Consider the following 115,343-nt stretch of genomic DNA (forward strand, 5'->3'; position numbering starts at 1 on the left):
ACTTTAAATCTTGACTGGAAATATTGTTGAGAGACCTAACCCAATTTGCAAGGCAAATTGATGGTAGGTCCTCGTTCAGAGTGTCCCAACGGTTAAGGCCTATGGTCTTAAGCTTGGCAGACACTTACGAACCAACCGTATGGATAATAAATCCATATAATGGTAAGTTTAACTGAGCGGCTATTTAATAGGTTCATAAATACCAACCTAAACTTTAAAATTGGCAGGTTGGCTTCAGAACGAAATCAGTCCTATAGCGTGCGAACAGCATGTTTTCTATTTCGCGACATTTGACTTACCAACGAAAACAAGTTTTCAGGTTAGGTCAAGAAAATATAATATGGTGATGATGGCATGAGGGATACACCTGTTCCCATACCGAACACAGAAGTTAAGCCTCATTACGCTGATGGTACTCGGAGGGTAACCTCCCGGTAGAGTAAGAAATCGCCAAATAAATTAAGAGCTGGTCAGATGACCAGTTCTTTTTATTTACATAATACACCTGACACGAAAACCCACTTATTTTAGAAGCTCTTCTGTGCTAGAGCACTTCGTTTTCGGTATAAACATCCAAAATCAACAGGTGTTTATGTATACTGAACACATAAGTTAAGCTTACTAACGCCGATGGTACTCGGAGGGTAATCCGTTAAAACTCGTTTGCTAACGCAAACTCTCACGTGCTCCGCACTCAGTTTTAGCCTTAAATATGCCAAATCAAGGCATATTTAAGCCCGGTAGAGTAGGAAGTTGCTAAATAATTAAGACTTAGTCTATGGACTAGGTCTTTTTTAGTATAAATGCATATACCTGACACTAAACCAATTTGCTTTCGCAAATTCTTACGCTTTCATAAGATATGCAGAATCAAAGGATTCATGGTATGATGTGCTTAAACTTCAAATTTTTGTGTTAGAAAAATAAAAATTTATAATCCGGATAAGCCTAGCTTGTCTGGATTATTTTTTTAAAAATGTGTACGATAATTAAAGTATAATTAACTTTTATTAATAATATAAAAACGTAGGAGATATAGTCTTTTGCAGTCAGAAAATATGGGGGGGGGACTTATATGGATTTAAATTTAACAAGGCAATTAGAAAATGATTTTGACAATAATATAGAAACTTTACTTGATGGTAAAAATCACTTTATTTATAATGAACCCAATACTGATTTTTTGTATTACAACCAGGATAAGCTTGCTATTAATTGTGTGGGTAATTCTTTATTGGTTCGTTCTTTTGACAAAAGATTATTGGATGAATTAGAGGAAACTTATTTTGATTTTCCTGCTCCTTGGTTTATGGAAATGGACAATATTTTTAAATTACAAAATATTTTGAAAAAGTATGATATGTTTTTAAAAAATATGGGTCCTATTATGGCTCCTAGGCTTAATTTTACAAAGTTTGAAAGTGATTATGAATTTAAAAGAATTGATAAAAAGGATTATGATAAATTTAAGGGTTTAGTTAAATTTGCCTTTTCATGTGATGACGGGGCATCTGATGATAAGCTTGTCTTATCCTATTATGATGATGAAAAACTGATTGCTATTGCTGGAGTAAGTCGAAATTCAAAATATTTGTGGGATATTGGCGTTGAGAAATTTGATTTTTCTCCTAAATACAAAGAAGTTACTCCAATTTTAATCAATAATCTAGCTGTACTGGCAAACAAAGAAAATACTGACATTACAGTTATATATACTAGTTAGTTTTCTCATGTTAATTCTATAAATCTTGCAACTAGAGCTGGTTATCAATTTGCTTTTGCTTTTATCCTTGGTGGATAATTTAAAAAAGAGTCCCTTTTTGAGCTGCACCCCAAAATCCGGAATACGGATGGAGGGGTTTTTTCATGCCAAAATATACAAAAAAATTTAAAATTAAGCTAGTATCAGAATACTTATCAGGAGAGTATGGTGGTCAAAAATTAATTGCCAAAAAATATAAGCTCCCTAATTCAACAATGAAAAATTGGGTTAACAAATACAAGTCAGGAGGTTTTGATAACTTAATTAAAAAGCAAAATATCAATAAATATACTAGTGAATTTAAGTTATCTGTAATACAATATAGGCAAATCAATAATACTTCATACAGAGAAACCGCAGAATACTTTAATATCAGCAATGGATCAGTAATATGTAACTGGGAAAGAGCATATCGAGAACGTGGTTTGTCTGGGTTAGAAAATAACATAGGAAGGCCTAAGAAAGAAATGTCTAAATCAGATAAGAAAGCTAAGAATGAAAAACCGATAGAAGAGTCTGAAAGAGAAGAATTAATCAGACTTAGAGAAGAAAACAAATATTTAAAGATGCAAATACTATTCGAAAAAAAGTTTCAAGCCTTGCTACTGGAAGAGGAAGCAGAAGCAAGGAAAAAACAAAGATAATCCTTAAGTTTCTTAAAGAATATCCTGAAAGTAAAGCAAGTGAATGGATAAAAGTAGCTAAACTTCCTAAATCCTCATACTATGAATGGAAGATTAAATTAGAAAATCCAATAGACAAAGATAAGAAAGTCAGAGAAGAAATCAAATCAGTTGTTAAAGAAACTAAAGGTAGATATGGATACAGAAGAGTATGTAAAGTCCTAAGGAACAAAGGTTTAAGAGTAAATCATAAAAGAGTATTAAGAATAATGAGACAAGAAGGACTCTTATGTACTAAATTTAAAACTAGATCAAGGAAATACTCATCATACAAGGGACAAGTAGGTAAAGTAGCTCCTAATATAGTAAACCGTAACTTTAAAGCTAAAAAACCTAATAAGTTATGGTTAACAGATGTAACAGAATTTGGAATCAAAGAAAATGAGAAAAGACTTTATCTATAACCGATACTAGATGTATACAATAGTGAGATAATTAGCTATACACTAAGTCATAAGCCAACGATTAAACTAACAAATACAATGTTAGAAGAAGCAACTAAAAGAATAGAAGAAAGTAATGAACTAGTAATACACTCAGACCAGGGGTTTCATTATCAACATAGTTCATGGTCTAACAAGCTTAAGAAACTAAACATAAAACAAAGTATGTCAAGAAAAGGGAACTGTTTAGACAATTCACCAATGGAGAACTTCTTTGGTATACTCAAACAAGAAATGTACTATGGTGTAGAGTTTAAGAATTATAAACAATTAAGAAAAGAAATAGAATCATATATCAAATGGTACAACGAAGACAGGATAAAGACAAAATTAAACGGAATGTCACCTATTGTTTACAGATTACATTCCGCTTAAAATATTATTAAGTTATTCCGTGTTTACGGGTTCAGCTCATTTTGGGACTCTTTTTTGTTTTAATTTTCTAATTCATGGTCACTTAGGGTTGTTTCTGCTGTAAGCTTGTTGCCTTCTAATTCTTTAACTTTTGGTTTAAGGCTTAGGGCACATTTTTTAAGTAGCTTAACCTCTTTATCTATTTCAACTTCCACAGTTTTTTCAATCTGATTTTGCTCAAGATTACTTACATTAATTATATATTCTTCTTGGACATATTTAATTACACCCAGAGTCTTATCCTTAAGATTTCATTTGTAAGCATCAGCCTCCTCGCTAACTTCTAGGTCATCTTTCATATCCATTATAGCTTGAACTAGGCGGTGAGTCTGGTTTTATGTCATAGGATTCAATTTCGACATCTGAAACACTTGTTTCTTCTTCTCCGGGTAGTCTTTCTAAAATCATGGCACGGCTATCATCATTTTCAACAAATTTTATTTCTTGTAGGTAACCATTGCTCAATTCTTTTTTTGTATCACCCTTTATAATTTTTTGATTTTCATCATAAACTGGCTCTGCAATAAAGCTTGCATTTTCTGTTCTATTTGGATAGGTATCTTCTATATTTGTCTGCATATGAACTTTTATTACTTTAATATTTTCGTTTTTGATTTCTTCGAATAAGTCGTCTTTATCTATGGATGCTTGATCTAACTGATTTTTATCATTTTCTTCATCTTGATTTTCTTCCGAAGTTTTTAAGTCTTTATTATCAACTTCTTCTTTTTCTTTATCTTTGGAAACTTGATTGGATTCTTTATTTTCAGTAATTTTTTCCTTTTTATCAGTTACTTCATTTTCGGCTTCTGAGACAGTCGATTCATTTTTTATGTCTGGCTTTGAAGATGTATCTTGATTGTTACATGCTCCTAAAAAGCTAAGGGATAATAAAAGTAGTAAGGCCAACTTTATTTTGTTTTTCATATTTTCCTCCTTTCATTTTTGATAGAAATATTAAAAGATAAAGTAATATGTTAATTATAATCTATATACTTTAATATATAAACTTATTATTTCTATACCCGGATTAATTTTTTTAAAGCAATGATTTTAATTTTCACTAAAATAGGCATAGAAAAAGGCGATGTATTTCTACATCACCTTTAAGAGCTTATTTTATGAAGCAAATGAAACTATTGTTACAACTCCATCTTTTACTTCGATTTTTAATGCTAAACCTGAATCTTTAACTTTTTGGTAATATTCAACGAATTCTTCTTTTGAGAAGTATTCTGGTTCTGCAAGTCCACCAACAGCTTGAAGGGTTACATCATCGCTAAGCTTGAAATTGTAAGATGCATTTTCAGCACTTTCAAAATCTTCTGGATTTACCAAATAATCGATAGTTCCATCAACAGTTAATGTGTCGCCTTCAATTTTTAGATTTGCAAGATATGGAGAATTGAATTCTTCGTCACGTTCTCCATTTTTTGAAGATGCTAGACTAGAGAAATAAAGTCCATCACGCTCTTCGTATTTGATGTCATTATTTTCTTGGCTTTGCTCTTCATTTGATGCTTGGGCTTCTTCTTCTTTTTTTACATCAATTGTTGAATCTTTTTCTTCCTCTTTATCTGCATTTTGTGAGTCTTTTTCTTCACTTTTGCCAACAGATTCATTTTCTTTTGCAGCTTTGTTATTTTCGCTATCTTCTGTTATTGATTCTTCAATTATATCTTTATTTTCTTCACTTGCTTCTGTGCTTACGGCTTTATTTTCAGCTGCACTTGATTCAGGAGTTCCTGAGTTTGTACATGCGGCAAGGCTAACGGCCATGAAAGCTGCAAGTAGTGTTTTGTTAAAAGTATTAATTTTCATTTTAATCCTCCTTAACTTATTTTACCCTTTTTTTAGGAAAAATAAATCTAAAATTGATAATTTTTAATTTTGTTCACCAGAAACCATCATCAATTCATATAAAATCCCTTCTCTTACTTCTATAAAAAGGGACTCTTGTTCATCCTTGTTTTCATTGTAATATTTTATAAAATCCTCTGGGCTATGCTCACTTATGTCTGTACGGCCAATTCTTGAGAAAAAGTTAGAATTGTCGTTGATTTTAAATACGCTTATTTGATTGTCAATAGGGATTGTTCCTTCTTCAGATCGCATAGGCTCAGCATAGTCCAAAGATCACTTTACAATTAAATAATCCCCTTGAATTTCCATGTCGTAAACATTTGCCCAAGATCCGTCTGCTTCTCTTTCGCCTTCTCTGCCAGGGATTAGACTTGTAGTATAAGATCCATCATCAGTTAGATTTACAGCTTCTGGGATATTTATTTCTGTATTTTCATTAGAACTTTCTTCATTATCAGTAATTTCTTCTGGATTTTGATCAGTGTTTTGAGTATCTTCTTCTGTACTTTCAGCTTGTTGCTGGGCTTGATTTTCTGGGGAATTTGTATCTGCGGGATTTTCATTATTTGCACAAGCGGTAAAACTTGTAAACATAAGTGCCGCTAGCATTGTACTTTTCATTTTCCTAAATTTCATAAAATCCTCCTTAAAATATCCTTCAAATTATTTATATAAAATCTATACTATGATTTGTAACACAGATTTACCACTATTGCCTTTCCATTAAGTACTTCCACGAAAAGGGCAATTTGTTTGCCCTTAGTTTCCTCAAAAATTTGCTGGAATTCTTCTTGGCTGTGATTTTCTTGGGTGTAAGTATCTTGGACTTGGAATGAAGTACTTTGGTCAATTGTAAATACATTTTTTTGCTCATCTAGACTTTTAATATCATCATCAGATCCACCACTTGCTATAAATTGCAAAGGACCATCTACAGTTAGAGTGTCATCTTGGATTTTAAGTTTGTAATCCTGATATTTCTCACTACCTTCTTTACCTGTATCAAAGCTTGCAATATAAGTACCATCTTCAGTAAGATTAACACCACTTATATTGCTTTTATCACTTTCATCTTGATTTTCTGTAACATTTCCACTTTGAGATTCTTCTATTTTTTGCTGATTTTTACTAGATACTTGCATAGAATTATCATTAGCACCTTGATTCGCGCAAGAAGCCAAGCTAGCAACGATAATTGAAGCAAAAACTACATTTCTAAATTTTTGTAAAAGCATACCCTTCTCCTTCAAATGATAAGCACTATCAACCTATTATTACAGAAGATATATCCGCTTTGCAAAGAAAGTTAACTAGTAATTTTTCAAGGTAAAGTTTTATGATGGTTAAAAAATGCAAAAGTAGTTAATTTCTATCATTTATTTTTCTATTTTATGTTTATTATTAACGCACAAATATTTTACAAGTATTTTACATTGATTTGAAACTAAATTTATAAATAATAATTAAAATGTACACATAATAATTGATAAAGGAGAAAAATGTGGTCAATATAAAAAAATTATCAAATCTTGCTCTAAGTATACTTATGTTAGCAAGTTTTAGTGCTTGTGGTAATAATCAAACCACCACAAATGATATCGCTTCTGATTCAACAACTCAAACTGTAGAAAATAATAATACAGATAATACAGATAATAAAGAATCAAGTGAAGTAGCTACTGAAGATAATAAAGAAACATCTGAAACTACTAAAGAAAATAACGGAGAGGTAACTACAATTGAGTACTGGCATGTAAACGCCGAAACTCAAGGTGGAACAACTGTTGAAGAACTAGTAAACAAATTCAATGAAGAACATGATGATATCCAAGTAGTAGCTAGATTTAACCCAGATATGTATAAAGGGCTAATGCAAAATTTACAAGCTGAGCAAGCAGCTGGTAAGACACCTGATATTGTCCAAGTTGGTTGGGCTTTTCTTGAATACTTCTCAAATAACTTTGAGTATGTGTCACCACAAGATGCAATCGATCAATACGCACCAGATGACAAAGACTTCTTAACAGAAAATTTCTTACCTAACGTTCTTGATCTAGCTGTAAACAACAATGGAGACCAAGTAGGCATTCCATACTCTCTATCAAACCCTGTATTATATATAAATAGAGATTTAATGCAAGAAGCTGGCCTAGGCGACAAAACTCCACAAACTTGGGAAGAAATTAGAGAATATGCAAAAATAGTGACTGAAAAAACTGGAAAATATGGTTTCTATGAGCAAGAACCAGCTGACTTCTGGGCTCAACAAGCAATGATTGAATCAAATGGTGGAAAAATGATTGAATTAGTTGATGGCCAACCAAAAGCAGTTTTTGCAACAGAAGAAGGCTTTGAAGCTATGCAACTTATGGCTGATATGCTAAATGAAGATAAATCAGCAGCTCATCTTGGATTTGATGAAGGACTTCAAGCCTTTACTAATGGAGAAATAGCTTTGTACTACACAACAATAGCGAAAAGAGCTGCAGTAGAAAAGGGTGCTCAATTTAAAGTAGAAACAACACTTTCACCAACATTTGGAGATAAAGAAAGAAAGTTACCTGCAGGAGGATCAATGCTTGCAATCACAGCAAAAGATCCAAAACAGATTGCAGCTGCATGGGAATTTGAAAAGTTCCTTTATAGCGTAGAATCAATGGCAGCTTGGACTGAAGGAACTGGATATGTTCCTCCAAGAAAAGGTGTTGATGAAGATCCAAATGGACTTAAAGATTTCTTAGCTGAAAATGAACTCATGAAACCAGCTATAGAACAAATGCCATATGTAGCACCATGGGCTTCATTCCCAGGTGATGCAGGACTACAAGCTGAACAAATGCTTCTTGACATGAGAGATAAAATATTCGGCGGTCAACAATCAGCAAAAGATGCTATGACCCAAGCTCAAGAGGAAATTAACCGCATAATGGAGTAAAAAATGAAAAAACTTAAACCATATATATTAATGCTTCCGGCATTACTTGCTTTTGCAGTATTTGTCTTCGCACCATTTCTATATACCTTGTATTTAAGTTTTTTCGATTGGAATATGATTAAACCTACAAAGCAATTTGTAGGTTTATCTAATTATACACTTGTATTAAGTGATCCAATTTTACGAAAAATTTTTATAAATACATTTATTTATATAATTATTATGCTTTTGATGAATTTTGTCATTCCCTATATATTAGCCTTTATATCCCGTTTTATGATTAGTAAATTGCAAAATTTCTATAAAAAAGCATTCTTTCTGCCTTCTATATTGTCACTAGTTATAGGTTCAATACTTTTTGTCTGGATTCTAAACCCAGTAGCAGGACCTGTGGCAATCATTCTTAAAAAGATAGGACTTGCTATGCCAAATTGGTCAAAAACTGATGGTTGGGTAATAGCAGGGCTATCATTAATAGCTTCGTGGAAGAGTTTTGGATATAACTATATTGTTCTTTTGGGAGGAATATTGGGAGTAGACACTTCAGTAATAGAGGCTGCAAAACTAGAAGGAATTAGTAATTTTAAATTATTTACTGACATTGTAATACCAATGTCATCAGCAACAGGTATTTATGTCCTAATTACATCAATTGTTCAAGGACTACAATATATATTTACGCCGATAAAAGTGGTTACTCAAGGGGGGCCAAACTATGCTTCATCAAATTTGATTTACCAATCATATCATGAGGCTTTTGTGTATTATAGAACAGGAGTAAGTTCGGCTTTATCTATGATAACTATGCTTATTTTTGCTGTTTTATTATTCTTGGAATATAAATATATAGAAAAAGGAGTATATTATGAAAACTAAAAATGAATGGTTAACTCATCTAATTTTATTAATTTTCGTAATACTCATGATATTCCCAATAGTTTTTGCAATTTCAAATTCTTTTAAAACTATGCAAGAAAGTGCAAATAACATTATGGGCATTATCCCAGAAAATCCTACATTAGATTCATTTAAATATGTAGCTGAAAGACTTCCAATAAAAAAAATAATAGGCAATTCATTTTTTATTTCAACAACAGTTACTATTTTTAAACTTGTAACTAGCGTACTAGCAGCATATGGTCTAGTTTATTTTGACTTTAAAGGTAAAAATATTATCTATTTTCTAATGCTTATGACAATGTTTATACCATTTACAGTAACAATGGTTCCAAATTATCTAATGATCTCAAAACTTGGATTAGCTGATAAATTAATAGGGGTAGCTTTACCTCAGTTTGCTGATGTAGCAGGTATATTTCTAATAAGACAGGCTATGAGAACCATCCCAAAATCATTAATAGAAGCTGCAAAAATGGATAATATATCCGATTTTCATATTATGAAAGATATAGTTTTTCCTATTGTATCTCCAGCGGTAGTATCATCTGGCATAATGTTTTATATAAATTCGTGGAATGAATTTGTATGGCCAACCTTGATTTTAAAATCACGTGATAATTTTACTCTGCCACTTGCTTTACAAATGTTTATGTCTGCAGAAGGAGGAACTGATTTTCCTATTGCAATGGCAGTGTCAGTTATTACTATGAGTTTACCAATTGTTCTATATCTAATTTTCCAAAGATATATTATAGGAACCTATGCAAGTTCAGGAGTAAAATAGATGAAAGAAATTATATTTGATAATGTAGAAAAAAGATATGGGGACAATGTAGTAATACCCCATCTAAATCTAAAAGTAGAACCAGGTGAAAGAGTAATATTACTTGGTCCATCAGGCTGTGGAAAATCAACTACTCTAAGAATGATTGCAGGTCTTGAAGAAATTTCAGGCGGGAAATTAATCATGAATGATAGAGTAGTTAATGATGTAGCTCCTGGTGATCGCGACGTTTCCATGGTTTTTCAAAATTATGCCCTTTATCCTCATATGACTGTAAAAGAAAATATAACTTATGGTCTAAAAGCTAATAAAGTTGATAAAAGTGAAATTGAACGTAGGTTAAAAAATGTTTTGGATATGCTAGCTCTAGAAGAATATAGCGATAGAAAACCAAATCAATTATCCGGTGGGCAAAGACAAAGGGTGGCTCTAGCACGTGCAGTTGCTAAAAACTCATCCTATCTTTTATTGGATGAACCACTTTCAAACTTAGATGCTCAACTTAGGCTTCAAGCACGTCGTGAATTAGTCAGACTTCATGATAACTTTAATATGACCTTTGTGTATGTAACCCACGATCAAGTTGAAGCGATGACAGTTGCTCAAAAAATTGTTTTAATGAATGCTGGTAAAATTCAGATGGTTGGTAGTCCAGACGAAATTTATAACAATCCGTCTAATGTATTTACTGCTAAATTTATTGGTTCGCCTCCAATGAATGTATTCCTAGTATCTTTCGATGGGGGAGATTTAATTTTTGATCAAGAACGTAGAATTAAAGTAAAAGAAGAATTGTTACCATCAATTGATACAACTCCTAATAAAAAATATTACCTAGGAATTAGACCAGAAAACATAAAATTAGTAGAATCTGACACAGAGAACAGTTTAAGAGTTAAGGTAAAATATCTTGAAAACCTAGGTTCCATAACTGCTTATTATTTTGACTTGGCTGATGCAACTGCATGTCTTACATCAGAGAATCACTCAATAAGAGCGGGAGATGAAATAAATATAGCTTTTCCAGAAAAATCTATTAATCTATTTGACTATGATAGTCAGGAAAACATTACAAGGAGATAAGATGATTTATATAAGCACAAATATGTACAAACCAGAAAGTGTCATGAATGTAACAAAAATCCTAGATCATTTTGATAAAGATCAAGTAGGAATTGAATTATTTATTTTCAATAATTCAGAAGATTTCGTTAGCGAAGTTAATGGTAATATAGAAAAGTTAAAAGAATATTCTATCACTTTTCATGGACCATATTTAGAAACAGACCACAGTGCTCCTAAAGGAAGCGACTTGTATAATAGAACTATTGAACTTTATAAGCAATCATTAGAATTTGACAAATTACTTAATCCCAAATATATAGTTTTCCATACCAACAATAAAACTATAGAGGACAAAGAAGAAATGATAAAAAATGCCTTTGAAAACTTGGATGAAATTAAGGGCTGGTCTCAAACACCATTAGTAATAGAAAATGCAGGAGTAAGAAAAAATTCGCTATTTGATGAAGAAGAATTTATACAAACTCTAAGAATTAGGGAAGAAAATGCACTAATAGATATTGGTCATGTAAAAGCCAATGGTTGGAATTTAGAAAATATAATTGAAAAACTTTCAGAAAAAATTGTTTCCTACCATATCCATACAAATGACGGACTTCATGATCAACATTTAAGTGTATCGGAAGATTACGATGAATTAAAAGATTTTGTAAATTTATACAAAAAATATACACCAGATGCAGATATAGTTCTTGAGTACAATGCAACTTATGAAGGCAAAGAAGATATAGTTGTGGAAGATATTAAGCAACTGCTTGAATACTTAAAATGATCACCATAAAGAAAAATCTCTTTAAGAAACGAGCTTATATGAGCTCGTTTTTTAATTTACTTATTAAAAGATCCTTATAGACAATAAGTGACCTAAATGGTATAATAAGTTTTACCACACGAGAGATTCCATTAGTGAAAATATTTTGAGGAATTACTATGGATATTAGAGAAAAATTAGAGATTCTTGCGGATGCAGCCAAGTATGATGTATCTTGCTCATCTAGCGGATCTAATAGAAAAAATAAAAATAAAGGCCTAGGTAATGGGTCAATGGGTGGGATATGCCATTCTTATTCTGAAGATGGTAGGTGTATTTCGCTTTTAAAAATCCTTATGACCAATAACTGCATATACAATTGTGAATATTGCATAAATCGTAGGGAAAATGATACAAAAAGAGCTAGCTTTACCCCAGAAGAAATAGCAGATCTTACCATGAATTTTTACCGTAGAAACTATATAGAAGGTTTATTTTTATCTTCTGGAATTATAAAAAATCCTGATTATACTATGGAAAGATTGGTTAAAGTTGCAGAACTTTTAAGGTACAAATACAACTTTAATGGATATATTCATATGAAGGCCATCCCAGGAGCTAGCCAGGATTTGGTAAAAAGAATGGGGCTTTTGGTTGACCGTATGTCTATAAATATAGAACTACCTACTCAAAAAGCCCTATCACTTTTAGCACCTGAGAAAAAAATTGCTGACATAACAGGACCCATGAATAAGGTTAAAAACGAAATGATGGTTTATGGGGAAGATAGGAAAAAATTTAACCATACACCAAAATTTTTGCCAGCAGGTCAAACCACCCAAATGATAATTGGCGCAGGTCGTGAATCTGACCTAGATATAATAAAAACCAGTGAAAAACTATACCAAAATTATGCCTTAAAACGTGTGTATTATTCAGGTTTTGTTCCAGTAGTAAAATCAAAATTAACTGAAGGAATTGATAAAACTCCACTTTTAAGAGAACATAGGCTCTATCAAGCAGATTTTTTAATGAGGGGGTACAAATTTAAAGCAGCTGATTTGCTAACTACAAAAGATGCAAATTTTGATTTGGCAATAGATCCAAAGAGTAACTGGGCTATTAATAATATCGAAAGATTTCCCCTAGAAATAAATACCGCATCTTTCTATGATTTGATGAAAGTGCCTGGCTTTGGCAGAACTTATGCAAATCGCATAATAGAAGCCCGCCAATTTAGAAAACTTACCTACGATAGTTTGAGAGCCTTAAAAATTTCCACCAAAAGAGCCCAACACTTTATAACTGTAAATGGAGTCTATAGGGGACTAAGATTTAAGAATAAAAATGAATTAAAAACTCTAATGAGCGCTCCAGATAATAGCAATTACCAGCAATTATCTATGTTTGATGGGGTTTAAAATGATTTATTATTATGACGGGAGCTTTGATGGGCTTTTTACAGTTATATTTGAAAAGTACCAAGAAATTGGCAAGTGTGAGATAAAAACTAAAACTGACCAGGTGAACTTTTTGGAAAGCGAAACTATAAAAACTGACCTTGTAAAGGCTCAGAGAGTAATTATAGGAATTAAGGAAAATATAGGGGATGAATTTTTTGAAAATGCCTTTAAAGTTTTTAAATCAAACCACCCCAAAAAGGAAGAAGTCCTTGCTATTACTATAAAAAGTTGTCTAATCTATGGAAATGTATATCTATCTTCTCCTAAAAAAGCAGCGGTAACCTTTAGGTCAATAGTGAAAAACTTTAACCACGAAACCCATGCTTATAAAGGCTTTACTAGATTTAGAGAAATCCAAGATAGCTACTTGTTTGCAGAAATAGCCCCAGAAAATGATGTTTTACTTCATATCACCCAGCATTTTTTAAAAAGAATGCCTGCTGAGAAATTTATAATTTATGACAAAAATCGCAATAAAGCAAGTCTTTGTGAGTTTGGAAAATATGAGGAAGTTGAAATCTTGGAAATGAATGCAGAAGATAGCGATAAAGAAGCAATTTTTAAGGACGCCTGGCGAGGCTTTTATGAAGCGATTGGCATAGATGAGCGAAAGAATGAAAAATTAATGCAAGCAAATATGCCAAAAAAATATTGGAAATATCTGCCTGAAAAGAATTAAAGTCCTAGGATAATTCGTGGTATAGGATTAATTTAAGTTATATTTTGCCAAAGTCTTCAAAAAGGACTAGGTTAACCATAACCTAGTCCTTTTGAGTTTAAATATTTCATTTTACTTTTTATTTTACCAGCCTATTTTTTTATCATCATCTAGCTTTAGATTTCCTTTTTCAAGCTCAGAAAGTCCATTTTCTATGGTATCTAGCGCCTTGTCTATTTGATCTCTTGTTATTACTAGTGGTGGTTGGAATCTTAATACATTTCCCTTTACTGTTATCATTAAGACACCATTATTTTTTAAGTAGGTTATTAGCTTTGAAGCACTCTCTGTGTCGGGCTCCTTAGTTTTTCTATCCTTTACAAGTTCAACCCCACCATTTAATCCGTATATTCTTACATCACCTATTACTGGGTATTTTTCTTGCATTTTTTCAAAGCGTTCTCTGACATATTCCCCATCTTTTCTAGACTTTTCTACAAGTTTTTCTTCTTCTATCACGTCAAAGCTTGCAAGAGCAGCTGCACAGCAAACTGGATTTCCTGCTGTTGTAAATACATGGGCTGGTGCCTCTAGGCTATCCATTATTTCTTTTCTACCAACTATGGCAGAAAGTGGCATACCGGATGCTAGGGATTTTGCAGTTGTTAGTATATCTGGATCTATACCAAAATGCTCTATGGACCACATTTTCCCAGACCTAGCAAGGCCTTGGTTTATTTCATCTACTGCAAATACTATATTATTTTCTCTTGTAAATTGATATAGCTTATCCATATAAGCTTGAGGAGCCTTTAAAAATCCACCATCACCTTGGATTGGCTCTATTATTATTCCAGCTATTTCATCAACAGGTAAATAAGTATTTAAAGCATCTTCAAAATATGACCAATATCTATTTACTAGGTCTTCTTCACTCTCATTTTCCCTTCTGTCATAGCTATTTGGAAAAGGGATATATTCTACCCCTGCTACTAGGGGAGTCATCTTTCTTCTCATATTTAAACTTACTGCTGATAGGGTCATAGAGCCATATGTAGATCCGTGATAGGCACCTGTGAATGAAACTATGGTTTGTCTGCCAGTATATGCCCTTGAAAATTTCATCATAGCATCATTGGAATCTGACCCGGAGTTACCAAATATAACTCTTTTCTCAAAATCTCCTGGAGTTGATTCGATTAATTTTCTAGCCAACTCTTCAACCTTTGGATTGTAGAAGTAGGCAGGTGTGTAATGGAGTAAGTTTTCCATTTGTTTTCTCATGGCCTCTAAAACTTTTGGATGTGAATGGCCCACATTCATTGCAGAGGCAGTTGCTAAAAGGTCTATATATTCATTACCATCAAGGTCTTTTAATATAGCTCCCTTTGCAGAGGCTAAACATATGTCAAAATAGCGAATTTGACCTGCACTAGCATATACCTTATCAGCTTTTTTTACCATTTCCTTAGATTTCTCATTATTTCTTAATTCTTGCATGCTATTATCTCCTTTATATTTTATAAATTTCCTTCTTTTCTTTCTTTAAACTCTTTTACTATAAATAAAACTATCATTGCTATACCAAAATATCCTGTAAATGGATATACCAAACCAACTAGCCTACCAAAAGGAAGCTGGCCGCCTACTAAAGCTAGGAAGGCTACAAGGACTATTAATATATTTTTTGTGGATTTTTTTGTATCCTCTTTTGTAAGGGCGTTTGTAACGGTTAAAAGCATAGGGACAGATGTTGAAAATATGCCTGCTAATAAGATAATTACAAATATAAAACTAACCCAAGGACCCATTTTTTGCGCCAATGTTATAACTGGCACCTCTGCACCAACTAATTCATCAACATGGCCAAGCATAGCTAAATTTAGGGCAAAGGCTGCTGCCATAAGTCCAACTCCTCCAGCTATTCCGCCTATCCAAGCTTCTTTGTTACTGGTAACTTCTTTTGAACCAAGTTCGACCATAAAAGGGACTCCTGCTACTATATTGTAGGCTACAAATAATATTGACGCTAAAACCCAATAAGACCTAGAGTTACCAGCTCCATAAGGCAAGTTATTCATATTTTTTAAAGCTTGGTCGGCAGATGAAAAATTGCCGGGATTTGTTGCTAAAGTATAAAATGCTATTGATAAGGTAAATATTATAAGAAAAGGTCCTATCAAAGAGATTACATCTACAACTCTGGTCAAACCAAGTAGGGCAATGATTGTTATTAAAATAGTCATTGCTACTGTTCCTATTTTAGGATCTAGGCCAAAATATTGATTTAATGTAGCACCTGTCCCTGATATCATTACTATTGTAATTAGAAATGCAAAAAAGGGTGTGTAGTAGGTCATAAATTGACCAAAATATTTACCCAAATAATGAGAATATGGGCTAGAATTTTCCTTATTTCTTGTTCTGTATCCAAAAGACATTAAGATTCCAGATACACAAGAGCAGACAAACATGGCAACCAATGATCCGATTATCCCCCTATATCCATAAACTGTTAAAAACTGAAAAACTTCCTGGCCGGATGCAAAACCAGATCCTATCAAAAAAGCGATGACTGCACCTGCAACCCTCATAACATTTCTAAAACTTACTTTTTCATTACTATTTGATGATTCAAATACCTTTTTACTATCCATATTCTTTCCTCCTAAATTGTCATAAAAATAGCTCTCAACCTAGATAGAATGAGAGCTTCAAAAAGGTCCCATTCTTATTTTTAAAATCGTTAATAGGACCAATTTTGTTAATTATTTTAATGAAAATAACCAGTAAAATTAGCCTTTTATATGATGATATTAATAATGAGAACTAGGTTGTGATTAAAAACAAACATTTTTATTACCTCTTTGATATTTTTATTTAAAAGAAATTATAACTCTTTACAATAATAAAGTCAAATAATATTTCAAAAAAATAAATAATTATTTATAAAGCTTTAGTTTTATTGACTCCTTTACCTAAATTTAACCTATATTTATGCTATAATCAAAATAAAATAAAATGGAGGTAAATATGCGTGTTTTAGTTGTAGAAGACGATTTAGATTTATTAAATTTATTAGAAGAAGGTCTAAGCATGTATGGTTATGCTGTTGATAAAGCCAGTGATGGTGAGGAAGCTATCGATATGGCTTATATAGAAAATTATGATATTGTAATCCTTGATATAAATTTACCAAAAAAGGATGGATTTGAAGTATTAGATGAGATTAGAAAATTTAACCAAGAAGTAAATATTATTATGCTTACCGCTCGTTCTGATATAGATGATAGGGTAAAGGGTCTTGATTTTGGTGCTAATGATTATATGGTAAAACCATTTGATTTAAAAGAGCTTGATGCCCGTATGCGTGCCCTTTTACGTCGCAAATCTATAACAGAATCAACCATTCTTGAATCAGGAAATATGAAATTTGATACTATGACCCGTGAAGCTTTTGTGGGAGATGAAAAAATAAATCTGACTCAAAAAGAAACTGGGATTTTGGAATATTTATTCTTAAATAAAGAGCGTTTTGTATCTAGTGAAGAGCTTATCGACCACGTCTGGGACTCCAATGCTGATAGTTTTTCAAACTCAGTGCGTGTTCATATGTCATCATTAAGGAAGAAAATTAAAGAGATTAGCGGTGAGAATAAAATTCAAAATGTAATTGGTAAGGGCTATAGGATTTATGAAAGCTGATAAATTTTATAAGTCCATAGTTTTTAAGCTGATAAGTGCTGTTGTAATTATTTTTATAGCCATGATTAGCATAACAAACTACATGATCAACCAAAAGCAAATTCAGATGACTGAGGAGATGCTAAAGCAGATTGAAAAATATATGCCATCTTATAGTAATTCGGTAGTAGTAACGGTAAATAATGCTTATTTGCAATCAACAACAGATTTTAGGATATATACATTTGTTGTAACAGGAATTGTAATTATAATAGGATCTTTAATTTTTGCTCTAATAATTTCAAAAATCTTAGAACCCCTTAAAACTTTACAAAAAAACATTGCCAAAATCGATATAAATAAACCAGAAACTTTTTCTGAAAAACTTTTAATAGAGGATGGGTCTAGTGAAATAGTTGACCTATCAAAAAGTTTTAACCAACTTATGGCAAGGATTTATAGAGATTATAAAAAACAAAAAGATTTTTCAACAAATGTAGCCCACGAGCTGCGAACACCAGTGGCTGTTATGAAAGCTCAAGTAGACGTTTATAAGAGAAAGAACATCAGCCAAGAAGAGGCTGCCTTTGTAGAAAAAATTGATCAAAATATAGATAAGCTTAAAAGTTTAATAGAATCGGTATTGTTGTTTTCAAAAAATCAAGAACCAAGTATAAGTAAGGTTTGCGTTGGAACTTTAATAGAAGAGATTTTATTTGATTTAGAAGATAAGATTGCTAATAAAGACATAGCGGTAAATTTCATAAAAGATGAAGATTTATGTATCAATACTGACGATGCTCTTTTACAAAGACTTTTATTTAATATTATAGAAAATTCTGTCAAATATAATAGGCAGGGAGGGTCTATAGACATCCTAACCAAAGAAAATAGCAATCAAACTATAATAGAAGTATCAGATACAGGCATTGGAATGACTGATGAGCAAAAGGAGAGAGTCTTTGATCTTTTTTACCAAGCAGATGGTTCTAGGTCAGCAGAAGGATTTGGTATAGGTCTTGCCCTTTCTAAAGAAATTGTCGATGCTTTGGGTGCTAAAATTAGCGTTGTAGACGATAAACCCCAAGGTTCAAAATTTATTATTTCATTTTTAACAGAAAATTAATGTTTTATTTGCTATCATTATTTACGAGGTAAAGATATGATAGAAAAGGACAAAAAAATAATTAGTAGAATGTTGCTAGTTCTTTCTATAAGCTTTGTGGTATATGGAGCTTATAGAGGCGAAGTTAATAGTGTATTTACCAAGGCAATCAACCTGTGTTTGGAGTGTATCGGTATTGGATAAGATAAAAAATATTAAAAGATCCACCATCCAAGCCCTTACCGCCTTGGCCTACAATTTTCATATACCAAACTTTTTTAAGGGCAAAATTTATAGTGGTTCTACAAAAAAATTGTGCTTGCCAGGACTTAATTGCTACTCCTGCCCGGGAGCAGCAGGATCATGTCCAATAGGGTCCATGCAGGCAGTTATGGGGTCAAAAAAGTACAAGTTTTCATATTATGTTTTTGGTATGATGGCATTTTTTGGAGTAATGGTTGCAAGGCTTATCTGTGGGTTCTTCTGTCCCATGGGTTGGTTTCAGGATTTACTTCATAAAATTCCTAGCAAAAAATTCTCCACAAAAAAATTAAAACCCCTAAGATATATAAAATATATAATATTGTTCTCACTAATCATAGCCCTGGCCTTTATAGCGGGTGATAGATATGAAGTGATTCCTCCATATTTTTGCAAATATATCTGTCCCCAAGGAATAATCGAAGGAGCCATACCTCTTGCGATTAAAAATCCATCATTAAGGTTAGCTTTAGGAAGTCTGTTTAACCTAAAGCTTGGGATACTTATTGTGACAATAATATTATCAATTATATTTTATAGGCCATTTTGTAAGTGGATTTGCCCCCTAGGTGCTTTTTACTCATTCTTTAATAAATATTCATTTTACCAAATGGATGTAGACAAGAGTAAATGCATCGACTGTGGTAAATGTGAAAAAGTCTGCAAAATGGATGTAGATATTAGAAAAAATTCTAGCCACTTAGAGTGCATAAGGTGTCATGAATGTACAAAAGCTTGTCCGACCAAAGCCATATCTTCCTCTTTTATACAAAGGAGCGAAAATGAAAAAAGCAAATAATATTTATACTATTATAATGCTAGGCCTAGCCCTAGTAGCTTGTCAAAATAATGATAAGCCAGAAGATAATCAACCAACAAAAAACGATACTCAAGCTGAAATGCCTGCTGAGGATAAAAGTGATACTAAAAATGAAGGAAAATCAGATGATAATGAAGAAAAAGACAATAAAGAAATGTCTAAAGAAGCTGAAAAAGAAGAAAATAAAGAAGAGAGCGATTCAGCAAACACTAATGATAAAAAAACCCTTCCAAACTTTACAGCCAAAGACCAAGATGGCAATCCATATTCTAACAAAGATATAGAAAAAAATGATGCTACAGTAATCAACCTTTGGTTTACAGGCTGTTCAGCATGCATAGAAGAAATGGATGAAGTAAATAACCTTGCAGATGAGCTTAAAAAAGAAGATGGCGTAGACTTTGTATCTATGTGTACAGATGTAAACTACGATGACTCTACCAAAGAAGCCTATCAAAGAATTATAAAAGATAAAAAACCAACCTATAAGGCACTAGCAGTAGATTATGAAGGTGAAATGAAAGATTACCTAGAAAATATTTTCGTATATCCAACAACAATAGTAGTAGATAAAAACGGAAATATAATAGGCGATCCAATTGAAGGAACTCTAGTAGCTAAAGACCAACAAGGAAAGTTAAAAGAAAATATAAAAATGGCTATCGAGTCATCAAAAGCATCCTAAGGGGTGCTTTTTTATTCTTATAACAATTTTCATAACAGTTGATAATAATTATCGTTATCGGGTATAATAAATTATGGATAGTAAGTAGCTATATAATAAATTTTAAAATAATCCCATTAGGAGGCAATATAAATGTTAGAATTAATGGATTTACCATATGAATATGATGCACTAGAACCAGTTATCTCAAAAGAGACAATGACCTTCCACCACGATAAGCACCACCAAGCTTACGTAAATACAGCAAATGAGCTTTTAGAAGGAACAGGCTATGAAGAAAAGAAATGCCCAAAATGCTTATTAAAAGCCATTGATGAAATTACAGATGATGCTGATAAAAAACAAAAACTAATCAACAACCTAGGTGGAGTTTTAAACCACAACCTATTTTGGAATACAATGAAACCAGGTGGATCTAGTGAACCAGTTGGAGAATTAAAAGAAGCAATTGATAAAAAATTCGGCTCCTTTGAAAACTTTAAAAAAGAATTTGAAGCAGCAGGAAAGGGCCAATTTGGCTCAGGTTGGGCATGGCTTGTAATTAATGATGGAGAACTAGAAGTAATTTCTACAAAAAATCAAGACAACCCTATCCTAGAAGGTAAACAAGCTATCCTAGGCAATGATGTTTGGGAACACGCCTACTACCTAGACTACCAAAACGCTAGACCAAAATACCTAGAAGAATGGTGGAAAGTAGTAAACTGGGATGTTATTGAAGAAAGATACCAAAAAGGCGGTACTTGCAAATAATACCTTATAGTTAGAATTCCAAAACTACTGGTTATCCAGTAGTTTTTTTACATTACTTTGGTGTAAATTTATCATAGTATTACACTAATGTTAAAAGATGAAAAAATATTTGGAAAATACTTAAATCTATGATAAGATAAATAAAAACTTTGAAAACGTATTTTCTTTTGCACGTAGAAGTGATATTATATATTCTAATATAATTGAATTATATTAGATATATTTATTAGGAGAAATTTATGGGGCGTATTAAAAGTATTGGTCTTATACCAAAATTACTTATTGCAATTGCCTTAGGGGTTCTTGCAGGAGCAAATTTACCTATTGGTATTATTAGAGTAGCAGTTACGTTTTCAAAGATTTTTGGTTCATTTTTATCCTTTATTATTCCATTGATGATTTTAGCCTTTGTTACAAAGGGTATTTCTGATCTGGGTGAGGGAGCTGGAAAGCTTTTAGGTATTACAGTTTTGATTTCCTACCTATCAACACTTATAGCAGGTAGCCTATCATACATAATGGCAAGTAACGTTTTTCCAAAATTTATCAGTAGTGAACAAATAGATGCAATAGTATCTTCAAATGCAGATAAGCTAGAACCATATTTTACAGTGCCACTTACACCGTTTTTTGATGTAACAAGTGCACTAATATTTGCATTTATGATGGGAATTTCTATTTCTTGGCTAAAAAGAAATAATAGTGGAGATGTTTTATATAAGGCAGTATCTGAATTTAACGCAATTATTGTAAAGGTTTTAGAGGTAGCAATTATACCAATCTTACCATTTTTTATCTTTGGTAACTTTGCAGAAATGAGCTATCTAGGATCAGTAAGGGCTATTTTAGGGATATTCTGGAAGATATTTATATGTCTTATCCTCCTACATTTAGTATATGTTACTTTTATGTTTGTTATTTCAGGAGCTTACACAGGCAAGAATCCATCTGCTATGCTAAAAAATGAAGTAAAAGGATATATGACAGCTGTAGGTACCCAATCATCAGCAGCAACAATTCCAGTAAACTTACAATGTGCAGCAAATAATGGGGTCAGTAGAGAAATAGCAGACTTTGTTGTACCGCTTGGGGCAACAGTTCATCTGCCAGGATCTATGATAACCTTAACAGGATGTATATTTACCATCCTTTATATGTATAATTTGCCACACTCATTTGATATTATTATTAAATTGATTGTAACTTTAGGTATTGCAATGGTAGCAGCTCCTGGAGCGCCAGGCGGAGCAGTAATGAGTGCCTTACCATTTTTACCAATGGTAGGTATAGCACCAGAATCAGCTATGGCAGGATTATTAATATCTCTTTACCTGACCCAAGACTCATTTGGAACAGCAGCAAATATTTCTGGAGATGTAGCTATAGCAAATGCCGTTGATAAAATTTATAATAAAAAAATATTAAAAAACAAAAACTGGAAACCAATCCCAGTTATAAAAAATCCAAAATAATAAAAGATAACCTTTGTAAAAACTAAATCAAGCTAGCATAATATAATTGTGCTAGCTTATATTATTAAAAAAGATAAGGAGTAATTATGGCAGTAAATGCTTCAATATTTGATATTATAGGGCCAGTTATGGTAGGCCCAAGCTCTTCGCACACAGCAGGAGCGGCAAAAATTGCAAATGTAGCAAGAAAAATGGTAGATCCAGGCTTTAATGAAGTAGAATTTTATTTGCATGGATCATTTGCAAAAACTTATAAAGGACATGGTACAAACAGAGCCTTAGTTGGTGGAGTTTTAGGCTATGGTCCAGAAGATGATAGGATAATAAATGCCTTTGAATATGCTGATGAAGCAGGAATTGGTTATAAATTTATAGAAACAGATTTAGGAGAAGTTCACCCAAATACTGTTAGAATGGTATTTAAATACCCTGATGGTAGAACTCCAATAGATATCCAAGGATCCTCAATAGGAGGCGGAGCTATCGTAATAAATAAAATCTATGGTAACCCTATAGAATACTATGCTCAAAGACCAACCCTATTTATGGCCTATGGAGAGCAAAAAGGAATAATAGCCTTTGTTTCAAATATTCTTTATAGCAATGGTTATAATATCCACGAGATGAAAACAATAAAAGATGGCGATGATGTAATGCTAGTTTGTGAGCTAGATGAGCCACTAAATGAAGAAGCCCTTGAAACAATTAAAAACGGTAAAGACTTTACCTTTATTAAATATATAGATTAGGATAAAAATATGCTAACTAAATTTGAATTATTAAAAGAAAGATGCAAAAAAGAAAACGCTAGCCTATGGGAATTATCTGTTAAAGATGAGATGGAAAACACAGGCAGAAGCGAAGAAGAAATCTTTGAAAGACTACAAAGAACCCTAGATGTAATGAAAAAGTCATCCCATGCAGCCCTTGAAGTACCAGTAGTTTCAGTAACAGGTATGACAGGTGGTAATGCAAAAGTGATGAATGATTATTTTTTAAGTGGAGATACAGTTTTAGGAGATACCGCAGCAAAAGCTATGGCTATGGCTCTTTCTACAAGTGAAGTAAACGCAGCCATGGGACAAATTGTTGCAGCTCCAACAGCAGGATCATCAGGAATACTACCAGCAACGCTAATGACTATGTACCACAAATATGGTTTTGATGATAGAAAACTAATGGAAGCTATGCTAGTAGCAACTCAAATGGGTCAAGTAATCTTTGATAACGCAACATTTGCAGGAGCAGAAGGTGGCTGCCAAGCAGAAACAGGATCAGCTTCAGCAATGGCTGCAGCAGCAGTTTGTTACCTAAGAGGATATGATATAGAAATACAAGAAAATGCAGCAATATGTGCCTTATTAAACGTAATGGGACTTATCTGTGACCCAATAGGTGGTATGGTAGAATTCCCATGTAATATTAGAAATGCAAACGGAGTTATGAATGCCCTAGCAAGTGCAGATATGGCAATGGCAGGAGTAAAAGTATTTGTAACCTTTGATGAAGCAGTAGATGCAATGAAGAGAGTAGGAGATAGCCTACCAGCAGGCCTTCGTGAAACAGGAGAAGGCGGTATAGCAGTATGTCCATCAGCACTTAGACTTCGTGAAAAATATATTGATGGAACAAATTAGATAAAGATTAAATAAAAAAATGATTTTAATATCCCTAATGCCGCTGGTGTTGGGGATTTTTTAGTAAATAAACATTATTTAAAAAAGAAGAATTAACACAACAGAAAATACCACAATGTTAGCTGAGAAATCTACCTTAGAGTAAGGCATCAAAAAAACGTAGAAAAAATCTAAATAAAATTATAAAAAATAAAAGCTCAAAGTGTCATAAATCTAAGGAAGATTTCTCCACTCCAAAGCCTAGCGGCTTTTCCAGTCGAAATGACAAGAGGAGAAGCTTTGTTATTTAAAATAATAATCTTATAAACTTTTTAATTAATATTAAGTATTTAAAAAATTAAAATAAAATACAATGAACCTCACCCTATTGTCATCTCGACTGTAGCGAAGCGAAATGGAGAGATCTACCCTAGAGTCAGGTATCATAAAACGTAGAAAAAATTTTAAATAAAATTTATAAAACCCCAATAGGCAATAAATCGTAAAAAGATTTCTCCACTCCAAAGCCTAGCAGCTTTTCCAGTCGAAATGACAAGAGGAGAAGCTTTGTTATTTAAAATAATAATCTTATAAGCATTTTAATCAATATTAAGTCTTTAAGAAAATAAAACAAAATACAATGAACCTCACCCTATTGTCATCTCGACTGTAGCGAAGCGAAATGGAGAGATCTACCCTAGAGTTAGGTATCATAAAACGTAAAAAAAATTAAAATCCAAAAGTGTCATAAATCTAAGGAAGATTTCTCCACTCCAAAGCCTAGCAGCTTTTCCAGTCGAATTGACAAGAGGAGAAGCTTTGTTATTTAAAATAATAATCTTATAAGCATTTTAATCAATATTAAGTCTTTAAGAAAATAAAACAAAATACAACGAAAATCGCCCCATTGTCATCTCGACTGTAGCGAAGCGAAATGGAGAGATCTACCTAAGAGTCAGACATTCTTAAACGTAGAAAAAAACTATAAAAAAATACAATATAAAAAAGGACCATAGGAATTTTATAAATTCTAAGCCCTCTAAATCTAAATTTTATTTCAATTTTTTTGATTATATAGTAAAAATTTATTATTCCTCTCCCATTTCTATTAAATACTCATCGTATTTTTCTTGCCATAGGATAGCATCTTTTTCATCTATTTTTCTAATAACTTTACAAGGATTACCCACTGCTATAACATCTTTAGGTATATCTTTTACAACTATAGATCCTGCCCCTACTACTGAGCCTTCTCCTATAGTTACACCACCAATTATTGTCACATTTCCTCCAAGCCATACATCATTTTCTATTGTTATTGGTTTAGAAAAACCTATACCGGTGTTTCTTATTGCTGCATCTGCTGGGTGATAAGGGGTTAAGATTGAACAATCTGGACCAATCATTACATTATCACCTATATAAACTGGCGCGCAATCAAGGATTGTAGTATTTAAGTTTAAATAGGTATCCTTTCCGATATGGGTATTATAACCATAATCAAATCTAATAGGAGGGGTTACCATAGCTTCCAAAAATTTTACTTTCCATAGAAGTAATTTCTTCTTTTGTTATCAACTTGTTAAATTCTAGCATATTACGGCGAGCTTGGTAGGTATCTTCGCGAAGTTCTTCATCGCCCATATAAAGCTTACCGTCTATCATTCTTTGTTTTTGTGTTTTCATATAAAAACCATACTACATGGGTCTAGAATGACAATTGAAAATTTAAGTTGTAAAGTATTATCATCAAAGGAGAAAGTTATGAATCAAAATGTAAATTTAACTAAGGGAGATATTACCAAATCCCTCTTAAAACTATCCTTACCCTTAGCCCTTACTGCTTTTATTCAGATTACCTATAGCTTTGTGGATATGTTTTTTATTGGGCGTTTGGGATCAAATGCCTTAGCTGGTGTAGGACTTGCTGGATTTTTATTATGGATTGCCAATGCCATGGCCTTGGTTCCCAAAATTGGCATGGGAGTTTTGGCTTCACAAGCTTTTGGTAGAGATAATACAAATGAAACAATTAGAATTTTAAATAATGGCTATATTTTAACCTTTATTTTAGGTTTTGTTTATATGGGCCTTATGCTTATTTTTAGCAATATATATGTAAGTTTTTTTAATTTATCAGAAATTGCTAGTACTGATGCCCGTGAATATATCTATATTTTGGCCCTTGGAATTATATTTTTCTTTATAAATCCAGTCTTATCCCAAAGTTTCCAGTCTCTTGGAAATTCGCTTACACCCTTTATTATTAACTCCATTGGTCTTGTTGCAAATATTATCCTAGATCCTCTTTTAATCTTTGGCTTAGGACCCTTTCCACGTATGGAAGTGCGTGGAGCTGCTCTTGCTACTGTCTTAGCCCAAGTTATCGTTACTATTATTTTTGTAATAGTGATTTTAAATAAAAACCAGTTACTGAGAAAATCTATAACTCGTTTTGATTATAAGAGAAATTGGATGAGTCAAATTTTTAGATTGGGTATTCCTGCAGCACTAATGAATGTTTATATGGCAGTTGTTAGTATGATTTTAAATAAATTTATGGCAGGCTTTGGAGAAGCAGCTGTAGCAGCTTATTCTGTTGGTAGCCAGCTAGAATCTATAACTTGGAATACTACAGAAGGTTTGCAAATAGGAATAGCAGCCATGGTTGGGCAAAACTATGGAGCGGGGCTTTTTGAAAGAGTAAAAGAAGTAATCAAAAAATCTTTTGAAATTGTCTTTGTAATTGGAGCTATCTCCATGGTTGTTCTTTATATTTTTAGGTATCCATTAATTAAAACTTTTGTACCAAATGATCCAGAAACTATAAAACTTGGAGCCCTATACCTTGCAATTTTATCAGTTTCTCAAATATTTATGGCAGTAGAAATTGGACTAAATGGTGCATTTAATGGTATGGGAGATACAAAAACTCCAGCAACAATAGCAATTATCCTTAATACCTTAAGAATTCCATTTTCAAAACTTTTTATGCCGATTTTTGGTGTAGCGGGAGTATGGATTGCTATGACCTTTACTTCTATCTTAAAAGGAACATTTAATATGGGGTTAATCTTAAGAAAAATAAAAAGAGACCTCTACTAGTCCTATAACTTAATATAAGTTATAAATAATTTTTTAATAAATAGCTTTAACCCAGCAAATTTCAGTGTTTGCTGGGTTTTTCTTTTTTCCAATATTTTAAAATTTTCTTTACAAATATTTTGCTTAAGTTTTACAAAGGCAAGGAAAACATTAAAGATTAATTAACTACTTTTACAAATAAAAAAGCATTATGCAAAAAAAATGCCAATTTTAAACCATTCTTGTAAATACGTGATTTTACATTTATATTATATTTTCTTAATATACCTACTCTATATTTATAAATGAGTGCTGGTTTTTGGCGAGCATATTTACTATGGATAAATTTTAAAATAAATTCCAGCGAAATTTTAATTACTACTATAACTAGAAGGAGCATGCATGAGCAATATAAAACTTGCGCATATCTATAAAGACTATATAGAAGGCCAACACGTAGTTAGAGATTTTAATCTTGACATAAAAGATGGAGAATTTATCGTACTTGTTGGGCCAAGTGGATGCGGAAAGTCAACTACCCTTAGAATGATAGCAGGACTTGAAGATATTACTTCAGGCCAGCTTTATTTTGAGGATAAATTAATGAATGATGTCCATCCAAAAGACCGTGATATAGCCATGGTTTTTCAAAACTATGCTCTATATCCTCATATGACTGTGGCAGAAAATATGGGTTTTGGTCTAAAAATGCAAAATAAAAGTCAAAGTGAGATAGATAAAACAGTTAAAAAAACTGCAGATATTATAGGTCTTACTGATTATTTAGATAGATTGCCAAAAGAATTATCAGGTGGGCAAAGACAAAGGGTGGCTTTAGGAAGAGCTATTTCAAGAAATCCAAAAGTTTTCTTAATGGATGAGCCTTTATCAAACCTTGATGCAAAACTGAGAGTACAAACCAGATCTGAAATTTCAAATATTTCAAAAGAATTTGGGAATACGACAATATATGTAACCCACGACCAAGTGGAAGCTATGACTATGGCTGATAGGATTGTCCTAATGCGTGATGGGGTCATCCAACAAGTTTCTACACCAAAAGATATTTACTTATATCCAAATAATATTTTTGTAGCAGGCTTTATGGGTTCTCCTGCCATGAACTTCATCTCAGCTACTTTAACAGAAAATGGACTTAAAACAAAAGATGGACTTATAAAATTAAATGATAATATTCTTACTCAATTAGCCTTTCAAGGTTATATGAACAAAGAATTAGTTTTTGGAATTCGTCCAGAAAATATTGTTTTAGCACAAAATTTAGATGTAGATAATGACCGTTATTCATCATTTTCTACCAATGTACGACTTGCAGAAATGCTTGGATCAGAAACTTTAATCCACTTTTTAGTAGATGAAGAAAATATCATAGCAAAAATAAATACTCTAGATGAATTTTCTAGAAACCAAGAGCTAACCTTAGCTTTTGACCTTAATTTTGCAAACTTTTTTGATAAAGACACTACAGACCGCATAGTCCTTGATAATGAGAAAAATTATCAAAATATTGTTAAGGAAAGGAGGGATGTAAGTGGAAAATCCGAACACCAACGTGAGAAATCAGATGAGTCAGGCAGCGTCGATAGCTCAGCACACATTTACCAACCATCCTAATAATGATGGATATGACCCATTTTTTAAACCAGTTAAAAAAACTTTGTGGCAAAAAATAGCTAAGTACAAGACATTTTATTTAATGCTTGCTCCTGCCATATTGTTCTTTTTGATATTTTCTTACTGGCCAATGACAGGAAATATCCTAGCCTTTAGAAAATTTTCTTTTAACTCAGGTATGTATGGTACTGGCTGGGTAGGACTTCAATATTTTAAGGAATTTTTTGCTGATAGGCAAACACCTATATATATTAGAAATACTCTTATAATATCAGCTATAAAATTATTTATTTACCTACCTTTCCCAATAATATTAGCCCTAATATTTAATGAAATATCAAATACTAGACACAGATCAATTTTCCAATCTATTACCTATTTACCATATTTTATTTCATGGGTAGTTGTAATAGGTATGTTAAATAAACTTTTTGCTCCAAACACGGGTTTGATTAATAACCTTTTAAGAAATATAGGGGCCAGTGATGGATCTAGATTTTTTATGATGGAAAATAAATTTTTCTATCCAGCAGTCTTTGGAACTTATTTGTGGAAAAATGTAGGTTGGGATTCCATTATCTATTATGCAGCAATCATGGGTATATCCCCATCACTATATGAAGCTGCAGCTATAGATGGTGCAAATAGATTAAAACAAACCCGCCATGTTACTTTACCAGGGATATCAAAAACAATTATGATTTTATTTATAATTTCCCTTGGTGGCATATTATCAGCTGGATTTGACCAAGTTTATTTAATGCAAAATCCAGGAAACTACCAAGTATCAGAAATAATTGATACTTATGTAGTAAAAACAGGGCTTGAAAAAGCTCGCTACGGTCCAGCTACGGCAGTTGGCCTTATCCAAGGGCTTGTAGGACTTGGACTGACAGTTGCAGTTAACAAAGCAGCCGATAAGTACGGCGAAAATTCTTTATGGTAAGAGGAGAAAATATGAATATTAAAAAAACATTTAGCAAGGCATTGCTAATGGCAATGAGCTTAGTTGCCCTAACAGCTTGTGGAAATAATGAAGCAAATACCACAACAAATAATAATACAGAACAAACTCAATCAGCAGAAAATAAAACAGAAGATGCTGATAAAAAAGATAATAATACTGCAGATCAAAATACTGATAAACCAGATACTTGGATAGCTGATCGTGAAATCAGACTTTTAGTTTTCGAATCAGCAGGAGATACTGGTGAAGGAACAATGAGCCCAGAAATTGCTCAATATATCAAAGACAAAACTGGTATTACACTAACAATCGAATCAGTATCAAACGAAGATTCTTATGAAGCTCTTGCAGCAGGACTTTCATCAGGAGATCTTCCAGAAGCAGTTGCTTTTTACTTAGATAACTCAGGTAGACCAGAATTTCCATTATTATTAAAAGCAAGTAATGAAGGAATGTTTGCTGATATTTCTGAGCCTTTAAAAGAAAGTAAAATCTATGGAAAATACTTTGAAAAAGGCTATCTACCAACAGATACAAAAGATAATATCATGATGAGAGATGACCAAGATGGAGCAACATACCTAGTTCACATGTCAATTAATAGAAATCCTGCAGATCCAGGACGTAAATTATTTGGAAATATGTTTATAAGACGTGACATTGCAGAAGACCTTGGTATAAAAACTGATGATATAAAAACAAGCGATCAATTAGAAGAATTATTAGAAAAAATTGCCAAAGGTGATTATAAAGACAACAACGGTAACCCTGTTACTCCACTAGGACCAACATCATGGGGTGGATCTGAAAGACCAAGACCATATAGAGATTTAATCTGGCAAGGTGAAGGCGAACAAAAATTTGCCAAAGACGGTGACACTGTAAAACACGAATCTATGACAGATTACGGTGAAAAAAGAGTTGCTAAAGTACGTAAATGGTTAGAAGAAGGCCTAATGCACCCAGAATTCTACACAATGGAAGAAACGCGTGCCCAAGAAGGTATCCAAAACAAATCATTTGCAATTGTATCTGACTCTCATAACTATAGACCAGAAATTGCCAATGGAGAATGGATGCCACTTGGAGATATGAAAAGAGTAGATGGATCAGATAATATGGTAAAACCATACAAATCTGGTTACACAGGTTGGGCAATACCAGCAACAACAGAAAATCCAGAAGAAATTGTAAAATTTGCTGACTGGATGGCAAGTGAAGAAGGAAAGCTACTATACTTCTACGGTTTAGAAGGTAAACACTACGACATGGTAGATGGTAAACCAGTTCCTAAAAAAGAATTAGTAAAACTTCAAGATGAAAATCCAGACGAAGCAATCAAAGAAGGTTTCAGAGGAGTAAGAGCATTCTGGGGAGAACACTTTGCCTACACAGACATGGATAATCTAGGAGATTTTGGTGAAGAATCTTGGGGAGATAGTGTAAGAGGAGAAGAAGCAAGTGGAGCAGCAAAACTTCTTGAAGAATATAATTTTGATAAAAAATTCGAAGACAAAGAAGTAATTGATGGTCTATATCCAAAAGCTTACCTATACGAATTTGAAGGAGAAGATGGTAACCTTACCCAAGCTCTAGAAGACTGGGATGATGCAATTCTTAAAGCTTACTACGCAACAAGTGAAGAAGAAGCAAATGCAATCCTAGACCAAGCTCGTCAAAGATTAAATGATGCTGACATCGAAGGTTTCTGTAAGTTCCTAGAACAAAAAGAAAAAGATGGAGATACAATATTCTATTAATATTTTAAATTAAAAGCCTTCTCCGAGAGTAAGTTAAAATTTCTCGGAGAATCTTTTATTTTAGGGAGGATTATGGAAAAATCAAATAAGGCCATCCAAACTAGCAGGTGGTCACAAATTATTTTTTATATTATATTGACACTTATGGCGCTAGCAATTATTTTGCCATTTTTACACATCCTAGCCCTTGCCTTTAACTCAGGTCAAGATGCGGCACGTGGAGGTATTGCCTTTTTCCCAAGAGAATTTACCCTAGAAAACTTTAGGGAAGTTTTTAAGCAAGATAACTTAATAAATGGATTTTTCATATCGATCTTTAGAACAGTTATCGGTACTGCTCTTGGTGTATTTTTGATGTCTATGGCAGCCTGGGCCCTTACTATTCCAGATTTGCCAGGTAGGGGCAAGATAACATTTTTTATATTTTTTACCATGCTATTTAGCGGCGGAACTATTCCTTACTACTTAGTTTTAAGTCAATTAGGTCTTACAAATACCATTTGGGTTTATATTGTGCCAGGTCTTTATAGTGTGACAAACATTTTGCTTTTAAGATCTGCCTTTTCTCAAGTGCCAATGAGTCTTGTGGAGGCTGCAAGAATAGATGGAATGAAAGAATTTAGAATTTTTACCGACATGGTGCTACCAATGAGTAAACCAACTCTTGCTACAGTTACACTTTTTACAGCTGTAGGTCACTGGAATGACTGGTTTGCAGGAAGTTTCTATGTTAGAAATCAAAAGCTAAAACCACTTGCAACAATCTTACAAGATATGCTTACCCGTCAGCAAGGTCTAGCAGATATTTTGGCAAAAAATGCAGGAGCAGCCTACCAACAACTAGATAGAATCCAAGTAACAGGAGACTCTCTACAAATGGCAACAATTATTGTAGTAATACTACCGATAGTTATCATGTATCCATTTATCCAAAAATATTTTGTCCAAGGTATCACAATAGGATCAGTAAAGGAATAATATGGAATTTAAAAATAATACTTTTAAAATAGTACAGTTTACCGATACACATTTTGGAAATCTTCCTCACCATGAGGATGACATTAGAACCTTTAATCTGATAGATAAAATTCTCACTGATGAAAAACCAGATTTGATAGTTCACACAGGAGATATCATGTGGTCAGATGGGGTCAAAGATTCTGATAAAGTTTTTCAAATTGTAATGGAATATTTTGATAAATATAATATTCCCCTTGCAATAACCTTTGGAAACCACGATAGCGAAGAAGGCATTACCCGCTCGGAATTAAGAGAAATTTACGATAAAACTATTGCAAATAAGCCAGAAAAAAAGGATAGCTTTATTATAGATGATAAGGAAAATTATGTAATCCCTCTAAGTGAAAATGGCAAAGACCTTGCATACTTATACTTTATCGATTCGGGTGCTGATGATAGATTAGGTTTTGGGACTTATGAATGGGTTTTACCAGAACAGGTGGAATGGTTTAGAAAAACATCTGATAAATATAAGAAAAATGATGGGGTAAAACGCAATATAATCTTCCAACACATTCCTATCCCAGAATATTGGCAAAGTAAGGAAAATATCTTATCAGGAGTACAAGAAGAAACCAACGAAGAAATTTCTGCTCCAAAAATAAATACTGGTTTATTTGCAAATATGGTTTTAAATGGTGAAACTTGGGGAATGATAGTAGGCCATGACCATGAAAATAACTTTGATAGCGAACTTTTTGGCATCCATTTAGCCTTTGCAAATTCTTCTGGCTACCAAGCTTACGGGGATGTTCCAAAAGGAGCTACAGTTATAGAAATAACAAAAGATCCTTTTGCAATAAAAACTAGAAATATACAGATTGATGCAAATAGATAAGAAACTTTTTACCAAAGAATACACAGACTTATTTTGGCCCTTATTAGTGGAGCAAATTTTCCTTACCCTAATAGGAAATTTCAATGTATTTTTATTCTCCCTTTTTAATGACCAAATGGTAGCAGCAATAGGGATATCTGACCAACTATTAAACATTTTTGCCATGATAACAAATATTGTAGTCCTTGGAGCAAGTATTTTAATTATTCAAAATGCAGAAAAATCTAGACTTGCCTATGTAAAGTCGATTTTAAAAGAATCGGTAATTTTAAATGTCATTATAGCAATTTTAATAGTTATAGCTATATTTTTATTTAATAGAGACCTTTTGATGCTCATGCAAACTCCTAGGGAACTTTTGAATGAAACTTCTATATATATAAAGATAGTGTCAGTTTCAATCATATTTTTAGCTATGACTTCCCTTATGCTGGGGGCTTTGCGTGCCTTCGGTTTTGTAAAAATTGCAGTAAAAGTTTCTGTGATTAATACTCTTTTAGTGATTTTGGGAAATTCAGTAATAGTTATTTTTAATTTAGGGGGCATAACCTATATTGCCCTTGCAACTCTTATTTCAAGACTTTTAGGTATGCTTTTAACATTTTTTACTTTAAAAACTAAGATACCAGAATTATTTGATTTTAAAGATGGTTTTAGAAAAATTCCCTTAAAAAAAGAAATCCTATCCCTAGGGATACCCTCAGCTATGGAGCAAATTTCCTATAACTTTAGCCAAACTATGATTACTGCCATAATAGCCTCTCTTGGAACTATTGCGGTAAGTTCAAAAATTTATACACAAACTATTACTTCCTTTATATTTTCAATTGGTGTGGCAGCAGGAGTTTCTGGCAATCTTGTTATTGGTAATTTGTATAGGAATAAGGAAGTTGAAAAGATAAAAAGATTTGGCCTTATAAATCCAAATAGGATAAGTCTAATTGCAGCAGCAGTTAATTTAGTTTTGGCACTTTTTGGGAGGTTTTTGGTAGGGATTTTTACCAAAGACCCAGAAATTACAACAATAGTTACCCAATTATTATTTTTCCAAATACTTTTAGATCCTATGCGTGTGGCAAATGAGATTTTGGTAAATTCTTTAAATGTACTAAAAGATGTAAAATTCCCCGTAATAGTTGGAATAATTACAACTTATGCACTAGTAATCCCGCTTGCTTATCTTTTTGTAACTAAGCTAGGCATGGGACTTAGGGCAGTGTGGATAATATTTATCCTAGATGAGGCTTTAAGAAGACTTTTATTTACCATAAGATTTAAATCTGGTAAGTGGATGAAAATAAATGAGGTGGATTATGAATACTAAATTTAGAAATACAATTTCTATGATTTTTGAAAAAATATATTATTTCTTTACCTATTCTATAATGCTTATAGTTGCTATGGTCATGGGCTTAGGGTTTTTAACCTTTGCCGGGGGCCATGTGATGATGTTTGATTTAGTAAAAAAGATAGATGGTGAAAGATATAAGGAAAAGATAAAAGTATTTAAGTTTTTTAAGGAAAATATAATAGCCTATGCCCTTAAATACTTAAAAATTAGCCTGCTATATGTAAGTTTAATTTTAATTTTAGCCATAGATTTATTTTACTTTTCAACATCTATTAACCCATTATTTACCGGAATGTTTTACTTAAATATAATAATGGCCTTTGTGCTAGTAAATGCCATGACCCTAAGTTTTTACCTAATGGCAAAATATCCGGAAATGAAATATACAGAAATAGCAAAAAATGCAATAGCATTAGTAATAGTAAACATAATCGACATCCTAGTATTAAATGCCTTAATAACAGCAATAGCAATGATTTTTTATAAAATCTCCGACTTACTGATATTTATCCTCTTACCAGGCATATTCATAGACCTAAGCTACTACATTTTTAACAAAATGCTAAAGAAAAAGTCCCTCACATATCTTTTATTTAGTATAAAATAAAAGAACTTTAGAGACTTCTGAAAACAATCAGATTACAAATTTCAGGAGTCTTTTAATTTACATTGGTTTATTTCAATCAGTATAATAAATTTATATAATCAAAATCGAGAGGTGATGTTTTGATAACATTAAAAGAAATAGCAAAACAAGCGAATGTTTCTGTTTCAACAGTTTCTAGAGTTTTAAATAATGATCAAGAATTTAGTGTTAAGCCTGAGACTAGGCAGCAAATTTTAGCAATAGCAAGGGAAAATAATTATCAGAGAAATTATCGAAAAAAATATATTATAAACGAAGATCAAGTCAAAAAAAATATATTAATTCTTGTAAGAATCGATTATGAAGATGAAATCAAAAATCCATTTTTCAGCATGTTAAGGGAAAATGTAGAAAATTCGTGTGTTGCCAATAATTTTAATTATAGGGTAATTCATTTAGAAAACTTTACTAAAACTGAAGATAATGATGAAATAGATGGCGTTATTATTATAGGAATGGTATCTGATCAAATTATAGAAAATATAAAAGAAACATACAAAAATGTAGTTATAGTTGGTCATCAAGCTAGGATAAAAAATGTTGATAGTGTTATACCAGAACTATTTGATGTAACAATTAATGTTATAGACCATCTGTTAGAAAATGGATCAAAAAATATTGGATTTATGGGAGGTAAATCATATATAAAACATAATGATCATTCGATTTTATCTATAGATAGAAGATATGAAGCCTTTAAATTTTACACTAAAAATTTGAAAGTTTTTGATTCTAGGAATGTGTACATAACAAAATATGGGTTTAAATATGGGTATGAGGCTATGAGCAGTGCTATTGCAAAAGGTGATATGCCAGATTCCTTCATTATAGGAAACGATACTACCGCAGTTGGGGCTTTAAAAGCTTTATCTGATGCGAATATTAGTGTTCCTAATCAAATTAAAATCGTATCCTACGATGATACTGAATATGCTAGGTACACAAATGTACCATTAAGTTCAGTAAGAATACATACAGATGAGATGGCTAAATCTGCAATTATGTTGATGAATGATAGATTCAGCGGAAGAGAGATAGGATATACATTAGTAATACCTTCTGATTTAATGATTCGCCAAAGTAGCGTAATTTAAAAAAAATAAATTTATTAAATAATTTAATGAAAGCATTTAGTAAACTTTACTAAAATCCACGACATTAGTAAATTTTACAAAGACTTTACGATACCATAATAATATTTTAATTTAAGGGTGTTAAATTATTTACGTCAGAAAATCTCATTATAATAATTTTGGAGGAAATAATGAAAAATAATAAAGTACTTCCATTTTTGCTTACATTAGCAATGTCATTTACAATGTCAGCATGTGGAAATAGCGCAAATAACGCAAATGATAATACTACTGCCCCAGCGCAAACAGAAGAAGCAGCAAAAACAGATGATACTGCTAAGACAGAAGATACTTCAAAAACTGAGGAAGCTGCTAAAACAGAAGATAATACAAAAAAAGATGAAACTGCAGCAAATACAGATAATAATAGTGAAGTAACTCTTGAATATTGGTCTAGCTACAATGAAGTAGAACCACAAGCGCAAGTTTTACAAGAAGCAGCAAAAGCTTATGAAGAAAAAAATCCTAATATAAAAGTAAACTTTACATTCAATGGTAGAGATAACTCAAAATTATTACCAACTGCTTTACAAAGTGGACAAAACGTAACAATGTATGATGCAAATGCTTATAATATTATTCAAAAATTTGAAACTTCAAATGAGGATTTAACTTCTTATTTTGATAGTGATTACGAAACAACAGATGGCAAAGCATACAAAGATTATACATCACAAGCTATGCTACTATTAGATGAAGAATTAGGTGAAGGTAAATATTACTACGTGCCTATGAATCCTCAAGCTTTCGTTTACTTCTATAATAAAGATGTATTTGAAAAAGCTGGCGTAACAGAAACACCTAAAACATGGGAAGAACTTCTAGATGTTTGTCAAAAAATTAAAGATGCTGGATTTACCCCTCTTACAACAGACCCTAACTATTCAACAGGAATACTAGGATACTATTTATCAAGACTTAAAGGTGAGGAATGGGTTGATGAATTAGTAAACGATCCAACGTTTGAAAAATGGAACGACCCAGCTGTACTTCAAGCTGCTCAAGAGTTAGAAAAAATGGCTCAAGCAGGATACTTTGCAGAAAACGTAGCATCAGTACAATTCCCACAAGCACAACAAGAATTCGTAATGAATGGAAATATCGGTATGTACCTAAACGGGACATGGTTACCAGGCGAAGTCCAAGATTCTGTAAGTCCTGATTTCAAATGGGGACAATTTGCATTCCCAGAAGTTGAAGGAGGAGTAAATGATAGCACATATACAGCTTATAGTTCATACGGTATAGGTGTTAACAAAGATGCTTCTCAAGAAGAAAAAGATGCTGCCGTTGACTTTGCAGTATTTGTAAATACTGAATTTGATCAAAAAATGGTAGATGAAGCTAATGCACTTCCAGTAGATCCTAACTCAGAATATCCAGAAAACTTACAAGATGCTAGAGAAATATTTGATAATACAAAGGGAAAATATGTTTCTCAAACAGCTATAGCTACAAACAAAGACAATGCTGAAATAATTAGATCTGCATTATTAAAACTATTAGCAGGTGACTCAACTGCTGAAGACTTTGTAAATGAAGTAAAAAATAATTAATTAAAAGAACCTATAAAATTCCCACCAGAGAGATGGTGGGAATTTTTAGAAAGGATAAGTATGAAAATAAAGAAATCTACTATTGCGTTATTTTTAGGTCCAGCCATAATATTATTTATTGTTTTTACACTCTATCCAGTATTAAGAACATTTTTGATGAGTTTATATAGAGTAAATACAGTTACAACACCTATAAATGAATGGGAATTTGTCGGACTCCAAAATTATGTGGATTTATTTAGTAATGCCATTTTTAAAATTTCGTTAAAAAACATTGTTAAGATTTGGTTCTTTTCTGGAATAGGAACAATTGGTATATCCTTGATCTTTGCTGCTATCTTAAATAGTGATATTATGGGCAAAAGATTTTTCACATCAATTATATATTTACCGAAAGTTATATCAGCAATTGCTATTGGTTATGCTTGGTTACTTTATGTGTTTAATAGTCAATTTGGATTGTTCAATAAAATTTTTAGTGGAATAGGACTTAATTCATTAGCGAAAATAGAATGGTTATCACCAGATCACATATTTACTGCTATGATTCTTGCAGCTATATTTAACGCTATTGGACAATATACGCTTATGTATATATCCGCTATGACAAGAATCCCAAAAGATTACTATGAAGTTGCTAAAATTGAAGGAGAAAGTAAGTTTAAACAATTTTTTACCATTACTCTTCCTTTGATAAAAGATGTAATAAAAACTTCCTTAGTTCTATTTACAACAGGAACAATAGGTTTCTTTGCTTTTTCTAGAATATTTGGACATATTACAACAGCTACCCCGATGCTATTTACCTATAATCAAATTTTTGGTACTGAAATAAATCCAAATACCAATGTAGGAATAGGTGCAGCGTCTGGGGTTATTATGACTTTATTAGGTGTCCTATTCTTTGTGATATCAAGTATTATTGTTAAGAACACAGATTTTGAATACTAGGAGAAAAAATGTCTAATTCAAAAAAAACTTTTAAAAATATAAGTGTAAATAGTCCACAATATTTCATCTTACTGTTATTCACAGTATTTACCCTTTATATGTTTGGGTGGATAGTACTTGCTTCCTTTTCAAATACTCCAAATATATTTTCTGGGAATATACTACAAGGAGATTTGACACTAAATAATTATAGAAAGATATTCCAAGGTACAACAACAAATGCTGGATTAACTTTGTTAAACACATTAATTTATACGGTCCCTTCTAGTATCTTACTAATATTTATTGCAGCTCCAGCTGCTTATGTACTTTCAAGATTTGAATTTAAAGGAAATAGATTAACACAACAATTATTCGTAATGTCTTTATCTGTCCCAGGTATAATGGTTACCATGCCAATATTTTATCACTTAAGTTCAATGGGCATTGTTAACTCAAGACTTGTAATTATCTTATTATTTGTAGCAGAATCTGTACCGTATGATGTTTACTATCTTACAGCTTACTTTAAAAACCTGTCTACAAGTTACGAAGAATCTGCTGCTATAGATGGAGCAAGTCATTTTAGAATATTTTGGGATATTATGTTTCCAATGGCTAAGCCTGCAATAATAACACTTACTATTTTCAATTTGATTGGGAAATGGAATGCCTATTTCCTACCTCTAATATTTGCTAATACACCATCAATGAGACCCGTAGGTGTATGGCTTGAACAAATGGTTGCAGCAATGATAGCAACTGGTAATTATGGAGGAATGTTTGCAGCAGTTGTAGTTGCAGCAGCGCCAACAATTATTTTGTACGCATTTTTATCAAATAAGATGATAAAAGGTGTTGATCAAGGTGGAATTAAAGGTTAACTTAGGAGATAATATGTCAAAATTAGAATTAAAAAATATAGATAAAGTCTATGGGAACAAATTTAAGGCTGTAGATGATTTCAATTTAGCTGTTGAAGACAAAGATTTTGTTGTAATGCTAGGTCCTTCTGGGTGTGGAAAGTCTACTACACTCAGAATGATAGCTGGTCTTGAAGATATAACTTCTGGCGATTTAATTATGGATGGAAAAAGAGTTAATGATGTAGAACCTAAAGATAGAAATATCGCTATGGTATTCCAAAATTATGCTTTATACCCTCATCAAACTGTTCGTGAAAATATGGCCTATGGTCTAAAAGTTAGAAATGAAAGCAAGGCAGAGATTGAAAGAAAAGTAAATGAAGCTGCTGGTATTTTAGGCTTAGAGGAACTACTTGATAGAAAACCAGGTGAATTATCTGGAGGACAAAGACAAAGGGTTGCACTAGGAAGAGCTATCGTTAGAAATGCTGATTTCTTTTTAATGGATGAGCCATTATCTAACCTTGATGCTAAACTAAGAGTAGCCATGAGGACTGAGATAATACAACTTCATAAAAGATTAGGAACTACTACAATTTATGTAACTCATGATCAAATAGAAGCCATGACTATGGCAACTAAGATTGTAATTTTAAATAAGGGTGTAATTCAACAGATAGGAACTCCAGAAGAAATTTATGAAAATCCTGCTAATATCTTTGTTTCTCAGTTTATAGGTTCCCCTGCAACTAATATATTCCCAGCAGAATATAAAAACAATCAAGTTTATTTAATTGGATCAGATAGACCTATTAACTTAACTGCTGAGCACGCAGAGTTAATGCATAGAAATAATGTTAAACATTTGATGGTAGGAGTGAGACCTGAAAAAATTAGAATTGTAAGCAACTCTCAAAATTCATTAAAAGTAAAAGTAATTCTTACTGAATATTACGGTGCTGAGAGAATGGTATACTTTACAATCAATAATAATAGATATGTCATCAAAGCAGATGCAAGTTGTCAAGTTAAAGATGGTGATGAGATATATATAACATTTGATGACGATGACATCTTATATTTTAATGAAGAAACTGGAAACAGAATTAAGTAGAAGATGGTAAAATGAAAGAATTCAAAAAATCCCAAAAGAGTATACTTGTTATTTTTATAGTTATACTTTTAGGAGTGATTTATTATGAGGTAAATACAAATAAGTATATAGACAGTATAGAAATGGAAAGCCCTGATGGAAATATTATAGTAAATTTATCAAATAAAGATAGTCTATCCTATAGCCTTAGTTTAAATGATGATCAATTTATATCTGATTCAAATTTAGGAATAAGCATTGATGGTAATAATATATTTGATAATGCAAAAATAGTATCTATTGAAGAGAAATATAATGACTCAACTTACGCATCAATGGAAAATTCTAATATAGCCAATGATTTAAATAACGAATATATCATAAATTTTGAAAATGAAGACTCTTCTAAATATTCTATAGTATGGAAAATCTTTAATAATGGGGCAGCATTTCAATATGTTTTTAAAGATGATAGTCTAAAAAGAATAGATAATGAAACATCGGAATTTACTATAGATCAAAATTCATCAGTTTTTTATAACACGGAACTACTTGATATGCAGGAAGTTTATAAAAAAAGCCATATATCAGATTTAAAAGAGAATACTATAATGGCGGCCCTACCTACATTTAAACTACCTTATAATAAAGGATACATTTCCGTAAGTGAGGCCAATTTAAAAGACTATTCTGGCATGGCTTTAAAGTATATGGGTGCTTCTAAATTTTCTGCTCATTATTGGAATACTATAAATGGATTTGATACAACTGCTCAATCTAGTCCTTGGAGAATTATATTTGTAGCAGATAACCTTAATAACCTAGTGAATAATACTATTGCACAGAACTTAAATGATGTTCCCGCAGGCGACTTCGACTGGGTAAAAACAGGAAAAGCTACTTGGTTTAAAGGCTATGATAAAGAAGGAAATATTATTGAAGAGGAAGCTGTTAAAAATTTACAAGCAGCTCAAAAATTAAATATAGAATATATGGTAATAGGAAACAACTGGAGATCTTGGTCTGATAATGAAGATAAAGCTTTTGAAAAAGTTGCAAAAATATCAGATCTTTGCAAAGAATATGGTGTTGGGCTATTTATTGGAAATGATGTTCCTGATATTGATCAAAGTGGTGATAATATGTATGACGATTATACTAGAGAAGAATTTCTAGAAAAAGCAAAAGCTGCTGGAGTTGCTGGTATTAAATTTGGACATATTCAAATGGAAACACCGCAAGCGGTTAATATATATAGACAAATAATGCAAGAAGCTTTAGAAAAAGAACTATTAATAATCTTTCATAACTCGAACAAACCAACTGGATTAAATAGGACTTATCCAAATCTGTTAACACAAGAGGGTGTTAAGGGGATGCAGTACAATTTAAATACTACAAATGCTAATGTTATACCATATACAAGGCTTTTAACTGGTGGTGCAGATTTTACGCCTTTAAGCCTATCAAATACTACTAGAATGGGTGATGGTACGTTAACACATATGTTAGCTAATACTGTAATTATTAGATCAAATTTACTAACTTTCATGGAATCTCCTTATAATATTGAAAATAGTGATGTTAGTGAATTTATTTCTAAGGTTCATAGTAGCTGGGATGAGACAATTGTATTAGACCAAAGCGAAATTGGAGAATTAAGTGCTTTTGTAAGAAGAAAAGACAATGAGTATTTTCTTGCAATACAAAATAGTAATAGTGAAAATAAGAAATTACAAATAAAACTTAATTTCTTAGAAGAAGGAAAGAAATATAAGTCTCTAGAATATAGAGATGATATTGATGATAGATCTCAATCTATTAGATATAGCAAAGAATATCAAAAAGATGATATTTTAGAAATAAATCTTTTAGAAGGTGGGGGATTTGTATCAATATTTGAGGAGGCAGAATAGAAAAGTATGTATAAAGATAATAAACTTACATCTATAAGATTAATAAAGAGCGAAAAAAAATTTGTAGGACTACCAGATATTAATGTATACGCTGATTTTCCTATCGAAGTTTTAGATAATGCAAAATATTTTTATGAAACAGAAGAGGAATTTGTATTTTACATAGAGCACCCTCCTCTAGATGATGTAATTGTTGCAGATTTAGAAATAATATTAAAAGGTAATTTACAAATTGAAAAGGTGCTAATTGAAAAACAATATTATTATTTTACTCAAGAAGATAATGTTGTAAATATATCATTAACTTTCGATAATCTTCCATTAAAAACTAGTACATTAAGTGTTCATACATTAATAAGAAAAGAAGGTCAAACTATGAGAATTGAGCATAATCAAAATAGTAGATATGTAGGGTTGTATAAAGAATATCCAGAATTACAAATTAAAGCTGTATTACATTATATGTTTGCTTGTTGGGAAATATTAAATATTAGTGAAATAGCAAGTAGTGTATCAGAAGATAAAGTAGGCCACTTTGCGATATTAGGATTTGAGACTAATAATGCTCTCCATCCTGATTTTCCACCACATTGGCATTTAATTTTAAGATGGCCATATAGAGTGGGTTCTCAAGCTCCGCACATTTATGTGGATCAATCCGGTAGGAATGTAAAAAACACATCATCTATTGATGCAATTCCTCACTTTAGAGCAGAGTTTGGTCCTGAAGAATGGATGGATTTGGTGGATATGTATGGTGAAAAGAGATTGGCCATAAAAGTAGATAATGATGGGGGATACACTTTAAGAGCTAATAATCAAGATTATAAAGTTTCTCCATTTTTTGAAAATCAGGTAAAGGTATCTATCAATAAAAATCCTCTTTTTTCCTTAAATATTACTGATGATAGTGAAAATGGATTGCTTAGGGCAAAATATGAGTATAGTTCTAAGATTAATTATATGGAATTACACTATGATAAATACACAGGCGAAATCCAAGAAATAAATGAATGGAGTGAGTAGATGGATGATAACTTACGAATTTTAGTTTTTACTGACCTACATTCAGAAATCATTGACAATGCAGAAAAAAGAGTAGATTCTATTATTAACAGTGCAAAAGCAAATTATGTAGATTTGATTATTAATATTGGTGATTTTGGATATCATGGAAACACCTCCGAATCTTTATGTGAAGAAGAAAACCAACCAGTTAATTATAATATTTTTTATAGCCAAAAAAGTAATAAATATATGCTAAGAACTAGAGAACTATTAGATAAGTTTGATGATCTTAATCTTCCGATACTTCATACATTGGGCAATCATGATATGGATTTTAATTCTAAAGAGACTGCGGTAGAAGATTATGGAATGATAAATAACTACTACTACTATGATATAAAAAATTTTAGAATTATAGTTTTGGATACAAATTATTACTTAGATGAAAATAATAACGAAATTAGCTACAAATTTGGTAATAATTTTAATCAGAAAAATAAAGCGGTTTTACCCTATGAACAGGTCGAATGGCTAAAGATTGCAGTCGAGACTGAAAAAAACCTAATTATTTGTTCTCATAATGTTCTAAACGATGATCCTCGTGGAATTGGAAATCACCAAGTTGTCGATGATATATTGAATAACACAGGAAAAAAAATATTAGCTCTATCTGGTCACAAACATATAGATAAACTAACTATTAAAGATAATTTATCTTTTTTAGAAGTTAACTCAGTATCTTATTATTGGCTAGGAGAAGATAAAAAAGTTAATACAAATTATCCTGCTGATTACTTAAAAGAGCATCCAGTTCTACCATACATATTAAGATATCCTGATCCTCTGTATGCTATAATTTCCTTAGAAAATGAAGATGTAACAGTTAAAGGCAGAGGGAGAGATATAAGTTTAAGTGAAGAAGAAAAAGAAAAAATAGATAACCCAAATGTTACTTCTAAAATGAAAGACTATAAATTTTAGATAAACATTTTATAAACTAATCATATAGATTAGATAACATGATAATTAACCTTATAGATATAAATCCTTATAGTTTGAGAGCTCCTTCTAGGAGCTCTTTTATTAGTAAATTATTTAAAATTATCAAATCCAAAATCAGAAATCTCGTCAATAACAAAATCAGTAGCATCTTTTGTTTTATCCCACTGCGCCTTATTCCAAAGAAAATCTTCTAGAAGGTCTTAGTCCAAATAAAGAAAATATAGATAAAAATCTAGAAAATTTTCTAATGCTTGTAACAGCTTTATCGCCAAAAATTGGTTATGATAAGGCAAGTGAACTAGCAAAATATGCCTTTGATAAGGGACTTACTTTAAAAGAGGCTAATGGAAAATTAGGATTTTTAGATGAAGAAGAATTTGATAAATTGATTGATCCTTCTAACATGGTTTAAAAGATAACTTTATTATTAAACCCTGATTTACTAAAAGATAATTTTAAAAATTATATTAATATTAAATAAAAAAAGGATACCGCATACCCGGTATCTTTTTCTTTTACCTATCCTAATAAATTATAAGCATCTATTTCCCAAATGCCATCTAGGTATAAAGTCGCATTTTCTTTTATATCTTCCCATTCGTTTTCGTTATATGGAAAGTCTTTTACTCCGCAGGTATTGATGCCTACTGCATTTGCAGCTTTTATTGCATAAAGGGCATCATCGTATAGGATGACTTCGCTTGCATCTACTCCAAACTCATCGATAGCGTATTGCCAATATTCTTGGTCTGATTTTTTAAAGTCAGTTAGATCAGGGGTGGTTAAAAAGCTAAAGTACTTGTCGATATTTAATCTTTCAAAGGCTAGTTTTAAGTAAATTGAATCTGTTGATGAAGCTATAGCCATTTCATAGCCTTTTTCGTGAAGCTCTTCTAATTTTTTTAAGGCTCCATCTTTTGGCAGTAAGGAATTTTTATAACCATCTTGGATAATTTCATCAAAATATTCTCTTACCTCTTCCGTGGTCATATCTGTTGCCATTTCATTTGCTATAAATTCGCACATGCCTTCTAGGGGAAGGGCTTCTATTTTGCCTTTTTCTTCTTTGCTAAGGGTATCGAGTCTAAAACCATATTTTTCAAATACTTCATTAATTGGATCTACCCAAATATGCATAGAATCAAGGATTGTCCCGTCACAATCAAATAATAATTTCATTTTTTCTCCTTTATTTTACAAAAATTGGGGAAGTTGTTACTAGTCTAATATTTTTCTTATCTTTTAAGTCGCCAAGGACTTCAAATCTTAGATACCCCTTTTTAGAATTTATACAAAAATCAATATTTTCATCATAACTAATTTCTTTTTCAAAAACTATTTTATCATTGTTGTAAATAAGAATTTTTCTAGGAATAGCTCCTATATACCTAGTATTTTTAAAAGAACCTTCTTTAACAATGATATTTCCAGTAAGCTCTCCTTCATTTATCATATCCCCAAACTCTACATTACTAAAATCATAAGTAAATATAGGCCCAAAAGTTAGGTAAGTATTGGCGTTTTTTATGGCACTTAAAGTATTTTTTTCGTTTATTTCGCCATTTATACCCACCATATTGATAGGCACTGTATCATCATCTTTGGATTTTACATGCCAGTCACGGCCTCCAAGGGCTGCCAATTTATAGCCATCCTTTAAAAGTTTTTTCCAAAACTTATAGGCAAGTTCTGTTGACTTACTATCTTCAGAGTTTTCTCCATTTACTAGCTCCAAATAAGAAAATTTAGAATAATCTTTTATATTAAATTCAAAGTGGCAGCCAGTACAAATAGGGTTGCCCATATCAAAGGGGTGGTTTATGGAAAAAACTGCATCTGGATTTTCCGCTAATATCTCATCTATACAAGCTTCCATGTCTGTAAGAGTTGCCTTGGTGTAATTTCCTGCATCATGGGCTCCTAAAATCAGCATGTGGCCAAAAAATGTAGTCCACTCTATGCCGTGAAAAACTGGAAGAATTTCTTTATCAAAACCCTTTTCATAAACTTCATCAACCCCTGCATCTGTATTGTGGTCTGTTAAAAACATAGCCTTATAGCCAAAGTCTTTGGCATTTCTTACTACTTCTTCTGTAGTTAAATGGCCATCAGAATGGTGGGTGTGGGAGTGGAGTAAGACTGGATAATATTTTAATTTACTCATCTATAGCCTCCAGAGAAATTTTAGCAGCGACCTTACTATTGCAAGAGTGCATGGATAGGACAAATTCGTAAGACCCAGATCTTACATCGAATTTTTTATAGCCTCGGGAAGAATAGTCTTTGCTTACCGTAATTTCTTGGTCATTTACCTTGTTATGGTAGGCGCCTACAAATTTGCCCTCATAAAAAAGACTGGTTGTTAGAAAATTTTCTACATTTGCATCTAGAGTGCCAGTGCGGTCCTCATCAGTATAAATATCATCTTGTAAATATTTATCAACTGCTTCTTTTAAAGGATCTATTTTTTCATCATCCGGTACTAGAGTTGGCGAGTATGAGAGTTTTATAATGAGCTTATCAAAGCTTTTATCAAGTTTAAATGGAAAACGCCTATGGGTTAGGCTATCTTCCTTGGTTAAATCTAAATTTTCATCTATAATTAGCATCTTTATTTCCTTTTTATTTTTTACATATCAAAAGTAATTATAGAAAAAGTCTATTATACCCATGTAATTTTTATGTAAAATCTAAATTAATAGGGCTTTTGTGCTATACTTAAAATATAAAAATAATTAAGGAGTTTATTTTGCATATATTAGTTGATTTGTACCTTACCTTTGCAAAAATTGGTCTTTTTACCTTTGGTGGGGGCTATGCTATGTTGCCACTTTTGGAGCGAGAGGTTGTTGATAATAAAAAATGGGCCAGTCGTGAAGAAATATTAGATTATTATGCTATTGGTCAGTCCACACCGGGCATTATTGCAGTAAATACTGCAACTTTTTGTGGATATTCTCAAGCAGGAAATTTAGGAGGAGTGATAGCCTCTTTAGGTTTTATCACCCCATCTATAATTATTATTTTAATTATTGCAAATTTTTTACAAGCCTTTAGCCATATTGAGTGGATCCAACATGCCTTTGCTGGTATAAGAGTAGGGGTTTCAGCCTTGGTTTTTTATTCGGTTTTAAAAATGATAAAGAAAAATGCAAGGACACCGCTTAAGTTTTCCATATTTTTGCTGACTTTTGTTGCTATAGGATTTTTACAAGTTTCACCAGTTATTATTGTAATAAGTGTAGGTGTCTTTGGAATTTTACTAGGAAGGATGGGTAAAGATGCTTAGGTTAATTTGGGAATTTTTTAAAACAGGAATCTTTGCTATAGGTGGGGGCATGGCCACTATTCCATTTTTACAAGAAATGTCTAAGACCTTTGGTTGGTTTAGTGAAGAAGACCTTTTAGATATGATAGCAGTTTCAGAATCAACACCGGGAGCTATTGGTATAAATATTTCTACCTTTGCAGGTTTTAAATCTTATGGAGTAATTGGTGCGATTTTTGCAACTATTGCTCTTATTACAGGGCCTATTATAATTACTCTTATAATTGCAAGGGCTATGGCAAAATTTAAGTCATCAAAAGCAGTTCATGATATGTTTGAAACCATCCGCCCAGCAACTGCTGGTCTTATTCTTGGAGCCATGAGCTCAGTTATAGCTATAACTCTTTTTAATATTCCCTTATTTAAACAAAGCGGAAATATTTTTGATCTCATAAGAGTAGTGCCAGTTGTACTTTTTGCAATATATCTTTTTGTATTAATTAAATTTAAAAAAGTCCATCCTCTTGCAATTATTTGCGTAAGTGCTTTAGTTGGAGTAATATTTAGTTTATAAATACTAATTAAAGGGAATAAATATCTAAGAATTTATTAAGGAGAATAAATGAAAAATAAATTGTTAATATTATCTGCCCTGCTTTTATTGGCAGCTTGTGGCAATCAAAGCAAAGATAATACTTCAAATAATAACAAAGAGCCTCTAAAAAGAGAAGATATTATAAATCCAGTACCAAAATTAAATAGAGATACTATAGAAGAAGAATTAGAAAACTATAAAAATATAAAAGAAGAAGTTCTAAGAGACCAACTAGAAGAGGGTGTAGCAGTCTTCAAAGCCCTAGATGGAACTAATATCCATAGCAAGTTTGAAGATGATCCTCAAATGTATACAACAATTGATTTTGGAAAAGAAGGTAAATTTACTGGAGAATATTTTGCAACTAAAGAAGCAGATGGCTATGATGCTGGCTTACATGAAGTTTCAGGAGAAGCTCAACTAAAAGAACAACATGTGAGTACTTATGAAGGTAAATTTGAATATGTAGAACAATTAAACCAGCAAACCTACAAATTGAGGTTAAAAGAGTTAAATATTACTTCAGAAGCTGGTGTAGATAGTGAAATTCCACAAAAAGTTTTTGTAGATTTTACTAAACAATTACAAGTAGGAGATGAGTTTATTCTTTACTTAGATGGCGCTTATATTCCATTAGCTGATAGAAAAGGAACAGCTCTAGAAAATCAAATAAATCCAACTACTACTCCAGCAGATAAAGAAGTGGTAGTAGATCATGCTTTTGGACCAATCTTATATAGTCCAAGCGAGGATGTAGTTTGGAAAACTTTTGTTTATTAATATAATGATAGAAAAAATAAAGACGGGAAGACTTCCGTCTTTTATTTTGATAAAATTTATAAAAGGAGATTAAAGATGATAGAAAAAATACCTACAATATTTGACACAGACCCGGGCATTGATGATGCTTTTGCCCTAAGTTTTTTAAATAAAAGTGAAATTTTTGATGTAAAGATGCTCTCATCAGTAGCAGGCAATGTAAAGCTAGAACATACTACAAGAAACTTACAAGGTTTAGCCTTTGCTATGGACTGGCAAGTACCAATTTATAAGGGTCTTGCTAAACCTATTTTGGGTCCACAAGTTTTAGCAGAAGGCTTTCATGGAGAAAATGGACTTTTAGGCTATGAATTTGCTGATAATGAGCTTAAAAAATTAGAAGATAAATCTGCAATAAAGTCTATGGCAGAAGTTTTAGAAGCAAATGATAAGACACTAATCATTGCTGTAGGCCCTCTTACAAATATTGCAAGCCTAATACTAGCCCGCCCTGACCTAAAAGAAAAAATAAAAGAAATTACAATAATGGGTGGGGCAATTGGTATGGGAAATGTAACAGCAACTGCAGAATTTAATATCTTTGCCGATCCAGAAGCAGCAGCGGTAGTATTTTCTAGTGGAATAAAAGTAAATATGCTAGGCTTAAATGTAACAACAAAGACTTCCTATGATATAGATATGCACAAGGAATTTAAAAAGTCAGATAAAAAAATAAATGAAATCTTATCAGCTGTTATGGATATAAGGATAGACCAAGCAGGGGCAGAGGAAAACTATACAACTTTCATGCACGACACTCTAGCAGTTATGTATCATACAAATCCAGAAATTTTTAAAAGTGAAATGATTCATATGGATGTAGAAACAAAAGGTGAATTTACTCGTGGTATGACAGTCCCAGATTTAAGGGCTCATTCTAATTTTTATAAAAACGTGAATTTTGTATCTGATATTGATATAGATAAATTTAAAGAAATATTCTTAGAAACTCTTGTATAAATTTAAGCACAAAAAAACCTAAGTCAAGTCGACTTAGGTTTTTTTTATTATTATCTTCTAACTCTTTTTCTAATTTCTCCAATAACAAGTGGTAGGAAAGATAATAGAAGTATTATCCACCATTCCCATGTGATAAATTGAAGTTCAAAAAGTCTTCTAATTGGTGGTACGTACATAACTAAAAGTAGTAGGGCAAAGGATAATAGGTTTGCTTTTACTAAGTTTTTGTTAGAGAACCATCCAAGTTCTTTTAATGTATATCTTTCACTTCTTACAGAGAATGCTCTTAAAAGCTCACTTGTAATAAGTGTCGCAAATACCATTGTGTGGGCACCTTCGATATTGTTAGGGAAGATGTATTTTAGACCAATGATATAGGCAGCTAGAACTGAAATTGTAATTGCAATTGATTGTAAAATTACATTTTTTCCAGTTTCACCAGCAAGGATTGATTCTTTAGGATCACGTGGTGGGCGTTCCATGATATCAGCTTCTGCTGGTTCCACTCCTAGAGCTAGGGCTGGGAAAGCATCTGTTACTAGGTTTAACCAAAGTAACTGGATAGGTGTAAGTGGGCTTGGAAGTCCAAATAGGATTGATAAAAATACTATTAAAACTTCGGCAATGTTACATGAAAGTAAGAAACCAACGAATTTTTTGATATTTGAGAAGATTACTCTTCCTTCTTCAACGGCATTTACTATTGTTGCAAAGTTATCATCTACTAGAATCATATCAGCAGTATCTTTGGCAACGTCAGTTCCTGTAATACCCATTGATATACCAATATCAGCATTTTTAATAGCTGGAGCATCATTTACCCCATCTCCTGTCATGGCAACAATATTACCATTGGCTTGAAGGGCATTTACTAACTGCACCTTATTTTGTGGAGAAACTCTGGCAAAGATTCTTTTTGTCTTTACAATTTCTCTGATTTCTTCTTCTGATTTGTTATTTAAATCAGATCCTTGCATAGCTTGGTCTTCGCTTTCTGCAATGCCAAGGTCTTTTGCAATAGCAAGGGCAGTTTCAAAGTAGTCACCAGTTATCATTATTACATCGATTCCAGATGCATGACATTCGGCAACTGCAGCTTTTGCTTCTGGTCTTGGTGGGTCAATCATACCTGTAAGACCTACAAATACCATTTCACGTTCGATATTTTCTGTTGTAAGCTCTTCACCTTCTAGAGTTTCGTATGGTTTAAATGAGTAAGCCATAACACGTAAAGCTTGTTTGGCAAGTTTTGTATTTTCTTCTAAAACTTGTCTTTTCATATCTTCTGTGAAATCTTCTAGTTTGCCATCAATCATGATTTTACTTGAGTTATTAATCATAATATCAGGAGCACCCTTAGTCATTGCATAGTAGGTACCATCCATTTCGTGGAAGGTTGTCATCATTTTTCTATCAGAATCAAATGGAATTTCATCTATTCTTGGATGAGCTTCATTTAAATCTTCTTGAACAATGCCCCATTTTTCAGAAAGAGTAAGCATAGCACCTTCTGTTGGGTCACCTGTTATTTCATATAAACCATTATTTTCAATTAAGTTTGCATCATTAGATAAAGATGCTACAGTCATTAGAAGTTTGATTTGGTCATGGTCTTTTATAGTTTCACCATCAAGTTTGATATCACCTTCTGGAGTATATCCACTTCCTTCAACATCAAATTCTTTAAAGTCTGTAAATACTTTTGTAATGGTCATCTCATTTTGGGTAAGTGTACCAGTTTTATCTGAACAAATTGCTGTTGTAGAACCTAATGTCTCTACAGAAACTAAGTTTTTAACAATAGCTTTTTTCTCAACCATACGGTTCATACCAATTGATAAAACAATTGTTACCACTGCTGTTAGACCTTCTGGTATAGCAGCAACCGCAAGAGATACTGCAACCATAAAGTTATCTAATAAGTCCATGCCTGTTCTAAAGTAACCTACTACAAATACTAAAATACTTACTATCACTACAAGAATTGCAAGTTTTTTAGATAAATCTTTTAATTGTCTTTGTAGAGGAGTTTCTTTATCTGCTACAGAATCAAGACTTGTTGCAATTTGACCTATTTGTGTTTCATGGCCTGTTGCAGTGATTACACCTTCACCGTGTCCGTATGTTACGATTGATGATGAAAATGCGGAGTTACTACGATCTCCTATACCTACTTCTGTATCATATACTGCTTCTGCATCTTTTTCTACAGCAACAGATTCACCTGTTAAAGATGATTCATCAATTTGTAAGTTTCTTGAATCAAGTAGTCTAATATCAGCTGGGATAATATCACCTGTTTCAAGAATAACAATATCTCCAGGTACAAGCTCTTCTGCTTTTACCTTTCCTCTTTTTCCATCACGTAAGACAGTTGCTTCTGGACTGCTCATTTTTTGTAGGGCAGCTACACTATCTTCTGCTTGACCTTCTTGGTAGATACTCATAATAGCATTAATAATTACAATAGCAATAATGATAATTGCCTCAACAGTATCGCCTGTAAAAGCTGATATGATTGATGCTACGATAAGCAAAATAACCATTGGATCAAGGATTTGGTCTTTAAGTTTTTCTAGTAAAGATCTTTTATTTGATGACTCGATTCTATTTGGTCCATATTTGTCCAAACGAGTTTTTACTTCACTAGAGGAAAGACCGGTTTTTGGATCAGAATTTAATCTGTCTAATAATTCCTTTTTAGAACCTTGGTAGTCCATATTTCCTCCTATAATATTTTTGCAAAAATGGTAATAAAAAAGACTTTTGGCAAAAACTGCCAAAAGTCTTGCCACCGTATGAGGGTTTATTTAACCGGAATTTAAAATTCGTTTTGACGATTAAATAATTGGGCTACTCCCTTTTGCTACTCTTATTATAGGCTAAATCTATAAAAAATACAATAAGAAATTTAAAATATAATAGCTCTTTTATGTATAGTAGATAAATACATAAAAACATTGATAAAAAATATTAAAAAACATCGTTGTGATATCTTTAAAGGAATATTTTTATCAAAGATATTTGCCTATACTTAAAGAAAGCAAACGTATGCAAACGCTTGACTTTTTTGATAAAAAACCATACTATTAGTATAGGTAAGGAGACGTCTTTATCAAATATTCACAATCATGAATGTGTAATAACTTACTTAATGAAAGTAAAGGAGTATATATGTTAAAATTTAACCTAAGAATGGGTATTGGTGCTCCTGCTTCACCTATCGTAAAAGATGGTGATGAGGTTAAAAGAGGCCAAAAAATTGCTGATTTTGACCCTGAACAATTATCAGTGCCAATTTATTCATCTGTAAATGGTAAAGTTAAAGAAGTAACTGATGAAGCCATCTACATAGAAAAAACAGATGATAATAAAGAATACCTTAAAATAGATAAAAAAGATAACCTTGCAGATGTTGCAAGAGAAGCTGGTATTATAGGTCTTGGTGGGGCAGGTTTTCCTACCTATGTAAAATTAAATACAGATTTAAAAGGCGAAGGATACCTATTAATCAATGCATCAGAATGTGAACCAATTCTTGAGCATAATATTGCACAAATTAAAGAAAATCCACAAAAATTTATTGATGCTGTAAAACTTGTAAAAGAAAATATTAATGCAAAAATGGCATTTATTGCTATGAAGATAATACACACAGAAGAAATCAAAGCATTAACAAAACTTCTTAAAGAAAACAACATTACAGATATTAGAGTATTCCCACTTAAAAATATGTATCCAGTTGGTGAAGAACGTGCTATCATTAGAGATGTTTTAAACCAATTACTAAGTGTAACTGACCTACCAAATGTTGCTGATGCAGTTGTAATGAACTCAGAGACAGCTATTGCAGTTTATGAAGCTTATACAGATGGTAAACCACTTATCGATAAAATGATGACAGTAGCTGGTAACCTAAATAATTTAGGTAAAAACGAATACGAAGTAAAAACCTACCCAATTGGTACAATTCTTTCTGATATTATCGAAGAATTTGGTGGAGTTCGCGAAAATTCTGGTGAAATCATAATTGGTGGACCATACACAGGTCATACAATGCTTGAAGAAGAAATTTTATCAAAAACAGTTGGTGGTCTTATTGTAGCTGATAAATGTGAACAAGTAGAAAAACTTGGAATCATTCGTTGTGCATGTGGACCAAACAAAGATAGATTACTTCACATTGCAGAAATGATGGGTGTAAAAGAAGAAGATTTAGTAGGATATGAAACTTGTAAAAATGCTATCGAAGTAAAACCAGGCGTATTTAAATGTCAAAACCCAGGTATTTGCCCAGGACAAGCAGAAAAAGTATTAAATCTTTACAAAAACGGTGCAAAAGATATCTTAATCGGTCACTGTACAGATTGTTCAAACACAGTAGCAGCTAACGTTGCAAATATCCCAGTAGAAATGCACCATGCTACAGACCATGCAAAAGATTCAATGGGCATGGAAAGAACAAGAGCAATGAAGTAAAGGAGCAAATATGGCATTAACAAATGAACAAGCGCAAGCAAATCTTGATAAAAAAGCTGTTTTAGCTCTAAGATCAGAAAAAGGAACAACAGTTACAGGACATCTTTTAGAAGATCCAGCTATGTTTGATCAACTAGAAGACTTAGGACTTATTGAAATTCCTGAAAATACACTTACAATTGGTGAAGTACTTGGTGCAGAAACTAAAGATCTTGTAGAAGGACTTACAGCAATCACACCAGAATTAGTAGATACATCTAAAGTTGTAAGCGCAGCAGATGAAACAAGTGCTGAAGTATCAAATGAAGAAGCTATTGCAGCTACTACAAGTGAAGATGTAGATATCAGCTTTGACTTTAGTGAAACAGCAAATAATGGCTTTGTAATTTATATAGAAGAAGGAAAAGATATCAAACTAGAATTTGAATTCTAATTCACCAATTTTATTGATTGTAAAATATAGTTAAAATATTGTTAATACATTCCAAAAATAGTATAATTATAGTAAATATAGGTGGATGCTATTAGTAGTATTTACTTATAAATATTTTTTAAGGAGGACGTATGTCACTATCAAAAGAAATGGCTGAAAAGCATAAAAATGACCCTGCCGTTCTTTGCTGTAGAGCAGAAGCAGGAACAGTGCTTTCAGAACATAACTTAGAAGACCCAGCATTATTTGATGAAATGGTTGATATGGGAATTCTAGAACTTCCAGAAGATACACTAACAATCGGTCAAGTATTAGGAGCTACACTTAATACAACTAGTGATTCACTAACAGCTTTAACACCAGCAAATGCTGATGATTATAAAGAAGCAGTTGAAGAAAGCGAAGAAGTAAGTGAAGAAGTAAGCCCAGCTGAAACACAAACAGCTTCAGCAAACCAATCAAACGCTGGTTTAAATGCACAAGCAGGAAATGCTTTCGCACCAAAACTAGGTAATGGTGTTGTAAAAATTCACATTGGAGAAGGTAAAAACATCAACCTTGAAATTCCATTATCAGCAGCAGCTAATGGAGCAAGCGCAGTTTCTTCAAATGATAATGATCTTTTAGTAGCAAATCCATCAGAAGTTGACGGAAGTGCAGCAGAAGCAAGCGTAAGCGAAGCTGACGTAAAAAAATCTGTACTAAAAAGAGAAATCGTAAAAATCAAAGAAGTAAAACTTGGTGATGAAACTAAAGTTGAAAATGGTGTAATTACAATTGATGAAAGCTTAATTCAAAAAGCAATCGATTCAGAAAAATTAGTAGTAGATGTTAAACTTGACATCATCACACCAGATAACTACGGTGAATACTCAAACACAATTATGGATGTTCAACCAATTGCAACAAAATTAGATGGTGCAGAACTTGGTGAAGGAACAACAAGACTTGTTGAAGGTGCTGTAATCGTAGTAACAGGTACAGATGAAAACGGAGTACAAATCGGTGAGTTCGGTTCTTCAGAAGGTGAAATGGACAGAAACATTATGTTTAACAGACCAGGATCACCAGATGATGGAGATATTCTAATTAAAACTGACGTTACAATCAAAGCTGGTACAAACATGGAAAGACCAGGACCAATGTCAGCACACAGAGCAACTGATATTATTACTCAAGAAATCAGAAATGCCTTAAAAGACTTAGAAGAATCAGCAATCGAAAGAGTAGATGAATTTGAACACGTTCGTCACCCAGGTAAACACAAAATTCTTTTAGTAAAAGAAATCATGGGACAAGGTGCAATGCACGATAACTACATCTGGCCAACAGAACCAGTAGGTACTGAAGGAGCAAAAGCTAACGTAGACTTAGGTAACGTACCAGTAATTGTAAACCCACTTCAAGTACTAGACGGTGTTATCCACGCATTAACATGTATAGGACCTGCTTCAAAAGAAACATCAAGACACTACTTTAGAGAACCACTTGTACTAAAAGCTCTAGAAGATCCTGATTATGATGTTTGTGGTGTTATGCTAGTAGGATCACCTCAAGCAAACACAGATAAAACATATGTATCAAGATTCCTAGGAACAGCAATTGATACAATGGACTTAGAAGGTGCAATTGTTACAACAGAAGGATTTGGTAACAACCACATCGACTTTGCAAGCCACATTGACCAAATTGGTAGACGTGGAGTACCAGTAGTTGGTATGACATATTCAGCAGTTCAAGGACAACTTGTAGTTGGTAACGAACACATGAATGCAATGGTTGATAATAACAAATCTCGTCAAGGTATCGAAAACGAAATCTTAGAAAACAACTGTCTAGCAGAAGAAGATGCAATAAGAGCACTTGAAATGCTAAGAGCTAAGATTGAAGGAGAAGAAATCGAAGAACCAAACAGAAAATGGACACCAGATGTTAAAGAAGCTAACGTTAAAGCTATAGAAGAACAAACTGGTCAAAAAATTGAGTTAGTTCCAAATGAAACTTCTCTAAAAATGAGTAAAAAACGTAAAGAAATCTACGAAGCAGACGATTTCGATCCAACAGATGTCTAAGAATCAAACTTATGATGACCCAATGGGTAATTTAAATTACCTACAAGGCACTATAATGGATGTCTCCGATGGGGGAGTTCATATATCATTTTTTGGTAGACTTGGGGAACTACACATACCAAAAAGAATGATTATTAGTGATAGACCTGCGAAAGTAGGCGATATTGTAGGGGTAATGTTAACTTATCCAGAAGTAATTGAAGAATACGAAGAAAAGGAGAATAATTAATGGCTGTAAAAGGTTTAAAATCAGAAATCTTTGTACCTATTACTCCAGATCCAGTTTGGGCTGAAGTTAACAAAGATTTATCTGAAATGACAGTAGCACTTGTAACATGTGCCGGCGTACACATGAAAAGTGACAAAAGATTTAACTTAGCTGGAGATACATCTTACAGAATCATTCCTGGAGATGGAAAAACAGAAGATATGATGGTATCTCACGGTGGATACGATAACTCAGACGTTAACCGTGATATCAACTGCATGTTCCCAATTGATAGATTAAGAGAATTAGCTGATGAAGGATTCATCAAAGCTGTTGCACCAGAAAACTTTGGTACAATGGGTGGTGGTGGAAACGTACAAGTCTTCACAGAAGAAGTAGGTCCAGAAATCGCTAAAAGACTTTTAGATGAGAACGTAGACGCTGCTATACTAACTGCTGGCTGAGGTACTTGCCACCGCTCTGCCGTGATTTTGCAGAGAGCAATTGAAGAAGCTGGTATACCAACAGTATTAATCGCAGCTTTACCTCCAGTAGCTAGACAAAATGGTGCTCCAAGAGTATCTGCTCCAAGAGTTCCAATGGGTGCTAACGCTGGTGAACCACACAACGTAGAAATGCAAACAGCAATCGTAAAAGAAAGTTTAGAGCTTCTAGAAACTCTAGATAGCCCAGGACACATCGTTCCACTTCCTTACGAATATGAGGCATCAATCTAGATTTATCTAATAAATCTAGTTTATAAGTGAATAAGGGGAGGTAAAATGCCTCCTTTTATATTCACTTTAATAATATTTATACCTAAAAAAATTTACCATAGATTGACAAAAAATATTCTAAAATTCAATCTAGATGTAGAAAAAATCGTTTACTTATATACAAAGCTTGTTGAAATATTATAAAGCTTTTCCTATTATCCTCAACAAGCTTTTATATTACATATTTTATTCGGTATTATTAGTAAATTTTAACTTATAAGGAGACATTATGAAATTTCAAAAAAATATTAATGCTGTAGATGGACACACTGCAGGTGAAGCTGTTAGAACAGTTGTAAGTGGTTTTCCTAAAGTACCAGGTAAAACTCTACCTGAGAAAAAACAATGGCTAGAAGATAACATGGACTGGGTAAGAACAGGTATCATGCTTGAACCAAGAGGACACAATGAAATGTTTGGTTCTATGCTAGTAGACCCAGTTGATCCAGAAGCTGACTATGGAATTATTTTCATGGACGGTGGTGGATACTTAAATATGTGTGGCCACGGAACAATCGGTGCTATGACAATAGCTGTTGAAACAGGAATTGTTGAAGCAGTAGAACCAGTAACACATATAGTTCAAGAAGCTCCAGCTGGAATTATCCGTGGAGATGTTACTGTAGAAGATGGAGTAGCTAAAAAAGTTTCATTTAAAAACGTACCATCTTTCCTTTACAAACAAGACCAAGAAGTAGAACTACCAGGTCATGGTAAAATTAAATTTGATATAGCTTTTGGTGGATCATTCTTTGCTATAGCTAAAGTAGAACAAATTGGACTTGAAATTGTTCCGGAAAACGCAGCACAATTAAGAGATCTTGGTATCGAACTTAGAGATATTATCAATGAAGAAATTGAAATCCAACACCCTACTTTAGATCATATTAAAACAGTTGATTTAGTTGAATGGTGGTCAGAAACAGATAACCCAGATGCAACACTTAAAAACTGTGTAGTATTTGGTCAAGGTCAAGTAGATAGATCACCATGTGGAACAGGTACATCAGCAAAACTTGCTACCCTATTTGCAAAAGGTGAACTAGAAATAGGAGAAAAATTCTACTACGAATCAATCCTTGGTACAATATTTGAAGGAGAAATTGTAGAAGAAACAAAAGTTGGTGAGTTTGATGCAATAGTTCCACAAATTACAGGTACAGCTTACATTACAGGTTTCAATAACTTTATCTTTGATGATGAAGACCCTCTAAACCACGGGTTTATCCTATCATAATTGGAGATGTAGATGATATTAACAGTATTAAAGAGTTTATTTTACATCGCCTTTGTAGGATTTGCAGGTCTTTTAGGGGTTGATGTAGCAAGACATAAAGAAGATTTCAAAGCTACTTCTGGTAAAGAAAAAGCAAAATTATCAGGTATAGGATTTATAACAAACTTTGGTGACACCCTAGGTATTGGTTCTTTTGGCCCTATCGTAGCTTTATTTAACGCATTAAAAGTAAATATTAATGATAGAATTATCCCAGGTACATTAAACGTATCATGTACCCTACCAGTATTATTTGAAGCAATTCTTTTCACATCTGCAGTAGAGATGGATGCACTAACACTTGCACTTATGATTGCAGCAGCTGTAATAGGTTCTTATCTAGGAGCTGGTATCATTTCTAGAATGGATGAGAGAAAAATCCAAAGAGTTATGGGTATTGCTCTATTTTTAGCAGCAACAGTGATGCTTATTACTCACCCATACTTTGGTTTATTTGAAATGGAAAATGATGCTATAGGATTTACAGGTTGGAAACTAATAGTTGCTGTTATCGGTAACTTTATCCTGGGTGCTCTAATGAGTGCCGGAGTTGGTCTATACGCTCCATGTATGGCTATGGTTTCTCTACTTGGTATGAATATCAAATTAGCATTCCCAATCATGATGGGTTCTTGTGCCCTACTTATGCCAGTAGGATCAGTTAAATTTATCAAAGAAGGTGCATATGATAGAACAGCAGGTGTTCTTATTAACTTATTTGGTTTACTTGGGGTAGTAATAGCATATTGGGGAGTAAAAAATGCCAATATCGATATTTTAAAATTCGTTATTATCGCAGTTATTTACTACACAGCTTATACAATGATTAAAAAGAGTAAAGCTCCAAGAGTAGCTGAAACAACAACTACAACTACTCATGAATCAACTGATAGAGTAACTGATACAAAAGAAGTTTACGAATCAAAATAAAATAAAATTTAAGACAAGGTTTAGTCCTTGTCTTTTTTTATATAAAAATTTAATTTAGCTTATAATGTAAGTTTATAGAAAATTTAACCAAAATTTGGTAAAGAATAGGCTTTAAAAAAAACTTTTTAAAAAAGTTTGACAAAGTCTTTTTAAAATGATAATGTGGATGTAGAAAATATCATTATTAACCACCTGCATCTGTAACTTTATTTATAAAATTATTGGTGTGTTTTTTATTGGAATATTTTTTATCCAGTACATCAAATGGCTGCAAATTTATATTATAAGGAGTTATTATGAGATTTCATCAAAAAAATAGTGCCAACTATAGTTTTGCTGCCGACAAAAGAGTAAGACGTGTAGGCAATGGCATCTCAAAAGTCCCAGTAACTCTCGCCTTAAAATAATAAATATAATTAAATTTATAAAAGTTTTAAAAACCTTTTCATTAGTAAAAATATAAATAAATTTTAAGGAGAGACATATGATTATTAGTATATTAAAGGGATTATACTATGCATATTTTGTAGGATATGCAGGCTACCTAGGTGCGGATGTTAGCAAACATAAAGAAGATTTAAAAAAAGTTTCAAGTATAGATAAGGCCAAAGAATCATTTATAGGATTTTTAGCAAACTTTGGTGATTCTCTTGGGATAGGTTCTTTTGGAAATATAGTAGCTTTATTTGGAGCACTTAAGGTAAAAATTAATGATAAACTTATTCCCGGTACTTTAAATGCTTCTTGCTCATTACCAACACTTTTAGAGGCTATTTTATTTACTTCAGCTATAGAAGTTGATCCACTTACTTTAGTTTTGATGATAGCATCAGCTACTATTGGCTCATATATAGGAGCTGGGATAATTGCAAAAATGGATGAGAAAAAAGTTCAATTTGTAATGGGTGTTGCCCTATTTATAGCAGCAACAGTTATGTTAGTAACACACCCATACCTAGGTTTATTTGAAATGGAAAATACAGCTATTGGTATATCTGGATGGAGATTAATAGTTGCAGTAATTGGTAACTTTATCCTAGGAGTTTTAATGTGTGCAGGTGTAGGTCTATATGCTCCATGCATGGCTATGGTTTCACTTTTAGGTATGAATATCAAATCAGCATTCCCAATTATGATGGGTTCTTGTGCGATTCTTATGCCAACAGCAGGTATTAGATTTATAAAAGAAAAAGCTTATGATAGAACAGCAGCTGTATTTATCAATATATTTGGATGCTTAGGTGTACTTGGTGCATATTTTGGAGTAAAAAATGCAAATATTGACGCTCTTAAAATCCTAATCATCCTAGTAATTTTCTACACAGCTATAACAATGATTAGAAAAAGCAAAAGTCCAAAAGAAGAAGACTCTTTTGTTATAGATCCAGAAATAACTCAAGAAGTATATAGTGCAAACTAAATAAAATTAATAAAAAAGACGGGATAAGGCCCGTCTTTTTTTGTATTAAATCATCTAAGCAAAAAATTGACAATATTCTAATAAAAAGTTTAGTAATTTTAGAGCTAAATTGAGTTTTTTCAATAAGTACACTTAGCTTATAAACATAAAATAATATATAATTTTAAGAAAAATAAGCGATAAGCTAGTACACTATTTTTCTTTGTAAGAATAAATTTTTATTGGAGGAAAGATGGATTATGTAGGAATAGATATAGGGTCTACTGCTGCAAAAATAACTCTTATAAAAAATGGGGACATCATCCACTTTGTAATGCCAACTGGTTGGTCCAGCAAAGAAACTGCAGGGCTAATAAAAGATAGGCTAAAAAAAGATTATGATATAGATGTAGAAAGTGAAGACTGCAGAACAGTTGCCACAGGATATGGACGTATTTCTGTAGATTATGCAGATTTTGAAATAACAGAAATAACCTGCCATGCCAGAGGTGGACGTGAACTTTCTGGAGCAAGAACTACTACAATTATAGATGTAGGTGGTCAAGACACCAAGGTAATTAGCCTTGAAAACGGCTTTGTAGCTGATTTTTTGATGAATGATAAGTGCTCAGCAGGTACGGGCAGATTTATAGAAATTATGGCAGATAAGCTAAATCTAACCCTAGCAGAGCTTTTTGATATAGCTAAAGAGGGAGACCCAATAGAAATAAGTGCCATGTGCACAGTTTTCGCAGAATCGGAAGTCATAAATTACATAGGAGAAGGCAGAAAAAAAGAGGATATAGCAGCAGGAGTGATAGACTCTGTTGCCAAAAAAGTAAGCCAGCTTGCAGGACGCGCAAAAATAAAAGATGAAGTAATCCTTACAGGTGGTCTATCAAATGTCCCATATTTTGCAAAAGTTTTAAGTAAAAAATTAAATACACCAGTCCACACCACAGAAGATGGCAAGTTTGCCGGTTCCTACGGCGCAGCCTTACTTGCAAGGGAGAAGAAAAAAAGATGACAGACATAGTAAAAGATTTACCAGAAGTTTTTGAAGAATTTGCAGATCAAAGAAAAAACGCGTTTTTAGAAGTAAAAGAATTAAAGGATAAGGGGATTCCCTTAGTTGGAGCCTATTGTACATATTTTCCAGAAGAAGTAGCTTGGGCAGCGGGAGCAAGCACTGTGGGCCTTTGCGCTACCAGTGATGAAACAATCCCAGAAGCAGAAAAAGATTTGCCAGTCAACCTTTGCCCACTTATAAAATCATCCTATGGCTTTGCCAAAACAGATAAGTGCCCATTTTTTTATTTTTCTGATGTAGTAGTTGGGGAAACTACTTGCGATGGTAAAAAGAAAATGTACGAGCTAATGAATGATATAAAGCCAATGTATATCATGCACCTACCTCAAACACAAAACGAAAAAGCCCTTCGCTATTGGAAAGATGAGGTCTTGGAGCTTAGAGAATATCTGGAAAATAAATTTGATACAAAAATTACCGACCAATCCTTGGTAGAATGGTCAAAGGTGGGTAATGATATAAGAGATGCTCAAAAGAATTTGGCAGATACTATGGAACTAGATCCAGCACCAATGAGTGGCCTAGACTTTTTCCATGTTACCTATGGGTCTCAATTTAAAATGGATAAGACAAAAGTTGCTGATGAGATAAACGCTATTGCCAAAAAAATCCGTGATGAATATGACCCAGAAAAACTAGAGAAAAAACCTAGAATCATAGTAACAGGTTGCCCTATGGGAGGAGCTACTGAAAAAGTTATAAAAGCTATCGAAGATAATGGTGCGGTAGTAGTAAGTTTTGAAAACTGCTCTGGTGAGAAAAACTTTGATAACAATATAGATTTAGAAACAGATGATATAAACGAAGCTATAGCTCGTAGATACTTAGATATTGGTTGTTCTGTAATGACCCCAGATACAAATCGCTATGATTTATTAGGCAGATTAATAGATAAATACGATGCAGATGGGGTTATAGAAATGGACTTAGTTGCCTGCCATCCATATATAGTTGAGCGTGAGAAAATAAAAAGATTTGTTACTGAAGAAAAAGGCATCCCATATATGTTTGTAGAAACTGACTTTTCTAAAGCAGATATAGGCCAGCTAAATACAAGAATGGCTGCCTTTGTAGAAATGTTATAAATAAAGGAGATAAATGAGTAAGATAGAAATTTGCGGTGGATGCAATGCCAAAATTGCTGCAGGAAACCTTGATTCTTTATTAAAAGATATCAATCCATATAGACGTGATGATGTTCTTGTAGGTTTTGATGGCAAAGACGATGCTGCAGTTATAAATATAGATGATAAAACTGCAATTATTCAGACCCTAGACTTTTTTCCAGCTATGGTAGAAGACCCATATCTATTTGGGCAAATTGCAGCAGCAAATTCCCTAAGTGATATATATGCCATGGGTGGGGAAGTTGTAAGTGCCCTAAATATTGCCATGTTCCCATTGGAAGAAGATTTTGATATTTTAAGAGAAATCCTTCGTGGAGGAAATGATAAGGTAAGCGAAGCTAAAGCTTCTTTAGTAGGTGGCCACTCAATCCATGACAACCTAACCAAATATGGTCTATCAGTAACTGGAAAAGTGGAAATCGATAAAATTTGGGAAAATAATACACCAGAGGATAAGGATGTTATCCTACTTACTAAAAAACTTGGTACAGGGCTTATCACAGGATCATATGGCCAAGGTATGGTAAGTGATGAAGACTTTAAGGCCTGCACAGACCAAATGAAGTTATTAAATAAATATGCCAGAGATGTTTTTGTAAACTACGATATCCACGCAGCAACAGATGTTACAGGTTTTGGTCTCTTAGGCCACTTATCAGAAATGGCTGGAGATGATTTTTCTATCATAGTAGATAGCAGCAAAGTACCAGTATTAGAACCAGCCCTAGACTTGGCCAATGAATTCTTGTTTACATCCGGTGGCCAAAATAACAGAAATTACCTAAAAAATGTAGTTGAGTTTTACAAAGACGACTTTGCTATGAGCGAGGTATTATTTGACCCACAAACCAGTGGTGGATTATTAGTTGCAGTTGATAGAGAAACTGCTGACCAAATAATAGAAGAGTTTAAAAAGCAAAATATGGATATATATGAAATAGGGGAAGTAAAAGCGAAAAGATCCTACCCTATCATTGTAAAATAAAAAGGAGAAGATAATGAGAGAAATAGATGTAATTGGAAAAGCTTGCCCAATCCCAGTAATTGAGACAAAAAAAGCTTTAAGAGAAAATCCAGACGAAAAAGAATTTGAAATTTTAGTAGATAACGAAGTTTCTACAGAAAACCTAACAAAAATGGCTGATGAATTAAAAATTAATTCAAAAGTTGAAAAACTTGCAGATAGAAAATACAAGGTTAGCCTAGAAAAAACTGAGGCATCAAGAGACCACAGAGAAATCGAGGACTACTCAGTAAATAGTGCTACAAGTAATAACTACGTTGTAATTGTAAACTCAGATAAAATCGGAGATGGAGATGAAGAATTCTCTAAACAAATATTAGAAGGTTTCATCTACTCAGTAACAGAACAAGACCACTTGCCAGTAGAAATTATTTTCTTTAATAGGGGAGTGTACCTAACAACAGAAAACGAAAAAACAATTGAAGATTTAAAAAATCTTGAAAAACGTGGAGTTAGAGTATATTCATGTGGCCTATGCCTAGACCATTATGGCAAAAAAGATGACCTTGCAGTTGGTGAAATCACCAATATGTACAAAATCGTAGAAGCAATGAGATCAAACCATGCCATCTACCCTTGCTAAGGAAGTAGAGCATATCCTATTTTCATTTGAAAATACATCCACAGCCATGGCTGCTCTTGAAAAAACTGAGCACTTAGCTGGTGCAAGACTTATCCCACTTCCCACCGAAATTGGTGCTGGATGTGGGTTTTGCTTGCGTATAGATAAAAGTGAATTAGAAAATGCTTTAAATATTCTAGAAAAATCAGACTATGATAAAATTTACACCCTCTACCATGAGGGAAAAAAGAGAGTGATAAAAGAATATGTACTTTGATAACTCAGCCACAACCCTACATAAACCAAAGGCCTTAAAAGAAAAATATATAGAGCTTTTAGAAAGCGAATCCTACGGCAATCCATCAAGGTCAGGCCATGCCCTTTCTCAAAATTCTATGATGGGGATATTTAGGACCAAAATGGATTTAGCAAAAATATTTAATATAGCGGATCCAAATGATATAGCCCTTACAGAAAATGCAAGTTTTGGCCTAAATATGGTAATCAAATCTTTGGTAAAAGAAAGTGACCATGTAATAACCACTACAACAGAGCATAATTCTGTCCTAAGACCCCTCTACCAATCGGGGGCAGAACTTTCTTTTCTAGATTTTGATGAAAACTACGAAGTAGATTTTGACAAAATTTCAGAACTTATCAAAGAAAATACAAAATTCATAGTAACAAATCATGCCTCAAATCTATTAGCAAATCTCAATGACTTGGACAAAATCCACGAAATTGCAGAGAAATATAATTTAATAATGATTATAGACATGGCCCAAACTGCAGGATGTGTAGATGTTGATTTATCAAAATATCCAAATAGCATTTTTGTTTTCACCGGCCATAAGTCTCTTTATGGGCCGTCAGGAACTGGTGGGATAATAAAAGTAGGAGATTTTGATTTTTCAAATGTCTTTGCCGGAGGGTCAGGGGTAAATTCATTTGATAAGTGCCACCCTAAAGATTTCCCTGCTATCTTTGAAGTGGGTACTAGCAATTTCCTATCCCAAATAGCTCTGGATGCTAGCCTTAAATTTCTTTTAGAAACTGGGGTAGCTAATATAAATGAAAAAATAAGGGTATTAACTAAAAAATTCTATGATGGGATAAAAGACATACCAGGCATCAAATTTTATTCCAAAAAACCAGAAGGGGATTATACTGGCATAGTTTCCTTTAATTTATCAGATATGGACAGTGCAGAACTTTCACTAATATTAGATGAAAAATATAATATCCAAACCAGACCCGGCGCCCACTGTGCGCCCCTTATCCACAAACACTTTGGTACAGAAAACCAAGGTATAGTGAGATTTTCATTTTCATATTTTAATACTGATGAAGAAATAGATGCTGCTATTGATGCTATTAAAGAAATTGCAGCAGACTATAATAGTAAATAAGACCTAGGATGTCCTAGGTCTTTTTTTATTAAATTACTCATTGTAGAAATCTTGTCAATAATCGCCCGCGTGATATAATATTAATATATAAAACGATTTTTTTTACATACTTAAAACAAAAAGTAGGAGGCAAAAATGGGATTTGGCCCTAGTACAAAAATGACAACCATGCACCACTATAGGTGTCCGATAGTAAATGTAGTTTCATCCTATGATGGATTAGAATTTGTAGGAGTAATTGCAAAAGGAGTTTCTGATAAGCAAGCAGATAAGGAAAGAACATCAGTAGAAACGGGCAAAATGGCCAAAGAATTAGGTCTTGATGCAGCTATTGTAGCTCTAGATGGTTGGGGCAACCACCACATTGATTTTACAAGTGTAATAGGTGAGCTAGAAAAAAATGGAGTAGCAACAGCAGGCTTATCTTTTATCGGCCAACAAGCAACTTTTGTAGCAACCAACGAATACGTAGACCTAGTTCTTGACTACAACAAAACAGAATCTGGATTTGAAACTCAAGTTTTAGGAGAAAACTCCCTAGCAGAAATAGATGCTATGAGAGCTATGGTAGAACTTAGCAAAAAAATGGCTAAACGCGGCAAAAAATGGGATAAGAAAAAAGATCCAAACGAGAAAAAAGAGGGTAAACTTACAAAAGATTATATAGATATAAAAGAAGTAAGATTTGGTGATACAAATAAAATAGATGGCCACACCCTAGTAGTTGATGAAAATATAGCGGGAGATGCCCTAGAAGGCCAAGATAGAATCGTAGATATGTGTGTAGATATCATAAAACCAGGCGATTACAAAAAAGAAGCCAATACTAACCTAGATATTATGCCTATAGCAGCAAAAAAATCAGGCAAACTTGGCGAGGGTGAAACAGTAGAACTACGAGGTGTAGTAGCAATGATTACAGGAGTAGAAGAAGCCTACGACCTGCAACCAGCAAACATGGGATCATGTGATGGTAGCTTAGAAGAAAAAATTAGCTTTGATAGAGCAGGAACCCCATCAGTAGATGATTACATTTTCCATATAGACTTTACCTTCAAAGAAGGCGAGGGGAGAACAGCAGATGGGATAATAACAGCTCACAAAATAGCTGATGAGGTCATAGGAAAGATAAGAGAAATCTTAAAATCATATGAAGGAAAATATGATGAAAGCAAAGACTTTTACAATATCAAAAGACCAGGCAAATATAAAATAGGCATTGTAAAAGTAGTTTCAGGTGTAGGATGCATGTATGATACTTTTATAAAACCTGATGAACCAGCAGGAATAATTGGTGGGGAAAATATAAGACTAAGAAAAAATAGCCCAGTACTTTTGACACCAAATGAAGCAAGAGATGGGGGTATTCATTCACTTTACTAAAATAAATGAAAATTTTAAGCATTTGCGTAAAGCAGGTGCTTTTTTTGTGGATTAAGCTAGTTAATATAATATAAAACTATAATAGTGCTGTATTTTTAAGATAGATTAACAATCAAAGTTTATTAAACACATGTCTCTAAAAAAGATTTCTCCATTCCGCTATCGCTTCAGTCGAAATGACAATAGGGAAGGCATAGTTTTATGAGGATACTAATCTTATAAACCTAATGAATTTACAATAAGTAAATAAGACCAATATCTTCAAACAAAGTTTACCACATCTTTGTCATCTCGAGCGTAGCCGAGAGATCTACCTAAGAGTCAAACATTATAAACCGTAGTTATTAGAATTTATAAAATCATTAATAAACTAATAAGTTTTAAAACTAGCGTTCAAAAGTCGCATAAAGCAAAAAAAGATTTCTCCATTCCGCTATCGCTTCAGTCGAAATGACAATAGGGGGATTTAAACAATCAAGTTTAAAATCATACATACCCAATACTGGGATAAAAGTGCATAAGATCATTATATTAATTCGAAGAATACCTTTTATTGTCATCTCGACTAAGCGCAGCGCACGGAGAGATCTACCCAAAAATCAGACATCCCAAACCGTAGTTATTAGAATTTATAAAATCATTAATAAACTAATAAAATTTAAAACTAGCGTTCAAAAGTCGCATAAAGCAAAGAAAGATTTCTTCATTCCGTTATCACTCCAGTCGAAATGACAATAGGGGGCTTTAAACAATCAAGTTTAAAATTATACATATCCAATACTGGGATAAAAGTGTATAAGACCATTATATTAATTCGAAGAATACCCTTTATTTTTCCAAAAAAGAATTCGCTAGCGAACTTCTACTGCTCATTGCCCCACGCAGTGGCGGAGGGGGTTAGAAGGGTTTTGGGGGACCGGGGAAAAGGGAGTAAGGGGTCTCCGCAACCCCTTATCCCTATCCCCCGGAGAACGAAGAATTATCTAAAATACTGAAACCAAGTCAATTACCTAATAAGAAAAAGATTTTGTAAACTTTTTTAAAAAGTCCTTCATTACTTTGTTACAAATTTAGTAAAATATTGTATAATAACCATATATGGAGGCAGTATGGAAAATTTATACAAAAAATTACCTCAAATGAATGAGATTTTAAATAGATATGATGAAAATCCTGTGATTGTAAAAGATATTGCAAATAAGGTTTTGGATGCTTACCGTGCCAAAATTGCGGCTAAGGAAGATTTTGAAACGGCAGATATATATGCTGATATAGATAGAAAAATCAATTCTTTTAGCCCTTATTCTCTATACAATGTGATAAATGCAACTGGGGTTATCCTACACACCAACCTAGGCCGTGCGGTTTTATCAGAAAAATCCCTTGAACGAATTGAAAAAATTGGAGCTAGCTACTCAAACTTAGAATATGATGTAGCAAAGGGAGTCCGTGGCTCTCGCTATACCCACCTAGTTGATATAGTAAAAAAACTAACTGGTGCAGAAGATGCCCTTATTGTAAATAACAATGCTGCAGCAGTTTTTCTAGTTTTAAATACCTTTTGCCAAGGCAAAAATGCCCTTATTTCCCGTGGAGAATTAGTGGAAATTGGTGGGTCTTTCCGTATTTCAGAAATTATGAAAAAATCTGGGGCAAATGTAGTAGAAGTTGGGGCTACAAATAGGACTCACCTATATGACTATGAAAATGAAATCGATGATGAAAACTTATCGGCAATTGTAAAAGTCCACAAGTCAAACTTCCAAATGGTGGGCTACAACGAGTCTGTAGATACCAAAGACTTAAAGGAATTAATCGGCAATCGTGATATTCTTCTTTACGAAGACTTAGGAAGTGGATCTTTAATCGACCTTACTCCTTATGGCTATTCTTACGAAAAAACTGTGGGCGACTGCCTAAAAGATGGCATCGATTTAGTAAGTTTTTCTTGTGATAAACTAATCGGTGGGTCCCAAGCAGGAATTATCGTTGGTAAAAAAGAATACATAGCCAAAATGAAAAAAAATCAGCTTTTAAGAGCCTTTAGGGTTGATAAATTAACCCTAGCATCAGTTGAAGCAACCTTAATCGAATACCTAGATTTTGAGCAAATGAAAACCGACAATCCAACTATTAGGATGATTACTGAAGAAGCTGACGTAGTCAAAAAAAGATGTCAAAAGCTTTTAAGAAAAATCCAAAAAATAGAGGGCATCGATGCAGAAATAGTTGAAAGTGAAGGAAAAATCGGTGGTGGGTCTTATCCACTAGATATCAAAAGAACTTATTCGGTAAAAATAAGTAATACTGATGTCAAAAATCTAGAAGAGCACCTTAGATTATCAGACCACCACATTATAAGCACAGTCCATGATGGCAATCTTTACCTCAATGCTCTGACAATTTTTGAAAGCCAAATCGATGATATTTACAAAGTTTTAAAGGATTATTATGAAAAATAATTATATAATCGGAACAGCAGGCCATATTGACCATGGGAAGACAACCCTAATCAAGGCCCTAACTGGAAATGAAACAGACAATTTAAAAGAAGAAAAAGAACGCGGTATATCCATAAACCTTGGCTTTACCGCCCTTGACCTATCAAATGGAGAAAGAGCTGGAATCATTGACGTGCCAGGTCATGAAAACTTTATAAAAAATATGATGGCTGGAGTTGTCGGTATCGACATTATCCTTTTAGTAATAGCAGCAGATGATGGAGTGATGCCACAAACAATAGAGCATGCCCAAATTCTCCATTACATGGGTGTGGACAATGCTATAATAGTCATTACCAAAAAAAACACAGTTGCCCCAGAAATGGTTGATTTAGTAAAGGCAGATATTGAAATGTCCTTTGCCGATACTATCCTAGAAGATGCGCCAATAGTGGCAGTAGATTCTGTATCAGGAGAAAATATTGACAAGCTAAAGGCTCTTATTGAAGAAAAAATAACTTCTACACAAAAAACAGAAGATAGCAAGTCCATGAGGATGAATATCGATAGGTCCTTTACCCTTCAAGGTATCGGGACAATTATAACAGGAACCCTTACCGAGGGAGAAATCTATAAAGATCATGAATACATGCTCTACCCATCCGGCGAAAAAGTAAAGGTAAGGTCCATACAAAACCACGATGTGCCTATAGATGTAGCCCACAGGGGCCAAAGGATTGCCCTAAATCTTGCTAATATTTCTTCAAATGAAATAAAGCGTGGAGATATCATTGCCCAAAATGATTCACTAATAAGAGTAAAAAATGTCCAAACCAAGCTTTCCCTATCCAAATTTGATGATATAAAAATTGAACACTGGACTAGGGTAAGATTCTTCCATGGAACAAAAGAAGTGCTAGCAAGAGCTGTACCACTTGACCAAAAAGAGATAAAACCAAACCAAACTGCCCTTTGCGAATTCCGCCTAGAAGAAGAAATTTTTGTAAAAAGAGGGGACAAATTTGTAATTAGATCCTACTCACCACTAAAAACCATAGGTGGGGGAGAAATTATCGATACAAATAGCCAAAATCACACAGTAAACTCTACAGACTATGTGGCTTATCTAAAAAATAAGGAAGAATTTACAAAAATCGATGAGATAATAGACTTTTTAGATAGCTTTAAAAATGAAGATGAAATCTATACTCATATGGGTATTGAAAAATCTGCCCTAGAAGAAAATTTAAAGCAAATGGTAGCCAATAATGATATCCAAATGGTCGGAGAATCTTATATAGCCAATCAAAATTTAGAAAAAATTGCAGCAGACATTAGCCAAATCGTCAAAGACTACCACAAAGAAAATCCTTTAGATGAAGGAATCTCAAAAGAAGAACTAAGGCAAAAATTAGACTTAAACTTAGATAGCAAGGACTTTGAAGCCATGCTAAAAAATAAAATCTTAACTAAAAATATCATGCTTCAAAAAGGTTATGTAAAAGATAAAAACTTTGCCATAAGCCTTGCCAACGATCAAAAAAGAATCGACGAACTAATGGAACAAATCAAGGCGAATGAACCAAAATTATCCAAAGAAAGTGATGTATTTGATAAAAAAGACAAAGATTTACTAGCATTTTTACTAAAAGAAGACCTAGTAAGGGTAGAAGAATTTGTCATAACTAATGAATATTATACAAAATTGGTCGATATGGTAAAAGATTATTTTAAAGATAATGATAAGCTAGAAGCTAAAGAATTTAGAGATTTATCAGGACTTAGCAGAAACCAAGCTATAGTATTTTTAGAATATCTAGATAAGAAAAATATAACAAAAAGAGTGGAAGACTATAGAATATTAGTCTAATGGCGAGAGCGTGTAGGAATCGAACCTACCCGAGAAGTACACTTCTCACAACGGTTTTGAAGACCGCAGAGCACACCAGACACTCATCCGCTCCCATATGTGCACCTATTATTATAACATAAGTTGCTAAAAAATCAACAAAATATATCAGCTACAGTAAAACAATAAGATAATATAGACATAGATGTCTACGCTATAAAAAGCCCACAAAAGGCAAGTTTTAAAGACTTAGCCCGGATGTGGGCTTATTTGTTGGAAAATTTTGGGAAAATAAGGAGATATTTTCTATATATAAATAGGAGGTGATAAAATGACAAAAATCTTAATCTATAAAGAAGAAAAAGATGATGAAAAAGATACAATAATGATAAAGATTGTGAATAAAAAAGAAAGGAGGTAGGCAAATAAAGTTGTTGGTAAGGAGAGTTATGGGTTTGATTTTGTTAAGATGTGAAGATAGTGGCAAAGGTTAAGAAAGACAAGCATCAAAGAAAGATTTCTCCATTCCGCTACCGCTCCAGTCGAAATGACGATGGGGGGGCTTATATTTTTATATAAATAAATCTTACAAACCCTTACACTTCGAATTAAAATACAGTAAATAAGAAAAATACTTAACATACGAAGTACTCCCTCAATTGTCATCTCGAGCGCAGTCGAGAGATCTATCTCAAAGTCAGACATCCCCAACCGATAGCTATGATCTTAATTACAAAAATTAATAACAATATATTTTTCAGCTATAGTACTAATAGTAGCATAAAGTTCAGAAAGATTTCTCCATTACTCTGCCGCTCCAGTCGAAATGACAATGAGGGGGCCACATTAATTTGCAAACCAGTCTTATAAAGACTAACACTTTGAATCCAAAATATAGTAAATAAGAAGCAAATAAACATCCGAAGTATTCACCCTCATTGTCATCTCGAGCGCAGTCGAGAGATCTACCTATGAGTCAGACATCCCTAACCGTAGCTACAATTATTATAAAATAATCAACCCATAAAACCCTTACCACAACTACTCCAATTCTTATGGATTCACAAGAGGAAAATTTCCCATTCATTTCCGTATTTAATAATGCCAAAAAAACCATGGACATTACTCAACTAATTGGCGATTTGGGCTTTCCTATCGTGGTTAGCCTTATATTAATCTACAAACTCGACTATAAACTAGACGAGATACTCAAAGAAATACGCGAACTTAAAAACCAAAACTAAAGGAGGTTTATGCAGTCAATTGAAAAAATGCTTGCTTATGCAAAAAGCAAACACAGAAAAGTGGGATATTCTATGGCCTACCCACAAAGGTTAGGGCCTGCCTACTTGGATTGCTCATCTTTTGTCTACTATGCACTGATAGCTGGGGGCTTTTTGCCCCAAGCTGCAGTCATTGGCAATACTGAAACCCTTTATAAATTAAAGGGCACAGTTTTAGAAGAGATTTATTCCTATAATCAAATAAAAGCAGGAGATATATTTATACGCGGCTTAGAAGGTAGGTCAGCTGGAGCTGGTGGCCACACAGGAATTTTCCTAGAAAAAGGAAGAATTATACATTGCAATGCTGTAAACGGCACAGTAAGCATCAATGGAGAGGAAAATTTTCTAAGGTACTTTCTATCTTGCAAAAGAAGTAATTATGAGAGATATTTTAGACCTATTGTAAAAAATCAACCCCTTAAAAACCATAAAACAGGGATAGCAACAGTCTATGCTTCCACCTATGTTAGATCAGCCCCAAGCACTCAGGCAGCCATAGTAGCTAATTACCATAAAGGAGATAAAATAAACTACGATAGAATAGTTATAGCAAATGGCTACCATTGGCTTTCTTATATAGGAAACACCAGCGGCCAGCGCAGATATGTAGCCTACAAAGATAGCAAAGGCAGGCAATGGATGGATATTTAATCCATCCTTTTTTTATGTATTTTTTTTCTTTTTAGGGCTAGTATAAATTAACTGGGTATTATACAATAAAGTTATAGAATATAGGCAAAAGGAGTGGAAAAATGATACCTAAAAAAATCTTAATAGTTGCCCTATCATTTGGTTTAATATTTGCAGGATCTAGCGCACCTGTTTTTGCTCAGGATACTGAAATGACTGCAGAGCAGGAAAGTGAATTTTATACTAGAAGAAGTGAAATAATGAATCAACAACAATCAAAATCTGAGGAAATAAAAAAAGAAATATCTAATGCTGAAGAAAATAAAAGAGTTGCTGAAAAAACACGTAATAATAAGAGAGAAGAAATAAAACAATTAAATATACAATTAAAAGAAAAGGAAGAAATTGCTATAGAAGATTTATCAGATGAAGAAATCTCTAAACTTGACCTAGAAATAGAGAATCTTAAAACAGAATTGCAAAAAAGTCAAGAAGAATTAATAAAGCTAGAAGAGGAATATACAAAAAAAGTAGAGGAATACAACTATCTTCAAGAGATAGCAACAAGAGAAAGATCTCTATATAATGATTATGATAAAGCCCGAAATTCATTTGCTCTTGATAAAGCAGATACTATATACCAATTAAGAGGTTATAAATTAGAAGGTTTGATAAGCAGTCAACAGAGAACCGAGTTAGATAGAAAATTAAAAGATGCAACTACAGAAGATGAACTTAATAAAATAAAGGCTGAAGTTGAATCGTTAGCAAAAGGAATGGATCAGCCTAAAGAAGAAACATCAAATAATCAAGATTCCCAAAATCAGGAAGAACAAAACAATAATTCAGCCCAACTATCTTTAGCGAAAGAAGATGTGTTAAAAAACTTAGAAGAAAACAAAGAAATCTCAGATGAGAAAAAAGAAGGGTTTAGGAAACAAATCGAAGAAGCTACTGGCAAAGAACAAGTAGATGAGATTCTAGAAGAAATAAAAAACTATAAAGAAGAATCTAAACCTACAGATGAGGCAGAATCACCTACTACATACCAACCGGTAGGAGAAGAGCAATTACCAGAAAAACCATCTGCAGACACCCCAGCAAAAGAAAACAAAGATAAACCAAAAGAAATACCACCTACTCCAAATCCAGATCAAAAACCAAAAAATGATACTTCATCATATAAGCCAACAATCAGTACGGATAATGACCTAGCTAGTCTCCCAGAAACTAAGCCTTTAGATACTCCACAAGATAATAAAGAAGATACAAATAAAGATAAGACTTCTGTAGAAAATCACAAAGAAGAAACCACTTCCAAACCAAGTCAAAGCTATTTACACCAGATTTTAGGAAAGATATACCCAAACTCTGCCACTATAAGGATAATAGACCCATCCGGCAAAGACTACACGACAACTATCAAAATAACAGAAGAAAAGCTTCAGTCAGCTAAAGATACCATAATAGTAAAAGAAAATTACAAATATATCAAAAAAGGTAGCCACAAAGTAGATGACCTTAAAGCCAAACGCGACCAACTCCGAAAATCCATAGCCCACAACAAAGCATCAGTTAGGGCCATAGAATTATTAGAAGAGCTCACTCCAAAAACAGTAGCCAAAAACCGAGAAAAAATAAATGCCCTATTAAAAGAATCAGAAGGGCTACTAAAAGAAGCCAACTACGCCCTAGCAGAATATAACTATGTTCTAAGCAAGTAAACAAAGATATATTATTAAAAAAATGGGTAAATATCAATAAAATAGATAAAATTATCTTAAAAAATATAAGGAGAGAGAATCAATGAATAAAAAACTATTAACCGCAGCCCTATCAGCAACATTAGTATTTGGAGCAGGAGTACAAAGCGCTCATGCAGATGATGTAACCATTCCAACAGCTCCAGAAGATAACCAAACAGTAAACGTAACAACAGGTGGAGTAGCAAATACTGGTAATTTTGAAAAAGAAGAAACAGAAGAAAAAATCAAAACAACCAGCACCCTAGATCCAAATCAAGTAAAAGAAAAACCAGCTACTCCAGAAGAGACAACTCCACAAGAAAATAATAATCAAGAAGAAAGCCAACCACAAGAAAATGAAAATGTAAATACAAATACAAACACAAACACTCCAGCAGACACCCAACAACAATCTGGAGAAAATCAAACAACAGCACAAAACCCAGATACAAATACTAACAAACAAACATCACAAGTTGGCGAAAAAAGAGTTTACAAAGCAGGAAAAGAAACTCAAACTAACAACCAAAAACAAGTGAGCAAAACAACAAATGCAGGTAAAGATGATAAAGCAAAAAAAGCTCCTGAAAAAGAAAAAACAGAGATGAAAGCTGAAGTCAAAAAAGATAAAAACGCAGGAGAAAACCCAAAAACAGGAGTAGCAACAGCAACAACCCTAGCAGCAACAGCAGCCCTAGCATCAGCAGGATTTGCTTTAACAAAAAAAGAAAATAAATAATTAGAAGTTAAAAAAGAAGAGGGTAGCAGACCCTCTTTTTTGTTTGGAAATATAAGGCTATTAAAAATATATAAGCGTTAACAAGGGAAATAAAGCACAAAGCTATCGTTAAATAAAAACACGCTTCTAAGAAAGATTTCTCCACTCCGCTGCCGCTCCGGTCGAAATGACAATGGGAGAGTACCAATCTCTATTTAGTAAATAATCTTATAAACTTATCCCTTAGAAAAAAAGTAAAAAAGACCACCATCTAAAAACACCGCATCCACACCTCTTGTCATCTCGAGCGTAGTCGAGAGATCTACCTGAAAGTCAGACGTCCCTAAACGTATTTATTAAAAATATACAAACATTAACCACACCCCAGTCACCCTGAGAGAAGTCGAAGGGTCTCCTAGATGCATATTATCTTAGTTAAAAAAGATATTAATAACTAAATAAACTTAAAAGTTTCCGTCTACAATCACATAAAGCACAAAAAGATTTCTCCATTCCGCTACCACTCCAGTCGAAATGACAATGAGGGAGTACCAATCTCTATTTAGTAAATAATCTTATAAACTTATCCCTTAGAAAAAAAGTAAATAAGAAAACTGTCGCACAAACGAAGCACCCCACTATTTTGTCATCTCGAGCGTAGTCGAGAGATCTACCCACAAGTCAGACATCCCCATCCGCAGCCATTAAAAATACATACATCATTAACCACACCCCTGTCACCCTGAGAGAAGTCGAAGGGTCTCCTAGATGCATATTATCTTAGGTAAAAAAGATATTAATAACTAAATAAACTTAAAAGCTTCCGTTTACAATCACATAAAGCACAAAAAGATTTCTCCACTCCGCTACCGCTCCGGTCGAAATGACAATGGGGGACGCTTATATTGTTACAAAAAATAAATCTTACAAACCCTAACCCTTCGAATCCAAAACACAATATATAAGAAGCATATCCAAATACGAAGTATTCCCTTAATTGTCATCTCGAGCTCAGTCGAGAGATCTACCCCAAAAGTCAGACATCCCTAAACGTATTTATTAAAAATATACAAACATTAACCACATCCCTGTCACCCTGAGCGTAGCAAAGCGAAGTCGAAGGGTCTCCTAGATGCATATTATCGTAGGTAAAAAAGGTATTAATAAGCAAACAAAACAAAAAACTATCGTTAGGCAGTCACATAAAGTAAAAAAAGATTTCTCCACTCCGCTACCGCTCCAGTCGAAATGACAATGAGGGAGTACCAATCTCTATTTAGTAAATAATCTTATAAACTTCTCCCTTAGAAAAAAAGTAAATATGAAAGCTGTCGCACAAACGAAGCACCGCACCATTTTGTCATCTCGAGCTCAGTCGAGAGATCTACCCTAAAAGTCAGACATCCCTAAACGTAGTTATTAAAAATATACAAACATTAACCACACCCCTGTCACCCTGAGCGAAGCAAAGCGAAGTCGAAGGGTCTCCTAGATGCATATTATCTTAGGTAAAAAAGATATTAATAACTAAATAAACTTAAAAGCTTCCGTTCTACAATCACATAAAGCACAGAAAGATTTCTCCATTCCGTTCCACTCCAGTCGAAATGACAATGAGGGAGTACCAATCTCTATTTAGTAAATAATCTTACAAACTTATCCCTTAGAAAAAAAGTAAATAAGAAAACCATCTGATAAACAAAGTACCCACTATTTGTCATCTCGAGCGCAGTCGAGAGATCTACCTAAAAGTCAGACCTACCCAACCGTAGCTATTAAAAATATAAAGACATTACCAAGAAAAATAAAGTGCAGAACTATCGTTAAATAAAAACACGCTTCTAAAAAAAGATTTCTCCATTCCGTTCCACTCCAGTCGAAATGACAATGGGATAGTACCAATCTCTATTTAGTAAATAATCTCACAAACTTACCCCTTAGAAAAAAAGTAAATAAGAAAGCTGTCGCACAAGCGAAGCACTTCACTATTTTGTCATCTCGAGCTCATAAAAGCCCATTGATTTTGGGCTTTTATGCCGAAAACGTAGTGCGATAGCACGGGGAAGCTTCCTATGAAGCAGGTTTTCGTAGTCGAGAGATCTACCCTAAAGTCAGACATCATAAACCGCAGCTATTACATATATAACAACATTAATTACCAACCACTACTTAATCATCCCAACAAAAAAACTAGGCTTAAAGCCTAGTTTTTATCTTTATTTTCCCACTAACTAATTCAAAAAACTATCATCATCTTTTATCAACCACACCACACCAGCCACAGCTGCTACTCCTAGGGCGATTTTTTTAATTGACAGTCCGCCTTTTTTCTCTTTTGCCTGGTTTTTGTAGTGTCTTTTTATGCTATAAGCATCAGTTTGATATGCGCTAGTTAGATAGTTTCTATTATCCCTATAATCATTACCATAATATACACCTGCAAGCTGGTAATCAGCAGGCACATCGATAGCACTTTCTTCGTTAATATCTAGTCCAGTAGTTCTATTAGTAGGATTTACTATTTTTTCAGTAGTTACCACTCTAGACCTAGTTGCAGGTCTATCCACAGTAGTCTCAGTATATACCACATCCCCATTGTCAGGTTTGATAACTATCTTAGTATCTTCAGGTACAACACGGCGGTTTTCCACCCTCTTATCTACCACTACTTTATTAGGGACAATGTTTTGTGCCTCATTTGACCTAGCAGTTTCAAAAACAGTGCTTTCTTCTTTGGCAATAGTTTTTATAGGTACACTTTTATCTTTATTAACAGAGTTAGCACTATCAGCTACAAAAACATGCTCATCACTTTTACCCTCACTTACCCCAGGGACACTTTTGCTCTTAGCAATGTCTTCTACTTCAACATCGCTAGTATCTACACTACCAAATCCAAAACCAGTATATAACTCTTGGCCACGGTCTAAGTCTTTTTCATCTATTTCTTTTATAGTCCTATTCCTTACTTCAGGTACATCATCAATATTATTACTTTGATCGACAGGGCTTGCACCAGTTTGTTTTTTATCCAAATCATCCATCAATAGTTCCTCCTCAAATATTTTTAGAAAATTCAATAAAACTTTTTCTGCTTATAGATATATGAAATTTATACCCAATATAGAAAAAGCTATGCTAATTACAAAATCATCCTAAATTCTTAAATAAATAATAGCTAACTCCTTTCTATATATAATAGCTTCCATTTATAAAGGGGAGCAGGCTAATATGATATAGAAAATATTTCTTGGGAAAAAGAGCTAGACAATCGATAGCAAATATAGTACACTTAATGTCATATAGGACAATAAAAGACAGAAAAATATAAGAACATTAACACCGCTATGTCACCCTGAGCGCATAAAAGCCCATTGATTTTGAGCTTTTATGCCGAAAACTTAGTGCGACAGCACGAAGGAGCTTCGAAAGAAGCGAGTTTTCGTAGCCGAAGGGTCTCCTAGATGCAAATTATCTTTGGTAAAAAAGGTATTAATAACCAAATAAACTTAAAAGCTTCCGTTCTGCATCACATAATTCAAAGAAAGATTTCTCCACTCCGCTGCCGCTCCGGTCGAAATGACAAAGAGAAGCCCTAATCTCTATTTAATAAATAATCTTATAAACCAATCACTCAGAAAAAAGTAAATAAGAAATCTGTCGCAAAAACGAAGCACCGCACTATTTTGTCATCTCGAGCACAGCCGAGAGATCTACCACAAAGTCAGACCTCCCTAAACGTAGTTATTAAAAATATACAAACATTAACAAAAAAACAAAAAAAAGAACTATCGTTAGATAAAAACACACCTCTAAAAAAGATTTCTCCACTCCGCTACCGCTCCAGTCGAAATGACAATGGGGGAATGCAGTTCTATTAGCCAATTAATCTTACCAACCCAAAACACCGAAACGAGTAACTAAGACCATTATCTTAATACGAAGAATTCCGCTCATTGTCATCTCGAGCTTAATCGAGAGATCTACCCCAGAGTCAGACCTCCCTAAACGTAGTTATTAAAAATATACAAACATTAACAAAAAAATAAATCAAAGAACTATCGCTAAATAGAAGTACGCCTCTAAAAAAGATTTCTCCACTCCGTTTCACTCCGGTCGAAATGACAATGGGGGGGATTGTAGTTCTATTAGCCAATTAATCTTACCAACCCAAAACTCAGAAACTAGTAACTAAGATTATTCTTCTAATACAAAGAATTCCGCTCATTGTCATCTCGAGCACATAAAAGCCCATTGATTTTGGGCTTTTATGCCGAAAACGTAGTGCGATAGCACGGAGGAGCTTCGAAAGAAGCGAGTTTTCGTAGCCGAGAGATCTACCCAAAAGTCAGACATCCCCAGCCCCCAGCCACCAACTACATAAAAACATTACAAATTAACCAAAACACCCCAACAGAAAGGAGCATCACATGCACATTACAAACATCCAAATCATCGCCATCCTCCCAGAAGAAATCAAGACCTTTGGCATAGGATCGCGCGTCTATACACCAACCACCACCCACCTTATAGAAGAAACACCCACCCTCTACCTCAACAAAATGTACAAAAAACGAGGCAAAAACAAAAAAGAAATGGACCAAGTCATCAAGGATACTCTCCAAATTACAAAAAATATGCCCTACATCATAGACACCAGCCACGTATTCTTTGGTTTCAAATACAGAAACGCCACCTACGATAGAGAAAGAAGAGGCTTTGTAAACATCACCTGTGTCGAAAAAATAGAAAATAGCGAAATCATCCTCACCACCGGAGAAACCATATCCACCCTCAACACCTTTGCCACCCTAAATACCAACAAAAACCACGCCAAAGCCATGCTCTACCGTCAGCAGCTCATAGCCTCCTACGACTGGGCCGAGACCCTCGATCAAATCAGAGCCACAGTCATGAGAGAAACCACACCCAAAGTAAGCGAAATTCAACAAAATTTACTTGACTAAACCCCAATATCTGCTAAAATAAATGTAACTATCAATATATGGGTGATAACCACAAAACATGAGTGCAAAAATATCGATAGTTATAAACAAAAATAAGCCCTTGTAAACCAATATCCATTAAAGTTAACAAAACTTTAGAGATATTGGCCATATACAAAAAGCTTATTAAAACATATTTCTATTAGCAAAAGACCAGCAAATACACATATGCATCAATATTGTAGTAAATGTGAAGATATTTATAAATATATTTTTTAGAAATATTGAGGAATTTACCAATTGTGTTGCAAAAGTGTAGAACTTGGTGTACTATAGAATATGTAAAGTGAGTACTATTTATTAGATGAAATAGTAGATAGAAATAAATAAGGAGAAAACTTATAATGAAAAGAAATAAATTAGCAGCAGGTGCATTAGCACTAGCTCTAGGATTAAGTGCAGTAGCTCCATCATTCGCAGCTAGCACAACATCAACAAAAACAGAAGTTGCAGCAACAACTTTATTCCAAGAAAAATACGCTGAAGAACTTAAAAAAGCTCAAGCTCTATATGAAGATGCAACAGCTAAAAAAGCTAGACTTGACAAAGCTGAAGTAGCAAAATCAGAAGCTGAAGATAGAGTACTTGCAGCAAACAAAGCTTATGTAGATATCACATCAAAATTAGATGGAGATAAATCTCTAGCATATGAAGTTGAACAAGCTAGAAGAGCTTTAGCACTACTTACAGATAAAACTGCTGAACAAATCAAAGATGCTGAGATAGATAAAACATATGAAGAACCAACAACAATCTTTACATTATCTGGAAACTCATCTCTTGGTTATGTATTAAGAGAATCTGAAGAAACAAGAACAATAGTTAAAAAAGAACCAGCAGCAAAAAATATCTTTAAAGTAAAAAATGATGTAAATTCAAAAACTGAAGCTGAATCTGTATTAGTAGAAAATCCAAACTACCAAAAAACAGACGATGGTTGGGATCAATATAAATATTTAGCTCAAGACGGAAAAGGCAAAAGCTTTGAATTCGATGATAATGGAACAGTAGTTACAAAATGGTTTACTAATGATCCTGCAGAAGCTCAATCAACAATCAAAAATGTATCTAAAGATGCTGAAGTTTCTGAACAAAGACAAAGAGAATTCAACGTTGCTTACGAAAGATACGCAAATGCATGGAAAACATGGAACAACACAATCTCTAACAGACTAAGCGAAAAAGACGCTGCTTATCAAGAATTAATCGCAGCAGAAAGAGCTTACGATGTTGCAGTTACAGAATACAAAGCGGCTAAAAAAGCAGCTGATCCAGCAGTAGTTCTTTACGAAGAAGCTCTAGCTAAACTTAAAGGTGCAGCTGAAGGATACAACGTAGTTATCGTTGCAACAAACAATGGTATCGAAGTTAAAGGTAAAGAAGAAGCTCCAGCTAAAAAAGACGTTGACTATGTAGGTCTTCAAGCAGCTATCGACAGAGCTAATGAAACTCTAAGAGCAGTTGAACTTCTTGAAAAATTAACACCAAACACAGCAGCTAACAATAGAGCTAAATTAAACGCACTAGTAGCTGAACAAAAAGCAACTATCGCTAAAGCAGAAGCTATCCTTAAAGCTGCTGATAAAAAAGTTGCTCTAGTAGCTACAGCATACGCTGCAGAAGATGAAGAAGTAACAGCTGAAGACGTTGACGCACTAATCAAAGAATTAGACGACAACACAGCAGCTATCCAAAAAGAACTTAAAGACATCGACAAAGACGTTAAAGTTGAAGAAGAAAAACCAGCTGAAGACGACAAAAAAGACGATGACAAAAAAGAAGAAGAAAAACCAGCTGAAGACAAAGAAGATGATAAAAAAGAAGACAAAGCTGACGACAAAAAAGAAGATACAACAAAAGTAGTTGAAAAAACTAAAGTTGTAGAAAAAGCAGCTAACAAATCATCAGCTAACAAAACAGCTGGAACAAACGCTAAAACAGGTATCGCTGGTGTAGCTGGCGTTGCAGGTGTATTAGCAGCAGCTTCAGTTGCTTACGCAGCAAGCAAAAAAAATAACTAATTTTAAATATTAGTAATTTTTACAAGAAATAAATAGAGTCATATAAAGAGTGCACTCGATAAGACTCAAAATTAAAAACTAATAGTAACCGCGGTACTCACTTGAAAATGCTCCCACCAAATAAAGGTGGGAGTATTTTTTTCTTGACCTATCCCGATTCTTCAAAGAAGAATCGAAGGAAGGTCAAATGCCGCGTAGTCCAAATCTACGATTTGGCTAACGAAGCCGGCTTGTTAAAAGCTAGTAACAGATTAAACGAAGTTAAAAAGGGATTGATGGTAGGTCAGATGTCGCGAAATAGCCCGTGCGGCTAATAGAGCACTTTCAAATCTTCGATTTGTCAAGAAGCCGACGGAGGGAGTATCAAAGTAAAGTACATTCGAAGCGATTATCCCAATTGTCATCTCGACCGTAGCGAAGCGAAGTGGAGAGATCTACCCACGAGTCAGACATCCCAAACCGTAGCCGAAGGGTCTCCTTGATAAATATCACCTCTATTAATAAGAAGGATTAATAATAAAATAAACTTAGAAACTCCGGCAAACAATCACATAAAGCAAAGAAAGATTTCTCCATTCCGCTGTCGCTCCAGTCGAAATGACAATAGAGTGCGCTTATATTACTAAAATAATAAATCTTACAGACACTTATCCTTCGAATCTTAAATAAAGTAAATAAGAAGCAAACTAACATTCGAAGCAATTCTCCCCATTGTCATCTCGAGCTTAGTCGAGAGATCTACCTACAAGTCAGACATCCCCAATCGGTAGATATTATCCTAATGACAAAAATTAATAATAAAACAAATGTAATATACACATCTAATAATTACATAAATCAAAAAAAGATTTCTCCATTCCACTACCGCTCCAGTCGAAATGACAATGGAGAGCGCTTATATTGCTAAAAAAATAAATCTTACAGACATTTACCCTTCGAATCTTAAATAAAGTAAATAAGAAACAAATTAACATTCGAAGAAATTTCCCTTATTGTCATCTCGACCGTAGCGAAGCGAAGTGGAGAGATCTACCTAAGAGTCAAACATCCTAATCCGTTAGCTATTATCCTAATGACAAAAATTAATTATCAAATAAAAACAAAAACTATCGTTTTACAATCACATAAATCAAAAAAAGATTTCTCCATTCCGCTCCCGCTCCAGTCGAAATGACAATGGGGGCGCTTATATTGCTAAAAAATAAATCTTACAGACACTTATTCTTCGCATCTTAAATAAAGTAAATAAGAAACAAACTAACATTCGAAGCAATTTCCCTTATTGTCATCTCGACCGTAGCGAAGCGAAGCGGAGAGATCTACCCCAGAGTCAGACATCCCCAACCGGTAGATATTATCCTAATGACAAAAATTAATAATAAAACAAATGTAATAGACACATCTAATAATCACATAACACAAAGAAAGATTTCTCCATTCCGCTCCCGCTCCAGTCGAAATGACAATGGAGTGCGCTTAGATTGCTATAAAAATAAATCTTATAAACACTTACCCTTCGAACTTTAAATATAGTAAATAAGAAACACATTAAAATTCGAAGCAACTCTCTCTATTGTCATCTCGACCGTAGCGAAGCGAAGTGGAGAGATCTATCCTAGAGTCAGACCTCCCTAACCGCAGCCAACTCCATTATCCCCAAAAACCCACCCCCAATTGGGTATATATACATAAAAAGGACTCGAACTTTACAGTTTATAAATTCATATAGAAAGGAATATGCATATGAAAATACTAGTATTTTTAGCCAACGGATGTGAAGATGTCGAAGCTATCACTGTTATTGACTACCTTCGTCGTGTTGATGTTGAAGTTACAACTGTTTCTATCCATGACACCAACGACATTACTACAAAATCAAACATAACCCTAACTGCAGATAAAAACTTAAATGACATAGATCCACACAACTATGATGGTCTATATATCCCTGGTGGTACTAAGGGAGCTGAGGCTCTTCGTGATGATGACCGTGTCATTGACATTGTAAAAACTTTTAATGATGAAGAAAAATTAATTGCAGCTATTTGTGCTGGCCCTATTGTTTTAAACAAGGCGGGAGTACTTGCTGACAAACGCGCTACTTCTTTCCCTGATTTAAAAGATGAGATAGATAATGTCCTAGAATACGTTGATGATCAAATGGTTGTTACCGATGGTAATATCACAACCAGCCGTGGGGCAGCTGTAACTGTTTACCTTGCTATGCGTCTAGTGGAAATTATTAAAGGGGCGGAAACTGTAGAAGAATTAAAACACGGTACCCAACAAGAGTGTGTGGAAAATTATTATGGTATATCCTATGATTATTTATCAAATGATGGAGAGTAGACTATGGAGCAAGTAAATAAAATTTTTGTCCTAGGTGGGGCAGGATTTTTGGGCTACCATACTATAAAAGAGGCAGTTGCTCGCAATTATGCGGTAAAAACTGTCGATGTAGTAGCCTTGCCAGATGATTTAAAATTTAATGAAGAATCTAATGTAGAATTTATAGTGCAAAACTTTTTTGCTCTTTCTGATGCAGAAATAGTAGAAATGATTCGTGGATGCGATAGTTTTGTCTATGCAGGCGGGGTAGATGATAGGATAGTTCCTAAAAAACCTGCTAGAAAATTTTTCTATGATACAAATGTATTGCCAACAGCAAGGATAGCAAGGCTAGCCAAAGAAGCAGGAGTGCGCAATTTTGTATTATTTGGCTCTTATACATCAGAATTTGCGGAAAATAATGATGATTTAAGAGCACATAATTATCAAGCAGAGCCTTATGTAGAAACTAGACTCCTCCAAGAAAAAGCTGCTATGTATGCAGGAGAGGGAGCAATGAATGTTTCTGTCCTAAGATTGCCATATATTTTTGGTACCATGCCAGGTAAAGTACCTATGACAAGTATGTATGTAGATATGCTAAGGGATCAAAAATTTATGCCAGTAACAACTGGAGGATTTGCAACTATAACTGTAAATCAAGTAGGCCAAGCGGCAATTAGCGCCATAGAAAATGGAGAACATAGAAAAACTTATGCTGTTGCTACGGGTTATATGAGTTATGAAGATTTTTATAAAAAAATTCTAAATGAACTAGGCCAAGCAGAAAGCACCGAGCTACAAGTGATGTCTTTCGAAGAACTTGAAGAAGCCTACAGAGAAGATGAAAAACTAACCGATGCGGAAGGTATAGAGCATGCAGTTAGACAAGTAAATATGCTTAGAGCAAATAGTATGGAATTTAGATTGCCAACAGATGTGGCCTATGAAGAATTAAGAGTGAAAGAAGAAGATATAGATAAGGTAGCTGATGAAACTATAAAAGCTGCTGATTTAAGAAAAGTTGATAGTAGTGGAGATTAGAAAAAAGAGGTCCAGTCCTCTTTTTTTTATTTGGGAAGCAAGGGGCAAAAAAAGATTTCTCCACTCCGCTTCGCTTCAGTCGAAATGACAATGAGGGCGCTTATACTGTTATAAAAATAAATCTTACAGACACTTACCCTTCGAATCTTAAATAAAGTAAATAAGAAGCAAATTAACATTCGAAGCAATTCTCCCAATTGTCATCTCGAGCTTAGTCGAGAGATCTACCTACAAGTCAAACATCCCCAACCGGTAGCTATTATCCTAATGACAAAAATTAATAATAAAATAAATTTAATATACACATCTAATAATTACATAACCCAAAAAAAGATTTCTCCATTCCGCTCCCGCTCCAGTCGAAATGACAATGAGGGCGCTTATACTGTTATAAAAATAAATCTTACAGACACTTAACCTTCGAATCTTAAATAAAGTAAATAAGAAGCAAATTAACATTCGAAGCAATTCTCCCAATTGTCATCTCGAGCTTAGACGAGAGATCTACCTACAAGTCAAACATCCTAAGCCGGTAGATATTATCCTAATGACAAAAATTAATAATAAAACAAATTTAATATACACATCTAATAATCACATAACCCAAAAAAAGATTTCTCCATTCCGCTCCCGCTCCAGTCGAAATGACAATGTAGTAGTGAAAATTTCACTGATAGAATAATCTTACCAACCTAACATCTGGGAATCAGTAACTAAGACCATTCTCCTAACAAGAGGAATTCTATTTATTGTCATCTCGACCACATAAAAGCCCATTGATTTTGGGCTTTTATGCCGAAAACATAGCGCGATAGCACGGAAGAGCTTCATAAGAAGCGGGTTTTCGTAGTCGAGAGATCTACCTAAGAGTCAAACATCCTTAACCGTAGCTCATAAAATATATAAAAAAGATTACACCCCACTCAACAAGGATATAAATATAAAAAAACTCAAGGAATCATTATGGAAAAATTGTATTACGTATATATGATAACCAATTACACTAACAAAAGCCTTTACATAGGTGTAACAAATAATCTCTATCGTAGATTAGATGAGCATAATAATAAGAAAGTAAATGGATTTACTTCTCGTTATAATATTTATAAATTAGTATATGTAGAAAGCACACCAGATATAAGTGCAGCTATTGCTAGAGAAAAACAACTAAAAAAGTGGAGTAGGGCGAAAAAAGAGAAACTAATCAATATGCAAAATCCTGAGTGGAAAGACTTGATGATTGAGTGGGACAGGATTAGTTGATAAATTAAACGACTAAGCTCTATATTAACAATATGGCTAAAAAAGATTTCTCCATTCCGCTGCCGCTCCGGTCGAAATAACAATAAGGGAAATTCATGCGTATTAAAAACAAATCTTATATACAAAATCACTCTGTATTTACTAAATAAGAAAATAATATAAAATCGACGCATTTCACCCCATTGTCATCTCGACTAAGCGTAGCGCACGGAGAGATCTACCTAAGAGACTAACATCCCCAGCCGGTAGTATTATCCTAACTATAAAAATTAATAATAGAATAAATGTAATAATTATCGTATAACAGTCACATAAGTCCCAGAAAGATTTCTCCATTCCGCTGCCGCTTCAGTCGAAATGACAAAGGCGGAGTCATTTTCTTCTGTGTAAAAGAAATCCTATAAACTTAATTCACTCCGTATTTAGTAAACAAGAAATAATTTATCAAAACGAAGTACTTTTCCTCCTTGTCATCTCGACTACATAAAAGCCCATTGATTCTGGGCTTTTATGCCGAAAACGTAGTGCGATAGCACGGAGGAGCTTCGGAAGAAGCGAGTTTTCGTGCGCAGCGCACGGAGAGATCTACCTAAGCGACAGACATTCCCAAACGTAGGTAGAAAAATAATTATATAAATAAAACATCTAAGATTTACGAAACCATGACTAAAAGAAAGATTTCTCCACTCCAAAGCCTACCGGCTTTTCCGGTCGAAATGACAATGTGGGGGCGAATGTTAATTTAAAAATAAGTCTTACAAACAACTCAGCTTCTCATAAAACAAAAAGTAAATAAGACCCATAATAACATTCGAAGCCATCCACTCCATTGTCATCTCGAGCCCAGTCGAGAGATCTATCTTGGAGTCAAACATCCCCAACCGTAGTTATTAAAATAATAGAGAAGTTAATAATATAAAAAACTAGGCCCAAAACCTAGTTTTTCTTTACATATTCTCTTAATAGCTTATAAAGTCCATTTAATCCATTTACGTGGGTTCTTTCATAGCCGTGACTTGCTGCGACTCCGCTGCCTACTAGGGCGTGTCTAAAGTCGTTGGAGCTTGCTACTGCTGCTGATGCGTCTGAGCCGTATTGTGGGTATATGTCTATGGCGTAGTCTATTTCGTTTGCTTTTGCCATATCGATTAACTCGTTTGTCAAATCAAAATTATATGGGCCGGATGAGTCTTTGGCACAGATTGATACCTTTGTTTCGTCTGTTTTTAGGTCATCGTAAACTACTCCCATATCTACTGCTATCATATCTTTTATTCCCTCAGGGTGACCGCTTGCTGCTCCGTGGCCTACTTCTTCATAGATTGTAAAGGCGAAATATAATGGGCGGCTTATTTTTATATTTTCTTCCTTTATTTCTTTGGCAAGTGCCAGTAGGACTCCGGCAGAGGCCTTATCATCTAGGTGGCGGGATTTTACAAAGCCGTTATCTATTCTAAATCTTGGGTCTAGGGCTATAAAATCTCCTGCTGCTATGCCAAGCTTTTCTGTTTCTTCTGCCGAATTTGTTATCTCATCTATAACTACTTCCATATTAATATCATCACGTTTTACTTCTCTTGGGTCATTTGATCCGTGGACTGCTGGATTATTTATTCTCATAACTCCAGTATATTCCTTGCCAGTTCTTGTAATTATGGTTACATTTTCTTGTTCTACATAAGAAAGTGGAAAACCTCCTAGTGTTGTCACTCTAAGTCTGCCGTTTGATTTTATGGATCGTACCATAAGTCCTAGAGTATCCACGTGGGCTGACATTAAAAGTCCGTTTTCATTTCCTGGATTGATTGGGACTATTACATTGCCTTTTACAGTTTGGTAAGGCTTGTAGCCCAATTTTTGAAATTCTTCTATTAAATATTTTTCAGCTCTTTTTGTATAGCCTGTTGGGGAAGGGGTGTTACAAAGTTCTTCTATATATTTTAAAATCTGTTCTGTCATTTTTTCTCCTTAGTTATTTGATCCTGCAGATGATGCTTGCTCTCTATCTATCATATTGTTTAGGCAGATAACCAGGGCTATCAGCTCTTCAGTATAAGTTTCATCTACAATTGTTAGCTCATAGGTATCTGTTAGGGTAAATATTTTTCTTCTTACTGTTCCTATATTTTTACCAGCTCCATTTTGAATATCAAAATCATAATGGAAGATATTTCCTACTAGATTTAGGGTTTCATTATCCATATAAACATGGACTCTGTGTTTAAAAAATTCAATTTTTTGCTGGATTACCATAGTTTGGCCATCATCAAAAGAAATGGTATATCTAGGGAAAAATGCTAGGATTTCTCTGCCAATTTTAAATACAGTATTGCCATTTTTATCACTTACTTTTGACCTATATCCTACAAAGGTAAAGTCCTGGTCTAAGTAATAAGCTTCGCGGCCGTTTTCATCTAATATTGGGTAATGGTCGGTGATTTTAAAAAACTTTTCTTTAAAATACAATTTTTTCATAATATATCCTTTACTTCCTTTAAGCTTTTTTCTATTATATAATATTTGTAAGTATTGACAAATATGGGAGGAGCCTATGCTTTATTTGATAGTTAGTGTATTTATAGTCCTTTCAGGGCTTATATTCTATAAGGGTAGAGATATAGTCATAAGACCTATTATGACCAAGACAGATATTTTAGGTGTTTTTTTAGTATGGCTTATATTTGCAGTTTTTGCCTACTTTATAAATTTTGATATTGTTGAGACTTTTATTATGTGCTTGGCCGTATCTATTTATTTTCTCGCGGCTAGATATAACAGGGGATTTTTGGCAGATGGTTTTGTTTTTCAAGGCAATATATCTTTTGTAAATCAAAAGAAATCATTTTCTGATCTCAAACAAGTAAACTTCTCAAAAGAAGCCGACCAAGCAGTATTTACCTTAGTAGTAAATTCTAATAATATTGATACTTGGCGTTTTTCTAGTGAAAGGAGTGGCCAAATCCTTAAAATTTTTAAGGATAATGATGTGCCAGTTATCTATAAGTAAAAAGCCTAAAAGCATTAAGCTTTTAGGCTTTACCTATGCATTATTCTTCGTGAGATATGCAGCTTACTGGGCAAGATTCCTCTGCTTCTAAGGCAGAGTCTATAAATTCTTCAGGAATATCCCCTTCAATTGCTTCTGATATATTGTCATCATTCATAGAGAAAACATCTGGACAAATATTTTCACACATACCACATCCAATGCATTCATCTTGATCTACAAAAAATTTCATATATACCTCCTTGTTTATTACATTATTACCATTATTTATATACCCACTATATTATGATTATTGATTGATTTAACGGCCACCGCCGCCTCCGCCACCAAAGCCTCCAGCTCCTCCGCCAAAGGATGCTGATCCTCCACCACCTGCATAGGAAGAACTTTCTCCTCCAGTACTTGTAGTGTGAGCATAGGAATTGATATGGTGAATCATATAATAGTTATAAAAACCGTTTTGGGCATAGCTTGGATATACATCTACAAATGTATCATAGACATCCTCGCTTATGCCATACATAGCTGCAAATATCATGTATTGGTTTAGAATATCTATATTTTCTATCTGGCTTGGGTCGATTTTGTTATAGTCTTCTAGGTAGTTTTTAAAACCTACAAAGTTTTTGTATAGGTCCATGCCTTTTGGTGTAAGGTGGATTTCTTCTTTTGTTTTACCAGATCTTTTTGCTATACTTATTTTTTCTACATAGCCTTTTTCTAATAGAGCATCTAGGCTGGATTTTTCTATTCTTTCGGCTAGGTTTTCTAAAGACTTATGTCTTTTTTTCATGTATTTTTCAAAAGAATCTTGGGTAATTTTGCCATCACTTCTTTGGTCTGCTGCACCCATCAGATAACCAAACAAATCTTTTTCTATATCTCCCATATTATCTGGTCTGTGGTTTATAACTATCTGGTCTAGAGATTTTTTAAAAATACCATGATCTTTTTTATCTTCTATAAAACTAATAGCACCCTCGTCTATCCATTTTAAGAAAAAGGCATTGATTATGCTATCAAAGTTTGGGTGGTTTGGATAGGCGTTGGCTAGCAATAGATAGGTGTCTTCTATGTGACCATCATAAGGGATAGTGTCATAGTAGTATTTTCTGATATTTTTAATATCTGGTATTTGTTTTATATTTGTAAATCTATATTTATTTGCTTCATTTACAGCTTTCTTTATCCCAAAAGCCCCAAGGGCGATTCCAAGAAGGGTTATAATGGATACTATTAAAACTGGAAAATCAGAATCATCATCAGTAAGTTGGGCTGTTCCTTCGCTATCTTCAAAACTTGCTCCCTCAAAGGCTACATCCTTATAGTCATCAAAACTTTTATCTTCTCTGTAGCTTGTATTGAAAGTTCCTTTCGGGAATTTTAGTAATATTCTTCCTTTGCTAATTTCTCCGTTTGATTTAGCGACTATATTTCCATTTTCATTATGGATATCACCCTCATAGCCAAAGGCCCACATTTTTGTATTTTCATCTATAGGCTCATAAGAGCTTATATTTATCGTAAAATTATCTGGTTTTGGATCGAGATATGCTCCTACAAATTCAAAAAAGAGCATATCACTATCATTTAACCCAATTATTATAGGGTTTATTTTATAAGATAGGTCATATGTATTATTTGCATTGCGTTCGCTAATGCCCCAGCAAAGTTCTACCTCATCTTCGCTATGGTCTATACGTCCATATTTAAAAGCTTTTTGGTCAAAATCTTCATCTATATCCCAAGAACTTTTTTCGCTAAGTTTTTTACCTCCCATAGATACAGAAAAATCTTCTATTTTTAGACCCTTGAGGTTTTCTATATTTTTGTATCTTTCTGTAAAGTCATTATCACTTTCATCTATTTGCCATTGTTCACTAACCTTACCAACTCCATTTTCATCAATATCTACATCTATATTGATATGATCAAAGCCATCGGCTAGGACGGGCTTTGGGAAAAATATTAATAGACTTAGCAAAAGTATTTTCAAACTATTTTTTAATATTTTCATGTGGCCTCCTTAATATATTATCGCTATGAATATACCCTAAAATGCAATATAAATTTATTTTGACAAATTATTTTATAAAATATAAAATTGCTTTATAAAGCATTTGTATGCTATTTTGTTAAGGAAGGTAATGATGCAAAAAAATTTTATAAGAAGAATATTCGATGAAATAATTGAAAAACCGCCATTGGTTTTAACTATTGGTTTTTTTATTGTAATTACCTTGGGAGGGATCATTTTATCTACTCCCTTTGTAACTAAAAGTGGAGAAAGTACAAATATTATAGATGCATTTTTTGTGGCTGCTAGTGCATCTTGTGTAACAGGTCTTAGTCCTGTAAACACTGCTGAGCATTGGAATACTTTTGGCCATGTAATTATACTTATATTGATACAAATAGGTGGACTTGGAGTTATGTCACTTGCATCTCTAATCCCCCTTATTTTAAGAAAAAAAATTGGATTACAATCTAGACTAATTTTAAAAGAACAGCTGAATACTGAGAGTATGGCGGGAGTCTTAAAACTATTTAGATATGTTCTATTTTTTACTCTAGCTATAGAAGGAGTGGGCGCACTTTTTTTAGCTATTAGATTTGTACCGGCCTATGGTTTTTCTAAGGGGCTATGGTTTGCAATATTTCACTCTATTTCTGCTTTTTGCAATGCGGGATTTGATATACTAGGGGATTCATTATATCCATTGCGTTATGATTATTTAGTAAATATAACTATAATGGCCCTAATTGCTATAGGGGGTCTTGGGTTTATGGTTACTAGTGAAATATATAATAAGAGAGAGTTAAACCACTTATCTACTCATACAAAATTGGTATTGCTTACTAATATAGCTTTGATTGTAGTAGGAGGTTTAGGATTTTTTATTCTAGAATCTATAAGAGGAGGAGTCCTCGTTAATGAGAGCCTAGGCCATGGTCTTTTGATATCATTTTTTCAATCGGTATCAGCAAGGACGGCAGGTTTTTATTCTCTGGACTTATCTCAAATAAAAGATTCTACTTCTATATTACTAATGAACCTGATGTTTATAGGAGGGTCTCCGGGGTCTACAGCTGGGGGTATCAAAACTACAACCTTTATAGTTATTCTATTAGCAGTTATCTCTGTTATTAAAAATCAAAAAGAACCCGTTGTCTTTAAAAGAAGCATCAGCAATGATACAATAAAAAAAGCCTTATCAATTTTAGTTGTATCAATGACCTTGATGGTAATTGTTTGTTTTATATTAGCAGCTATGAATGATTTAAAATTTATTGATATACTTTTTGAAACGGTTTCTGCACTAGGTACTGTGGGGACTACTAGAGGAATTACAGATAAAATATCTGGATTATCTAAGGTAATAATTGGATTGTGTATGTATCTTGGAAGGATAGGACCTATGACTATGGCCCTTTCATTTGGATTAAAATCAGATGATAGATTAATTAGATATCCAGAAGGATTTATAAGCATAGGTTAGGAGAATTTATGAAAAAAAATATAATAGTATTAGGTTTAGGTCGTTTTGGTATGTCGGTAGCTACCGAGCTCTTTAAGGATGGTTTCTATGTAACTGCTGTGGATTCAGATTATGATTTGATAGAGAAAATGGCAAATTCTGTATCGAGTGCTGTTCAGGCAAATATAACCGAAGAAATAGCGATGAAATCTTTAGGTATAAATAATTATGATGTAGCAATTATTGCCACAGGCTCAGATCTAGAAGCATCTATAGAAGCTACTCTAATATGTAAAGATAGCGGAGTAAAAGAGGTGATTGCAAAAGCTTCTAGTATCCAACATGCCAGAATACTTAAAAAAATAGGTGCGGATCGTATTGTTTTCCCAGAGTACGATACTGGAAAGAGACTTGCAAGATCACTAGCAGGTCCTAGCTTAATGGAAATAATAGATTTTTCTGATGATATTTCTCTTATAAAAATAAAGGCTCGTAAATCTTGGATAGGTAAGAGTCTAGTAGATTTAGACTTTAGACAGCAATACCAGATGAACGTAATAGCCTTTAAAAGAGATGGACACATGATCATAGATTTTGATCCCAACTTACTTATAGAAGAAGACGACACAATTGTCTTAATAGGAGAGAAAGAAAACGCTAAAGCTATTCAAGAATAAACCTATGGATTGAAATTAGAATAAAGGCTGTAGGATTTAGAAAAAGCTTGAGAAAATGTTTGCATAATTTATTTTCTATGCTATAATATAAGTAGCTATTACATAGCTAGGTTTTTCATTATTAATTCCTTAAAAGTTTTCCCTATAGAAAACTAGGACTAACTTATTCTTTTCTAAAAGGAAGAGGGGCTAGGTAACTAGCCCTTTTTCTATGCTTATTTTTACATAAATTAAATAATGCCTTTAATAAAATTTATATATACTTTAAAATATTATAAATCAAGGGTATAATATTTAAAAAAGATAAGGAGGATTTTTATGCCTTACTATTATGGATTTGATAGAACCTATATTTTGGTTATTATAGGTCTGATAATAACAATGATTGCGCAAGCAAATGTACAAAGAGCCTTTGCAAAATATAGCAAGATACAAACTAAAAAACAAATCACTGGTAAACAAACTGCTAATTATATCCTAGATACTAGGGGTTATAATGATATAAAAATAAAGCAAATAAATAATGCCATGGGAGATTATTTTAATCCAGCTACCAAAGAAGTAGCCCTATCTCCACAGTCTATAAACGATACATCAATTGCATCAGTTGCAGTTGCAGCTCACGAGTTAGGCCATGTTATCCAGTATAAAGAAGGATATACACCACTTAGGATAAAATCTTGGCTAGTGCCAGCAGTAAATTTTGGATCAAAGCTTAGCTTTCCACTTTTATTTTTAGGAATGATTTTAGCCCGTCAAAATCTTATAGATGTAGGACTTATCCTATTTTCTCTAACCCTTATTTTTCAAATAGTAACTCTACCAGTAGAGTTTAATGCCAGCAGACGTGCGCTTGCAGTCCTAGAAGAATCTGGAATGCTAGTAGGGGAAGAAAACCAACATGCTGCAGGTATGCTAAAAGCAGCAGCTTTCACATATGTAGCTGCAACCCTTGCCACAGCCCTACAATTTTTAAGGATGTTTTTGCTATTTGGCAATAGAAATAGGGATTAAATTTTAATAAGCTCCAATCTAATAGAAATTGTAGACCAAATTTTTATAAAACCGACCAATATCATGGTCGGTTTTTTATATGTTTATTACAAAAATTTTACCTTATGATTACAAAGAAGTGATATATTAGTAAAAAACTAGCTTGAGGAATATATGATTGAAATTAGAGATTTACAGAAAATTTATGAAAATGGCTATGAAGCTTTAAAGGATATTGATCTTAAAATTCCTGACGGAGCCCTTGTTACTCTATTAGGACCTTCTGGTTGTGGGAAGTCCACTATTTTAAATATTATTGCAGGAATTCTTGATCCTACCAGTGGGGATATTTTATTTGACGATAAGTCTATAATAGGTCTACATCCAAAGGATAGGAATATAGGTATGGTTTTTCAAAATTATGCCCTCTATCCTCACATGACAGTCCTTGAAAATATAACATTTCCCTTAACTGTTGGAGATAATAAAGTTAGCCAAAATAAGGCAAATGAACTTGCCCAAAAATATATGGAATTAACCTATATTTCAGAATATAAGGACAAAAAGCCTGCCCAATTATCTGGTGGCCAGCAACAAAGGGTTGCAATTGCAAGAGCCTTGGTTCAAAATCCAAAAACACTTTTGATGGATGAGCCACTTTCAAATCTTGATGCACGCTTGCGCCTATCAATACGTGAGGAGATTAGAAATATTGTAAAAAATGTTGGAGTTACAACTATTTTTGTAACCCATGACCAAGAAGAAGCCCTGTCAATTTCTGATTATATAGCTCTTATGGATGATGGTGTCATCCAGCAATACGATATACCACAAAATTTGTACTTAGAACCGGCCAATCTATTTGTAGCAAAATTTATCGGAAGTCCTATCATCAATGTCTATGAGATGGATAAAAATGAAGATATTCTTTCTAGCCCTGATTTTAGCATGGATTTGACAAAATTTGACCAAGGACGTTTTAAAGAAAAACTAGCTGATAAAAAATACTTAGTCGGCATTCGTCCAGAGCATTTTAAGATTGCCAAAGAGGGGATGAAAATAAAAGTTGAAAATATCGAGATGATTGGCAGGTATATGATATTGCATTTTACTATAAATGGTATTGCTTCTAGGGTGATTGCAGATAGTAAACTAAAAATAAGTTCAGGAGATACTATCAGCTTAGATATCGATTATTCTTCTATATACATTTTTGAAGAAGATGGAAAGAGAGTTTACTAATGGATAAAAAAAAGACTTATAGGGCTGAAAACTCGCCTAGGGCATGGTTATTTTTGTTGCCAGCAATCATTTTTATAGGCATTTTTACAATTTATCCACTTTTTAGAACATTTATAATGTCAACCCAGTCAAATAGCATACTAGATCCTACTTTTATCGGATTTACAAACTTTCCTGTGGTAATTAAGGACCCACAATTTAAACTTGCTATGAAAAATACCTTCATTTATGCAGTTACGGTTGTGCCATTGTCTCTTATAATTTCAATGATTATAGCGCTAATCTTGCATGAAAAAATCAAAGGATCTGAGTTTTTTGAGACTATATTTTTTATTCCTTATCTTACATCAGTAATCGCCATTGGGATTGTTTTTAGATATCTTTTCCATGGTCAATATGGATTTATCAATTATGTTCTTGAAATATTTGGCATAGGGCCTTTTGATTTTTTGAACAATCGCAATTACAATATGCCAGCATTGATCATTTTTGGAATATGGAACAGCCTAGCCTTTAATATCATAGTTATTTTGTCAGGTCTTAGGGGGATTGATAAAAATTATTATAGGGTAGCGGAAACTTTTGGGGCGAGCAAGTCTGAGCAATTTTTTAGGATTACCCTACCAGCCCTTTCCAAAATTATAACATTTTTGTTTTTAACAAGCTTTATCCAAGCTTTTAAGGTTTATAACGAAGTTTTTGCCTTATTTAATGGAAAGGCGGGGGTGGGAAATAGGCTTGTGACTGCCGTGTTTTATATTTACAATAAATTCTATGTAGAATACCGCTATGGACAAGCAATGGCAGCTGCAGTTTTACTATTCCTGATGCTTTTGCTCTTAACCTTTGTCCAAAGAAAAATTATAGAAAAACTTACAAAATAGGAGGGGGATATGAGTAAAGTAAATAAAATTTTAGGATATATTTTTATAATTTTTATGGCAATCATTACCCTTTTTCCATTTTTTTATATGATTTCATCGTCGCTGATGACCTTTCAGGAAGTAACAAGCATACCACCAAAATTATTGCCAGAAACTGCTCAAGCTTCAAATTTTAGTGAAGCTATGAAGGTGGCACCCTTTGCTAGATACTTTTTTAATACTATTTTTGTAACCTTAGTTAATACTTTAGGAACTCTTATAACAACAACTTTAGCAGCTTTTGCCCTTAACTTTTTGAACTTTAAGCACAAAAAGCTGGTAGAAAGTATCTTGCTAGCACTTTTGATGATTCCTTTTGAAATCATAGTTTTCACCAATTTTAGAACTATTGCCAAGCTTTCCCTATTAGATAGCTACTGGGCTTTAATTTTGCCTTTTATGGCTAGTGTTTTTTATATAATCTACCTTAGACAATTTTTAAGGTCTATTCCTATGGATTATTACAATGCAGCAAAGGTGGATGGGGCTAGTGATTTTGAGTTTATAACTAGAGTTATGGTACCCCTTTCAAAATCAACTTTATTTACCATCGGACTTTTAAATTTTATTGCTGGATGGAATTCATTCCTATGGCCAATCTTGGTAACAAATAGCAAAAACATGAGGATGATTTCAAACGGTCTTTCTGCTTTTGCTACAGAAGCTGGATCATATATCCACCTGCAAATGGCAGCATCGACCATTACAATTCTTCCAATTTTAATTTTATACTTTATCTTTAGAAGACAAATTTTAGAGGGGGTGTCATACGGCGGATTGAAAGGTTAAAATTGCAATTTTTAAGTTTATAGGGTATATAGCAAATGTAATGACAAATATATATAAAGGAGATTTTATGAGCAAGAAATTTTATTCATTACTAGCAACAATTATGTTGTCTTTAGCTGTTTTAGTAGGATGTGGCAACCAAGATGCCAACACAGGTACAAATGAAAATACTGCAGAAACAGCACAAACAGAAAATGCAGAAGAAGCTACAGAAAATAAAGAAAATACAGAAGAAAAAGATGCAGCAAAGGAAGAAAATACTGAAAAAGAGGCTGACTCTAGCACAGATGAAGCAGCTGAAATCACATTTTGGCATGCAATGGGTGGTGGCCAAGGTGAAGCCTTAGAAAAACTTGTAGCAGAATTTGAAAAAGAAAATCCAAATATCAAAGTAAACCTACAAAACCAAGGTAATTATGGTGATTTAAACCAAATCTTAGTTGCAACAATGCAATCACCAAATGACCTACCAACTATTACCCAAGCATACCCAGACTGGATGCTACAATTTGAAGACGCAAATCTAGTAACAGATCTTACAGATATGGTAAATGGCGAAAATGGTATTGAAGATTATGAAGATATCCTAGAAGGTGTACGTCAAGAAATTGAAAAAGACGGCAAAATCATGGGACTACCATTTAACAAATCTACAGAAGTATTCTGGTATAACAAGACACTTTTTGATGAACTAGGCCTTGAAGTACCAACAAATTATGAAGAATTAGTAGAAGTTTCTAAAAAAATCAATGAAGAAAAAGGCATCCCAGGAGTTGGTTTTGATTCACTATCAAACTTCTATGCCACATATCTACACAATAAAGGCGTAGAAATGGATGAAAACCTTGATGTAGCAAGCGATGAATCAGTAGAAGCTGTTCAATATTATTTAGATGGTATCAAAGAAGGATACTTTAGAATAGCAGGAACAGACCAATACATGTCAGGACCATTTGCAAATGAGCAAGTAGGAGCATATATTGGATCAAATGCTGGTGAAGTATATGTAAAAGATGGAGTAGATGGAAAATTTGAATATGCAGCAGCACCATATCCTGCAGAAAGTGCAGTACAACAAGGTACAAATATCTATATGTTTGACAATGCAGATGATGCACAAAAGAAAGCAGCCTTTAAATTTTTAAAATTCTTAACAAGCAAAGAATCTCAAATCCAATTTGCCTTAGATACAGGATATATGCCAGCTAGAACAAGTGCAATTGAAGATAGCACATACTCAGAATCTGATTCTGCAATTGCTCCAATACTTGCAGATGCAACCAAAAACCTATACTCAAGACCACTTGCACCAGGTAGCCAACAAGCATATAACGATATTGGATCAGTTCTTGAACAAATCCTTTCAAACATACAAGCAGATGTAAAAGCAGAACTAGAAGCATTCGCACCACAATATAAAGCAGACTTTGCACAATAAAACACTAAAAAATCTTAGGTATATATACCTAAGATTTTTTTTGCCTATAAATACTATTTTTACTTGTTTCAATCCTTACATTCTGATACAAATATAAATTCTATAAATTTAATCAGTACAAAAATAACTACTATTAAGGGCAAAATATTTTTCTATACTTACAAGTATATCTATCCATTTATAATCGTAACCAATATTTTTAAAATACATATTGCTGGCATTTAAATCTATTGTTGATATGACATATGGGAATGTAAACCCTAGTTATGAAGGGATAAATACACTTTAATTTATAGCAAATTTGCAATAGTTAGAGGAGTAAAATTTGTGGCAATACTTGGATTGTTATGAAAAAATATTCTAAATTATTACATTGTTGGTCTTACTGGCATTGACCTTGAAAAAGTAGTGAAAAAAAGTACAGTTTTAATAGAATCAATAAAGGGATTCTTATTTTTTAATAAAAAAGGTCAGAGATAGTCAAAAGGTCAGAGTTTTTTCTTGACCTTTTGATATATAATTGTAAAATAAAAAGACACTTAGGAAAGTAGGTGAATATATGGCAGGTCTTACATCAGATATTGAGAGATTTTTAAAGGCTATGCTTGAAGAATCTACTGATGGGATGCTTGAGATTGGACGCAATGATTTGGCCATGCAATTTGATTGTGCACCTAGCCAGATAAATTACGTGCTTTCGACAAGATTTACCCCACACAACGGGTATCTTATAGAAAGTAAACGTGGTGGCAATGGTTTTATCAAAATCATAACCATAGTAGAAGAAGATAATTATTTAACATATTTAATCAAAAACCTAAACAGGCAAATGACTGAGGCAAACGCTGATAGCTTGTTTAAGGATTTATATAGTAAAAAATACTTTACCAAGGATGAGTTTTTGATGGCAAAATATGCTACAAGCGATAAGGCTCTTTGTGGAGTTGATAGCAAAAATCGCAATGGCGTACGTTCTGACATCATAAAAAATATTCTTTTAAGTGTTTTAGCAAGGAGTTAATTATGAAATGTGAAAAATGTGGCAAAGATGCTTCAGTAAGTGTCAAAGCTATAATAAATGGACAAGAGCATGATTTTTATCTATGTAATGATTGTTTAAAAACATACACAGATATGACTGATGAAGGCTCTATGCCAAATGAAGGTGGATTTCATAAACTTAATTTAAATAACAAAAAATTAGAAAGTCTAATCCAAAAATTTGTACCATCTTTAGATGATATGATTGATGGATATTATGAATATAAATACAACCTTAACAATCATCCATACTCATATATGGAAGGACTAAGCCAAAGAGCTTGTCCAAATTGTGGCAACTTAGAATCAAATATTAGAAATGGTATTTTTGGTTGTAAAGAGTGCTATAAACTTAGCGATAGTCTAACTCAAAAAGTTTTAAAAACTTACAATAATTACGATAAATATACAGGTAGACTACCTAAAAAAGACCGTGAATTTAAAGAAGTAGCTCTTGAGATAAAAAATCTACAAGAAAAGCTAGATCTTTCAATAGAAACTGAAGATTATGAGCAAGCTGCTGATTTAAAAGAGCAAATAGATGATTTAAATATGAAGGTGAAAAATTGATAGATTATGCAAAAGATATAATTCTAAATTCAAATCTTTCTTTAAGACGCAATATAGATGGCTTTGATTTTCCAACAACTATGACCTATGAAGATAGTGAAAAAGTTATAGAAATAATCAAAGATATATATCCAGATCAACTAGCCTTATTAAATGAAATTGATGAAAATACCTTAAATAAGCTTATAAATGACATGGTCTTATCAGAAGATTGCACTAGCAAATTAGCTGAGATTGCAGTTATATTTGGTGATGATTATATCATTACTGTAAATGACCGCGACCATATAGCTATAAATTACAGAAATTTTGATATGGATGTCAAAAAGGCTTATAAAAGGGTCAATGAAATTGAAAAAGAATTAGACCAAAAATTAGATTTTGCTTTTACACCAGAATTTGGGTATCTGACTAGTGACGGACGAAATAATGGTGCAGGGCTAGAAGTAAGACTTAAAATGTTTTTATTTGCCCTAGTGGATGCTGAAGAATCTTATTATGGTTTTAAACAAGGTTTACTAAGTCATGGTATGTATGGCACTCGCTATATACCAAGCTACTATGATAAATATGTAGATGATATATATCTTGTAAAAAACTTTGGTAACTACCGTGATGATATGGATGAATATATTAAAAAACTTAGTGCAAATATTGACTCACTAGTAAGAAATGAAAGAAGATTTAGAAGAGATTACCAGGTATTAAATAACGTATCAGATGATGATATTATCGAACAAATAGCTATAAGCTTAAATAATCTAAACTCTAGACAGCTAACAAGTTTAAATACCATTGCAAGTGAGCTTTATAAACTTAAAAAGTATAACAAACTTGGATTTAATACTGATTTAACTAGCAATGAGCTTGATTATTTAATCTTTAATCTGACAAAAAATAAGTACAAGGGCAAAAAAGACCCAGAGAGATATGAGTTTTTAAACTCTTATATGAAGGAGAGGCAATGGAAGCTAACAGATTAAATAAACTAACCCAGCAAGCAAGACGCGAAAGCTACTCTCTAAACCACGATTATATCGGTACAGAGCACTTGCTTCTTGCTTTAATGAAAACAGGTTCTGTTGCGACAAAAGCACTAGAAGCTGCCGGTGCCAATTATGATTTACTCCGCCAAGTTGTAATAAATAATATAGGCAAGGGCCAAGCTATGCGTCCTGCAACAGAATATAGTAAAAAAGTAAGACAAATATTAGAACTAGCAAGACTAAATGCAAATAAATACGGCCAAGCCTCAGCAGGTGAAGAAGATGTCTTATTTGCAATTCTTGAAGATGATGACTCCCTAACAAACATTATGTTTTTATTATCAGGAGTTGAAAAAGAAGTTGTAAGAAGAAACTTAAAGGACTTATTACAAGACCAAGCCCCACAAGCTGGATCTAGCAAAGACCTTTCAGAAAATGTTTCAAACTATGCTAGAGACTTAAATGAGGAAGCAGAAACTGGAAAAATTGATCCAGTTATAGGCCGTGATGATGAAATAGAACGTGTTATTCAAATTTTAATGCGTAGAACAAAAAATAACCCTATCCTAATCGGTGAGCCAGGTGTTGGTAAAACTGCAATATCAGAAGGCCTTGCCCAAAGAATTGTAGAAGGTGAAGTGCCAAAAATAATTGAAGATAAAACTATCTTAAGTCTTGACTTAGCAAGCATGATAGCAGGTACCAAATACCGTGGAGACTTTGAAGAAAGGCTTAAAAAATTATTTGATGAACTAGCAACTCGCGATGACATTATATTATTTATCGATGAGTTTCACATGGTGCTAGGTGCTGGAGCAGCAGAAGGATCTATGGATGCTGCAAATATCCTAAAACCAATCTTAGCCAAAGGTGATATTCAAATAATAGGAGCTACAACTATAGAAGAATATAGAAAATATATAGAAAAAGATAGTGCCCTAACCCGCCGTATGCAACCTATCCAAGTGGAAGAGCCATCACTATCCGATACCCGTAAAATTATTTATGGAGTAAAAGATAAGTACGAATCTCACCACGGAGTAGAAATAACTGATGAAGCTATAAATGCAGCAGTAGAACTAACTGATAGATATATCAATGATAGATTTTTACCAGACAAGGCCATAGATGTTATCGATGAGGCTATGAGTAAGGTGCGTATTAAGGCTTATCAGGAAGAAGAAACTGAAAGTAACCCAGAAGAAAAAATTAACGAATTAGTTTCTGAAAAAGAACAAGCAGTCAAAGACCAAGACTTTGAAAAAGCTGCAGAACTAAGAGATCGCATCAACCAAGCTAGGTTTGAAATCGAAGCAGAAATTGAAAAGAAAAATAAAGACAAACCAAACTTATTTATCGACTTTGATGATATAGCAGGCATAGTAGCATCTTGGTCAAAGGTTCCAGTTACAAAATTAACCGAAGATGAAAAAGAAAAATATGCCAACCTAGATGAAGACTTAAAAGGCACAGTAATTGGCCAAGAAGATGCAATAAAATCTGTAGCTCATGCTATAAAACGTGCAAGAGTTGGTCTAAAAGATCCATCAAAACCAATCGGTTCCTTTATATTTGTAGGACCAACAGGTGTTGGTAAAACATACCTTGCAAAATCACTTGCAGAAAATATATTTGGATCAGAAGACCACCTAATCCGTATGGATATGAGTGAATATATGGAAAAATTTGCAGTTTCACGTCTAGTAGGATCTCCTCCAGGATATGTAGGCTATGAAGAAGGTGGCCAATTAACAGAACAAGTGAGAAATCACCCATATTCTGTAGTTTTATTTGATGAAATTGAAAAAGCCCACCCAGATATTTTCAACTTACTATTACAAATCCTAGATGATGGACGTCTAACAGATGGTCAAGGTCGTACAGTAGACTTTAAAAATACTATCATCATAATGACAAGCAACGTAGGTGTATCAAGCCTAAACGAAAAACAAGCCATAGGTTTTGAAACTGGAGATCCAGAAGAGAAAAACGCTGACCGTACTCGTGAAATCATAGAACGTGAAGTAAAAAATGCCTTTGCTCCAGAGTTTTTAAATAGACTTGATGAAGTGATTATGTTTAACCCACTAAGTGAAGAAAACATAGAAGAAATCACTAAATTGATGCTAGAAAAAACTAGAGAAAGACTAAATAATATCGACATTGATATTACTTATGATGATAAAGTAGTAAAACTTCTAGCAAACGAAGGCTTTAACGAAGAATACGGAGCAAGACCACTAGAACGTCATATCACAAAAATGATAGACAATAGGCTTGCAGAAGATATCCTAGATAATAAACTAAATCGCGACGCCATCATCAAATTATCAGTAAAAGATGATGAACTACAATTTAAAAATGCAAAAGGCAAAAAGAAAGAAGCCCTAGCAACAGATACAGCAGAATAATCATGAGATAATAGCTACTCAAAGCCACCCCGAGGGGTGGTTTTATTTTATAAAAAACCTCTAAATTAAGGGTAATAATACACTATAAATACAAGAAAGGTGGATTATGGAAAAATAAAAAACATAGAAAATTAAAGACAAATAAACCTAGTAATCCTTGGCATATCAATATTAATTATCATATTACAATCGTGCATGTCAGGTCAATTTCTAACACAATAGACTATTAACCATACATAGCTAATGTAAACTTTTATATAAATGTCATCGTACTTTATACGATACTATTGATAATTTATACACCCTGCAGATTTTCGGCAACAAGTTTTAGGATTAAATATAAAATAGTAAATGGACTTACCTACCTTGTGTCAATATATATTACAAGGATATTCTATACATCGCACAATTTTTGTGTGTATAATAATAGAAATATTTTTGGATTTATTTATTGTAATTTTGCTAAGAAGGAAAATATCGGGAAATGGTCAAGAAAATTTCTATATATAAGTAAGGAGATTAAATGAACATATTTTTATCATCATCCCTAGTTGGGGCAAAAAATGGATTTGAGAGATTTATTGAAAAATATCAAGCAAGAGAAATAACATTTGTAGCAACTGCGGCAGAAGTTTCGCCATACACCCAGTATGTAGATGACGCACGTGAATATTTTATAAAAAAAGGATTTGAAATAAAAGACCTAAAAGTAAACAAGCTAGAGCAAAGTGATGCCAAGGAAATTATAAGTGATACCGAGATTTTATATGTATCAGGAGGTAATACTTTTTATTTGCTCCAAGAATTAAAAAAGAAAAACTTATTGGAATTAATCAAAGAAAGAGTAGATAAGGGCATGGTCTATGTGGGCGAATCAGCAGGATCAATTATTGCTAGTCCAAATATAGAATATATAAAATACATGGACGACCCAAAAGCTGCTCCTGAATTAAAATCAACAACGGCCCTAAACTTAGTAGAATTTTATCCGCTCCCACACTGGGGTGAGGAACCCTTTGAAGAAGCTGCAGAAAAAATTCACAAGACCTATGCAGATACTCTACCAATATGGGTTATAAATAATAAGAGTAGCATAAGTCATCTTAAGGAAAATGAGTATGGAATAGATTTTGGTGATTAGTTTTAAAAGCAGGATTTCCTGCTTTTTTGGTTGTAATTTAATTATTATCTTCAAGGGCAAGTAATTTTTTCTTTACATCAAGCCCATAAGCATAACCACGCAGCTTCCCATCACTGCCAATAACCCTGTGGCAGGGGATGATTATCATCAAAGGATTTTTGCCAATAGCGATTGCGACAGCTCTTGTCGCTTTTTCATTATTTATTTCTCTTGCTATTTCTTTATAAGTTCTAGTTTGTCCATAGGAGATGTTTAAAAGTTCTTGCCATACCTTTTTTTGAAAATCTGTTCCCTCTAAAAGTATGAAATCATAGATAGTAAAATTTTTTCTAGTTCCTTTTAAGTACTCCTTTAGCTCACCTATAACCTTATCTGTGATTTCATTTTTTTCATCTTTATCATCTATGCCAGCGACTAGCTCAATTTTTGATATTTTTTCTTGGTAGGTAATTTTAATAATACCTACATCTGTTTGATAAAATGCAGTCTTCATAATTTAATTTTAATATATATGGGTAAAATCTCATAATAATAGGTAAAAAAATTAAAATTTTTAAATTTTAATGTATAATAATCATAAATAAAATTCAAGAATCGAGGTAATTATGAACTACGATAAAAAAATTGAAGCTATTGCCGGATACATAGAATCTGGAGAAAAAAGTGTGGATGACTTCAAAGTTGGTTTTGAAGTTGAACATTTTGTTATAAATGCTGATACTATGGAGACTCTTACCTATGGAGAAGAAGGTGGAGTTCGTGATTCTTTAGAAGAGATTGAAAAAATGGGCTACGAAGCTTCTTATGAAGATGATAACATAATGGGACTTACTGCAGATAATTTTGCAATTTCCATAGAGCCTGCTGCTCAATTTGAAGTAGCCCTTGATGCTAAAAAAACTATTGATCAGTTACATACTGCTTACATAGAGGTGATGGGCAAGCTTATTCCTGTTTTTGATAAAAAAAATCAACTATTAGCTCAAGTTGGTTACCAACCTAAAACAAAAATAGAGCAATTGCCGTTTATACCTAAAGAACGCTACAAATATATGTCCCAATACTTTAAAGATTTTGGTGGTTCTAGTCCATACAATATGATGAAAGGATCTGGGTCTTTACAAGTAGCAATTGACTATAAAGATGAAGAAGATTTTAAGAAAAAATTCTTTGTGGCCAATGCTGTTTCTACATTTTTATATAGTATTTTTGACAATGCTTATATATTTGAGGGAGAAGTTTATCCAAAACACAACCTCCGCCAAACTATTTGGGATAATTGTGATAAAAAACGTTCTGGTATTTATGATTTTGCCTTTGATAGTGACTTATCTTATAAAAAATACGCAGAAAAAATATTAGCTACTGATAGTATATTTATTCATAAAGATGGAAAGGATATTTATACTGCCAATACTCCTTTTGAAGAGATATTTGATGATGAAGAGATGAATCTAGATACGATTAACCATGCTCTTTCTATAGTATTTCCTGATGTAAGGGTTAAAAAATACATAGAAGTAAGAATGCCTGATAATGTTCCATATCCATACAATTTTGCAGCAGTAGCTCTTATCAAAAATATGTTCTATGACAAAGAAGTTTTGGACTTCTTATATGATTTATTTGCTGATATGACCTATGAGAAATCACAAAAGTTAAAAGATAAAGCAGTAATGCAAGGTGTAGATACTGTATATAAAGATAAGAAAATCTCTGAATGGATGCTATTAGTTACAGAAATGATAAAGGAAGATCGTGAGTATATCGATCCTTTAGAAGAGCTTCTTAAAAAAGATCAAACTCCAAGAGATATTTATGAAGCTTTATACAAAGAAAATCCAAAGGATGCTATTTACCAATATTCTGTAAATAAATTTGTAAAGGAAAACTAGTGGCAAAAATAAAAAAAGCTTTTGAATGTACTAACTGCGGCCACACCCAACCTCTATGGGCAGGCAAGTGCCCAGAATGTGGTAAGTGGGGCTCTTTAGTCGAAGTAACAGTAAAAGAAAGCAAAAACAAAGCTAATGTAGTTGTAGATGAAAAGGCTGCAAAAAAACTTAATAGTATAAAAATAAATGAATCGGAAAGAATAAAATCTACCTTTGATGAATTTGACCGAGCAGTTGGTGGAGGACTGGTAAGAGATAGTGTAACAATTTTAACTGCAAGACCTGGGGCAGGTAAATCTACCCTCCTCCTCCAATTATCAAAAGCCTATGCAGATGAGGGATTAAAAGTTCTTTATGTATCTGGAGAAGAATCAGAAAGCCAAATCAAATCACGTGCTGATAGAATTATGGAAAATTTACCAGAAAATGTTTGGATACTTTCCACAAATTCCATGGATAGTGCAGTAAATGAAATAAAAAATATAGACCCAGATGTGGTTTTTCTAGATTCTATCCAAACTTTTACCCTAGCAGAGTTTGATAACAAGGCAGGAAGTCCTACTCAAACTATAGAAGTAGCTAATAAGGCCGTAGAAATTGCAAAAGATGAATATAAAAAACGTGCCATTATTATGATTGGCCATATGACTAAGGCCAACGAAATGGCAGGACTTCGTACCCTAGAGCACTTGGTAGATACAGTTTTAGTTTTAGATGGAGAAAGTGATGAGGACCTAAGGGTTTTAACATCAACAAAAAATAGATTTGGTCGTACGGGTGAAATCGGCCTATTTTCAATGACAGAGGATGGACTAATAGAAATATCTAATCCTAGCGAATATTTCATCACTGCCCGTGAAAATGAAATTGAAGGGTCAGCCATATCTGTTACCAAGGAAGGATCTAGGCTTTTAGAAGTAGAAATCGAATCCTTAGTTAGCAAATCATTTTTGCCATATCCACAAAGGATAGGGGATTCGCTAAGAAAAGATGATTTAAATACCCTAATTTCAATATTACAAGAGCGAGCAGGACTTAATCTTTTTGACTACAATGTAATTATAAAAACAACAGGTGGTCTCAAATTATCCGAGCCATCGGTAAACCTTGCTATAATGATGTCTATAGCATCTTCCCTGCTAAAAAAACCTATAGATGATAAAACAGTATTTATTGCAGAAGTAGGTCTTACAGGAGAGCTTAAAAAAGTACCGCAAATCAAACAACGCATCAAAGAACTAGAGCGTCTTGGCTATAAAAAGTGCTTTGTAGCTAGAAATTCTATTGATGAAAGTGAGTTTACCGGTATAAAGGTCATACAAAGAGCAAATATTAGGCAAGTAATTGATGATTGTTTTAGATGATTTCTAAGGGGGAGTTTATGAAAGATTGGTTGAAAAACGATGATAGGGGTAATTATTCATTTTTCTTTATATCTTGGATGTTGTTATCTTATACAAACAACACATTTTTTGCTAAAAATAGGAATGTTTTATTTTTTATGGTGCCTATTTTTATAGTTCTAGCTATAGATTATTACTTAAAACATCCCCCAAAATTCCCTAAGTATTTAATAGGAACTATAATTTTTGCCCTATATTTTATATCCGTTCCTAAGTATACAACCGAGCATGCTTATAAGGTTATAGATAAAAATTATGGGTCTGGCTTTCTTCTCATGCCTAATAGTAGTGAAAAGGTAAGCTCCCTTAATCCCTTTAGCGAGGAAAGGTACTACTACTTTATAAATCAAAATGGTAAACAATACTTGTTTAACGCGAGAACTGGGAAAGTCAAAGAGACTAATTTTAAAACAGATAGCCAAGGTAATATCGATATTAATACTGCTAAGTAAAAAATATTGTTAATCTTGATTTTATCAAAAATTGTGATATAATAGATATACAAAACATAAATGCAATATATATTGCATAAATTGCCAAAAAATGGCGTACATATATAAGGAGAGTTTTATGAAAAACTTAAATAAATTTGCCCTAGTAGCAGCTATGGCGTTTACATTTGCAGCTTGTGGAAACAATGCAGATACAGCAGAAAATACTACAGATAACGCAGAAACAGTACCAGCAGACCAAGCAGCACCATCAGTTGGTGAAGCAACAGCTGCAGGTTACGGTGGAGACATCAATGTAAAAGTTAACTTCGGAGAAGATGGTGTTATTGAATCAATCGATACAGAACACACAGAAACAGAAGATGTTGGAGCTAAAGCTATTCCAGAATTAACAGATGCAATTATTGAAGCAAATGGAACAGAAGGCGTTGACAATGTTTCAGGAGCAACAGTAACATCTGAAGCTTTCAAATCAGCAGTTGATGAAGCAATCAAAAACGCAAAATAATTTATTTTTAAATTAACCACCCCACGGGGTGGTTTTTCTTTGTTAAAAATCTTTTTGAAATGTATAGTGGTTATGACAAAAATTTACAGAGGGTTTTATGAAGAAGAAATCATATGGTTTATTAGTAATTCCTATTGTCATAATAGGTTTGTTTTTAGTACTAAGGTATCAGAATCGCGAAGTTTATGAATACAACTCAAAAGCAGTTTATGTTTACAATCTAACTGATGATAGAAAGGTAACTGGTAAAAATGAAGATGAAAAATTGCCTATGGCCTCTCTTACAAAGTTAATGACAGTTTTAGTCGGGCTTGAAAAAATAAATGATTTGGGAGAAATAGCGCCAGTCGATGTAGAAAGTTATCAAAGACTGGTAACAGAAAATGCATCTATGGCAGGATTTTTTGGTGGTGAGATGACTACCTATCGTGACTTACTTTATGGGGCCATGTTGCCATCAGGTGGTGAGGCAGCTGACTCTATTGCTATAAATATTTCAGGATCTGTTTTAGAATTCGTAGCTCTTATGAATGAAAAAGCTAAAGAAATTGAGCTAAAAAATACTCACTTTCAAAATGCAGATGGAATGGATGATATCGGTCATTATGCATCTGCTAAAGATATAGCTATGCTTCTAAAATATGCCCTAGATGATGGCAATTTTAGAGCCATATTTACAAAAAAAGATTATCTAAGCCAGCCCAATGATAATCATCCGGAAGGATTATATATGACTAGTACTGTTTTTGATAAGCTAAAAGACTATAATCAAGAAGGATTTGAAATAATTGGTGGAAAAAGTGGTACAACTGATAAGGCGGGCCTTTGTTGGGCAACACTTTCTGTAAAAAATGGCAAAGAATATATTATAGTTACTCTAGGAGCTCCATACGATGATATAGACAATCCAGGTGATGGGCAAGTAAGAGATACATTAGATATATTAAATAGACTTTAAGGAGAAAATATGCAAAAAGTTTTGATATTACAAGGAGACTTTGTAGATAAGGTTTGGGGTGGATCTAGGTTAAAAGAAGAATTTGGCTATGATATAGATTCTACAAATGTTGGAGAATACTGGGCCATATCCGGCATGGATGATGCGAGTTCTGTAGTTATAAATGGAGAGTTTGCAGGAGAAAAATTAAATGACGTTTACAAAGAGCACAAGCAATTATTTGGCGAATCAGAAGAAGAATCTTTTCCACTTTTAGTAAAAATAATTGATGCCACAGATGACCTATCCATTCAAGTTCACCCAGATGATGAAATGGGTCAAAAACTTGAAAACTCTAGGGGTAAAACCGAGTGTTGGTATATCCTAAACGAAAATCCTGCATCAATTATTTATGGGCTAAATGCAAATGGTAAAAAAGAAGCGGTAGAAAAAATTGAAAATAAAGCATGGGATGATGTTTTAAAAGAAGTACCAGCAAATAAAGGAGACTTTTTCTTTGTCCCAGCAGGCACAGTCCATGCTATCAAAAAAGGATGCCTCATTTTAGAGATACAACAGGCAAGTGATGTAACATATAGACTTTATGATTATGATAGACCAGATAAAGAAGGAAACTTGCGTGAACTTCATATAGAAAAATCTATTGAGGCTATAAAATTAAATGAAGTAAGTGATGAAAGAGAAATAGAAGAAACTGGTAATCTAAAAACAACTACACTAACAAGCAATGAATTTTTTGAAGTAAGAAAACTAGAAATAAGTGGCCGCACAAACCTTGTAAGAACTAGTGACTACTTGCTAGAATCAGTTGTAGAAGGGGTCGGAGTTTTAAAAGTAGATGGAGAAGAATATAACATCAAAAAAGGAGACTTTTTTATCCTAACAAATGAAGTATCCACCTACGAGTTTTACGGAGAACTTACAATAATTGAATCAAATATAGCAAAAAAATAAGAGCCATAAGGCTCTTTTTTATTGTATATTTTATTTTGCTAGTCATTAATACAAACCAAAGATTTTCTCAAACCACATTATAAAAGAATGGGGGATAATTTTTGAGATTACTAACATAAATCTTGCAGATGGATGGACAGTTATTATGTCCTTGTATTTAGCTTGCTTTAAGGTTTTTGCAACAAGCTTATTTATATCCTCTGTCGCATATTTTTTAATGCCGCTATTATTATTTGCACCAAATTCTGTATTAACAGGATTAGGGCAAAGGGCTGCTAGATGGATTTTCCTATTCCTAAATTCACGGTTTAAGGCACGAGATAGACTTATTAAATAAGATTTACTTGCTGCATAAGTTGCAAACTTAGGTTGGGGAATAAATCCTGCCACTGATGCCACGTTAATGATTACAGAATTTTTTGCCAGAAAGGGCAAGAGTACTTTTATCATCTGGGTGGCAGCTAGGATATTTAGGTCAATTGTTCTTTTACTTTTTTCTAAACTTAGATTTTCAAAATAATCGTTATAGCCAATGCCAGCAGCATTTACTAAAAGTCCGACCTTAGCCTTTGAAAAATCAAGTTCATTTGATATTTTTAAAAAACTTTCCTCGTCTAATAAATCTAGGGCAAGGATTTTTGTTTTAGTTTTTAAATTATTTTTAACTTCTACTAGGCGCTCGTATCTACGCGCTATTAACCAAATTTCATCATAATCTAAATTATCAATTTGGTAGGCAAATTCTCTACCTATGCCAGAACTTGCCCCAGTTATTATTGCAATCATAGACCTCTTTTAGCTTCTAGAATTAAGTTTTGTTTTAGATTCCATAAGTCTTGAGAAAGGTCGACATAGTAATCATGAGGTTGGTCAAATCTTTTTACCTCATCCCAGATACTATCTAGTTCTTTTTTGCAATAATCATGAATTTCATCAATGCTTGGTTGCTCATAAACTAGTTTTCCGTCTTCAAAAATAGGTACTTGCATAAGGCGAGCTTCGTAGTTGTCCATTTTTTTCATCTTCCAAGTAAATAATGGGTCAAAGATTACTAGCGGTTTGCTCTCATCAACTTCTTCTTCACGTAGGGTGATATAATCAGCCTCAGCCTTGCCAGTATTTTTATCATATAATCTGTAAACTTTTTTAAAGCCTGGTGTTGTAATTTTCTCTACATTTTCTGAAACTTTGATACGGGCTTTTAGCTCATCATCTTCATAAATGCCTACTAGTTTATAAACGCCACCAAATACTGGGTCAGACTTACTTGTTATAAGTCTTTCACCTATACCAAAGGCATCTATTTTTGCTCCTTGGGCAGTTAATGAATTTATTTTAAACTCATCTAGGGAGTTACTTGCTACTATTTTTGTTTCGGTAAATCCATTTTCATCT

108 protein-coding genes, 1 tRNA gene and 1 rRNA gene (1 of these 110 running past the window's edge) are annotated in these 115,343 nt (G+C 33.3%); 87 read left to right on the forward strand and 23 right to left on the reverse strand.

The window, feature by feature from the left end; translation table 11 throughout:
* The first annotated feature begins 339 nt into the window (after positions 1-339).
* The 5 genes from rrf to ACCQ40_RS02370 all read left to right on the forward strand — a co-directional run bounded on the left by rrf (position 340) and on the right by ACCQ40_RS02370 (position 3,263).
* Positions 340-456, forward strand: a 5S ribosomal RNA gene (gene rrf, locus ACCQ40_RS02350).
* 619 nt (positions 457-1,075) lie between these two features.
* Positions 1,076-1,723: a hypothetical protein gene (locus tag ACCQ40_RS02355; RefSeq protein ID WP_410032459.1), complete on the forward strand. Its 648-nt coding sequence runs from the start codon at positions 1,076-1,078 to the stop codon at positions 1,721-1,723.
* 143 nt (positions 1,724-1,866) lie between these two features.
* The gene (locus ACCQ40_RS02360; RefSeq protein WP_410032460.1) at positions 1,867-2,406 is read left to right on the forward strand and encodes a helix-turn-helix domain-containing protein; all 540 of its coding nucleotides are present in this window, start codon (positions 1,867-1,869) and stop codon (positions 2,404-2,406) included.
* 110 nt (positions 2,407-2,516) lie between these two features.
* Positions 2,517-2,849 carry an IS3 family transposase gene (locus tag ACCQ40_RS02365; protein WP_410032578.1) on the forward strand — a complete coding sequence of 111 codons (333 nt, stop codon included), beginning with the start codon at positions 2,517-2,519 and terminating at the stop codon, positions 2,847-2,849.
* Between the two features lie 3 nt (positions 2,850-2,852).
* Positions 2,853-3,263 carry an IS3 family transposase gene (locus ACCQ40_RS02370; RefSeq protein ID WP_410032580.1) on the forward strand — a complete coding sequence of 137 codons (411 nt, stop codon included), beginning with the start codon at positions 2,853-2,855 and terminating at the stop codon, positions 3,261-3,263.
* Positions 3,264-3,322: 59 nt separating this feature from the next.
* On the opposite strand, the gene ACCQ40_RS02375 is transcribed toward ACCQ40_RS02370, so the two are convergent.
* The 6 genes from ACCQ40_RS02375 to ACCQ40_RS02400 form a co-directional block, all read right to left on the reverse strand.
* Positions 3,323-3,457, reverse strand: a complete 135-nt coding sequence (locus ACCQ40_RS02375; protein WP_410032461.1) for a hypothetical protein — start codon at positions 3,455-3,457, stop codon at positions 3,323-3,325.
* 133 nt (positions 3,458-3,590) lie between these two features.
* Entirely contained in the window at positions 3,591-4,229 is a 639-nt protein-coding gene (locus ACCQ40_RS02380; protein WP_410024070.1) for a hypothetical protein, read from the reverse strand.
* A 192-nt stretch (positions 4,230-4,421) separates the two neighbouring features.
* Positions 4,422-5,123 carry a hypothetical protein gene (locus ACCQ40_RS02385; RefSeq protein ID WP_410032462.1) on the reverse strand — a complete coding sequence of 234 codons (702 nt, stop codon included), beginning with the start codon at positions 5,121-5,123 and terminating at the stop codon, positions 4,422-4,424.
* 63 nt (positions 5,124-5,186) lie between these two features.
* Positions 5,187-5,417, reverse strand: a complete 231-nt coding sequence (locus ACCQ40_RS02390; protein WP_410024068.1) for a hypothetical protein — start codon at positions 5,415-5,417, stop codon at positions 5,187-5,189.
* 21 nt (positions 5,418-5,438) lie between these two features.
* Positions 5,439-5,801 (reverse strand): hypothetical protein, encoded by a 363-nt coding sequence (locus ACCQ40_RS02395; RefSeq protein ID WP_410024067.1) that lies wholly within the window; start codon positions 5,799-5,801, stop codon positions 5,439-5,441.
* A 47-nt stretch (positions 5,802-5,848) separates the two neighbouring features.
* Entirely contained in the window at positions 5,849-6,400 is a 552-nt protein-coding gene (locus tag ACCQ40_RS02400) for a hypothetical protein (protein ID WP_410032463.1), read from the reverse strand.
* Between the two features lie 266 nt (positions 6,401-6,666).
* Between ACCQ40_RS02400 and ACCQ40_RS02405 the strand changes: the two genes are divergently transcribed.
* The 7 genes from ACCQ40_RS02405 to ACCQ40_RS02435 all read left to right on the forward strand — a co-directional run bounded on the left by ACCQ40_RS02405 (position 6,667) and on the right by ACCQ40_RS02435 (position 13,760).
* Positions 6,667-8,100 carry an ABC transporter substrate-binding protein gene (locus ACCQ40_RS02405; protein WP_410032464.1) on the forward strand — a complete coding sequence of 478 codons (1,434 nt, stop codon included), beginning with the start codon at positions 6,667-6,669 and terminating at the stop codon, positions 8,098-8,100.
* A 3-nt stretch (positions 8,101-8,103) separates the two neighbouring features.
* Complete coding sequence (locus ACCQ40_RS02410) at positions 8,104-8,976, forward strand: carbohydrate ABC transporter permease (protein WP_410024064.1); 873 nt, start codon at positions 8,104-8,106, stop codon at positions 8,974-8,976.
* A complete protein-coding gene (locus tag ACCQ40_RS02415) occupies positions 8,966-9,784 on the forward strand; it encodes a carbohydrate ABC transporter permease (protein WP_410024063.1) in 819 nt (272 codons plus the stop codon). Before ACCQ40_RS02410 ends, ACCQ40_RS02415 begins: the two co-directional genes overlap by 11 nt.
* The gene (locus tag ACCQ40_RS02420) at positions 9,785-10,867 is read left to right on the forward strand and encodes an ABC transporter ATP-binding protein (RefSeq protein WP_410032465.1); all 1,083 of its coding nucleotides are present in this window, start codon (positions 9,785-9,787) and stop codon (positions 10,865-10,867) included.
* Between the two features lies 1 nt (position 10,868).
* Positions 10,869-11,639, forward strand: coding sequence for a sugar phosphate isomerase/epimerase family protein (locus ACCQ40_RS02425; protein WP_410024060.1), 771 nt, complete (start codon positions 10,869-10,871; stop codon positions 11,637-11,639).
* Between the two features lie 158 nt (positions 11,640-11,797).
* Complete coding sequence (locus ACCQ40_RS02430; protein WP_410032466.1) at positions 11,798-13,039, forward strand: putative DNA modification/repair radical SAM protein; 1,242 nt, start codon at positions 11,798-11,800, stop codon at positions 13,037-13,039.
* Between the two features lies 1 nt (position 13,040).
* On the forward strand, positions 13,041-13,760 hold the full coding sequence (locus tag ACCQ40_RS02435; RefSeq protein WP_410032467.1) for a TIGR03915 family putative DNA repair protein: 720 nt from the start codon (positions 13,041-13,043) through the stop codon (positions 13,758-13,760).
* Between the two features lie 123 nt (positions 13,761-13,883).
* Here the strand turns inward: ACCQ40_RS02435 and ACCQ40_RS02440 are convergent, their stop codons facing one another.
* On the reverse strand, positions 13,884-15,239 hold the full coding sequence (locus tag ACCQ40_RS02440) for an aspartate aminotransferase family protein (protein ID WP_410032468.1): 1,356 nt from the start codon (positions 15,237-15,239) through the stop codon (positions 13,884-13,886).
* A gap of 20 nt (positions 15,240-15,259) precedes the next feature.
* Complete coding sequence (locus ACCQ40_RS02445; protein WP_410032469.1) at positions 15,260-16,396, reverse strand: YkvI family membrane protein; 1,137 nt, start codon at positions 16,394-16,396, stop codon at positions 15,260-15,262.
* A 376-nt stretch (positions 16,397-16,772) separates the two neighbouring features.
* On the opposite strand from ACCQ40_RS02445, the gene ACCQ40_RS02450 reads away from it, so the two are divergent.
* From ACCQ40_RS02450 to sdaAA, 9 genes are all read left to right on the forward strand, one after another.
* On the forward strand, positions 16,773-17,444 hold the full coding sequence (locus ACCQ40_RS02450) for a response regulator transcription factor (RefSeq protein ID WP_410032470.1): 672 nt from the start codon (positions 16,773-16,775) through the stop codon (positions 17,442-17,444).
* Positions 17,434-18,549, forward strand: a complete 1,116-nt coding sequence (locus tag ACCQ40_RS02455) for a sensor histidine kinase (RefSeq protein ID WP_410032471.1) — start codon at positions 17,434-17,436, stop codon at positions 18,547-18,549. The genes ACCQ40_RS02450 and ACCQ40_RS02455 overlap by 11 nt, the downstream gene beginning before the upstream one ends.
* Before the next feature lie 69 nt (positions 18,550-18,618).
* The gene (locus ACCQ40_RS02460; RefSeq protein WP_463049203.1) at positions 18,619-18,732 is read left to right on the forward strand and encodes a CD1871A family CXXC motif-containing protein; all 114 of its coding nucleotides are present in this window, start codon (positions 18,619-18,621) and stop codon (positions 18,730-18,732) included.
* The gene (locus ACCQ40_RS02465; RefSeq protein WP_410032473.1) at positions 18,725-19,588 is read left to right on the forward strand and encodes a 4Fe-4S binding protein; all 864 of its coding nucleotides are present in this window, start codon (positions 18,725-18,727) and stop codon (positions 19,586-19,588) included. Before ACCQ40_RS02460 ends, ACCQ40_RS02465 begins: the two co-directional genes overlap by 8 nt.
* On the forward strand, positions 19,572-20,294 hold the full coding sequence (locus ACCQ40_RS02470) for a redoxin family protein (RefSeq protein ID WP_410032474.1): 723 nt from the start codon (positions 19,572-19,574) through the stop codon (positions 20,292-20,294). The genes ACCQ40_RS02465 and ACCQ40_RS02470 overlap by 17 nt, the downstream gene beginning before the upstream one ends.
* A 132-nt stretch (positions 20,295-20,426) precedes the next feature.
* On the forward strand, positions 20,427-21,047 hold the full coding sequence (locus ACCQ40_RS02475; protein ID WP_410032475.1) for a superoxide dismutase: 621 nt from the start codon (positions 20,427-20,429) through the stop codon (positions 21,045-21,047).
* Positions 21,048-21,286: 239 nt separating this feature from the next.
* Complete coding sequence (locus ACCQ40_RS02480) at positions 21,287-22,519, forward strand: dicarboxylate/amino acid:cation symporter (RefSeq protein WP_410032476.1); 1,233 nt, start codon at positions 21,287-21,289, stop codon at positions 22,517-22,519.
* 86 nt (positions 22,520-22,605) lie between these two features.
* Positions 22,606-23,268: an L-serine ammonia-lyase, iron-sulfur-dependent subunit beta gene (sdaAB, locus tag ACCQ40_RS02485; RefSeq protein ID WP_410032477.1), complete on the forward strand. Its 663-nt coding sequence runs from the start codon at positions 22,606-22,608 to the stop codon at positions 23,266-23,268.
* A 9-nt stretch (positions 23,269-23,277) separates the two neighbouring features.
* Complete coding sequence (gene sdaAA / locus ACCQ40_RS02490; protein ID WP_410032478.1) at positions 23,278-24,156, forward strand: L-serine ammonia-lyase, iron-sulfur-dependent, subunit alpha; 879 nt, start codon at positions 23,278-23,280, stop codon at positions 24,154-24,156.
* 1,067 nt (positions 24,157-25,223) lie between these two features.
* Here sdaAA and ACCQ40_RS02495 read toward each other — a convergent pair.
* A complete protein-coding gene (locus tag ACCQ40_RS02495; protein ID WP_410032479.1) occupies positions 25,224-25,661 on the reverse strand; it encodes a sugar O-acetyltransferase in 438 nt (145 codons plus the stop codon).
* Positions 25,642-25,821 carry a maltose acetyltransferase domain-containing protein gene (locus tag ACCQ40_RS02500; RefSeq protein ID WP_410032480.1) on the reverse strand — a complete coding sequence of 60 codons (180 nt, stop codon included), beginning with the start codon at positions 25,819-25,821 and terminating at the stop codon, positions 25,642-25,644. Before ACCQ40_RS02500 ends, ACCQ40_RS02495 begins: the two co-directional genes overlap by 20 nt.
* A 78-nt stretch (positions 25,822-25,899) precedes the next feature.
* Here ACCQ40_RS02500 and ACCQ40_RS02505 point away from each other — a divergent pair, with 78 nt between their 5' ends.
* From ACCQ40_RS02505 to ACCQ40_RS02585, 17 genes are all read left to right on the forward strand, one after another.
* Positions 25,900-27,240, forward strand: a complete 1,341-nt coding sequence (locus ACCQ40_RS02505) for an MATE family efflux transporter (protein ID WP_410032481.1) — start codon at positions 25,900-25,902, stop codon at positions 27,238-27,240.
* A 381-nt stretch (positions 27,241-27,621) separates the two neighbouring features.
* Positions 27,622-28,854, forward strand: coding sequence for an ABC transporter ATP-binding protein (locus ACCQ40_RS02510; RefSeq protein WP_463049201.1), 1,233 nt, complete (start codon positions 27,622-27,624; stop codon positions 28,852-28,854).
* Positions 28,772-29,800 carry an ABC transporter permease gene (locus tag ACCQ40_RS02515; protein WP_410032482.1) on the forward strand — a complete coding sequence of 343 codons (1,029 nt, stop codon included), beginning with the start codon at positions 28,772-28,774 and terminating at the stop codon, positions 29,798-29,800. The genes ACCQ40_RS02510 and ACCQ40_RS02515 overlap by 83 nt, the downstream gene beginning before the upstream one ends.
* Positions 29,801-29,811: 11 nt before the next feature.
* Positions 29,812-31,581 carry an extracellular solute-binding protein gene (locus tag ACCQ40_RS02520; RefSeq protein ID WP_410032483.1) on the forward strand — a complete coding sequence of 590 codons (1,770 nt, stop codon included), beginning with the start codon at positions 29,812-29,814 and terminating at the stop codon, positions 31,579-31,581.
* Between the two features lie 72 nt (positions 31,582-31,653).
* The gene (locus ACCQ40_RS02525) at positions 31,654-32,559 is read left to right on the forward strand and encodes a carbohydrate ABC transporter permease (RefSeq protein ID WP_394010902.1); all 906 of its coding nucleotides are present in this window, start codon (positions 31,654-31,656) and stop codon (positions 32,557-32,559) included.
* A 1-nt stretch (position 32,560) separates the two neighbouring features.
* Positions 32,561-33,439, forward strand: a complete 879-nt coding sequence (locus ACCQ40_RS02530; RefSeq protein WP_410032484.1) for a metallophosphoesterase family protein — start codon at positions 32,561-32,563, stop codon at positions 33,437-33,439.
* Positions 33,426-34,763 (forward strand): MATE family efflux transporter, encoded by a 1,338-nt coding sequence (locus ACCQ40_RS02535; protein ID WP_410032485.1) that lies wholly within the window; start codon positions 33,426-33,428, stop codon positions 34,761-34,763. The genes ACCQ40_RS02530 and ACCQ40_RS02535 overlap by 14 nt, the downstream gene beginning before the upstream one ends.
* Complete coding sequence (locus ACCQ40_RS02540) at positions 34,753-35,397, forward strand: hypothetical protein (protein ID WP_410032487.1); 645 nt, start codon at positions 34,753-34,755, stop codon at positions 35,395-35,397. The genes ACCQ40_RS02535 and ACCQ40_RS02540 overlap by 11 nt, the downstream gene beginning before the upstream one ends.
* A gap of 119 nt (positions 35,398-35,516) precedes the next feature.
* A complete protein-coding gene (locus ACCQ40_RS02545; RefSeq protein ID WP_410032488.1) occupies positions 35,517-36,530 on the forward strand; it encodes a LacI family DNA-binding transcriptional regulator in 1,014 nt (337 codons plus the stop codon).
* A 170-nt stretch (positions 36,531-36,700) separates the two neighbouring features.
* Positions 36,701-38,125 carry an ABC transporter substrate-binding protein gene (locus ACCQ40_RS02550; protein ID WP_410032490.1) on the forward strand — a complete coding sequence of 475 codons (1,425 nt, stop codon included), beginning with the start codon at positions 36,701-36,703 and terminating at the stop codon, positions 38,123-38,125.
* 60 nt (positions 38,126-38,185) lie between these two features.
* Positions 38,186-39,076, forward strand: a complete 891-nt coding sequence (locus ACCQ40_RS02555) for a carbohydrate ABC transporter permease (RefSeq protein ID WP_410032491.1) — start codon at positions 38,186-38,188, stop codon at positions 39,074-39,076.
* Between the two features lie 8 nt (positions 39,077-39,084).
* Complete coding sequence (locus tag ACCQ40_RS02560) at positions 39,085-39,939, forward strand: carbohydrate ABC transporter permease (protein ID WP_410032492.1); 855 nt, start codon at positions 39,085-39,087, stop codon at positions 39,937-39,939.
* Positions 39,940-39,952: 13 nt separating this feature from the next.
* Positions 39,953-41,035, forward strand: a complete 1,083-nt coding sequence (locus ACCQ40_RS02565; RefSeq protein WP_410032493.1) for an ABC transporter ATP-binding protein — start codon at positions 39,953-39,955, stop codon at positions 41,033-41,035.
* 11 nt (positions 41,036-41,046) lie between these two features.
* The gene (locus ACCQ40_RS02570) at positions 41,047-42,930 is read left to right on the forward strand and encodes a glycoside hydrolase family 97 protein (protein ID WP_410032494.1); all 1,884 of its coding nucleotides are present in this window, start codon (positions 41,047-41,049) and stop codon (positions 42,928-42,930) included.
* A gap of 6 nt (positions 42,931-42,936) precedes the next feature.
* A complete protein-coding gene (locus ACCQ40_RS02575) occupies positions 42,937-43,956 on the forward strand; it encodes a hypothetical protein (protein WP_410032495.1) in 1,020 nt (339 codons plus the stop codon).
* Entirely contained in the window at positions 43,957-44,919 is a 963-nt protein-coding gene (locus ACCQ40_RS02580) for a metallophosphoesterase family protein (RefSeq protein ID WP_410032496.1), read from the forward strand.
* A 172-nt stretch (positions 44,920-45,091) separates the two neighbouring features.
* Entirely contained in the window at positions 45,092-45,352 is a 261-nt protein-coding gene (locus ACCQ40_RS02585) for a hypothetical protein (RefSeq protein WP_410032497.1), read from the forward strand.
* A gap of 107 nt (positions 45,353-45,459) precedes the next feature.
* On the opposite strand, the gene ACCQ40_RS02590 is transcribed toward ACCQ40_RS02585, so the two are convergent.
* Genes ACCQ40_RS02590 through ACCQ40_RS02600 form a run of 3 tightly spaced genes read right to left on the reverse strand, consistent with a single transcriptional unit; the run spans position 45,460 to position 47,549 of the window.
* The gene (locus tag ACCQ40_RS02590; protein WP_394010916.1) at positions 45,460-46,119 is read right to left on the reverse strand and encodes an HAD family hydrolase; all 660 of its coding nucleotides are present in this window, start codon (positions 46,117-46,119) and stop codon (positions 45,460-45,462) included.
* Positions 46,120-46,129: 10 nt separating this feature from the next.
* The gene (locus ACCQ40_RS02595; RefSeq protein ID WP_410032498.1) at positions 46,130-47,104 is read right to left on the reverse strand and encodes a CehA/McbA family metallohydrolase; all 975 of its coding nucleotides are present in this window, start codon (positions 47,102-47,104) and stop codon (positions 46,130-46,132) included.
* A complete protein-coding gene (locus ACCQ40_RS02600) occupies positions 47,097-47,549 on the reverse strand; it encodes a hypothetical protein (RefSeq protein WP_410032499.1) in 453 nt (150 codons plus the stop codon). The genes ACCQ40_RS02595 and ACCQ40_RS02600 overlap by 8 nt, the downstream gene beginning before the upstream one ends.
* A 140-nt stretch (positions 47,550-47,689) precedes the next feature.
* Here ACCQ40_RS02600 and ACCQ40_RS02605 point away from each other — a divergent pair, with 140 nt between their 5' ends.
* The 4 genes from ACCQ40_RS02605 to ACCQ40_RS02620 all read left to right on the forward strand — a co-directional run bounded on the left by ACCQ40_RS02605 (position 47,690) and on the right by ACCQ40_RS02620 (position 50,582).
* Positions 47,690-48,229 carry a chromate transporter gene (locus ACCQ40_RS02605; protein ID WP_410032500.1) on the forward strand — a complete coding sequence of 180 codons (540 nt, stop codon included), beginning with the start codon at positions 47,690-47,692 and terminating at the stop codon, positions 48,227-48,229.
* Complete coding sequence (locus ACCQ40_RS02610; RefSeq protein WP_410032501.1) at positions 48,222-48,782, forward strand: chromate transporter; 561 nt, start codon at positions 48,222-48,224, stop codon at positions 48,780-48,782. The genes ACCQ40_RS02605 and ACCQ40_RS02610 overlap by 8 nt, the downstream gene beginning before the upstream one ends.
* Before the next feature lie 48 nt (positions 48,783-48,830).
* A complete protein-coding gene (locus ACCQ40_RS02615) occupies positions 48,831-49,583 on the forward strand; it encodes a hypothetical protein (RefSeq protein ID WP_394019235.1) in 753 nt (250 codons plus the stop codon).
* 75 nt (positions 49,584-49,658) lie between these two features.
* Positions 49,659-50,582 (forward strand): nucleoside hydrolase, encoded by a 924-nt coding sequence (locus ACCQ40_RS02620; RefSeq protein ID WP_410032502.1) that lies wholly within the window; start codon positions 49,659-49,661, stop codon positions 50,580-50,582.
* 50 nt (positions 50,583-50,632) lie between these two features.
* On the opposite strand, the gene ACCQ40_RS02625 is transcribed toward ACCQ40_RS02620, so the two are convergent.
* Positions 50,633-53,302 (reverse strand): cation-translocating P-type ATPase, encoded by a 2,670-nt coding sequence (locus ACCQ40_RS02625; protein ID WP_410032503.1) that lies wholly within the window; start codon positions 53,300-53,302, stop codon positions 50,633-50,635.
* 454 nt (positions 53,303-53,756) lie between these two features.
* Here ACCQ40_RS02625 and prdC point away from each other — a divergent pair, with 454 nt between their 5' ends.
* The 17 genes from prdC to selB all read left to right on the forward strand — a co-directional run bounded on the left by prdC (position 53,757) and on the right by selB (position 73,061).
* A complete protein-coding gene (gene prdC, locus ACCQ40_RS02630) occupies positions 53,757-55,061 on the forward strand; it encodes a proline reductase-associated electron transfer protein PrdC (protein ID WP_410032504.1) in 1,305 nt (434 codons plus the stop codon).
* Positions 55,062-55,071: 10 nt separating this feature from the next.
* Complete coding sequence (locus ACCQ40_RS02635; protein WP_410032505.1) at positions 55,072-55,494, forward strand: hypothetical protein; 423 nt, start codon at positions 55,072-55,074, stop codon at positions 55,492-55,494.
* A gap of 131 nt (positions 55,495-55,625) precedes the next feature.
* Positions 55,626-57,566, forward strand: coding sequence for a D-proline reductase (dithiol) proprotein PrdA (prdA, locus tag ACCQ40_RS02640; protein ID WP_410032506.1), 1,941 nt, complete (start codon positions 55,626-55,628; stop codon positions 57,564-57,566).
* Positions 57,559-57,795, forward strand: a complete 237-nt coding sequence (locus ACCQ40_RS02645; protein WP_394010930.1) for a CBO2463/CBO2479 domain-containing protein — start codon at positions 57,559-57,561, stop codon at positions 57,793-57,795. Before prdA ends, ACCQ40_RS02645 begins: the two co-directional genes overlap by 8 nt.
* Positions 57,795-58,511: a D-proline reductase (dithiol) protein PrdB gene (gene prdB, locus ACCQ40_RS02650; RefSeq protein WP_410032507.1), complete on the forward strand. Its 717-nt coding sequence runs from the start codon at positions 57,795-57,797 to the stop codon at positions 58,509-58,511. The genes ACCQ40_RS02645 and prdB overlap by 1 nt, the downstream gene beginning before the upstream one ends.
* A gap of 268 nt (positions 58,512-58,779) precedes the next feature.
* Positions 58,780-59,787 (forward strand): proline racemase, encoded by a 1,008-nt coding sequence (locus tag ACCQ40_RS02655; protein WP_410032508.1) that lies wholly within the window; start codon positions 58,780-58,782, stop codon positions 59,785-59,787.
* A 12-nt stretch (positions 59,788-59,799) separates the two neighbouring features.
* Complete coding sequence (locus tag ACCQ40_RS02660; protein ID WP_394019225.1) at positions 59,800-60,756, forward strand: sulfite exporter TauE/SafE family protein; 957 nt, start codon at positions 59,800-59,802, stop codon at positions 60,754-60,756.
* Between the two features lie 484 nt (positions 60,757-61,240).
* Positions 61,241-62,176, forward strand: coding sequence for a sulfite exporter TauE/SafE family protein (locus ACCQ40_RS02665; protein WP_410032509.1), 936 nt, complete (start codon positions 61,241-61,243; stop codon positions 62,174-62,176).
* Between the two features lie 232 nt (positions 62,177-62,408).
* Positions 62,409-63,182 (forward strand): acyl-CoA dehydratase activase, encoded by a 774-nt coding sequence (locus ACCQ40_RS02670; RefSeq protein WP_410032510.1) that lies wholly within the window; start codon positions 62,409-62,411, stop codon positions 63,180-63,182.
* Positions 63,179-64,330 (forward strand): double-cubane-cluster-containing anaerobic reductase, encoded by a 1,152-nt coding sequence (locus ACCQ40_RS02675; RefSeq protein WP_410032511.1) that lies wholly within the window; start codon positions 63,179-63,181, stop codon positions 64,328-64,330. Before ACCQ40_RS02670 ends, ACCQ40_RS02675 begins: the two co-directional genes overlap by 4 nt.
* Positions 64,331-64,343: 13 nt before the next feature.
* Positions 64,344-65,357, forward strand: coding sequence for a selenide, water dikinase SelD (gene selD, locus ACCQ40_RS02680; RefSeq protein ID WP_410032513.1), 1,014 nt, complete (start codon positions 64,344-64,346; stop codon positions 65,355-65,357).
* A 13-nt stretch (positions 65,358-65,370) separates the two neighbouring features.
* Positions 65,371-65,979, forward strand: a complete 609-nt coding sequence (yedF, locus tag ACCQ40_RS02685; RefSeq protein ID WP_410032514.1) for a sulfurtransferase-like selenium metabolism protein YedF — start codon at positions 65,371-65,373, stop codon at positions 65,977-65,979.
* Positions 65,960-66,235, forward strand: coding sequence for a putative Se/S carrier protein (locus tag ACCQ40_RS02690; protein ID WP_394019213.1), 276 nt, complete (start codon positions 65,960-65,962; stop codon positions 66,233-66,235). The genes yedF and ACCQ40_RS02690 overlap by 20 nt, the downstream gene beginning before the upstream one ends.
* Entirely contained in the window at positions 66,225-67,367 is a 1,143-nt protein-coding gene (locus tag ACCQ40_RS02695) for an aminotransferase class V-fold PLP-dependent enzyme (protein WP_410032515.1), read from the forward strand. The genes ACCQ40_RS02690 and ACCQ40_RS02695 overlap by 11 nt, the downstream gene beginning before the upstream one ends.
* Before the next feature lie 135 nt (positions 67,368-67,502).
* Positions 67,503-68,750, forward strand: coding sequence for a glycine/sarcosine/betaine reductase component B subunit (locus ACCQ40_RS02700; RefSeq protein ID WP_410032516.1), 1,248 nt, complete (start codon positions 67,503-67,505; stop codon positions 68,748-68,750).
* A 1,109-nt stretch (positions 68,751-69,859) separates the two neighbouring features.
* Complete coding sequence (gene selA / locus ACCQ40_RS02705; protein ID WP_410032517.1) at positions 69,860-71,212, forward strand: L-seryl-tRNA(Sec) selenium transferase; 1,353 nt, start codon at positions 69,860-69,862, stop codon at positions 71,210-71,212.
* Positions 71,202-73,061 carry a selenocysteine-specific translation elongation factor gene (gene selB / locus ACCQ40_RS02710; protein WP_410032518.1) on the forward strand — a complete coding sequence of 620 codons (1,860 nt, stop codon included), beginning with the start codon at positions 71,202-71,204 and terminating at the stop codon, positions 73,059-73,061. Before selA ends, selB begins: the two co-directional genes overlap by 11 nt.
* Here selB and ACCQ40_RS02715 read toward each other — a convergent pair.
* Positions 73,062-73,156: transfer RNA gene (locus ACCQ40_RS02715), tRNA-Sec, on the reverse strand.
* 999 nt (positions 73,157-74,155) lie between these two features.
* Here ACCQ40_RS02715 and ACCQ40_RS02720 point away from each other — a divergent pair.
* The 4 genes from ACCQ40_RS02720 to ACCQ40_RS02735 all read left to right on the forward strand — a co-directional run bounded on the left by ACCQ40_RS02720 (position 74,156) and on the right by ACCQ40_RS02735 (position 77,440).
* Positions 74,156-74,284 (forward strand): YvrJ family protein, encoded by a 129-nt coding sequence (locus ACCQ40_RS02720; RefSeq protein ID WP_394010948.1) that lies wholly within the window; start codon positions 74,156-74,158, stop codon positions 74,282-74,284.
* A gap of 9 nt (positions 74,285-74,293) precedes the next feature.
* Positions 74,294-74,977, forward strand: coding sequence for a peptidoglycan amidohydrolase family protein (locus tag ACCQ40_RS02725; protein ID WP_410032519.1), 684 nt, complete (start codon positions 74,294-74,296; stop codon positions 74,975-74,977).
* A gap of 101 nt (positions 74,978-75,078) precedes the next feature.
* Positions 75,079-76,680, forward strand: coding sequence for a coiled-coil domain-containing protein (locus tag ACCQ40_RS02730; RefSeq protein ID WP_410032520.1), 1,602 nt, complete (start codon positions 75,079-75,081; stop codon positions 76,678-76,680).
* An 82-nt stretch (positions 76,681-76,762) separates the two neighbouring features.
* The gene (locus ACCQ40_RS02735) at positions 76,763-77,440 is read left to right on the forward strand and encodes a hypothetical protein (RefSeq protein ID WP_410032521.1); all 678 of its coding nucleotides are present in this window, start codon (positions 76,763-76,765) and stop codon (positions 77,438-77,440) included.
* A gap of 2,210 nt (positions 77,441-79,650) precedes the next feature.
* Here ACCQ40_RS02735 and ACCQ40_RS02740 read toward each other — a convergent pair.
* Positions 79,651-80,463, reverse strand: coding sequence for a hypothetical protein (locus ACCQ40_RS02740; protein ID WP_410032523.1), 813 nt, complete (start codon positions 80,461-80,463; stop codon positions 79,651-79,653).
* 1,386 nt (positions 80,464-81,849) lie between these two features.
* Here ACCQ40_RS02740 and ACCQ40_RS02745 point away from each other — a divergent pair.
* The 5 genes from ACCQ40_RS02745 to ACCQ40_RS02765 all read left to right on the forward strand — a co-directional run bounded on the left by ACCQ40_RS02745 (position 81,850) and on the right by ACCQ40_RS02765 (position 89,081).
* Complete coding sequence (locus ACCQ40_RS02745) at positions 81,850-82,386, forward strand: hypothetical protein (protein ID WP_410032524.1); 537 nt, start codon at positions 81,850-81,852, stop codon at positions 82,384-82,386.
* 383 nt (positions 82,387-82,769) lie between these two features.
* On the forward strand, positions 82,770-84,446 hold the full coding sequence (locus ACCQ40_RS02750; protein ID WP_410032525.1) for a hypothetical protein: 1,677 nt from the start codon (positions 82,770-82,772) through the stop codon (positions 84,444-84,446).
* 1,743 nt (positions 84,447-86,189) lie between these two features.
* Positions 86,190-86,795 (forward strand): DJ-1 family glyoxalase III, encoded by a 606-nt coding sequence (locus tag ACCQ40_RS02755; RefSeq protein ID WP_410032526.1) that lies wholly within the window; start codon positions 86,190-86,192, stop codon positions 86,793-86,795.
* Between the two features lie 3 nt (positions 86,796-86,798).
* Positions 86,799-87,818: an NAD-dependent epimerase/dehydratase family protein gene (locus ACCQ40_RS02760; RefSeq protein WP_410032528.1), complete on the forward strand. Its 1,020-nt coding sequence runs from the start codon at positions 86,799-86,801 to the stop codon at positions 87,816-87,818.
* Between the two features lie 963 nt (positions 87,819-88,781).
* A complete protein-coding gene (locus ACCQ40_RS02765) occupies positions 88,782-89,081 on the forward strand; it encodes a GIY-YIG nuclease family protein (protein WP_410032529.1) in 300 nt (99 codons plus the stop codon).
* A gap of 936 nt (positions 89,082-90,017) precedes the next feature.
* On the opposite strand, the gene ACCQ40_RS02770 is transcribed toward ACCQ40_RS02765, so the two are convergent.
* Together ACCQ40_RS02770 and ACCQ40_RS02775 are read right to left on the reverse strand one after the other, a co-directional pair.
* Positions 90,018-91,040, reverse strand: a complete 1,023-nt coding sequence (locus ACCQ40_RS02770; protein WP_410032530.1) for a M42 family metallopeptidase — start codon at positions 91,038-91,040, stop codon at positions 90,018-90,020.
* Positions 91,041-91,049: 9 nt separating this feature from the next.
* A complete protein-coding gene (locus ACCQ40_RS02775) occupies positions 91,050-91,556 on the reverse strand; it encodes an LURP-one-related/scramblase family protein (protein WP_410032531.1) in 507 nt (168 codons plus the stop codon).
* Between the two features lie 76 nt (positions 91,557-91,632).
* Here ACCQ40_RS02775 and ACCQ40_RS02780 point away from each other — a divergent pair, with 76 nt between their 5' ends.
* Positions 91,633-92,088 carry a hypothetical protein gene (locus tag ACCQ40_RS02780; RefSeq protein ID WP_410032532.1) on the forward strand — a complete coding sequence of 152 codons (456 nt, stop codon included), beginning with the start codon at positions 91,633-91,635 and terminating at the stop codon, positions 92,086-92,088.
* Between the two features lie 40 nt (positions 92,089-92,128).
* On the opposite strand, the gene ACCQ40_RS02785 is transcribed toward ACCQ40_RS02780, so the two are convergent.
* Together ACCQ40_RS02785 and ACCQ40_RS02790 are read right to left on the reverse strand one after the other, a co-directional pair.
* Entirely contained in the window at positions 92,129-92,320 is a 192-nt protein-coding gene (locus ACCQ40_RS02785) for a ferredoxin (protein WP_410032533.1), read from the reverse strand.
* Between the two features lie 69 nt (positions 92,321-92,389).
* Positions 92,390-94,105, reverse strand: a complete 1,716-nt coding sequence (locus ACCQ40_RS02790) for a DUF2207 family protein (protein WP_410032534.1) — start codon at positions 94,103-94,105, stop codon at positions 92,390-92,392.
* A 133-nt stretch (positions 94,106-94,238) separates the two neighbouring features.
* Here ACCQ40_RS02790 and ACCQ40_RS02795 point away from each other — a divergent pair, with 133 nt between their 5' ends.
* From ACCQ40_RS02795 to ACCQ40_RS02850, 12 genes are all read left to right on the forward strand, one after another.
* Positions 94,239-95,588: a TrkH family potassium uptake protein gene (locus tag ACCQ40_RS02795; protein ID WP_394012264.1), complete on the forward strand. Its 1,350-nt coding sequence runs from the start codon at positions 94,239-94,241 to the stop codon at positions 95,586-95,588.
* An 8-nt stretch (positions 95,589-95,596) separates the two neighbouring features.
* Entirely contained in the window at positions 95,597-96,244 is a 648-nt protein-coding gene (locus ACCQ40_RS02800) for a potassium channel family protein (RefSeq protein ID WP_394010966.1), read from the forward strand.
* 318 nt (positions 96,245-96,562) lie between these two features.
* Entirely contained in the window at positions 96,563-97,258 is a 696-nt protein-coding gene (locus ACCQ40_RS02805; RefSeq protein ID WP_410032535.1) for a zinc metallopeptidase, read from the forward strand.
* A 153-nt stretch (positions 97,259-97,411) separates the two neighbouring features.
* Positions 97,412-98,479: an ABC transporter ATP-binding protein gene (locus ACCQ40_RS02810; protein WP_394024289.1), complete on the forward strand. Its 1,068-nt coding sequence runs from the start codon at positions 97,412-97,414 to the stop codon at positions 98,477-98,479.
* Positions 98,479-99,363 carry a carbohydrate ABC transporter permease gene (locus ACCQ40_RS02815; protein ID WP_410023988.1) on the forward strand — a complete coding sequence of 295 codons (885 nt, stop codon included), beginning with the start codon at positions 98,479-98,481 and terminating at the stop codon, positions 99,361-99,363. The genes ACCQ40_RS02810 and ACCQ40_RS02815 overlap by 1 nt, the downstream gene beginning before the upstream one ends.
* A gap of 9 nt (positions 99,364-99,372) precedes the next feature.
* A complete protein-coding gene (locus tag ACCQ40_RS02820; protein ID WP_410023987.1) occupies positions 99,373-100,191 on the forward strand; it encodes a carbohydrate ABC transporter permease in 819 nt (272 codons plus the stop codon).
* Between the two features lie 67 nt (positions 100,192-100,258).
* Positions 100,259-101,629 (forward strand): ABC transporter substrate-binding protein, encoded by a 1,371-nt coding sequence (locus ACCQ40_RS02825; protein WP_410032536.1) that lies wholly within the window; start codon positions 100,259-100,261, stop codon positions 101,627-101,629.
* A 559-nt stretch (positions 101,630-102,188) separates the two neighbouring features.
* Positions 102,189-102,650: a CtsR family transcriptional regulator gene (locus ACCQ40_RS02830; protein WP_410032537.1), complete on the forward strand. Its 462-nt coding sequence runs from the start codon at positions 102,189-102,191 to the stop codon at positions 102,648-102,650.
* Positions 102,651-102,652: 2 nt separating this feature from the next.
* Complete coding sequence (locus ACCQ40_RS02835) at positions 102,653-103,240, forward strand: UvrB/UvrC motif-containing protein (protein WP_410032538.1); 588 nt, start codon at positions 102,653-102,655, stop codon at positions 103,238-103,240.
* Positions 103,237-104,223, forward strand: a complete 987-nt coding sequence (locus tag ACCQ40_RS02840) for an ATP--guanido phosphotransferase (protein ID WP_394019161.1) — start codon at positions 103,237-103,239, stop codon at positions 104,221-104,223. Before ACCQ40_RS02835 ends, ACCQ40_RS02840 begins: the two co-directional genes overlap by 4 nt.
* Positions 104,205-106,637, forward strand: a complete 2,433-nt coding sequence (locus tag ACCQ40_RS02845; protein ID WP_410032539.1) for an ATP-dependent Clp protease ATP-binding subunit — start codon at positions 104,205-104,207, stop codon at positions 106,635-106,637. Before ACCQ40_RS02840 ends, ACCQ40_RS02845 begins: the two co-directional genes overlap by 19 nt.
* A gap of 523 nt (positions 106,638-107,160) precedes the next feature.
* The gene (locus ACCQ40_RS02850) at positions 107,161-107,778 is read left to right on the forward strand and encodes a Type 1 glutamine amidotransferase-like domain-containing protein (RefSeq protein WP_410023982.1); all 618 of its coding nucleotides are present in this window, start codon (positions 107,161-107,163) and stop codon (positions 107,776-107,778) included.
* 37 nt (positions 107,779-107,815) lie between these two features.
* On the opposite strand, the gene ACCQ40_RS02855 is transcribed toward ACCQ40_RS02850, so the two are convergent.
* The gene (locus ACCQ40_RS02855; RefSeq protein ID WP_410032540.1) at positions 107,816-108,271 is read right to left on the reverse strand and encodes a methylated-DNA--[protein]-cysteine S-methyltransferase; all 456 of its coding nucleotides are present in this window, start codon (positions 108,269-108,271) and stop codon (positions 107,816-107,818) included.
* Positions 108,272-108,383: 112 nt separating this feature from the next.
* Here ACCQ40_RS02855 and ACCQ40_RS02860 point away from each other — a divergent pair, with 112 nt between their 5' ends.
* From ACCQ40_RS02860 to ACCQ40_RS02885, 6 genes are all read left to right on the forward strand, one after another.
* A complete protein-coding gene (locus ACCQ40_RS02860; RefSeq protein WP_410032541.1) occupies positions 108,384-109,673 on the forward strand; it encodes a glutamate-cysteine ligase family protein in 1,290 nt (429 codons plus the stop codon).
* Complete coding sequence (gene radA / locus ACCQ40_RS02865; protein WP_410032542.1) at positions 109,673-111,037, forward strand: DNA repair protein RadA; 1,365 nt, start codon at positions 109,673-109,675, stop codon at positions 111,035-111,037. The genes ACCQ40_RS02860 and radA overlap by 1 nt, the downstream gene beginning before the upstream one ends.
* 17 nt (positions 111,038-111,054) lie before the next feature.
* Positions 111,055-111,528: a hypothetical protein gene (locus ACCQ40_RS02870; protein WP_394019151.1), complete on the forward strand. Its 474-nt coding sequence runs from the start codon at positions 111,055-111,057 to the stop codon at positions 111,526-111,528.
* A gap of 118 nt (positions 111,529-111,646) precedes the next feature.
* The gene (locus tag ACCQ40_RS02875) at positions 111,647-112,036 is read left to right on the forward strand and encodes an FMN-binding protein (protein ID WP_394010979.1); all 390 of its coding nucleotides are present in this window, start codon (positions 111,647-111,649) and stop codon (positions 112,034-112,036) included.
* Positions 112,037-112,133: 97 nt separating this feature from the next.
* Complete coding sequence (locus ACCQ40_RS02880) at positions 112,134-112,994, forward strand: D-alanyl-D-alanine carboxypeptidase family protein (protein ID WP_410032544.1); 861 nt, start codon at positions 112,134-112,136, stop codon at positions 112,992-112,994.
* Between the two features lie 9 nt (positions 112,995-113,003).
* The gene (locus ACCQ40_RS02885; RefSeq protein ID WP_410032545.1) at positions 113,004-113,948 is read left to right on the forward strand and encodes a type I phosphomannose isomerase catalytic subunit; all 945 of its coding nucleotides are present in this window, start codon (positions 113,004-113,006) and stop codon (positions 113,946-113,948) included.
* A 45-nt stretch (positions 113,949-113,993) separates the two neighbouring features.
* Here the strand turns inward: ACCQ40_RS02885 and ACCQ40_RS02890 are convergent, their stop codons facing one another.
* The gene (locus ACCQ40_RS02890; RefSeq protein ID WP_410032546.1) at positions 113,994-114,734 is read right to left on the reverse strand and encodes an SDR family NAD(P)-dependent oxidoreductase; all 741 of its coding nucleotides are present in this window, start codon (positions 114,732-114,734) and stop codon (positions 113,994-113,996) included.
* On the reverse strand, positions 114,731-115,343 hold the end of the coding sequence (locus ACCQ40_RS02895) for a nicotinate phosphoribosyltransferase (RefSeq protein WP_410032547.1). The gene runs 833 nt beyond the window's last position; the window shows 613 of its 1,446 coding nt (coding positions 834-1,446); the start codon falls outside the window, past its right edge — the gene reads right to left on this strand; the stop codon is at positions 114,731-114,733. The genes ACCQ40_RS02890 and ACCQ40_RS02895 overlap by 4 nt, the downstream gene beginning before the upstream one ends.

The organism is Anaerococcus cruorum (assembly GCF_046365495.1).
Classification (GTDB): Bacteria; Bacillota; Clostridia; order Tissierellales; family Peptoniphilaceae; genus Anaerococcus; species Anaerococcus cruorum.

Bases quoted from the DNA above. Each gene is read 5' to 3' on its own strand.
- selA (WP_410032517.1), top strand. From the start codon at position 69,860: ATGGAAAATTTATACAAAAAATTACCTCAAATGAATGAGATTTTAAAT.
- ACCQ40_RS02460 (WP_463049203.1), top strand. From the start codon at position 18,619: ATGTTGCTAGTTCTTTCTATAAGCTTTGTGGTATATGGAGCTTATAGA.
- ACCQ40_RS02780 (WP_410032532.1), top strand. From the start codon at position 91,633: ATGCTTTATTTGATAGTTAGTGTATTTATAGTCCTTTCAGGGCTTATA.
- ACCQ40_RS02770 (WP_410032530.1), bottom strand. From the start codon at position 91,040: ATGACAGAACAGATTTTAAAATATATAGAAGAACTTTGTAACACCCCT.
- ACCQ40_RS02675 (WP_410032511.1), top strand. From the start codon at position 63,179: ATGACAGACATAGTAAAAGATTTACCAGAAGTTTTTGAAGAATTTGCA.
- ACCQ40_RS02860 (WP_410032541.1), top strand. From the start codon at position 108,384: ATGAACTACGATAAAAAAATTGAAGCTATTGCCGGATACATAGAATCT.
- ACCQ40_RS02555 (WP_410032491.1), top strand. From the start codon at position 38,186: ATGAAAATAAAGAAATCTACTATTGCGTTATTTTTAGGTCCAGCCATA.
- ACCQ40_RS02855 (WP_410032540.1), bottom strand. From the start codon at position 108,271: ATGAAGACTGCATTTTATCAAACAGATGTAGGTATTATTAAAATTACC.
- ACCQ40_RS02540 (WP_410032487.1), top strand. From the start codon at position 34,753: ATGAATACTAAATTTAGAAATACAATTTCTATGATTTTTGAAAAAATA.
- ACCQ40_RS02775 (WP_410032531.1), bottom strand. From the start codon at position 91,556: ATGAAAAAATTGTATTTTAAAGAAAAGTTTTTTAAAATCACCGACCAT.
- ACCQ40_RS02725 (WP_410032519.1), top strand. From the start codon at position 74,294: ATGCAGTCAATTGAAAAAATGCTTGCTTATGCAAAAAGCAAACACAGA.
- ACCQ40_RS02830 (WP_410032537.1), top strand. From the start codon at position 102,189: ATGGCAGGTCTTACATCAGATATTGAGAGATTTTTAAAGGCTATGCTT.
- ACCQ40_RS02765 (WP_410032529.1), top strand. From the start codon at position 88,782: ATGGAAAAATTGTATTACGTATATATGATAACCAATTACACTAACAAA.
- ACCQ40_RS02635 (WP_410032505.1), top strand. From the start codon at position 55,072: ATGGCATTAACAAATGAACAAGCGCAAGCAAATCTTGATAAAAAAGCT.
- ACCQ40_RS02750 (WP_410032525.1), top strand. From the start codon at position 82,770: ATGAAAAGAAATAAATTAGCAGCAGGTGCATTAGCACTAGCTCTAGGA.
- ACCQ40_RS02450 (WP_410032470.1), top strand. From the start codon at position 16,773: ATGCGTGTTTTAGTTGTAGAAGACGATTTAGATTTATTAAATTTATTA.
- ACCQ40_RS02760 (WP_410032528.1), top strand. From the start codon at position 86,799: ATGGAGCAAGTAAATAAAATTTTTGTCCTAGGTGGGGCAGGATTTTTG.
- yedF (WP_410032514.1), top strand. From the start codon at position 65,371: ATGAGAGAAATAGATGTAATTGGAAAAGCTTGCCCAATCCCAGTAATT.
- ACCQ40_RS02560 (WP_410032492.1), top strand. From the start codon at position 39,085: ATGTCTAATTCAAAAAAAACTTTTAAAAATATAAGTGTAAATAGTCCA.
- ACCQ40_RS02420 (WP_410032465.1), top strand. From the start codon at position 9,785: ATGAAAGAAATTATATTTGATAATGTAGAAAAAAGATATGGGGACAAT.
- ACCQ40_RS02580 (WP_410032496.1), top strand. From the start codon at position 43,957: ATGGATGATAACTTACGAATTTTAGTTTTTACTGACCTACATTCAGAA.
- ACCQ40_RS02505 (WP_410032481.1), top strand. From the start codon at position 25,900: ATGAATCAAAATGTAAATTTAACTAAGGGAGATATTACCAAATCCCTC.
- ACCQ40_RS02410 (WP_410024064.1), top strand. From the start codon at position 8,104: ATGAAAAAACTTAAACCATATATATTAATGCTTCCGGCATTACTTGCT.
- ACCQ40_RS02455 (WP_410032471.1), top strand. From the start codon at position 17,434: ATGAAAGCTGATAAATTTTATAAGTCCATAGTTTTTAAGCTGATAAGT.
- ACCQ40_RS02820 (WP_410023987.1), top strand. From the start codon at position 99,373: ATGAGTAAAGTAAATAAAATTTTAGGATATATTTTTATAATTTTTATG.
- ACCQ40_RS02590 (WP_394010916.1), bottom strand. From the start codon at position 46,119: ATGAAATTATTATTTGATTGTGACGGGACAATCCTTGATTCTATGCAT.
- ACCQ40_RS02395 (WP_410024067.1), bottom strand. From the start codon at position 5,801: ATGAAATTTAGGAAAATGAAAAGTACAATGCTAGCGGCACTTATGTTT.
- prdC (WP_410032504.1), top strand. From the start codon at position 53,757: ATGTTAAAATTTAACCTAAGAATGGGTATTGGTGCTCCTGCTTCACCT.
- ACCQ40_RS02595 (WP_410032498.1), bottom strand. From the start codon at position 47,104: ATGAGTAAATTAAAATATTATCCAGTCTTACTCCACTCCCACACCCAC.
- ACCQ40_RS02745 (WP_410032524.1), top strand. From the start codon at position 81,850: ATGCACATTACAAACATCCAAATCATCGCCATCCTCCCAGAAGAAATC.
- ACCQ40_RS02615 (WP_394019235.1), top strand. From the start codon at position 48,831: ATGAAAAATAAATTGTTAATATTATCTGCCCTGCTTTTATTGGCAGCT.
- ACCQ40_RS02355 (WP_410032459.1), top strand. From the start codon at position 1,076: ATGGATTTAAATTTAACAAGGCAATTAGAAAATGATTTTGACAATAAT.
- ACCQ40_RS02885 (WP_410032545.1), top strand. From the start codon at position 113,004: ATGCAAAAAGTTTTGATATTACAAGGAGACTTTGTAGATAAGGTTTGG.
- ACCQ40_RS02755 (WP_410032526.1), top strand. From the start codon at position 86,190: ATGAAAATACTAGTATTTTTAGCCAACGGATGTGAAGATGTCGAAGCT.
- ACCQ40_RS02360 (WP_410032460.1), top strand. From the start codon at position 1,867: ATGCCAAAATATACAAAAAAATTTAAAATTAAGCTAGTATCAGAATAC.
- ACCQ40_RS02790 (WP_410032534.1), bottom strand. From the start codon at position 94,105: ATGAAAATATTAAAAAATAGTTTGAAAATACTTTTGCTAAGTCTATTA.
- ACCQ40_RS02440 (WP_410032468.1), bottom strand. From the start codon at position 15,239: ATGCAAGAATTAAGAAATAATGAGAAATCTAAGGAAATGGTAAAAAAA.
- ACCQ40_RS02810 (WP_394024289.1), top strand. From the start codon at position 97,412: ATGATTGAAATTAGAGATTTACAGAAAATTTATGAAAATGGCTATGAA.
- ACCQ40_RS02390 (WP_410024068.1), bottom strand. From the start codon at position 5,417: ATGCGATCTGAAGAAGGAACAATCCCTATTGACAATCAAATAAGCGTA.
- ACCQ40_RS02735 (WP_410032521.1), top strand. From the start codon at position 76,763: ATGAATAAAAAACTATTAACCGCAGCCCTATCAGCAACATTAGTATTT.
- ACCQ40_RS02890 (WP_410032546.1), bottom strand. From the start codon at position 114,734: ATGATTGCAATAATAACTGGGGCAAGTTCTGGCATAGGTAGAGAATTT.
- ACCQ40_RS02495 (WP_410032479.1), bottom strand. From the start codon at position 25,661: ATGGTAACCCCTCCTATTAGATTTGATTATGGTTATAATACCCATATC.
- ACCQ40_RS02445 (WP_410032469.1), bottom strand. From the start codon at position 16,396: ATGGATAGTAAAAAGGTATTTGAATCATCAAATAGTAATGAAAAAGTA.
- ACCQ40_RS02870 (WP_394019151.1), top strand. From the start codon at position 111,055: ATGAAAGATTGGTTGAAAAACGATGATAGGGGTAATTATTCATTTTTC.
- ACCQ40_RS02730 (WP_410032520.1), top strand. From the start codon at position 75,079: ATGATACCTAAAAAAATCTTAATAGTTGCCCTATCATTTGGTTTAATA.
- ACCQ40_RS02430 (WP_410032466.1), top strand. From the start codon at position 11,798: ATGGATATTAGAGAAAAATTAGAGATTCTTGCGGATGCAGCCAAGTAT.
- sdaAB (WP_410032477.1), top strand. From the start codon at position 22,606: ATGGCAGTAAATGCTTCAATATTTGATATTATAGGGCCAGTTATGGTA.
- selB (WP_410032518.1), top strand. From the start codon at position 71,202: ATGAAAAATAATTATATAATCGGAACAGCAGGCCATATTGACCATGGG.
- ACCQ40_RS02575 (WP_410032495.1), top strand. From the start codon at position 42,937: ATGTATAAAGATAATAAACTTACATCTATAAGATTAATAAAGAGCGAA.
- ACCQ40_RS02850 (WP_410023982.1), top strand. From the start codon at position 107,161: ATGAACATATTTTTATCATCATCCCTAGTTGGGGCAAAAAATGGATTT.
- ACCQ40_RS02835 (WP_410032538.1), top strand. From the start codon at position 102,653: ATGAAATGTGAAAAATGTGGCAAAGATGCTTCAGTAAGTGTCAAAGCT.
- selD (WP_410032513.1), top strand. From the start codon at position 64,344: ATGAGTAAGATAGAAATTTGCGGTGGATGCAATGCCAAAATTGCTGCA.
- ACCQ40_RS02510 (WP_463049201.1), top strand. From the start codon at position 27,622: ATGAGCAATATAAAACTTGCGCATATCTATAAAGACTATATAGAAGGC.
- ACCQ40_RS02620 (WP_410032502.1), top strand. From the start codon at position 49,659: ATGATAGAAAAAATACCTACAATATTTGACACAGACCCGGGCATTGAT.
- ACCQ40_RS02800 (WP_394010966.1), top strand. From the start codon at position 95,597: ATGAAAAAAAATATAATAGTATTAGGTTTAGGTCGTTTTGGTATGTCG.
- ACCQ40_RS02875 (WP_394010979.1), top strand. From the start codon at position 111,647: ATGAAAAACTTAAATAAATTTGCCCTAGTAGCAGCTATGGCGTTTACA.
- ACCQ40_RS02815 (WP_410023988.1), top strand. From the start codon at position 98,479: ATGGATAAAAAAAAGACTTATAGGGCTGAAAACTCGCCTAGGGCATGG.
- ACCQ40_RS02600 (WP_410032499.1), bottom strand. From the start codon at position 47,549: ATGCTAATTATAGATGAAAATTTAGATTTAACCAAGGAAGATAGCCTA.
- ACCQ40_RS02470 (WP_410032474.1), top strand. From the start codon at position 19,572: ATGAAAAAAGCAAATAATATTTATACTATTATAATGCTAGGCCTAGCC.
- ACCQ40_RS02660 (WP_394019225.1), top strand. From the start codon at position 59,800: ATGATATTAACAGTATTAAAGAGTTTATTTTACATCGCCTTTGTAGGA.
- ACCQ40_RS02480 (WP_410032476.1), top strand. From the start codon at position 21,287: ATGGGGCGTATTAAAAGTATTGGTCTTATACCAAAATTACTTATTGCA.
- ACCQ40_RS02845 (WP_410032539.1), top strand. From the start codon at position 104,205: ATGGAAGCTAACAGATTAAATAAACTAACCCAGCAAGCAAGACGCGAA.
- ACCQ40_RS02690 (WP_394019213.1), top strand. From the start codon at position 65,960: ATGCCATCTACCCTTGCTAAGGAAGTAGAGCATATCCTATTTTCATTT.
- ACCQ40_RS02700 (WP_410032516.1), top strand. From the start codon at position 67,503: ATGGGATTTGGCCCTAGTACAAAAATGACAACCATGCACCACTATAGG.
- sdaAA (WP_410032478.1), top strand. From the start codon at position 23,278: ATGCTAACTAAATTTGAATTATTAAAAGAAAGATGCAAAAAAGAAAAC.
- ACCQ40_RS02475 (WP_410032475.1), top strand. From the start codon at position 20,427: ATGTTAGAATTAATGGATTTACCATATGAATATGATGCACTAGAACCA.
- ACCQ40_RS02625 (WP_410032503.1), bottom strand. From the start codon at position 53,302: ATGGACTACCAAGGTTCTAAAAAGGAATTATTAGACAGATTAAATTCT.
- ACCQ40_RS02385 (WP_410032462.1), bottom strand. From the start codon at position 5,123: ATGAAAATTAATACTTTTAACAAAACACTACTTGCAGCTTTCATGGCC.
- ACCQ40_RS02400 (WP_410032463.1), bottom strand. From the start codon at position 6,400: ATGCTTTTACAAAAATTTAGAAATGTAGTTTTTGCTTCAATTATCGTT.
- ACCQ40_RS02645 (WP_394010930.1), top strand. From the start codon at position 57,559: ATGTCTAAGAATCAAACTTATGATGACCCAATGGGTAATTTAAATTAC.
- ACCQ40_RS02565 (WP_410032493.1), top strand. From the start codon at position 39,953: ATGTCAAAATTAGAATTAAAAAATATAGATAAAGTCTATGGGAACAAA.
- ACCQ40_RS02805 (WP_410032535.1), top strand. From the start codon at position 96,563: ATGCCTTACTATTATGGATTTGATAGAACCTATATTTTGGTTATTATA.
- ACCQ40_RS02785 (WP_410032533.1), bottom strand. From the start codon at position 92,320: ATGAAATTTTTTGTAGATCAAGATGAATGCATTGGATGTGGTATGTGT.
- ACCQ40_RS02665 (WP_410032509.1), top strand. From the start codon at position 61,241: ATGATTATTAGTATATTAAAGGGATTATACTATGCATATTTTGTAGGA.
- ACCQ40_RS02880 (WP_410032544.1), top strand. From the start codon at position 112,134: ATGAAGAAGAAATCATATGGTTTATTAGTAATTCCTATTGTCATAATA.
- ACCQ40_RS02530 (WP_410032484.1), top strand. From the start codon at position 32,561: ATGGAATTTAAAAATAATACTTTTAAAATAGTACAGTTTACCGATACA.
- ACCQ40_RS02380 (WP_410024070.1), bottom strand. From the start codon at position 4,229: ATGAAAAACAAAATAAAGTTGGCCTTACTACTTTTATTATCCCTTAGC.
- ACCQ40_RS02670 (WP_410032510.1), top strand. From the start codon at position 62,409: ATGGATTATGTAGGAATAGATATAGGGTCTACTGCTGCAAAAATAACT.
- ACCQ40_RS02435 (WP_410032467.1), top strand. From the start codon at position 13,041: ATGATTTATTATTATGACGGGAGCTTTGATGGGCTTTTTACAGTTATA.
- ACCQ40_RS02570 (WP_410032494.1), top strand. From the start codon at position 41,047: ATGAAAGAATTCAAAAAATCCCAAAAGAGTATACTTGTTATTTTTATA.
- ACCQ40_RS02610 (WP_410032501.1), top strand. From the start codon at position 48,222: ATGCTTAGGTTAATTTGGGAATTTTTTAAAACAGGAATCTTTGCTATA.
- prdA (WP_410032506.1), top strand. From the start codon at position 55,626: ATGTCACTATCAAAAGAAATGGCTGAAAAGCATAAAAATGACCCTGCC.
- ACCQ40_RS02425 (WP_410024060.1), top strand. From the start codon at position 10,869: ATGATTTATATAAGCACAAATATGTACAAACCAGAAAGTGTCATGAAT.
- ACCQ40_RS02695 (WP_410032515.1), top strand. From the start codon at position 66,225: ATGTACTTTGATAACTCAGCCACAACCCTACATAAACCAAAGGCCTTA.
- ACCQ40_RS02655 (WP_410032508.1), top strand. From the start codon at position 58,780: ATGAAATTTCAAAAAAATATTAATGCTGTAGATGGACACACTGCAGGT.
- ACCQ40_RS02550 (WP_410032490.1), top strand. From the start codon at position 36,701: ATGAAAAATAATAAAGTACTTCCATTTTTGCTTACATTAGCAATGTCA.
- ACCQ40_RS02825 (WP_410032536.1), top strand. From the start codon at position 100,259: ATGAGCAAGAAATTTTATTCATTACTAGCAACAATTATGTTGTCTTTA.
- ACCQ40_RS02720 (WP_394010948.1), top strand. From the start codon at position 74,156: ATGGACATTACTCAACTAATTGGCGATTTGGGCTTTCCTATCGTGGTT.
- ACCQ40_RS02535 (WP_410032485.1), top strand. From the start codon at position 33,426: ATGCAAATAGATAAGAAACTTTTTACCAAAGAATACACAGACTTATTT.
- ACCQ40_RS02520 (WP_410032483.1), top strand. From the start codon at position 29,812: ATGAATATTAAAAAAACATTTAGCAAGGCATTGCTAATGGCAATGAGC.
- ACCQ40_RS02740 (WP_410032523.1), bottom strand. From the start codon at position 80,463: ATGGATGATTTGGATAAAAAACAAACTGGTGCAAGCCCTGTCGATCAA.
- ACCQ40_RS02415 (WP_410024063.1), top strand. From the start codon at position 8,966: ATGAAAACTAAAAATGAATGGTTAACTCATCTAATTTTATTAATTTTC.
- ACCQ40_RS02525 (WP_394010902.1), top strand. From the start codon at position 31,654: ATGGAAAAATCAAATAAGGCCATCCAAACTAGCAGGTGGTCACAAATT.
- ACCQ40_RS02795 (WP_394012264.1), top strand. From the start codon at position 94,239: ATGCAAAAAAATTTTATAAGAAGAATATTCGATGAAATAATTGAAAAA.
- ACCQ40_RS02500 (WP_410032480.1), bottom strand. From the start codon at position 25,821: ATGAAAACACAAAAACAAAGAATGATAGACGGTAAGCTTTATATGGGC.